Below are 115,343 nucleotides of genomic sequence, written 5' to 3' on the forward strand. Positions count from 1 at the left end.
TTTTTTCGGAAGAGCGGATATTCTCTATGACATCTATTCCCGTATCGGCACAAGGGACGGGGATATGGAAAGGCGGTATCGTTCTTTTCTTATTACAGGGGAACCGGGCGTGGGGAAAAGTATGCTCCTGGAACAGATCGAGAGAATGGTGGAGGACTCGGATTATCTGATGTTTACCTGGGCCTGCTGTGAGACGGAGAAAGATCTATATCTGATGCCGTGGCATGGGATCATGGCAAAGGTGGATGAATACTGTAAGAAAAACGGATTGGATGTGGAGTCTCCCACAGATATCCTGCTGCGGCAGAACGCTTCGGATGTACAGTTTTTTATGACCCGTTTTGAAATACTGACAGAGTCGGTTTTCCGATACCTGACAAAGTATTTTCGTGACAGAAAGATCCTTCTTTTTATTGATGATATTCAGTGGATGGATTCCATGAGTATGCGGCTTATGAGTAATCTGCTGTTCCGCATGGGGCAGGGGCAGATGCTTGTGGTGGCTGCCAGCAGGGAGGATGACGGCGATGACATTAAAAGCTTCAAGATCCCTCTGATCGGAAGGGGAATCCTGAAAGAGATAGAGTTAAAGCCATTTACTCTGGAGGAGGCCAGGCAGGTTATTGAGGCGACCGATGCAGGCATTCTGGACAATCCGCGGCTTGTGGAACAGATTTATAAAAAGACCCAGGGCAATCCTCTGTTTTTTATGGAATCCCTCCGGCTTTATGAGCGAAAAGAGAACGGGGCTGCATTTACGGACAGAATGTCAAATGTTATCCAGAGCCGCCTGTTAAGCCTCTCCAGACGGGAAAGGGTCATGCTGGATATTGTGTCCATTTTCTCCCTTCCTGTGACAAAAGGGGAGATCAACCAGATCCTGGGTATGGAAGAACTGCAGCTTCTGCAGATACTGGAGCCTCTGCTGGATAAAAAGATCCTTTATGAAAAACTGGTGAGCGGTGAAGTGCACTATGGGTTCCGCCATCAGATCATCCGCGAATATGTATACAGCTGCCTGCCAAAAGAAAAAAAGGATATATATCATAATTATATTGCCAGGTATTATGAACAGGAGTACGAGCGCCATAAGAATCTGGGGACCTGTTCCCTGGTCATCCATCACTATGAACAGTGCGGGGATCGGTATAAAATGTATTGGTTTAAGGTAGAGTATCTGGAGGCATTCTACAGGATTTCCTATGACTTTTATCCTATGTTAGCAAGGAAAGCGGTATTCAGCGGTAATATCGACGGCTTTTTGGCAAAGGAAGACGAGCTTGTGGAGTTGGCGGAGGAGATCAGATCCCTGCAGGAGACGGATTCCCGGATGACGCCCATACGCATGCGCGTGGAATATCTTCTCGGGCGTTATGAGATGTTTGTCAGGGACTGCCACAGAGGGAAAAAATACATTGAGAAGAGCCTGGAACTGGCAAAGGAGATTTCAGACAGGGATTATATTTTTTATAATTACCTGCAGCTTATTTTATACGGAGACCTGACAGGCCAGAATGCGTTTATGCAAAATGTGATCGAAACCTGTATGGCATTTATGAGGGACTGTACCCATCATCATCTGGAGGAGGAGTGTATGCTGATACGGTATCTGGGCATCTGTAGGATGAAAGACGGAGAGTATCAGCAGGCAGAGAAGCTTTTTATGGAGGCAGTAAAACGCCTTGACCATGCAGACGACAGAACTGAGCATTACAGAAGAGAGCTGTCAGCCTGCCATCACCATATGGGAATCTGTTATATCAGGCAAAAGAAGTGGGATATGGCCAGCGGCTGTTTAAAAAGAGCAGTGGAGATCGGAGAGAAATATATGGTATCCGGTGAGGCGGGGGTATTCTACTCAGATATGAGTCTTGTGCTGTGCCGGATGGGAGATTTGAAGGGGGCGAATGCATTTGCCGAGAAAGCACGTTCCTGCTTCATGCAGGCCGGTTCCCTGTGGGGGGAGGCCAAGACAGATCTGTGCTGCGCGCTGATCGCAGAGGCGGAAGGCAGACCGGAAGAGGGAAAACGCTGTCGGGAGCTTGCGGACCGGACAGCTAAGAAATTGGACAGTAGTTTTTTATGGGAAGAACTGAAAATGATGGAAAATTAGGGACAGATGCGGTGAGAGATCTCCGTGTCTGTTTTTTTATAAAAAAAGCAGGAAATCGGCAGGTTTAAAAAAATAGTATTGGACAGCAGACGGTTTTCCGACGAATTGCTGATACAAATAGAGTATCCGTCAGATGACGAAAATGGAAAGGAGTTACAGCAAAATGAAGAAAGAAGTATTTACCCCAAAGGGAATGAAAGTGTTCGGAGGCCCTGTGGCTGAGGCTGCCATTGCAGGCGGTTTTGCCTTTGTTTCAGGACAGATAGCCCTTGACCCTGAGACAGGAGACATTATTCACGGAACCATCCAGGAGGAGACAAGAGCAGCGCTTGGCAACCTGAAACTGCTGGTGGAGGAGATGGGGGCAACTCTGGAGGACGTGGTGAAATGCGATGTGTTCTTATCCACAATGAAGGATTTTGATGCCATGAATGAAATATACACAGAATTTTTCGGCACGGAATGTCCTCCTGCAAGATGCGGTGTTGCACTTGAACTCTGGGGCGGAATGAAGATTGAAGTGGGAGCCATTGTAAAACTGTAAACGGAGGATGGCATATGTTAATAAATCAGATAAAGCAAACGGAACTGGAGACGATCCATGAAAAGACCCTGTATCTGCTGGAGCATGTAGGTGTGGATTTTGAGCACCCTGAGCTTTTGGAACTGTACAGGAAACAGGGGTTACGCACAGAGGGGAACCGGGTGTATTTTGACAAAGAGACAGTGGAGCGTGCACTGTCCACAGCACCGGCCAGCTTTGTGATGAAGACACCTTTTGAGGAACTGAAGATCGGTGAGGGGGGACAGGCCATTTGTTCCGCATCAGGGTCCAGGAAGATCCTGAGGGACAATAAAGTCTATGACCCCACACCGGAGGACTATGTGAATATCCGTAAGCTGGATGCGTCCAGCAGCATGATCAACTTATCCAGCTCTCCGCTGACTTATATCCCGGCATTTCCAAAGGAGAGGGCAGAGGTGATCAAAGGGGCGCTTACCCTGAAATATTCCACCCATCCTGTCATCATGTCCTGCTTCGGAAAAACGGATGCGGAGGAGACCATACAGCTTGCACGTGATTTTTATGATACGGACGAGGGGTATTACACCATAGGTGTGGGAAATGTTATTTCGCCCATGCGCTATGCCAAGGATGATATAGAAGGACAGCTTGCCTATACCAAGAGAAATCTTCCGGTGGTAATCGCCTGCTGCGCCATACCGGGCATGACAAGTCCAGTAACACTGGGCGGAACCATTGTACAGAACAACGCGGAGGTGCTGGCAGGTGTCATCATGACCCAGCTTGTGAATCCGGGAGCGCCGGTTGTCTACGGAAATACCACCTATGTCTCCAATATGAGAAAGGCCATGCCGGTTTCCTGGGGCTGTGAGGAAGCACTGTTTATCCAGTATGCAAAGGCTATGGCAGACTACTATCACATTCCATGCCGTACCGGCGGTTCCCTGTCTATGGGCAAAGAGCTGGATTACCAGAACGGCGCGGAGACAGCCATGTCCCTTATGACCAGCCTGGATGTAAAGGCAGACTTTATTTTCCATTCCTTCGGGGAGATGGACGGCCTGAATGTATTCAGCTTTGAGAAATACGTGCTGGATGAACAGATGATGGCTGCCAGAAAATCTGCGGAGAGTATTGACATTTTCTCAGAGGAAGATATGGATCTGGAAACGATCGAGGAGGTAGGGCCGGGAGGAAATTACCTGGCAGAGGAGGAGACGATCCTGCGCTACCGGACAGAGATCTATTATCCGGAGCTTTACAGTCTGGAAAATTATGCGGATTGGGAGCGGAACGGAAGAGTATCCGTAGAACAAAAAGCAAAAGAGCGGGTGGAAAAACGCCTGAGAGAATACACCCAGCCAAAGTACACGGCAAAGCAGAGAGCTGTGCTTGAGAAGGCTCTGGAGGGATTTGACCTGTAACGGGAAAAAGTGCATACGGCAAAGCCGTATGACAAAAGGAAAAGCAAAAGAAGAGGGAGGTTGTTTTTATGACCATTATTGACAACATAGTAGTCGTGATCTGTTTCATCGGTATTCTGGTAGTGGGATATTATTTTTCCAAGACCTCACAGGATATGGACAGTTTTTACAAAGCAAACCGGGCTCTGCCCTGGTCTTTGGTGGTGGGTACCCTGATGGCATCCTGGTACGGCGGCGCAGGTGTTGTGGGAACCGTAGGCTATTCCACAACCATGGGTTTTGCAGGATTCTTTATCTGGTCCATCGGTGCCCATGCAGTGCGTTTTCCCCTAGCCCTGTGGGTGGCACCCAGAATTTCCGTGAAGGCAAAGGGAACCATCCCTGACCTTCTGCGGGTACACTACGGAAAATTTGCGGCTGTCCTGGGTGCGATCGTTATTGTGATCACCTGTCTGTCCATCGGTGAGATCGCAGCAGTGGGATATGTAGGCGAAGGTGCCTGGCATGCGGATAAGGTCATGGTGGCAGCCATTGTAGTTGCCATTTCCATAGGTGTTACTTGTCTGGGCGGCCTGATGGGTGTGGCTGTGACGGACATGATCTTCTTTTTCCTGATGGTTACCTGTGTATCCTCCGCATTCCCAAAACTGTTCTTCAGCGTGGGCGGACTGGAAGGCATCAAAGCGGCACTGAGCGGTCCGGCTCCGGAGATGCTCACCGCATTCGGCGGAATTCCTGTTCCGCAGGCTGCTATCCTGATCATTCTCTGTATCAATCTGTATAAGGACCCTGCGTTTTATCAGAGATTTGCAGCAGCTAACTCTCCGAAAACAGGTAAAAGAGCCATGCTTTTATGTTTTTCCATCTGGCTCTCCTTCGACGTGGTCACCATTATGACAGGAACCATTATCCGCGTCCGTGACACAGCACTAGCTGTGCAGCCGGAAGTTACCTATGTGGCTACAGTGATCGAGTATCTGCCGGTTGTGGCAAGAGGTTTGTTTGTGGTAGGGATTCTGGGGGCCATCATCTCCACGCTGGACAGTTATTACCTGATTGGCGGAGAGATCATCTCTAATGATATTATTTACATGCTCAGAGGAGACAAAAAGCTGAAGGATAAAGTCAGCATTACGATCACAAGAGTGGCAGCAGTTATTTTCGGTATTATCGGTCTCTTTACCGCATTCCGATTTGACCGCGTGTATGACGCGTTCCTGTTTTTGAGCAGTATCAGTATGACGTTGTTGTTTGTGCCGATCATCGCAGCCCTGATGTTTGACGGCAAAAAGACGAATGTGGCAGGTATTGCCAGTATGCTTGTAGGTGGTGTTACCTGGATCATATTCCAGTATGTATGGCCTGTTACCATATCAGGCGTAACCATTGACCCGGTTCTCATCGGTCTGCCCCTCTCCTTTGTGGCCTTCCTCATTGGAAACCGCTTTGGCAAGGATTTGAGCGCGGAACGCAGACTGAAAGGAATGTAAGGAGGAAGCAGAGATGAAAGATCCCAAAGAAAAGACAAGTGAACTGACAGAACAGGAAAGAGCAGAGCTGAAAGTGGAATGGCTGGGTGTGGACGGCGCTTTGGTGCTCCTCTATATTGTGCTGGCATGTATTTATGGATATGGAATGTTGAACAGTGTGGATTTTATAATCGGTATCATGGCTCCGGGAATCGCCATTCTTATAACTGTGGGCGTTTTCCTGAAATATTGTACAGAAGTAGTTTCCTTTGCCACAGGCAAAAAAGGCAGTGACAAGAAAAAGAAAAAATAAAGTAATTCAGCACAGGGCTGCGCGGCATGTTAGCTGCAAAGTCCTGTGCAGAAAAAAAGAGAAGAGACGGCACATATGACTGTATGGGAAGCACCGGTCACGAAGCGGCAGGCAGTCCGGCAAGGATAAGGTTTGTAAGGAGGTATAGGTAAATGAAAATAGAATGTTTTCCTGTAAAGATGAAAGAGGAGGAAGCTCTCAGAATCGCAAAAGGTGGGAAAAATCCCATCGTGCGTGCCCTGTTTGGAAGTAAGAAAATCAACCTCCGTATTATGTATCTGGAAAGCCGTTATATTACATATGAAATGATGTACAAAGACAATATCATTGTCAAGACCATCAAGAAGAAAAAAGACGAGGACAGACAAAAGATCCGTGTGATGGTGGAAGCTACCACCTGCAGTGCCTCCTATGTGGAGGATGATATAGCAACAGAAGTAAAGGATGTGGAAGAAAATGATATCCAGCCCACATATTATGAAGACAAGAGGCTCACAGACTGCGGCGCCATTATGGCAGGCCGGATGGTGAGACGCCATGTGGGCAGGAATTTAGCCATAAAGCCGGTTGAGGAGCGCAAGGTTTACCGTCCGTTTTACATTGCCATCTATGGGGACATGGTGCAGGGGACAAAAGCCAGATACATGCCTATAGCGGCAGACGGAAATGTAGTGTGCAGAAACTTTTAAAGGGGGAAAGCAGATGAAGGAAGAAAAAATGACAAAAGTAGTTTTAGGCAGGAAACTGACCATAGAGGAATTTATGGCAGTGGTGCGTTTTCATGCGGAGGTGGATTTTTCCCCGGAATACAGGCAGCGGGTAGAGAAATCCAGAAAAATTGTGGAGACATGCGTGGAGGAGGAGCGGGTAGTCTATGGCACCACCACAGGTTTTGGGGCCTTGGTCACAAAGACTATAGGAAAAGAGGACGCGGAAAAATTACAGCGTAATATTATCCTGACCCATTCCACCAGTGTGGGGGAGCCTTTCAAAGAGGAAGAGGTAAGGGCCATTATCCTGATGGTCTTACAGAGCCTTGGCATGGGCATGAGCGGTGTGCGGATGGAGCTTTTGGAACATTACCGGGACTTTTTGAATAAGGATCTCATACCCTACACGCCACGGGAAGGTTCGGTGGGATATCTGTGCGCGGAGGGACATATTGCGGCAGCTTTGATCGGAGAGGGAAGGATGTATTACCGTGGGGAGCTGTCTGACAGCAAGACCGCACTTAGGAAGGCCGGCATGGAGCCGTTTTCACCCAGCTACAAGGAAGGGCTTGCACTTCTGAACGGTACTTCCTCCCCTACGGCCCTGGCAGCTATCGGTATTTACGATCTGCTGAAAGCAGTGGAATCTGCTGACGTGGTGGCAGCCATGTCTTTTGAGATGCTGAACGGGCTTCTGCGGGCCTACGATGACAGAGTGCTCAACTGCCGCCCCCAGAAAGAACTTTTGGAGACGGCGGCTCTTATCAAGCGGATGCTCCGTGGTTCCCAGGTGATAAAGAAGGCAGAGGGTACCCATGTGCAGGATCCCTTGTCACTGCGGTGTATCCCGCAGCTTCACGGCGCGGTGAAGAAGACCCTGCGGGATGCCTGGGCGGCAATTGAGGTGGAGATCAACGGATGTGCGGATAATCCCATTGTATGTGGGGAACCGGATGACCCGCAGGTGTTTTCCAACGGAAATCCGGATGCCTCCTATGTGGGGATTGAGATGGATTCCGCCTGCATTGCAGCCACAGCGGCGGCGAAAATGTCGGAGCGCAGAAATGTGCGCTTCCTGGATGAAAAACTGTCGGAACATCCTTATTTCCTGATCAAAAGACCCGGCCTGAATTCCGGACTTATGATACCCCAGTATACACAGGCAGGGCTTCTGAATGATATGAAGATCCTGTCTACCCCGGCCACTGTGGACAGTGTGACCACAAGTGCCAACCAGGAAGACTATGTGTCCATGGGATACAATGCCTGTAAAAAGGCTCTCAGCATAGCAGAAAAATTTGAGTATGTCCTGGCGATCGAACTGCTCTCCGCATACCAGGCGCAGCAGTTTGTGGACGCATCCCTGGCAAGGGGAGAGGGGACCGCGGCTGTATTGGAGGCAATGAAAGACCTGGTGCCCGTCATGGAGGAGGATATTTATATATACCCTTACCTGGAAAAACTCAAAGACTGGATTCACGACGGCGGGCTTTTAAAAAGTGCCCGGACTGTACTGGACAAATAAAAAATAGAGGAGGATCATACATGTATTTAACACAGCACCAGCAGGATATGCTGGATGGAAAATATGGAAAGGGAGCAGCCTATGCCATGAAAATACAGGCGGCGATCGGCGAGTCTTTCGGCGCTGAAAGGATGGTTCCCATCACCAGGGCACATGTTGCCCTGTCAAATCAGGAGGCAGACCTGTGGTTTGCGGAGAAGATGCTTGCAGGCGGCGCGAAATGCCGGATAACTCCCACAGTCAATCCCGGTTTCTGCCTGGAATTCTTCAAAAACAGGGACATGGTGGCACCGGAATATGCGGATCTGATGCAGAGAACACACAATGCCTACAAAGCACTGGGAGCACAGCTTTCCTATAACTGTACCCCCTATATTGACACAAATGTACCGAATTACCGGGAGGTGATCGCCTTCTCGGAATCCAGCGCCACACCTTACGCCAACGCGGTGTGGGGAGCCAGGACCAACCGGGAGGGGGCTAACAGTGCCCTCTGTGCAGCCATCACAGGCTGTGTGCCGGAATACGGTCTTTTGCTGGACGAGAACAGAAAAGGTGATATCCTGGTGGAGATACAGGCAGATGTGAAGAATGATTTTGACTATCATATCATCGGTATGCTTGGCAAGAAGATCGGGGAGGGCATTCCTGTATTTACCGGCTTTCCGAAGGAAACCATCACGAAGGAGGCGCTGAGAAATCTGGGTGCCCAGCTTAATACATCAGGCGCTTACGGCATGTACCATATTGTGGGAATTACCCCGGAAGCCCCTGATCTGGAGACCGCTTTTGGAGGTAAGGCGCCAAAGAGAACGGTGGTGATCACCAATGAGGACAAAGAAGCGATTTTAAAAGAAATCTCTCTGGAAGGCAGCAGGAAAATTGACTTTGCCATGTTTGGATGTCCTCATTTTACACTGGAGGAAGTAAAATACATAGCGGAAAAACTGGAAGGAAAGAAGCTTGAAAAAGAGATGTGGATCCTCACATCCAGCCATGTAAAAGAGATGGCAGTCCGCATGGGATTTGACCAGATCATCACAGACGCAGGCGGTTTTATCGTGCCTGACAGCTGCCCGGACCAGCCCTGCTGGAGGCATTTGACAGGCAAAGTCGGAATCACGGAATCACCGAAATGTGCTTACTATCCCCAGAGGAGAGGCATTCATTTTGTTATCCGGGACCTTGACACATGTATCGAAGCAGCACTAACCGGGGAGGTAAGATAATATGGGAAAAATATTTACATGCCATAAGATTTCTGAGGGCCGTGCGGAGGCGCAGGCCATTGTATCAAAGGACCATATCATGTTCTATCTGATAGACCCTGCCACAGGCACTGTCATAGAGAAGGCCCATGATCTGGAGGGAAGATCCGTTGCTCATAAGGCACTGATCTTTCCCGGCGGAAAGGGCAGTTCCGTGGTGCAGGCAGATGGCCTCTACCAGTTAAACCAGAGGGAAAATTCACCGGCAGCCATGATCATTGAGCATCCGGAAACGGTGCTGGTGTCCAGTGCCATCATTATGGAGGTGCCTATGGTGGACAGAGTGGACCCCGCATTTTATGAGACTGTGAAGGACGGGGACCGGATCGTTGTGGATGCAGACCAGGGGATCATTGAGATCCTGGAGGAAACGGAGGAGAGCAAGTGATTCATTTGACAGAAGAAGAGCAGGAGATCCTGGACGGAAAACAGGGAAAGCTTCGCCAGACTGCTCTGGAAAATATCGTGCAGTATGCCCGGGTCCTGGGGGCGGAAAAACTCTGTAAAGTGACAAAGGCCACTGTGTTCTGCGGGAGCCATACCTATCTTGGCGTCTGTAAAAGTAAAGATTTCCATGAGGTATTTTCCAGGATGAACCTGGCCCGTGATGAGCGGATCGTCTTTGACAGCGTGGACAAGGACTGCTATGTGCAGTCCTGCGTGGCTGCCAGCGACCAGTTTGATCATGAGATCTTCAATCAGCCCAAAGAGGATTTTGATAAGAACAGTTACTATCTGGAGGAGGCCAGAAAAGCAGGAGTTACCATAGCCGGTTCCTGCTCCCCTTATCTGATGGGGTGGCTGCCTGTGCGCGGGGAGCATTTTGTGACTACAGAGTCAGGCGTTACCATCATGGGCAACTCCATATGGGGAGCGTGCTGCAATGCAGATGGGATCGAAGCGGCTTTCTGGTCAGCCATCTGCGGCAGGACACCTTACTGGGGATACCATGTGAAGGAAAACCGCTACGGGACCCATTTGATTCATGTGGAGGCGGCCCTTGACTCCCCTGTTGAATGGGAGCTGCTGGGAAAAGCCATGGGAAAACGGCTGCCGCTGACCGGCTGCACACCGGTCCTTACCGGCAATTTTGAGGGTGTGGATTTTGTAAAGCTGAAAAGTTTTTTTACTGCCCTTGCTATTACCACCAACTGCAGGATGTGCCATATCGTGGGGATCACCCCGGAAGCCAATACACTTGAGGAGGCTTTTATGGGACACGAGGTGCAGGAGGAATTTACGCTGACGCAGCAGGATATCTGTTCCGCTTATGAGCCTCTGTGTGAGACAGAAGGAGGCTCTGTGGATCTGGTCAGCCTGGGCTGCCCTCATTATGATATCCATCAGATTAAAGAGGCAGCGGATTATATTTGTGGCAAAAAGATACACAATGGTGTAAGATTTATGATATGGACCGTATATCCCATCAAGGCCATGGCGGATTTAAACGGATATACGAAGATGATCGAAGATGCAGGAGGAACCATACAGACAAGTACCTGTCCGGTCACCATAGGAGACTGTTTCTTAAAGCGCTACAAAGGGCAGGTCTATGACAGTCTGAAACAGTCCGGAAGCGTGCGCTCAGAAGGCTGCGCCGAACGTGTCTATTATACGGATAAATACCGCTGCATAGACGCAGCAGTATCTGGCGTTTGGAAGGAGGAATACCGGTGGAAAAAATAGTGCTGCAGGGCAGAGGTGTGATACCGGGCATTGTGGAAGGTGAAGCATTGGTGTGCGCGGACAGTATCACAGGATGGGGCGGCATCGACCCGGAAACAGGTGTGATAAAGGATTATGAGAACATCAATAAAGGGAAAAGTATAAAGGATACCATTCTGATCATGCCGGGCAGTAAAGGCTCCAACGGATGGTCCTGCTATTTCGGGGCAGCAAGAGCCGCCGGCTCTGCGCCCAGGGGATGGGCATTTTCCAAAATAGACAGCAGTGCAGGGGTTGCCAGCGCTGTTATGCAGATTCCCACAGTGGTGGATTTTTCAAAAGAGGATGACCCGTGTGTTCGGGTGAAGACCGGGGATTTTGTAAGACTGGACGGAACAAAAGGTACGCTGGAGATCCTGAAGGCATCTTTGGAGTAAGAACATGTGATATCAATTGAAGGCCGGGACCATGGCAGAGCCGGCACAGGAAGAGAGGAAAAACCTGCTATGCTCGTGAAGAAGATAAAAGATTCAGAAGTGCAGATGATTCATGAGAAGTCTCTGGAAATTCTGGAGCGTGTGGGCGTGAATTTTGAACACCGTGAAATTCTGGAGGTATTCAAAAAGAGAGGGATCCGTGTGGAGGGACAGAGGGTTTATTTTGAACGCTCTCTCACAGAGGAAATATTGAAAGGCCTGAAGCCCAGCTTTACCATAGAGACGCCCTTTGCCAGCCTGAAAATAGGGGATGGAGGCAAGGCTGTCTCCACTGCCTCAGGTGCCATGACCATATTGAGAGACGGGGAGATATGCACCCCCACGGTAAAAGATTACATTGATGCCACCAAGATGGACGAGACAAGCCGTCTGGTGAACCTGTGCTGCGTGCCGGGTATCTATGCCTCCGGGCTTCCGGATGGCAAGGTGGAACTGCTAAAGACCGTCCTGAGCCTGAAATATTCCAAAAAGCCGCTAATCGCATCCTGTGAGACAGGAAAGAGCGCAGCGGAATCCATTGAGTTCATTAAGGACTTTTACAAAGACATGGGGGAATATTTTACGATAGGCGTGGAAAATGTGAGTTCCCCCCTCAGGTACAGCAGGGAGGACGTGGCAGCCACCCTGGCTTATGTAAAAAGGAACCAGCCGGTTGTGATCACCTGCTGTTCCGCGCCGGGGATGACAAGCCCCATCACAGTGGGCGGTACGGTGGTGCAGAACAACGCGGAGGTACTGGCAGGCATTCTCATGACTCAGGTGGTAAATCCCGGCGTTCCGGTGGTCTACGGCAATGTGACCTACAGCGCGGATATGAGAAAGGCAGTTCCCATCTCCTGGGGACCGGAGGTTGCGGTCTTCATGCAGTATGCAAAGGCAATGGCTGACTTTTACGGCATTCCCTCCAGGGTGGGCGGCTCCCTCTCAGGCGCGAAGCAGCTTGACTGGCAGGACGGCGCCGAGACAGCCGTGTCTCTGATGACCACTTTTGACTGCGATACGGATTTTATTTTCCATGCATTTGGGGAGATGGACTGTCTGAATGTGTTCAGCCTGGAAAAATATGTGCTGGATGAGGAGATGCTGGAGGCTAGATTCTCAGTGGAAAACCGTGATTATATAACAGAGGAGTCCATCCATATGGACATGATCAGAAGGGTAGGGCCGGGGGGGACCTATATGCTGGAGGATGAGACTCTGGAGCTGTATCAGAAAGAATTATTTCATCCCAGGCTGTTCAACAGTGAGATATACCATAACTGGAAGCAGCTGGGTATGCCCTCTGTCATCTTAAAGGCCCAGGAATTGGTAAGAGAGCGCCTGGATGGGTACTGCCTGCCTGTATATGATAAACGGCAGACCCAGATGCTGGATGAACTTCTGGCAATACTATAGAGAGGATGTAACGATCCGGCAGGCCTGCACATTTACTGCGCTGACCGTAAGAACGTATTCGGCAGCCGGGCAATAATCCCATCGACAAAGGCGATCCTGCATGGATTTTTGCTGGTAACTGTGAAGGGACTGTATCGTTACGAGAGGATAAAGATTTATGGGTGTTACAGTAAAAATAGAAGAGATAAAAGAGCTGATGCGCAAAGCTTTGGCACTGAGGGGCATTGCAGGGGAATATGCGGAATTTATGATCTCCGATTATCTGGAATCCGAACTGGAGGGGCACAGAACCCATGGCCTGTCAAAATTTTTGACCGTGGATGCAGGTCTTTCCAGAAGGAGCGGAGACATGAAGCTGATCAAGCAGAAAGGCTGTTATGCCCAGGTGGACGGTAACGGAGAACTGGGGCATATTGCGGCCCTGTACTCCACCAATCTGGCAATTGCTGCGGCAAAAGAACACGGTGTGGGGATCACAGCCCTGAAAAATGTGGGGCGCTATTCCAGGATCACGCCCTATGCCAGAAAGATTTCCAAGGAGGGGCTTGTGGGTATGATCACCAACAACGGAGGTCCGGCCTGCGTGGCTCCCTTTGGAGGGGCAAAAGCCATGTTCGGCACCAATCCCCTCTGTTTCTCCTTCCCCAGCAAAAGAGGAAAACCTTATATTTTTGATTTTGCCACTTCCCAGAAGGTATGGGGCGAAGTCCGGCAGTCCATTGTGGAGAACCGGCCGCTTCCGGATCACTGTTTTATAGACGGGGAGGGGAATTTTACCACAGACCCGGAGAAAGCGGAAGCAGGAGTGCCTTTTGGCGGACCAAAGGGTTATGCGCTCTGTTATGCGCTGGAAGTGATGACAGGTGCTTTTGTGGGAGCAAAAATGGGATATGATGCCAAGGATGAATACGACCTGGGATATCTGTTTGTGGCATTTTCACCGGAGATGTTTACGACTCTTGATGCCTTTGCCGATGAGGTGGATGGCCTGGCGGAGGATGTGCGCAACTGTCCGCCCATGAAGCCCGGCGGTCAGGTGTTTGTTCCGGGTGAAATATTCGGAAACAGGCCTGTGAGCCAAATCCCATCCGATGAGGCAGAGGTGGAGGAAGATGTATACCGGAGACTGAAAATTATGAGTGTGTCCCTTGACGGGGGATATGAAAACAATAAAAAGCTGAATTGAGAAGCGCACGCAGGGGTTTTGCTCTGCGTGCGCCTCTTGGCAAATGGAGGTATGTATGAAAATCGTTACATTAGGAGGAAGAAATTCACTGGAGCAGGTGGCAGCAGTAGCCAGATATGGGGCAAAGGTGGAATTTTCAGAAGAATATAAAGACAGGGTGAATGCCTGCAGGGCTCATGTGGAACGTTTCAGCCGTGAGGGAAAAGCTATTTACGGCATCACGACAGGCCTGGGGGATAACTGCCGAAAATTCATTCCTGAGGAGGAGCGGGTGAAAATCCAGAGGAATCATATCTTGGCCCACACGGTCTCTGTAGGGGAACCTCTCTCGGAGGAGGGAGTCAGAGCCATGATGTTTGTCATGCTCCTGCATTTTGGAAGCGGGCACACCGGATTTCGTCTGGAAACCCTGGAGCTTTTGAAAGAGCTGCTGAACAGGAACATCACGCCCAGGGTTCCGAAACATGGTTCTGTGGGCTATATTGGTTTGGAAGCCCATATCGGAATGGTGCTGATCGGGGAAGGAAAAGCCTGGTACCAGGGAGATCTTCTGACAGGTGGGGAGGCACTTAGGCGTGCGGGGTTAAAACCGGCAGTTCTTGGCTCAAAGGAAGGACTGACTCTTGTATCGGGAACGACATCTGTGACAGCGCTGGCCTGTATGGCCTATTATGACAGTATCATCCTTGCGAAAACAGCAGATGTGGCGGGGGCATTTTCCCTGGAAATGCTGAAAGGTACGCTGAAAGCCATGGATGAAAGGCTTATGCAGGCCAGACCCCATCCGGGACAGATGCAGACGGCTGAGAATATCAGAAATATTCTGTCCGGCAGTCAGATCGCGGAGAAGTACAGGGATTACCGGGTACAGGATGCTTTGTCCCTGCGGTGTATGCCTCAGCTCCACGGGGCAGTGAAAAAGGTGTTGAAGGATGGTTTGGAATCGATTGAGATTGAGCTGAATTCTTCTGTGGATAATCCGCTTATTTTTGAGGGGGAGAATGGGGCGGAGGCGCTTATGGGATGTAATGCGGATGGTACCTATCTGGGGATGGCATCGGATTTCCTTTGTATTGCGCTTGCAGATATGGTGAAAATGGCGGAGCGCCGCACGGACCGTCTGGTGAACCGGCATATCAGTGAACTGCCGCCGTTTTTGAATGCCAGTGCTGATTTTAATGACGGTTTGATGATGATTCAGTATACGGCAGCAGGGCTTGCGGGGGAGATGCGGCTTTTGGCTCATCCTGCGGTGGTGGATAATGTGCCTACGTGTGCCAATCAGGAGGATTATGTGAATATGGGGTATAATGCGGCAAGGAAGGCATGTGATGCGGTGGAGACTGCCAGGTATGTGCTGGCGATCGAGTTGATCTGCGCGGCGCAGGCGAAGGAGTTTTATCCTGCCGGACAGTCTTCGCCGGCTATTGAGGCGGTTTATGGGAAGATTCGGGAGGTTATGCCTTGTTTGAAGGAGGATGAGGCGTTGGAGCCTTATATGGAAGAGGTGAAGAGGTTGATCTTGGAGGGGGAGATATTGGATGTGGTGAGGGAGAGTGGGGTTTTGGTGGAAATTTAGGGAAGGCGGGCGGATAGATGTGGGGGCGGACGGAAGNAATGCACAGCGTAAGTGCAGCGTCAACAGCTGATGTGTATAAGAGGCAGTTACGAAACTCCACGGCAATGGCCTCTTCATTAAGTAACTGGGGCAGGTGGATCTCCCCGGCGCTCCGCGGAACATCGCTCACAGGCATAGCCTTCCCCCGCCCCTTTCCCATCCCCTTCCTGGTTTTCACTGGCTGCGGAGATTTGTAGGCTTCGGGTTGATCATTTCGGATCTATTTCTGCTAATGGGTGTTTCAAGGTTATCCGGCTCCTGCAATACGGGAATGCTGGCCTGCACGCATGGCGTATACAACGCTTCAATGATTGAAAGCACCATAAGTAAAAGGGCAATGGCAAGTGACAACGAAAAGTGTAGGATATTATTAGCGAACAAGGAAATGATCTGCCTGATCATAATCATTGTGTAGTTTCTATTCCAGAATTTCATATATCATCCCCCACTAATAATTGTTTGCTGTGACAATTAACCGTTGACTGTTTTGATCATAGGGACTCATATCGTAGTTTCCGTATACCTGGATGTCGGAAAAACCTGCCTGCAGCAGTAAGCTGCGGTAATCGTTATCTAACAGTATCCGGTAAACGATATCGTATTGATTGTGTTCCAGTCTTTGAGGACTGTGGTATAAATCCAGTACATGAATGGTTTGTAAGTGGGTATTGTGTTCTTTTACAAAGATTCTCGAAAAATCTTCCCGGTTAATTACCACTTCGATAGGCGGTAAGGTTAAATTGTAATGGGTGGTGCCGGATGTGAACACAAGCAGTCCGCCGTTGTTTAGCCGATTTTTCATTGATTTGACGGCCATCAGCAGATCATCATCGCTATGTAAATGGGGCAGTGATGTGGTAAGGCATACAATGGCATCAAAGCAAAGATTAAATGTGTTTTCTAAATAACGAAAATCACATTGATGTAGTGGTATGGTTTGACCTTTTTGCTGCAGATTCTTTTTTGCCACATCTAACATGGAGAAAGAGTGATCTGATCCCCAGACCCGGTATCCCAACTGTGACAGCATGTATAAGTGCTGCCCTGTACCACAGGCACAATCCAAAATAGTCCTGACGTTATGTTTGCGGAATATCCTGTCAAAGAAATTTTTTTCATCTCCCAGATAGTTTTCAATAGAACCAAACTCATCATAATCAAATGCAAATTTTTCATAGATATCATTCATTTTGTTTGCCCTCTATTCTTTTTTCATCAGACTTGGACGGTACTCTGCGTGCGTACAAGGCTTTTATCATCTCATCAATCTGCTCCATATCATTCGGACAGGACATGATATTTAACGACTGTATTGTCCGGGTCATCAAAAGTTCTGCTTCTTGGTAGAATAGTATTTTATTCCTCAATTCTTTCAGTCTGTTTTTTAAGATATCCAGAACATTTTTCCTGCTTTCGTCTGTATGTTCCAGCGTATCATGGAGTATTGCACTGATTTCCTTTAGGGACAAACCGGCTGATTTCATAACTTCAACATATTGCATAAGCAAAAGGTCCATATCGGTGTAGTAACGATACTTGTTTTTCCCTCTTTGCGGTTTGACCAAACCGATTTTATCATAATAGCGCAGGGTATCTTTGGGCAGACATAAGATCTTTGCTGTTTGGCTTATGGAATATTTGTTCATCCGTGTAAAATCCTTTCTTTCTTCTGTTTATTGTAACATTAGAGTTAACTCCCATGTCAATAGTATATTGTGGAAGGCTGAAGAATGGGATGATGTATTGTAACCGTTCAGACAGGTCTGCGCATTTACTGCACTGGGCGTATGAAAAAGTAGTGCTAGCAGGTATCCAGCCCATCGCGAAGTGATTTTTAATGGCTGGATGCGTAACGGTTCAGCTTGTCTGAACTGTTACAATGTATTGGGGGGATGACGGGGCAGGGGTAAGAAGGGTATGAGATGGATCTGGAAGTATTCCCCTGCTGAATGGGGTGGGGAGAGATGATAAAATGTATTTACGGGTGCTATCCAAACGGTGCGCGAAATGAGAGGAAATGTTCTGCCGTATCAGGTATAATGAGTCTGTGATAGAAAGAAAGGGGCAGAAATATGGAGTGGAATGAAAGACTGCAGAGGATCATTGATTATGTGGAAAATCATCTGCAGCGGAAGCAGGAACCTATCGATCAGAGGGAGATTTCCGTGATGGCGGGATGCTCTTTTGACTTTTTTCAAAAGGTATTTTCTTATATGAATGGTATCGGTTTTTCGGAGTATGTCCGGTTCAGAAAACTTACTTTGGCGGGGTATGATCTAAAGAGTACGGATAAGAGAGTGGTTGATATCAGTTATCAGTATGGGTATGATTCCCCTACGTCTTTTACAAAGGCGTTTCAGCAATTTCATGGGATGACCCCAAAGGAGGCCCGAAATGGAAATGTGAAACTGCGGGTTGTGCCGAAAATGCAGATTTTTGAGAAGCAGCGGTATGCCTGGAAACTGGAGCAGAAGCCGGGATTCCGCTTGATCGGAAAGAGTGTTTGGTGTGCCGATGAACAAAAGTATTCAAAGATACCGGAGTTTTGGAGTGATTGTCAAAATACCGGTGTCTTTTCCAGGCTGATCTCATTGGGTACAGGTAATCCGGGGGGATTGTTTGGTCTGTGCCGTTATGGGGATAGCCCTGCCGGGGAGATAGAATATTCTGTTATGGTGGCTGCAGATGGGCCTTTGCCGGAGGGGTACCGTGAGATCAGGATCCCTGAAGCTGCGTGGGCAGTGTTTGACTGCAGGGGAGCGGTTCCGCAGGCAATCCAGAGCGGATGGAAATTTCTGCAGGAAGAGTGGCTGGTGAGGTATCCGTTTGAACACGCGGATTGTCCGGAGCTGGAATGGTATAGTATCGGTAACTCTTATGATAAGGATTATTTGAGCCAGATATGGATACCGGTTATTGACGGGCATAAGGAAAAAAATAGATGATGCAGGGTAATGGTTCAGCTTGTCTGAACTGTTACGATACAGGGAGGATGATAACATGGATTTACCGTTTCGTATAGAAAAAAGGGAGAGTTTTCGCGTTGTTGGGTATTTGATACAGACAACAAACCAAAAAGGGGAGGGCAGAAAAGCGATACCGCGGCATTGGTCCAAAATAAATGAGGCCGGCCTTGAAAAAGCTCTTTTGGAGTTGGGGGATCAGAAGCCCGGCGGAGTATTTGGGATCAATATATATAATACAGATATTGCGGATTCTAGAAAATTTGAGTATATTATAGCTATAGCAAGTGATCGTGACGCCGGGGGTGAACTCACAGAATATACTGTGCCGGCTATGGCCTGGGCCGTGTTTCCGTGTACACAGGAAACCATAGGGAAAACAGAGGCGCAGGCTATCACCAAATGGCTTCCAAAGTCTAAATACAGACCGTTAAACAAGGGGTATATCACAGGCAGGATGAGGTCAGGAGCGCCGGATATTGAGTATTATGGAGCAGACGGGCATGTGGAAGTCTGGGTTGCGGTGAGAGAAAAATAGAGAGGGATGTATCATGGATAAGAAGATAGATTTTAATGAGTTTATTGCTTCTGTGGCAGTTGAGAATCAGGATTTTGTAAAAGAATTGCATGAAAGATTAATAGGACTTGGCTGTAAGATAGAGATCAAAATGGCCAAAAGCGGTTATATGGTTTCTTACATATATAACAAGAGGACCATTGCAAATTATGTGTTTCGGAGGAAAGGGATGCTTGTGCGGATTTACGGGGTCCATGTAAATCAGTATGAAGAGGTGCTGGAAACACTGCCGGATGAAATGATACAAGCGGTTGAGAAGGCGCCTATCTGTAAGCGTATGGCGGATCCGGATGCCTGTAATCCAAAATGTGCTATGGGGTATGACTTCTGGCTGAAGAAAGAACATTATCAGAAATGCCGAAACAGTGCTTTCATGTTTTTGGTCTGCCCCCAAAATAATCCGTTTATCCGGACATTAGTATTAAAGGAAGCAGAAGCATGGGGAACGGAGGCATGAACCACAGGCCGGTATTAGACAAAAATACAGACAGTAAAACATTTCGTGAGTTCTATTATCTGAAAGAGGAACTGACAGACTTTTGCAGAAAAAATGGCCTTCCTGTCTCCGGTGGGAAAATTGAGCTGACAGACAGGATCGCACATTTTCTTGATACAGGTGAGGTGCTGTCCGGGAAAACAGTAAAGAGAAAGACGGCATCTGTTTCACATATCAGTATTAGCGAGGATATGAAGATTGAGACGGATCTTGTCTGCTCCGAACAGCACAGGGCTTTCTTCAAAGAGCATATCGGGAATAGTTTTTCTTTTCCCGTGGCTTTTCAAAAATGGCTGAAAAGCAATGGGGGAAAGACTTACAAAGACGCAATAGAGGCTTATTATCAAATTCTTGAAGAGAAGAAAAAAGGGAAAACAAAGATAGATAAGCAGTTTGAGTATAATACCTATATCAGGGATTTTTTTGCGGATAATCAGGGAAAATCTCTGGAGGATGCTGTCAGGTGTTGGAAATACAAGAAGCAATTGCGTGGGCATAACCGTTATGAGAGGTCGGATTTAGCCGCCGTAAAAAAGAAGGGCAGCGGGGAACATTGATCATGGGTAAAGTGTTATTGGTAGAGGATAATCCGGGCGCGGTAAAAAAGATTGTTCAATATATCAGCAGAATATCGGCGGATCTGGAAGTGGTTTCATTTTCTGAAGCAGGAAAAGCCTTACAATATGCGAAAAGTAATGACATATCTGTTTTTATTCTTGATATTCAGCTTGAGGATTATAAGGGGACCAGCCTGGCAAAGCAGCTCCGAAAGCTGCAGGGATATAAATATACACCGATCATTTTTGAAACAGCGCTGGCCGGGGAAGAACTCACTGCCTACCGGGATGTGAAATGCTATAGTTTTCTTATAAAGCCCTTTGAAGAGGAGGAATTTACCGCGGCATTTCGTGACGCGGTGGGGTTGTCAAAACAAATGGACCGGCCGGCAGAAACGATCCGCATTGAGCAGAAGCAGTTCATCCTGGAATATACCGTGTCTGATATCGCTTATGTGGAAGCTTTTGGAAAGAAACTCTCTGTTCATACCAATAATCGTATGCTGGGTATAAAAGATGATTCCATTTCCGGTTATACCCTGTCTGGATTATTGGAACTGCTTGACGATCCTTCTTTTGTCCGGTGTCACAAGAGTTATTTTGTGAACAGATCTCATATTGAAAAAATTGATAAATCCGGGCGTAAAATATTTCTGAAAGGGTTTATAGAAGAAATCCCCATCGGAAATAAATATCAGTCTGCATTGTGGGGGTGAGCATGGATGCTGTTGTTGATCTGGTACAGTTAGGCTTAGACGCTGGGATACTGGCTCTTTGCTGTGAGGCGGTCTTCCGGCAAAGGGCAGAGGGGAAAGCGAGAGATTTCCTGCTTTTTCCCATTCTATTTTTGTTCTGTATTGTGACAAGGGTAAACTTCACTGCCGGGAAGACAATGACTGCTTCTTTCCAAGGGGAGGGCTTTGAGATCCTGCCGGCCAACAGTCTGACCGGTTTGCTGTTTCTGGTTTTTGCCTTATTACTGCTGAACAGTATTTATTTTGAACGAAAATCCGTAGGTTATATTTTTTGCGGGACAATGGCGGTCTTTTCGGTTTACCTGTTTGTTAAATGCCTGTGTGTAGTTCTGGCTGCGGTCTGCGGGGCTTCAGGTACTCTGCTGCTTACAGGCAGCCGTGTGGTGTCTTTGTGTTTTGTGTTCCTGCTGTTTTGCACACCGTTTTTTGAACGGCTGCGCCGGTTTGTCCGGGCGGGGGATTTTACGGTGGGGATCGTATCTGCCAATATAGCTGTTTTGCTGATGAGTGTGCTCTCTGTACTCTCCTTTGATGTGGGGCGTTTTCTTTCCCATTTGTGGCTGATCTCCATGCTGCTCCTTGGACTTTTGCTGTTGGACAGTGTGTTGCTGTTTTTTCATCAGCGCAGAGTGCAGGAACGAAAGAGGATCCATATGGTTGAACAGTATGTGCCGATTGTGGAAGAACTGATCTCACAGGTCAGAGCAAGACAGCATGAGTTTCATAACCGTATGCTGGCTATGGAGGCTGCTGTGGCTTCTGCTGACACGCTGGAGGATGCAAGAAGGCAAGTGGCGGCCCTGTCAGAAGGTATTGCATTAAGCCCCAATGACCGTGAGCTGCTTTCCTGTGACAGTAAGATCATTGCCGGTATGCTGTTCGGCAAGATCAAGCAAGCCGAAGCGGTGGATATACGGGTAGAAATGCAATTACAGGGTCTATTTAAGAAAACGGCTGTCCCGGAAACCGTATGGATCGAAGCCATTGGGATCTTACTGGATAACGCAATAGAGGCGTCTCCGGAAGGCAGCACCATTTATATAACAGGCAGACAGAATGGCGGGTATCTGGAACTGCTTGTTGCCAATCCGGCCCCGGCTATGTCGAACACGGAATTTATGGCCCTGTTTTGTAAAGGTGTTACAACAAAATCCGGTCAGGAGGGACACGGTTTCGGGCTGTACAATATTCTGCGTATGACAGAACAGTATCACGGTAAGATCATAACACGGAATGAAAGGAAAGCAGACGAAAATTATGTTGTCTTTGGTGTGATCCTACCGTGAAAAATGGTATGAAAGAGGGTTTTAAGGGTACAAAAATGATCTTGTCCCCTTAAAACCCTTTCTTGTTTCCGGCCTGTTGAAGCGCAGAGGGGAGTTGGGTATACTGAAAGACAAAGAAAGGGGTGAGATATATGCTTCATCTTATAGGGACTGAGTGGAAGAAAATATTTCTGCCGGTACTGCTGACAACGGTCATCCTGGCAGTCGTTATGTGTGTGCTGTCCTGCACGCTTTATCAAAACTATTCCCTGCTGTATGATCTGGAGGCCTGGGAAGTGGGAACGGAGATGTTTTCCCTGTTTTATCCTCTGTCTGTGGTGTTTCCTCTTTGCTGGAACTTGTACTATGAGCGGAAAAACAACTTTTTGCTGTATGTCATGCCCCGGGTGCCGGTCAGGAGGTATCTGACAGCAAAATGGACCGCATATGCGCTGGGGGCGTTCGTTATCATAGTGGTTCCCTATGGATTAGCTGCTGTGTCTGCCGTTTATGTGAAACCCCCTGTGGTTCCTTTTTCCTCCGGGTTGTCAGGGCATATTTTTGAAGGTGCGTTTGCCCAAACGCCGTTATTGTATGCGGGCGTTCTTTCCTGCTGGAGAGGTCTGCTCGGTATTATTATGATGACCTTTGGCTTCGTACTGGCTATGTACTGTAAGAATATTTTTGTGATCCTTACAGGGCCGTTTATGTATTCCATCCTGGAAAACTTTATCCTGTCCATACTTCGACTGGAGAAATTCCGGCTTGTTACTGCCTTTGACCCCACTAGTGTGGACAGCCGCGCAGTATCCGTATTTTCTTTTGCAGCGGGTCCGGTTTTGCTGCTCTTTGTTATCAGTCTGACGGCACTTTTCTTTGGGAAGTTCAAGAAAAATGCCGTTGTAACAGGATAGGTGGCTCCTATGTATGGGCTTATCAGAAAAAATCTCTGCTTGTGGGGATATGGAAAGGCTGCTGCCTTATTTTTAGGCTGCCTGATTTTTTCCATCAGCGGGCGATTGGATCATGGGATCTCTTATGAACAGCATATTTTGTCAGCGGTGTCAGATCATTACTATTTGACCTATTTCATGCTGCCAATCCTGTTGTTGAGCTGTTTTTCCTTTTTGGAGGATGACGGGATACCGGTGATCTCACGTTTTCACAGCTACCATGCCTATTTCCTGGGGAAATGGCTTGGGACGTGGGCGGCAGCGTTTCTGCTGACTGCGGTTCAGACCACGGCAATCCTGTTGTCCGGTATGGGACTGCCATTGGGGGATCAATGGGGCCTTCCTGCAGGGGCGGCGGAGACAGAGTTATTTTCCATGCTGCAGCAGATTTTTCCTGCCCCTGTGCAGGCTTTCCTTGTATGCACGCTCTATCAGTTTGCGGGAAGCTGGCTGATATTCGGAATCTGTATGTGGATTGGGCACTTTGCAGGGAGGAGAGGGGCTGTTCCTATCATTTCCGGCCTTTATATGCTCTCGGCTGTATGGCTCAAGCTTCCGGCTGTTCAGAACCTGCCCTTTACGGGATTTGGTCACTTACTGATCCTGCACCACAATCTGGGCGGACATTATCGCTTTGCAGCCACAGGGGTTACCTTCCTGCTCCTTCCCCTGGCCGCCATCCTTTCGCTGCGGTTTTGGTGGCGCGGACTGCCGCACATTCAGCTTCGGGGCCGCGGCATGGCTGCGTATTATGTTCATGAGCTGATGATAAGAAAGAATCTTCTGATCCTTTTTGGGGTCGTATTCGGAATTACGCTTTATAAAGGGATGGGGCACAGCCATACAGAATCCGGTACAGAATGGATCTATACCTTGTTTGCCGGACATGGCACAGGATATTTTCAAGTCCTTCCTTTTATAGAACAATGGATCACAGGCGGAGCGCCCCTGTATCTTCTGGCGGTTTTCGTGGAGCATACAGTCAGCGGGCAATCCGTTTTTGTCTCCGTCCGGGGAAAAAGCTGCAGAAGCCTGATGAGGGGGATCTTGTCAGCCGGCACAAAATTTATTGGGATATATACGTTCTTGTGGATGACAGGGGGACTTCTGGGAGCGGTTTTTATTGGCTGCGAAATGGAGGGGCCTGCATGGAACCTACTGCTGTATGCTGTCCTGATGAAATTTCTCGATATATATTTGCAGTATCTGTTCATGCTGTGTATTTACTTGTTTACAAAACAGGTTTCGGTCAGCTTTCTTATACTGGCTGCCGGAAATCTGCTCTGTGTGCTGCCCGGGGCTTTGGCGTCCTGCTTACCCTTCGGGCTATCGGGTTTGATGCGGATTTCTCTGATGCATTCCGGCATAGGGATATCTGCAGTGACGGCCTTTGGAATACTGGTTTCTTTTTCATTGCTGCTGACTGTATGGCTGGCCGTGTTTGGATGCAGGAAAATATTGGATTAAGGGGGATTAATATGGGTTCCTATATTGAAGTGAAAAATGTATCAAAGAGTTTTGGCCACAGGCCGGTCCTCCAAAATGTGTCTTTAACCGCTGACCGTGGGAAAACGGTAGGTCTGGTGGGAGAGAACGGCAGTGGGAAATCCGTGCTGTTTAAGATACTGTGCGGGTTTGAAAAGCCTGACAAGGGCAGTGTGTTTGTGCGCGGGGAGGCGCTTGGAAAAAATGGGCGTGATTTCCCTGACAATATGGGGGTGTTCATCAATGCCCCCGGTTTTATCGGTATTTACAGTGGTTTTCAGAACCTGAAATTTCTTGCGGACATACAAAGGAAAATCGGAGAGAAGGAGATTCGGGATGCCATGAACAAGGTCGGGCTTGACCCTGACAATAAAGTGAAGGTAGATCACTATTCTCTCGGCATGAAGCAGAAATTAGGGCTTGCGCAGGCCATTATGGAGGGGCAGGACATTCTGGTATTAGACGAACCTTTCAATGCTCTGGACTACAAAACCTATGAAGATGTCAAATCTATCATCCGCATGCTGAAAGCTGAAGAAAAGACCATATTTCTGACTTCCCATCATTACAAGGATATTGAGCAGTTATGTGATGAGGTATACTTGATAGAGGACTGCCGGCTTATACCGGTCACCGAAGAAATTGCAGCCCGGTATCTGGGGTCTTGAAACGTAACCTATGAGAAGCGCCGCCTGTGTCTCTTGCCCAGGCGGCGCTTCTCATTCTCTGCTTATTACACGGGTGCGTCACAGGACGGCAAAGTCTGCATGAGAGCAAAGAAATGTTCAGACTTACCGGTGCTGAAATAGGCATACCAAGATTCCAGTGTATCTGCCCGGAAGACACCTAGATGCTCTATGATTTGTTTTGCCCACAATAAAGCCCCGGTACTGCCTGCAGTAATAAGATTATTGTCGGCTGCAGACGGTTTATCGATATAAAAATCCTGCCCTTTATAATCAGGGCAGAACATTTCGAGAAATCCCGGCCCGTTACTGGTATGCGGTCGCTGATCCAACAGCCCTAAGCCGGCAAGCGCCGTGACAGCCCCGCAGATCGCACCTACTGCAGCACCGATAGCTAGAAATTCACTTGCTTTTTCCAGGATAGCAGCATGCTTTTGGTCGTTCCATGTATCTGCGCCCGGTAAAAGCAGCACATTTGTTTCGCTCACAATAATATCATTGATCAGGCAGTCGGGCACTATTGTCAGCCCGCCCATAGTTTTGATCGGTTCCTTAGAAACACTGACCGTTTTGAACGATATACGCGGCGCGTCTTTTTTGAAAAATCTTCCGGAATGCAACTCTGAAGTGACATATCCCAATTCCCAGTCAGCTAAAGTATCAAGAACGTAAACATAGATTGTAAACATAAATTTCCTCCATTTTTTATTGTTTTATTAGTTGGTTTGCTGTAACGTATTCAGTAGGTCTGTGTATATCGCTTCGCGATGGGCTGAATAAAGCTGGCACTACTTTTCCATACGGTCAGCGCAGTAGAACGCAGACCTGTCTGAACTGTTACGAACAGTTGCCATTTGTTTTTTTATAGTACCATGTAATTGTTGACAACAGTATGGCAAGAATTTAAAAAAAATTTGAAAGGCGGAAATAAAATGAAAATTGACAGGCTTGTTAGCATAATCATGATACTTCTCGATAAAGGGCGCATCGGTGCACAGGAGTTGGCAGATATGTTTGAAGTTTCACCCCGCACGATCTATCGCGACATAGACGCTATCAATATGGCGGGGATTCCTGTACGCTCTTCAGCGGGAGTGGGTGGTGGTTTTGAGATCATGGAGAGATACAAGATAGATAAAAATGTCTTTTCGTCTGCCGACCTTTCCGCTCTTTTGACGGGGCTTTCCAGCCTCTCCAACATGGTGCAGGGGGATGAACTGGTACATACCCTCACAAAAGTCAGAAGCTTTATCCCGGCCGACAGGGCGAAAGATATTGAAGTGAAAGCAGATCAAATAAGTATTGACCTAAGTCCGTGGACGGGCAGCAGGAGCATACAGCCATATTTAGAGATCATCAAAACAGCTTTGCAGGAGAGCAGACTGCTTGCGTTTGCATATGCAGATCAAGATGGAAATAAGACTGCACGCACAGCCGAACCGTATCAGCTCGTCTTGAAAAGCAGTCATTGGTACTTTCAAGGGTATTGTCATAAAAGAAAGGATTATCGCCTATTCAAACTGACCCGCATATCAAACCTTAAGATGCAGGAGGAAACTTTTATACCGAGAGACTATCAAAAACCAATTTTAGACTTTGAAGAAAGGTGGGATACGATGCAGACAAAAATAAAGATCCGTATCCATAGATCCGTCATGGACAGGGCACTTGAGTTTTGCCCTTATGATGACTTCTCTCCGGATGGCAGTGAGCATTACATTGTCCGGTTCCCTTTTATAGAGAACGATTATTACTACAATATCCTTTTCGGTTTTGGGGATAAATGTGAGTGTTTAGAGCCGTTACATGTCCGTACAGAAATGAAACGCAGAATACAAAAGATAGCTGCCATGTACGGGAATCCATAGTTGTAATTAAAAAAAATGCAGATGCCTATTGACAAGTGAAACTGTAACTGCTATAGTGACAGTATAGGAACTGTAAACAATAATAATACAGATAAAAGATCCGTTATTTCGGATACCAAATACGAAAGGATGATAAATTATGTCAGTAAATGCAATCGAAAAAACAAAATTCCAAGCAGAAGTATTAGAATCCCCAAAACCGGTGGTTGTAGATTTTTGGGCACCATGGTGCGGTTACTGCCGCAGACTTGCCCCTGCGGTAGACAGACTGGAAGCGGAAATGAACGGTAAAGTCACAGTGTCCAAAGCAGATATTGACGAACTTCCGGAAGTAGCCCAGCAGTACGAGATAGATACGATTCCCACACTGATCCTGTTTAAAGACGGAAAAGAGGCAGACCGTGTTGTCAATCCTCCTTCCCAGGACGCAATAGAAGAGTGGCTGAAGGCCAATCAGGTGATCTGATCAAATCAATCCGGATGATCCGACAAACAACAAGAAAGTAAGGGTTAGGATCCGGTTTCCATATAAAGCAGCAGGAGGAAATACAAATGAGACAAGATATGTATGATGTGGCTGTTATCGGAGGAGGACCCGGCGGATATACAGCGGCTCTCTACTGTGCCAGAAGCGGGCTTTCGGTTCTGGTACTGGAAAAATTGTCACCGGGCGGACAGATGGCAACCACCAGTATGGTAGACAACTACCCCGGTTTTGAGGAGGGTATTGACGGCTTTGAACTTGGAGAGAAGATGCAGCGAGGAGCCGAGCGCTTCGGTGCAGAGACGGCTTTTGTAAATGTGACTGCCGTAGATTTGAAAAATGAAATAAAGGTGATCGACACATCCAAAGGCCAGGTAAAGGCAAGGGCAGTAGTGCTGGCGACCGGGGCTTCCCCAAGAGAGATTGGACTGCCTGAGGAAGCCTCCCTGCGGGGACGGGGCGTTGCGTATTGTGCCACCTGTGACGGTATGATGTACCGCAATAAGACCGTAGTTGTAGTAGGCGGCGGCAACAGTGCTGCGGCAGATGCCCTGTACCTCACAAAAATATGTAAAAAGGTATATCTGGTCCACAGGAGAGATACGCTGCGGGCTTCAAACGTTTATCTGGAACCCCTGAAGAACAGCAGTGTGGAATTTATCTGGAACAGCCAGGTAAAACAGATCCTGCATGATAAAAAGGTGACAGGTGTTGTGGTGGAGAATCTTGAAGGACAGCTGACAGAGATCCCCTGCGACGGTGTATTTGCAGCCATTGGCAGGGTTCCCGACACGGAACTTTTTAAAGGCCAGACAGAGCTTGACGGCCAGGGTTATATTCAGGCGGACGAGTCAACCAGAACCAACCTGCCCGGTGTATTTGCAGTGGGTGACGTGAGGACAAAACCCCTGCGGCAGATAGTGACGGCAGCCTCAGACGGCGCTGTTGCATCCCACTTTATTGAGGAATACCTGGTATAAAAAAACGGTTCAAAAACACTCTATCGGTATGCGGCATGATACCGATAGAGTGTTTTTTGTATGCGGTCTTATCCGTTTAAAAAAGACTGCAGTCCAGCTTTTTCGCCAGATATTCCAGAATCTTTATTCCCCCTATACTGTTTCCTTTTTCATCCAGGGCCGGCCCGTACACACCGATTCCCATCCGGTCTACGACCACTGCGGCAATTCCCCCGCCCACGCCGCTTTTGGCCGGAAATCCTACTTTCATGGCAAACCTTCCGGAACCGTCGTACATGCCGCAGGTGAGCATCAGGGCCCGGAGGGCTTTGGCGCAGGAGGGTTCAATGAGGTTTTCCCCTGTAAAAGGGTTTGTCCCGTGATTTGCCAGCACCGCGCTCAGATTGGCAATATCAAGTGCCGTCACGTCCACAGAACACATACGGAAATAAAAATCCAGACATTCCTCCACATCTCCCTCTAAGATGCCGGATGCCTTCAGATAGTATGCCAGGGCACGGTTTCGGTCCCCTGTGCTTTTTTCGGAGAGATAGACATTCTCATTCAGATAGATCTCCTCATTGTTGCACAGATGCCGGATGTAGGTGAGGAACCGTCCAAATCTCTCTTTTGTATCCTTTCCCTCAATACAGCTTGCCACTGTGATGGCACCTGCATTGATGAAGGGGTTAAAGGGCCGTGTCCTGGTCTCCAGTTTTATGATGGAGTTAAAGGGGTCCCCTGTAGGCTCTACGCCTACCTTGTCCTGAAAAAGATATTCCCCTCCTCTGTCATGGAGCGCAAGGATCAGGGAGACTAGTTTGGAAATGCTCTGTATCGTGAAAGGCCTGTCATAGGCCCCCTCTTTTAGGGTTTCCCCGTCCAGACTTACAATGCAGACACCAAGCTGGTGCTTGTTGACCCGGGCAAGCTCCGGAATGTAATCAGCCGGCCGTCCAAGCCCTGTAAAACATTTTCCGTAGGACAGGGCATCGTGCAGGCAATCCTGTGATATCATGTGTTCTCTCTCCTTTATCAAATCGTTCTTTATTTCCATTGTACATCAAAAATAATTTCTGACTACCCCACAAAAGCTACGAAAATACCACTCTAAAATTGTATATAATTCACGAAAGAAAAGAAAAATATAAATTTATATTGACTAAAATACCGAAATGCTTTATTGTACAATTAACGTACGTTCTTTAAATGTTCTTTTAATTAAAAAAGGATCCATTACAACAGGAGGAAAAACAATGAATTATTTTGATGTGGCGAACAGCAGGCTGCTCTACGTGCTGGTGGGCGGTGGACTGCTGTACATCTCCGGGCTTGTGTTGGTGTTTATGCGCAAAGCCTGGAAGCGGGCATTGGAACTCGGAATTTCCAAAAAGACGATCATGGAAGTTGTCAAGTCTTCTGCTGTGTTTACTGTTATCCCATCTATCTCTGTTATCATCGGGCTTTTTTCCCTCTCCGCAGTGCTGGGAGTGCCATGGTCCTGGTTCCGGCTTTCCGTGGTAGGTGCTGTGAGCTATGAACTGACAGCAGCGGAAATGGTGTCGGATGCCCTCGGATTTCAGTCAGCAGGTGCTATGGCATCAGCCAACAATTACGAAGTGTTCGGGGCGATCATGTTCGTAACCAGTATATGCATTTTGGCAGGAATGATAACAAATATTTTTTGTGCCAAGAAAATCCAGGTGAGCATGACAAGATACAGAAAAAGCAAAGGCGCCTGGGGAGCTGTTTTTAATTTTTCCTTTGCCGCCGCCCTGGTTGCCGCTTTTATCCCTTATATTATCCTGGGAGGCAGTGTGGGGATCGTGGTGCTGATCGTAAGTGCCTGCGTGTCTGCTTTTATGTTCTATATTGTGGGGAAATATAAAGTGCAGTGGCTGGGCAGTTTTATCATGTCAGCAGCCCTGATCATGGGGATGGCCGCCGCTGTTCTGGCTACAAACGTTCTGGGATAAAGGAGAAAAAGAATGAACAAAAACGGATTAAGTGAATATACCAACTCGGTTCACCGGATTGGCAGGATCGGTACAGTGATTGCCATTGTTGTCATGCTTGGAATCCCTGTTACCATGTGTACATATTTTGACATGTGGCCGAGGGCGGCGGATTTACTCATGTTCTGCGGCGGCCTTCTGGCCCTGTATGTTCCCACCGGGATTGTGGAATCTGTCACCTACACGCCTATTTTGGGCTCCTCCATTTATATGAGCCTGATCACCGGTAATGTATCCAATATTAAGCTTCCCTGTGCCCTCAATGCCCTTGATATTGCCAAAGCGGAGCAGAATACCGATGAGGGGGACGCGGTCTGTACCATTGCCATTGCCGTGTCCTCTCTCATCACCATAGCGGTGGTCATTGTGGGCGTACTCATGCTGGTGCCGCTGCAGCCTCTCTTAAGCTCCCCCACAGTCCAGGTGGCTACCTCATATATGCTTCCGGCCCTGTTCGGATGTATGTTCATCCGCCTGATGGTCACCAACCCGGCAGGAGGAAAGATCACGGGAAAATGGAAGATGATGATAGCTCCCATCCTGATCCTGCTGGCGATCCTGGTGTTTGTGGCAAAGATAAACAGGGGAATCGGTGTGCTGATCACCATACCGGTCATGATCCTCTCATCTTGGCTCCTCTTCAAATCGGGACAGGTGAAGGTCATAAAGGAGGGAGAGGGAAATCCCGCCCCGGAGGGTGAGCCGTCAAAAAAAGTGAATAACAAAACTATTACAGAGAGATAAAGGAGAAGAAAATGAACGATTTAGAGAGAGCAAAAGAACTGCTTCCGGAGATGACCGCCAACAGGAGATTTCTGCATCAGAATCCGGAGCTGGGAATGAATCTGAAAGTCACTACGGAATTTGTCATGGGAAAGCTGCGTGACATGGGAATAGAAGCGAAGATCTGCGGCGGATGCGGTGTCACGGCCCTCATCGGCAAAAAGAAGGACGGCCCGGTATTCCTTTTAAGGGCTGACATGGATGCCCTGCCTATGCGGGAGGAGAGCGGACTTCCTTTCGCCTCATCCGGCCAGGCTGCCCACTGCTGCGGTCATGACATGCACACAGCCATGCTGCTTGGCGCTGCAAAGATTCTGAAAGAGCAGGAGGAGGAGCTTCCGGGGATCGTAAAGCTGATGTTCCAGCCAGGGGAGGAGACACTGGAAGGTGCAAAAGCCATGATCGCGGACGGAATCCTGGAAAATCCTCATGTGGATGCAGCTATGGGGGTGCATATGATGCCTCTGGCACCGGCCGGATTTGTGGGATACAACGCAGGGGTTGTGTGTAATTCCAGTGATTTGCTGCAGATAGCCATTGAAGGGAAGGGCGGGCACGGAGCCAGCCCGCACCAGTCTGTGGACCCTGTCAATGTGGGGGTGCATATCCACCTGGCGCTGCAGGAACTGATCGCCAGAGAAGTGGACCCTCAGGATCAGGCTGCCCTGACTTTTGGAATGTTTCACAGCGGGGATGCAGCGAATATCATTCCAAAGACCGCTTTTCTGGGCGGTACACTGAGGACCGTCAGACAGGAGACCAGGGAGTTCCTGCTTGATAGAATTAAGAAATGTGTGGAGATGACAGCGGAAATGTTCCGTGCAAAGGCCAGTCTGGAGGTTCCGGCTTCGGTCAGTGCCCTCACTGTGGATGAGACATGCGCGGATATCATAGGTAAAGGCTTTTCAGAAACACTGGGCAAGGCCGCTGTCCGCGTCAGCCAGACGACCTCCGGTTCTGAGGATTTTGCAGAGGTAAGCCGCCTGGTGCCTTCCATGTTTTTCGTGGTGGGCGGCGGAGACAAAGAGCACGGCTATGAATTTGCAGGACACCATCCGAAAGTGCGCTATGATGAGACCAGCCTGGCAAGCGGTGCCGCAGCCTTTGCCTGCGGGGCGAAAGCATATCTTGCGGCGAAGGGAAAGTAGTAGTAAACTGGATAATAACAATTCAGTAGTCTGTGCATGTACTGCACGGACCGTAAGAAAACTTTGAAAGGTGGCAGACGATGAAATATAAAACAGCAATTATCAGCACGGAATTTATGGATAACAGGGTAAAGGAGGCAGTCCTTCCCTTTGAGGAGAGCTGTACGTTTACCACCTTCTATTATAAAAAATCATCGGAGATTCCGGACATCTATAAAAGTATTGAAGACAAGTATGACGGATTCATTATAAACGGCATTATCTCCAGAGCACTGCTGCGCGCAGCCTGCCCGGATACCAGGAAGCCCATTGAAACCTTCCATGTGGATATGCTGGCATACTACCAGGAACTGTTCGGGCTCATGACACTGAACCCGGATCTGAAGGCAGAACGCCTCTACGCGGATTTTATGATGGGTAAAAATATCAGGGAAGCTGTGGAAAACAAAACCCTGGAAGCGGAAGGGGAAAATTTCTGCAGCATGGTAGCCTGCATGAGTCTGGAAGAGCTGAAAGCACTCCGCTATAAAATGGTGGAGGACGTCCGCGGGAAGTGGGAGGCAGGCCGGATTGACCAGGTGATCACACGTCTGAGTACAGCGGCAAAGGATTTTGAGGAGATGGGGATCCCCTGCCATTTTGTATACCCCGGTATTTCTTATATGCGGGATGTGATCAAAAGGCTTCTTCTCACCATTGAGCTGGATAAAATGAAGGAGAGTATGCCTGCTGTGATCAACATCACTGCGGGCAGGAACGGACAGGAGCGGGATGAACTGGGGGAACTTGCCATGCAGACGGCGATCCTGCAGTTTTCAAGAGAGCATGACTGTGATTTTATGCTGCAGCGGCATGCCTCTGTGTATGAGGTCCATACCAGCGCCGGTGTGATCGATCGAATCACAGATAAATATTCGGTCTGTATGCTGAAAAAATACCTGGAGAGAAAGACCGGTGCCAGGGTATGTATCGGATATGGACTGGGAAGAGATACCACACGGGCAAGGCTGGAGGCCATGAATGCCAACCAGGAATCCATGATGCATCCTCAAGGTGCCAGTTATGCCATAGATGAAAACGAAAACTTGATCGGCCCCCTGATTTCAGGAAGCTGTATGGTACTGTCCACAACGCCCTCTGAAAAATATGCCAAAATGGCGGAGGAGACAGGGGTATCGGCACTGACTCTGCAGAAAATCTGTGCCGTCGCCCAAAAGCAGGAGGAGGGGACGGTGACAGCCCAGCTCCTTGCGGACAGTTTGGGCGTCACTGTGCGGGCAGCAAGCAAATACCTGCAGAAGATGGTGGCAGCAGATGCCGCCCAGGTGGTGGGCACCAAACAGCGGAAAACAAGAGGAAGGCCAGAACAGATGATCCGGATTCCCGACTAATGGGGATAAGATTATGGGAAATATAAAAGAGTATTTAACAGCAGCAAAATGCAGTTACCCTGTATGGGGAAAAGAGGATACCATTTACTACCTGGATACCAGGGATGGGGTGCCGCAGATTTGGGAAAAAGACCTGTGCACCGGAAGCAGCAGGAAAATGACGCATAACAGCGATAAGATCAGCCGGATGCGGTATTTCGCAGGGCAGGTGTTTTTCGCTATGGATATGGACGGAGATGAAAATGAACAGATTTACAGGATCGGTACAGACAACAGGGAAGTGATGCCTGTGGTGTACCATCCGAGAAATGTGCGCAGCCATCTGGGAGATGTGAGCGGGGACTGGGTATACTACGCTTCCAACAAAAGGCTGCGCTGTATCTTTGATATCTGCAGGAAGAATCTGCTGAACGGAAAAACAGATATATTAATAGAAGGAAAAGATGCTGTCTGTCTTCCTCTGTCCATCAGCCCGGACGAGGAAATCCTTTTATATAGTAGGAGGACCTCCTTTGCGGATATGCAGATTTACTGCAAAAACCTCCATACAGGGGAAGAGAGAAAGGTAAGCAAAGAGCAGCAGTGTGCCATGGAGGAAAGCCCGGCGTGGCTTGGGGATGGAAGCGGTTTTTATTTTATCAGTGACAGGGAGCGGGAATTTAAAAGAGTGCTGTTCTGGGACAGGGAAACCGGGCAGACACAGGAAATATATGAGGTGGATTGGGATGTGACCCATATTGCCGTGTCAAAGGATGACAGGTATCTGGCTGTTGTGGTGAATGAGGACGGGGATTCCGGGATACATATTCTGGAGACCGCATCCAAAAAAGAAATAAAGATCCCTCAGATCCCCCTGGGCACCATAGGAGATGAGGAACCGGTCACATGGTCAGAGACAGGTTACAGACTGCTCTTTTCCTTTGAGAGTGGCAGCAGGACCCAGAATATATGGCTGCTGGACGCAGAGGAAGGCACTCTGAAACAGGTGACAGAAAACGAAAACATGACAGTGGGGCAGGATGCACTTGTGGAACCGGTGCTGTGCCGTTATCAAAGCTTTGACGGTCTGGAAATTCCCTATTGGCTTTATGTCCCCAAAGGGATCCCTGCCGAAAATCTTCCGGTGGCCATCTATATTCACGGAGGGCCGGAATCGCAGATCCGGCGTTTTTACGAGGAGACCATCCAGTATCTTGTCAGCGAGGGCATTGCGGTGGCTGCGCCTAACGTGCGGGGAAGTACAGGATATGGAAAGACGTATCTGAACCTGGACAACAAGGAAAAACGTCTGGACGCAGTGGGGGATATCGAGGCCCTTGCAGATCATCTGACAAAGACAGGTACCGCGGATGCAAAGAGAATGGCAGTGTTCGGCAGAAGCTACGGCGGATATATGACACTTCTCTGTGCTGCCAGAATGCCGAAGCTCTGGGCCTGTGCAGTGGAAGTTGTGGGCATGTTTAACCTGGTGAGCTTTTTAAAGCATACGGCGGGTTACCGAAGGGCGGCAAGGGAGGCGGAATACGGAAGTCTGGAACAAGACAGACAGCTCCTGAAAGACCTTTCCCCGGAAGCCGTGATTGAGGATCTGACCTGTCCGCTTCTCATTGTGCACGGTGCCAATGATACCAGAGTGCCGGTAAGTGAAGCGGAACACGCCGCAAAACGGCTTGAAGCTCTCGGGAGGGAAGTGGATTACCTTTGTTTTGAGGACGAAGGCCATGTGATAATTAAACAAAAAAACAGAATAAAGTATATTATGGCAGCGTCGGAATTCCTGAAATCGCATTTGTTGCAAAAATAGCCAAAATACTTTCTGGTGTATTAGTACATTTTCCCTTTATCAAACTAAAATACAGAAGGGATTTCGGTTAAAATATCTAAAAAAATTTCATACCGTCCAGGAACTTTATCGGAAATAGACGTTTTTTAGACTGTCCCGGTGCTAAAATCATAAAAAAGTAAAGGAGACGATGTGAAATGAACAATGCGGAAATCGGAAAAGCAATGGAAATCAAACTGGATCCCGTTCTGCCGGAATACCCGACCTTCAAAGAAGGTGTCAGAAGAGCCCCGAAGAGAGAACTGACCCTGAACAAAAGGGAGATCAAACTGGCGGTAGCAAACGCCCTCAGATATGTGCCGGAAGAGCTGCACGAACAGCTTGCACCGGAATTTTTAGACGAACTTCTGACAAGAGGACGTATCTACGGATACCGTTTCATGCCAAAAGACAGGATCTATGGAAGACCCATTGATGAATATAAAGGAAAATGTGTGGAAGGAAAGGCATTCCAGGTCATGATCGACAACAACCTGGACCATGAGGTGGCCCTCTATCCATACGAGCTTGTTACATACGGGGAGACTGGCCAGGTCTGCCAGAACTGGATGCAGTACCAGCTGATCAAGAGATACTTGGAGGAGCTCACAGACGAGCACACCCTTGTGATGATGAGCGGCCATCCCATGGGCCTGTTCAAATCCCACAAGACAAGCCCCCGTGTCATCGTGACCAACGGCCTGATGGTGGGTATGTTCGACAACCCGGAGGACTGGGCGAAAGCCACAGCCATGGGCGTATCCTCCTACGGCCAGATGACAGCCGGCGGCTGGATGTACATCGGCCCGCAGGGTATCGTGCACGGAACCTTCAACACCATCCTGAACGCAGGACGTAAGTTCTTAGGCGTACCCCAGGACGGGGATCTGTCCGGCCATCTGTTCGTCACAAGCGGACTTGGCGGCATGAGCGGCGCACAGCCCAAAGCCATTGAGATCGCAAGGGGCGTGGGTATCGTAGCGGAGGTGGATGCCTCCCGTATCGAGACCCGCCACAGCCAGGGCTGGGTAGGCCTGGTGATCGAGGATGCAGCGGAGGCGTTCCGTGTGGCAGAGGAATACATGGAGAAGAAAGAGACCGTATCCATTGCCTACCACGGAAATATCGTGGACCTGCTGCAGTACGCAGTGGACAACAACATCAAGATCGAGCTGTTATCCGACCAGACAAGCTGCCACGTGCCTTACGACGGAGGCTACTGCCCGCAGGGCCTGACCTTTGAGGAGCGCACGGAGATGCTGGCAAACGACAAGGAGAAGTTCTGTGAGCTGGTGGATAAGACCCTGGTGAAACACTACCACCTGATCAAGACCCTGGTGGAGAGAGGCTCCTACTTCTTTGATTACGGAAACTCCTTCATGCGTGCGGTGTTCGACGCGGGAGCAAAGGATATCGCCAAGAACGGTGTGGACACAAGCGAGGGATTCGTGTTCCCGTCCTATGTGGAGGATATCCTGGGACCGGAGCTGTTCGACTACGGATACGGCCCGTTCCGCTGGTGCTGCCTGTCCGGAAAACCGGAGGACCTGCGTGCCACAGACCATGCGGCCATGGAAGTGATCGACCCGAACAGAAGGAGCCAGGACAGGGACAACTACATCTGGATCCGTGACGCGGAGAAGAATAAATTAGTAGTGGGGACCCAGTGCCGTATCCTGTACCAGGATGCCCTGGGAAGAAGGGATATCGCCCTTAAGTTCAATGAGATGGTAAGGAACGGCGAGATCGGACCGGTGATGCTGGGCCGTGACCACCACGACACAGGCGGAACGGATTCCCCGTACAGAGAAACCTCCAATATCTATGACGGCTCCAACATCACAGCGGACATGGCAGTGCACTGCTATGCCGGAAACGCAGCCAGGGGGATGAGCCTGGTGGCGCTGCACAACGGAGGCGGCGTAGGGATCAGCAAATCCATCAACGGAGGATTCGGGATGGTGCTGGACGGAAGCGAGAGAGTGGATGAGATCTTAAAGGCAGCCATCCCGTGGGATACCATGATCGGAGTATCCAGGAGGAGCTGGGGAAGATGCGAGCACTCCATCGAGACCGTAGCAGAGTACAACAAGATAAGGGAAGGGCAGGATTACATCACCATGCCGTACCTTGCAGATGACGATATGATCGAGAGAGTATGTAAAGACGTAGTGGTGGAAGAACATCACGCACATCACTGAGAATCGTTAAAAGGAGATAAGACATGAAGAAACGTTACATCCGCCATGCCTCCGAGCTTGTGACCTGTAAGGGAAAAGCGCCGAAGCATGGAAAAGAAATGTCGGATATCGGCCTGATCTATGACGGTGCAGTGATCATCCATGATGATAAGATCATAGCCGTGGGTACCACAGAAGAACTGGATAAACAGGTAAATCCGGAAGAATACGAAGTGATCGACGCAGCGGGTAAGACCGTTATGCCGGGATTTGTAGACTCCCATACCCACTTTATCTTTGGCGGATACCGTGCAGATGAATTCTCCTGGAGACTGAAAGGCGACAGTTACATGTCTATTATGGAACGCGGAGGCGGGATCAACGCCACCGTGGTTCCTACCAGAGAAGCTTCAGAGGAAGAACTGATGGAAGCCGGCAAAGAGCGCCTGAACCGTATGCTGGAATTCGGCGTGACAACCGTGGAAGGCAAAAGCGGCTACGGTATGGACTGTGACACAGAGCTGAAAATGCTCCGTGCCATGAAAAAGTTAAACGAAACCCATCCGGTGGACATTGTTTCCACATTCCTGGGGCCTCACAGTGTGCTTCCCCAGTGGAAGGGAAAAGAAAGAGAATTTCTGGACGAACAGTTAGAACATGTAATGCCAAAGGTAAAAAAGGAGGATCTGGCAGAGTTTGCAGATATCTTCACAGAGAAGAATGTATTTACGGTGGAAGACTCCGAGTATTATATGACAAAAGCAAAGGAAATGGGCTTTAAGCTGAAGATCCATGCAGATGAGATCTACCAGCTTGGAGGCTCTGAACTGGCGGCGAGAGTCGGCGCGGTTTCCGCAGACCATCTGCTGAAAGCATCCGATGAAGGCATCCGCCAGATGCGGGATGCCGGTGTCATCAGTACCATCCTGCCCCTGACCGCTTTTGGACTGAAGGAGGAATATGCGCCTGCCCGAAAGATGATCGACGAGGGCTGCGCGGTTGCGCTGGCTTCGGATCTGAATCCGGGAAGCTGCTTCTCCAATTCCATCCCTCTGATGGTTGCCCTTGGATGTATTTACATGAATATGTCTATAGAGGAAGTCATCACAGCCCTTACCATCAACGGCGCAGCCGCTGTTGACCGTGCGGACAAAGTGGGAAGCTTAGAACCGGGAAAAGCCGCAGACATTATTTTCTTAAAATTCCCGTCCATTCATTTTATGCCCTACCACACAGCAATCAATTTGGTGGAGACGGTGATCAAGAATGGCGATACTGTTTATCACAAAGAATGGTAACCCGTAATAGTTCAGATGTCTGAAACGTTACGGCAACCCCAAATCCATAACAACATAAAGGAGAAAATATCATGGAAAGAATTATCGAATGCGTACCTAATTTCAGTGAAGGAAGAGACAAAGAAAAATTAGAAAAGATCGTTGACTGCTTCCGTAACAGAGAGGGCGTTAAGCTTTTGGACTACACCTCCGATGAAGATCACAACAGAAGCGTTGTAACAGTTATCGGTGAGCCGGAGCCGTTAAAAGACGCAATGGTTGCAGCAATCGGTAAAGCAGTGGAATTGATCGATATGACAAAACATCAGGGCCAGCATCCCCGTATGGGCTGTGTGGACGTTGTTCCGTTCATTCCCATCCGCGGCGTGACAGTGGAAGACGCTGATGCAGTGGCAAAAGCAGTGGCAAAAGAGGCATCTGAGAAATTCGGACAGCCCTTCTTCTTATATGAGAAATCAGCCACAGCTCCTCACAGAGAGAATCTGGCTAAAGTCCGCCAGGGACAGTTTGAGGGCATGGCTGAGAAAATGAAAGACCAGGAAAAATGGAAACCGGACTTTGGCCCGAACACCATTCATCCTACAGGCGGTGTGACAGCGATCGGCGCAAGAATGCCTCTGATCGCCTACAACATCAATCTGGATACTCCGAATGTGGAGATCGCACAGAAAATCGCAGATAAGATCCGTCACGTAAAAGGCGGCTTCCGTTTCTGCAAAGCCATGGGCGTTATGCTGGAGGACAGAAATATCGCTCAGGTATCTATGAACCTGACAGATTATACAAAGACTTCTGTTTACACGGTATTTGAGACCGTACGCATGGAGGCAAGACGCTACGGTGTCAATGTACTGGGCAGTGAGGTAGTAGGACTGATCCCGCTGCAGGCCATCGTTGACTGCGCGGAATACTACTTAGGCTTTGAAGGCTTTGATTCCAAACAGGTTCTGGAGACACGTCTGTAAGAAAGAAATGATTACGACATATGTTACTATTCAGCCTTCCGGCTTCATAGCAACAAAAGCATGCACAGTTCTGCCCTTCAGGGTACAGACTGCATAAACTGCAGTCTGGCGCGTGGCTGTCTCGGGATTGCCTTGCAATTGCAAGGCAACACCTCGCGGGACAGAGGAAGGCTGAACTGTTACCAACATATATCTGATTCGATTAGGAGAGGTTACACATCATGAAAAATATGACAGTTGAACAGTTTGCCATGCAGACAGCCTCCAATGAACCAGTACCGGGGGGCGGAAGTATTTCCGCCCTTGCTGGTGCCCTGGCGGCGGCTTTGACAGAGATGGTGGCAGGACTCACCATCGGCAAGAAAAAATATGCGGAAGTGGAAGAGGAGATGAAGAAGGCAGTTGCTCCCATGCATGAGATCTGTGAGCATCTTCTGGATGACATCAAGCGCGACAGCGAATCCTTTGACCTGTACATGCAGGCCCTGACCCTTCCGAAAGAGACAGAGGAGGAGAAGGCAGCCCGCACAAAGGCCATGCAGGATGGCTTAAAGGCAGCCGTTGCGGTTCCCTTATCTGTTGCAAAACGCGCCTACGAGGTTATGCCCTACGCGGAAGCTATGGTGACAAAAGGCAACAAGACAGCAGTGACAGACGCTCTGGTAGCCACAATGATGGCAAGGACAGCAGTATTAGGAGCGCTTTTCAATGTAAAGATCAACCTGGAATCCATCAAAGACGAGGCTTTTGTGGAAGAGACCGCCAAAGAAGTCGCAGTCATAGAAAAAAATGCCCTGGCATATGAGAAAAAGATCCTGGCACAGGCCGGTGTATCCAGGAGCGCGGTGGAAGAATGAGAATAAGCCGATTGATTTCGGCTTTTCCAGAAGGTTCCGCATATGCCAAAGGTGTGCTGTGAGGCCAAAAGGCTGAGGTGATTTGGCGGAAGTTTCTGTAAAAGCCGGAGTCGGCGGACTATAAAAAGATATGTAATGCAGAAAGGAGAAAACCTGTGAAGATTCTCAAGAATGCAGTAGCAGGAACCCTGGAATCCAGTGATTTGTTCATCCAGATCGAGCCGGACGACAAAGAACTGACACTGGAAATTGACTCTGTAGTAGCCAACCAGTATATGGATTCCATACGGGCCGCTGTACTGGACACACTGAAAGAATTTGAAGTGTCTACAGGGAAAGTTTTTATCAAGGACAAAGGCGCACTGGATTGTGTGATCCGCGCGCGTATGGAGACCGCACTAAAAAGAGGGGGAGTTGAGCAGCCATGAGACGAACCATGTTATTTTTACCGGGAAATACGCCGAACATGCTGATCAACGGTGATACCCTGGGAGCGGATACGATCATCTTCGATCTGGAGGATGCCGTATCTCCGGATGAAAAGGATGCAGCCAGGATACTGGTGAGAAATGCCCTCCGCTATCAGTCCTATCCGGGCTGTGAGACAGTGGTGCGGATCAATCCCACGGACACAGCGTTCTGGAAAGAGGACTTAAAAGCCGTCATTCCCCTGAAACCGGATGTGATCATGCCCACAAAAGTAAGCGGCGGTGATATGATCCGGGAAGTATCCGCCTGTATGGCAGAGGTGGAACGGGAAAACAAAATAGAGGAGGGGACCGTTAAGATCCTTCCCCTGATCGAGACTGCTATGGGTGTGGAGAAGGCTTTCGACATTGCATCTGCAGACGCAAGGGTGATCGGCCTGTTCCTAGGCGGTGAGGATTTTACCGCTGACCTGCACTGTAAGCGGACAAAAGAGGGAAATGAGATTTTCTATGCCAGAACCAGGCTGGTGTGTGCTGCCAGGGCCTGCGGCATTGAAGCGTATGATACACCATTCACGGATGTGGAGGATATGGAAGGGCTTGAGAAGGACACAGAGTTTGCAAAAAGTCTGGGATTTGCCGGAAAAGCCGTTATATCACCCCGCCATGTGGACATTGTCAATGCTGTATTTTCTCCTACGGAGGCAGAGATCGCCTATGCCCACGACGTGATGGATGCCATTGAAGAGGGCAAGCGCCAGGGTAAAGGTGTGATCTCCCTCCGCGGTAAAATGATAGATGCCCCCATAGTAAAACGCGCCTCCCAGGTGCTGGAAATGGAGAAAGCCATTTATGGAGGTGCACAGTATGAGTAAATTACTCGGCTCCTTAAAAGAAGCCATGGAAAAGACAGGTTTAAAGGATGGGATGACCATCTCCTTCCATCATCATATGAGAAACGGCGACTATGTGCTGAACATGGTGCTTGCCCAGGCGGCGGAAATGGGGATCAAAGACTTAAATGTGAATGCAAGTTCCATCTTTGACATCCATGAGCCGATCCTTGAACACATAAAAAACGGTGTTGTCACAGGCCTGGAATGCAACTATATGGGCGGCAAAGTGGGCAGAGCCATCTCCCAGGGGATCCTGGAGCGCCCGGTGGTCTTCAGAAGCCACGGGGGGAGAGCCGGGGATATGGAAAACGGCTCCTCAAAGGTTGACATTGCGTTTATAGCCGCACCCTGCGCAGACTGCATGGGGAACTTGAGCGGCAAGTACGGACCTTCTGCCTGCGGCTCCATGGGTTATGCATTCTCGGATGCCATGCACGCAAAGAAGGTGGTGGCCCTGACTGACAATTTGGTACCATACCCATTGAGGGATACCTCCATTGCGGAAGGATACATTGATCATGTGGTGGAAGTGGAGCAGATAGGCGACCCCACAAAGATCGTCTCCGGAACCACAAAGATCACCCGTGACCCGGTGGGCCTGCGGATCGCAGGACTGGCCGCACAGGTGGTAAAGAATTCCGGATATTTAAAGGATGGATTTTCCTTCCAGACAGGTGCCGGCGGCGCGTCCCTGGCTGTTGCCAAATATGTGGAGGAAATGATGGAAAAGGACCATATCAAAGGCAGCTTCTGCATGGGCGGCATCACCGGATATCTGGTGGATATGGCAAATAAAGGGTATTTTGAGACCATTCTGGATGTACAGTGCTTTGATCTGAAAGCCATTGAGTCCATCCGTGAGAATCCGAAGCATCAGGAGATCTCCGCCATGCGTTATGCCTCACCGGCTGCCAAAAGCGCTGCGGTGGACAGCCTGGATGTGGTGATCCTGGGGGCGACCCAGGTGGACACAGACTTTAATGTAAATGTACATACAGATTCCAACGGTTACATTATGGGCGGTTCCGGCGGACACTGCGACACAGCGGCAGGAGCTAAGCTTGCGATTGTAGTGGCCCCCTTGATAAGAGCAAGACTTCCTCTCATTGTGGATGAGGTACTTTGCAAATCCACACCGGGCAGCACCGTGGATGTGATCGTAACCCAGAGGGGCATTGCAGTCAATCCGGCCCGGAAAGAACTGAGAGAAAAATTAGAAAAAGCCGGACTTCCGGTAAAGGATATAAAAGAATTAAAGAAGATCGCAGAAGAGATTGCGGGTGTACCGAAGGCCGTGAAACGGGGCGACAGGGTAGTGGCAAAAGTCCTGTACCGTGACGGCACACTTTTGGATACCATTAAAAATACGATATAACTGGAAGGGAGCGGTTTACAGTGGATAAGAAAAAATTAGTCATTGGCGTTATCGGAGCCGATGTACACGCAGTAGGCATCAGTATTCTGGAACATGCATTTACGGGTGCAGGATTTGAGGTGGTCAACCTGGGGGTTATGGTTTCCCAGGAAGAGTATATCGCAGCAGCGATCGAGACCAATGCTGACGGCATCATGGTTTCCTCTCTCTACGGACACGGAGAGCTGGACTGCAGAGGTCTCCGCGACAAATGTGATGAGGCCGGATTAAAAGGGATCCTCCTGTATGTGGGAGGCAACATTGTGGTCGGAAAACAGCCTTTTGATGAGGTTGAGAGGCGTTTTAAGGCCATGGGATTTGACCGCGTATTCGGGCCGGGAACCACACCGGAGACTACCATCACAGCTTTGTATGAAGACCTGGGCGTACCGGAAGAAGAACGTAAGGCAGCAGAGTAAAAGGGGCGATATATCATGAAACCAGTGCTTTTGGTGGACTTTGGAAGCACCAACACCAAAGTGACTGCTGTTGACGTGGAGAATTGTGAGATTCTGGGAACGGCGGCAGCGTATACAACAGTAGAGACAGATATCAACAACGGTCTTCATGATGCCATAGAGGTTATGGAGAAGACCACAGGCCATCTGGAATTTGCAGAGACGTATGCCTGCTCCAGTGCAGCCGGCGGACTGAAGATGATTTCCTGCGGCTTGGTTCCGGAGCTGACGGCCCAGGCGTCCAGGGAGGCTTCCCTGGGAGCAGGTGCAAAGGTCTGGAAGACTTACTCCTTCCAGCTCACCAAGGGCGATATGAAGGAGATTGAGGAGTACCATCCCGATATTATCCTGCTTACCGGAGGAACAGACGGCGGCAATACGGAATGCATCCTATACAATGCAAAGATGCTTGCCGGGCTTAGCTATGACTGCCCCATCGTGATCGCGGGCAACCGCTGTTGTGCGGACGACTGTCAAGAGATTCTGGAGGGAAGGACCACCTATATCTGCGAAAACGTAATGCCAAGGCTGGGTGAGTTAAATATTGAACCGACCCAGAAGCAGATACGGGAAATCTTCCTGAACCGTATTGTGCAGGGAAAAGGACTGACCCAGGCCATGGATCTGATGTCCGGCATTATCATGCCCACCCCGTCGGCTATGCTGACAGCCATGGAGCTTCTCTCAGACGGCTGGGACGAGATCCCGGGGATCGGGGAACTGGTGGGGGTGGATCTGGGCGGTGCCACCACAGATGTATATTCTGTTGCTGACGGAAGTCCGGCCAATACCATGACAGTCATCAAAGGACTGCAGGAGCCTTACACCAAGCGTACCGTTGAGGGTGACATTGGAATGCGTTACAGCGTCAGGGGCATCATGGAGGCAGCGGGAGACAGAAAGCTGGCAAAGATTTCGGGACTTGCCCGGAACAAGGTAAACGAGCTTGTGGACTATCTGGAGCACCATACGGATTACATACCTGACAGCGAAGAGATGGAAAAAATGGACTATGCACTGGCATGTGCTGCCGTGGAGACCGCGGTTGCCCGTCATGCCGGTTCTCTGGAACAGGTCTATACCCCCTGCGGTCTGACCTATGTCCAGAGCGGAAAGGATCTGCGCCGGGTAAAATACGTGGTAGTTACGGGGGGCGCACTGATCCACGCAAAACATACGGAAGAAATTGCAGAGCACGCACTATTTGATGAAAGCGATCCTGCCTCGTTAAGGCCGGAAAAGGCGGAAATCTTAGTGGATAGAAAGTATATCCTGGCTGCCATGGGACTGCTCTCAAAACAGTACCCACAGGCTGCTCTGGAAATCATGAAGAAGGAGATTGCTTATTATGGACATAAGGAATAAGAAATTATCTGATGATGAGTTCTATGGAATACGGAAAGAGGTTATGGAACAGTGGCCTACCGGAAAAGAAGTAAATTTCGAGGAAGCTGTTGATTACCATAAAGCGATGCCGGAGAGCAAGAGCTTTTCACGGAAACTGGCAAATGCCAAAAAAGAGAGAAAGACATTGATCCAGCCGAGAGCCGGTGTAGCATTGATCGACGAACATATCAAGCTGCTTCAGTATTTACAGGACAAGGGCGAAGCAGATCTGCTGCCGACCACCATTGACTCCTATACCCGTCAGAACCGCTACGAGGAGGCTGAAGTGGGGATCAAGGAATCTATCCACACACAGAAATCCATGCTGAACGGTTTTCCGGCTGTAAACCACGGCGTATTCGGCTGCCGTTCCATCATTGAAAATCTGGATACTCCGGTACAGGTACGCCATGGCACACCGGATGCCAGACTGCTGACAGAGATCTGCTATGCAGGCGGATTCACCAGCTATGAAGGAGGCGGTATCTCCTACAATATTCCTTACGCCAAAGATGTGCCCCTGGAGAGGACCATCTATGACTGGATGTATGTGGACCGTCTGACAGGCATCTATGAGGAGGCAGGCGTTTCCATCAACCGTGAGCCTTACGGACCTTTGACCGGAACACTGGTTCCGCCTTCCATGTCCAATGCAGTGGCGATCATTGAGGCCATGCTTGCGGCAGAGCAGGGCGTAAAGAATGTGACCGTTGGCTACGGCCAGTGCGGTAACCTGGTACAGGACGTTGCGGCTTTAAGGGTTCTGGAGGAACTGACAGAAGAGTACCTGGATAAATACGGCTATGAGGATGTGACCGTTACTTCTGTACTCCACCAGTGGATGGGCGGTTTCCCGCAGGATGAGTCCAAGGCATTTGCGGTTATCTCCTGGGGAAGCTCCGTGGCAGCTCTGGCAAAAGCCACAAAAGTTATTGTTAAGACACCTCACGAGGCAATGGGCGTTCCCACAATGGAGGCCAATGCACAGGGACTCCGCTGTACAAAACAGGCCATCTCCCTGCTGGCAGACCAGGAACTGAAAAGCTCTGCCTTAGAGCTTGAAAAAGCCATTATCAAAGGGGAGACCTGCGCAATTGTTGACAAATGCTTTGAACTTGGCATGGGCGACCTGGCACTGGGCGCTATCCGCGGAGTAAAAGCAGGCGTGCTGGATATTCCGTTCGCACCCAGCAAGTACAATGCAGGCAAAATGCTGCCAGCCCGTGATTTTGAAGGCGCTGTGCGTTACCTGAATGTAGCCAACGTGCCGCTGCCAAGAGAGCTCAAAGACTTCAACCAGGGCAAGATCGAGCACAGGGCAAAGATGGAGAAGAGAAAAGCGTCCTTCCAGATGGTCATCGATGATGTATATGCGATCAGCAAAGGCAGACTGGTTGGAAAGCCGAAATAAGATAGATCCGGAGGCAGTCAGCGCCGTATGGAGCTAAATCCTCCATATCCGTGTATCGCAAATCGTGTTACGGTTCACAGAACTGTGCTTTTTGCAGGGCTGTGAACCGTAACCGGAAAATCACAATAATAGGAGAAGTGTATCATGAAAATTATAGATGTTGTTTGTTCCAAAGCAAGAACAGGTTTTTTCTTTGACGACCAGAGAGCGATCAAAAAGGGTGCTGTGGCAGACGGTTCCGCATACTTTGGCGAGACTGTAACACCCGGATTCAAATCTGTAAGACAGGCAGGGGAAGCAATCTCCGTCATGCTGATCCTGGAGGACGGACAGATCGCATGGGGAGACTGTGCGGCTGTTCAGTATTCCGGTGCAGGCGGAAGAGATCCGCTGTTCTTAGCTGAGGACTTTATCCCGATCATTGAAAAATACATCAAACCGGAGCTGGTAGGCAGGGAAGCAGACAGCTTTAAAGACCTCTGTGCAATGTTGGAAAACCTGCAGGTGGACGGAAAAAGGCTGCACACAGCCATCCGCTACGGTGTGAGCCAGGCTATCCTGGACGCGGTTGCAAAATCCTCCAACAGACTGATGTGTGAGGTTGTGGCAGATGAGTACGGCACCACAGTATCCGAGGAGCCGATCCCCATCTTCACCCAGTCAGGTGACAACAGATATGACAACTCTGACAAGATGATCTTAAAGGGTGCTGCGGTTATGCCTCATGCCCTGATCAATAACGTGAAGACAAAGCTGGGTGAACACGGCGAACTCTTAAAAGAGTATGTAAAATGGCTCAGTGACCGTGTGCTGAAGCTGCGCAATGACGAGAATTACATGCCTGTATTCCACATTGACGTATACGGCACCATCGGCGCTATCTTCGGCGTGGATAACTATACAGCTATGGCAGATTATCTGGCAGAGCTGGAGGAGGCTGCAAAACCGTTCCATCTGAGGATTGAAGGACCTATGGACGCAGAGGAGAGAGAAAAACAGATGCTCTGCTTAAAAGGACTGAGAGAAGAAGTGGACAGAAGAGGCATTGACGTGGAGCTGGTTGCCGATGAATGGTGCAACACCCTGGAGGATGTCAAATACTTTGCAGACAATAAATCAGGCCATATGGCTCAGATCAAAACACCTGACCTTGGCGGCATCAACAACATTGTGGAAGCTGTCCTCTACTGTAAGGAAAAAGGCTTCGGCGCATACCAGGGAGGTACCTGCAATGAGACAGACCGTTCCGCACAGGTCTGCGTGAACTGCGCAATGGCGACCAAACCGGATCAGATCCTTGCAAAACCGGGTATGGGTGTTGACGAGGGTTACATGATTGTCTATAATGAAATGCAGAGGATCATTGCACTGAGAAATGCAAAAAAATCAAGATAATTAAATGAAACTTTATTTACATGCCAGACCATTTGGCGGGCTTCTGCCTGCCAGATGGTCCGGCTGTTTCAGCATTTTGGGAAGGAAGAGTCTATGGCATATTCAAAACAGATGCAGGAAGGAAACCTGTACAGCTTTTATTTTGCACCCAGAGGAAACCGGAGGATGGCGGATTTGGGAATGCAGCTCAGCCAGATGTATTTAAGCCCTTTTGACCACATTATAGGGATCATAGGAGATGCCGGGGCGGGCAAGAGCCTGCTCATCAAAGGCATGTTTCCCGGTATTGACCTGACGAATGACGATGAGGGTGTGAACATCAGGCCCCTGCCCCTTCTACATGAGGATCTGACGGACCCGTTTTCCCCCCACACCTATCATCTGGACATCCGCTTTGAATCAGCATTTACCCAGATGCATGTGCTGGCGGACACGATCCTGGATGCAGCCAATCACGGAAAGCAGGTTATTGTGGAGCATTTTGACCTGATCTATCCTTTGCTCCACAGAAACGCGGACCTGCTTGTGGGAATCGGCGAGGAGATCATCATCACCAGGCCCAATATGTTCGGCCCCCTGCCGGAGAACATAGCCAACATTGTGCACAAATCCGTAAAATACAGAAAGATGGCCCACACCCTGGAGGACTTGTGCGTGTATTACATGGGTGACGGATATGCCCAGGACGGCCCCCGCTCCGACGTGCGCCACGGGTTTGTGCTGGAGTTTGAGGAAAAACCGGATGTGGACTTATATGAGCTGGAGAAAAAAGTGAAGGATGCGGTAAAACAGGATTTATCCGTATCTTACTATGATGAGAACCACGTGCAGATCGGCGAGATGGTCCTGGAATGCCTGGGGCCGCGGATGCATGTGTCCAGCACAGGAAAGATAGAAGATTTCACCCTGGTAAAAGACTTTCCCATTGACCCCAGAACCGGGTATTACATGCTGGTGGGGCTTATTGGCAAGCATAGGTCTGAGGACTTATCAGACTTTAACCGCATTGATGTAAAGCAGCAGTTAAGCTGAGCAGGGAAGCAATAAGATTTGGAGGAGAAAGGCATGGTTCGTAGTGTAAACGTTGAACTTTTAACAGATAACATCAAAGAGATGTGTATTCAGGCCAATCACTATCTTGCCCCGGATATGGACAAGGCAATGAAGACTGCCTGTGCAAAAGAGACAAAACCCCTGGCAAAACAGATTTTGGGACAGCTATTGGAAAATCTGGATATAGCGGGCAAGGACATGATCCCCATCTGTCAGGACACGGGCATGGCGGTGGTTTTCCTGAAAATTGGCCAGGATGTCCATTTTGAAGGCGGCAGTGTGGAAGAGGCTGTGAATGAAGGGGTCCGCAGAGGATATGAGGAGGGATACCTGCGCAAATCCGTTGTGGGAGATCCGCTCCTTCGGGTGAATACAAAGGACAATACCCCTGCCATTATCCATTATGAACTGGTGCCGGGAGACCAGGTGGAGATCACTGTGGCACCTAAAGGTTTCGGCAGTGAGAATATGAGTAAGATCTATATGCTGAAGCCCGCGGATGGCGTGGAAGGTGTGAAGGATGCCATTGTCAGCGCCGTGAGAGAAGCCGGGCCAAACGCATGTCCCCCCGTAGTTGTGGGCGTGGGTATTGGCGGCACCTTTGAGAAGGCAGCCATCCTGGCAAAGAAAGCTCTCACAAGAGAAGTGGGGACCCATTCGGAACTGGAACATATCAGAGAACTGGAGGAGGAACTGCTGGCAAAGATCAATGAAATTGGCCTGGGACCTGCAGGACTTGGCGGTGACACCACAGCACTTGCGGTGAACATCAATACATATGCCACCCACATTGCAGGCTTGCCTGTGGCAGTGAATATCTGCTGCCATGTAAACAGGCATATGGTAAGGACGATCTGATTTTAGCATGGCGCAGTCCCGGATTTTGCTGCGCATGGCGCAGTATCCCCTTGGGGAAAACACCTGCCGGGACAGTGGCAGGGAATAATGACTAGGAGGTTCCGTCATGGATAGATATTTAAATGCACCGCTTGACAGGGAAGAAGTAAAAACGCTTCAGGCAGGCGATTATGTGTACATAACAGGCACCATTTACACGGCAAGGGATGCGGCCCATCTCCGCATGGATGAGGCCCTTGACAGAGGGGAGAAGCTTCCCATTGAGATGGAGGGCAATGTGATCTATTACATGGGTCCAACACCCGCGCGGGAAGGCCGTCCCATCGGTTCCGCAGGCCCTACTACAGCCAGCCGTATGGATAAATACGCCCCCAGGCTTCTTGACCTGGGACTTACAGGCATGATCGGCAAGGGTAAAAGAAAAAAAGAGGTTACAGATGCCATTGTCAGAAACGGCGCCGTATTCTTCGCAGCTGTGGGAGGGGCAGGCGCGCTGCTGTCAAGATGTATCAAGAAGGCAGAAGTCATTGCATATGATGATCTGGGCACAGAGGCCATCCGCAGGCTGGAGGTGGAAAAGTTCCCTGTTATCGTGGTTATTGATTCCCGGGGAAGGAATCTTTACGAAGAGGTATGTAAATAATCGACTCATAAATGCAGCGGAAAAGAGCACTCCTCTTTCCGCTGTATTTTTATGGGGAGAGGGCGACCGTGTGGCTGGTTCCCCTTCTTCTGACAGAACTTCTGCTCATTTATGTGATGGGACGTGTCAGCAAAGGGATAAAAAACCGGGAACTGAGGGATGCTTACGTGGAACTGGGGCAGACCCAGAGAAGGCTTGAGATTGCCCTGAGCGCAGCCCAGAAGGCGGCAGCAGTGGATGATCTGACCGGAATGATGAATTTCAAGTCTTTCCGCAAAGAAATTTCAATGGCCCTGGAAGATATGGAGGAGGGCGAGAGCGGCATTCTGGTCATGATAGACGGGGATCATTTTAAAAGTATCAACGACAATTACGGACACAGCGTTGGGGATGAAGTGATCAAACTGACAGCACAGATGATCATCGGACGAATCAGGACCGTGGATCTGGCTTCCCGCCTTCACGGTGATGAATTCGCGATTTTTGTTGCCAATACCTCGGATCACTCCGTTGCAAAAAGGATCATGGAGGACATTAACAACACCTTAGGAAAAGAGGCAAAGCGGCGTAATATGCCGTCCATCACGTTATCCGCCGGCGCCGTGATCGCCAAACACGGCGACACTTACATTTCCCTTGCAAAAGCAGCGGATGAAGCGCTTTATAAAGCAAAAGTCACTCACAACGGAGGATTCGCATATCAATAAAGGAATCACCAACCTTTTTAAACAAAGGCACAGAGCCTGCAAATTCCGGCTAAACCGGAGCTGCAGGCTTTGTGCTTTTTATGGTTATATCTGTCATTGGAATAAACGGAAACTTAGGGTATAATATGAAGTATAAACAGGAAAGGAAAACGCCATGAAAAAAAAGACGATTGTTGTAATTGCAGTGATAGGTGTACTGGCTGCTGCTGCGGCTGTTTCGGTTTTCTGGATCGGGAAGGAAAAAAGAGAGAAAGAGGCAGAGGATACAGCCCTGGAAGCTTTGTTTTTACGGGACGGCAGCGGTGAAACAGTGGGAAATTATCTGTTTGTGGATACCCGGAACCAAACCCCGTTCACGGGACCGCTTGAGGGCAGTATTACAGACGAACAGGGAGAGGAACTGGAACCGTGGGAATTGGAGAATGGCGATGTGGTGAAGATCTACGGCAACGGCATTATGACCATGTCTTATCCGGGACAGTATCCGGGCATTACCAAAATTGTGCGGATCCAAAAGCAGAATCAGGAACTTCTGGAACAATACGGGGAACTTTTAAAACAATTCAGCTACCAGGAAGAGGCTTCGGCTCTGCCGTTTTTAAACCTGGAATACAGCCAGCCTCAGGCCGTGGTTACCGCTGCTGTGAACACCACAGGCGGATACCGCTGGGAATATGAGAATGAGGCCGGTGAGACCGTCAGCGAAACAACAGATGCAGCGTTTATTCTGCAGTGGAACGAATATGAGGAGATAAAAATACCGGAGCACACGGATGTAAAACTTATCTTCTCAAAGGAACCGGAAGAGATAACCGTGACACGCTATGAATCCTCTATGCAGGGACAGACAGAGGTATCCGAGGCAGAACAGTACGGTGAGGCTGTAACGGTCACAAAAGAGGAAGAAGGCAGTGTTATGCAGGCAGAACCGGGATATATTTACAGCGTGATGGCAAAATGGGATAACGGGGAGGCAGAATACGGATTCCAGACCTTCCCCATGCCCTCCTTGCAGTAAAGGTACCTGCATGACCGTTTTGAAGCTGGGGGAGAAGGTATATGAAGATTACCATATTAAATGAAAATACAGTTTACAGGCAGGGACTTCTGGCAGAACATGGGCTGTCCGTTGTCATTGAGGAGCGTGACAGAAAATTTTTGATGGATACCGGACAGAGTGACGTGTTTTTGAAAAATGCCAAAACCCTGGGAGTACATCTGGAAGACCTTGACGGCATTATATTGAGCCATGGGCATTATGACCACTGCGGAGGCATGGAATATCTGGACGGCAGCCGCAGACTGCCTCCTGTGTACATACAAAAGAGTGCTTTTGAAAGGAAATACAGCGGCACACAAAAGGACAGGCATTATATCGGTATGTCAGGCAGTCATGAGAGCTGGAAGGCGGATGTCCGATTTACCGGGGACGCCAGGGAGATAGCGCCCGGATTCTGGGTGATCGGAAATATACCATACCGCACGAATTTCGAGGAGCGGCCTGCCGGGTTCTGGATACAGGATAAGAACGGCACAGGCACATGCTGGCGGGCCGACGAGATGGAGGACGAACAGATATTGGCTGTGTGTACAAAAAAGGGACTCTGTCTCTTCATGGGCTGCAGCCACAGAGGCGTCGTCAACGGTATCCTGCGGGCCAAGGAAGTTCTGCCGGATATGCCTGTTTACAGTGTACTGGCCGGTATGCATCTGAGAAGTGCGGGGGAAAAGCGGATCACAGATACCATTCGGAGTTTGAGGGACATGGAGATTCCTGTTCTTATCCCTGTCCACTGCACGGGAAAAAGGGCTGCGGGAAGGATGGCATCCGCATTTGGGGATTCCTGTATTTGGGCTGAGACCGGTCAGGTGCTGGAATTGTGACCTTCCCACAGAGGCTTTCTAGGACAGCAAAATGCAAATTTAAGAGGACAAGAACAGGATTTGGGTGTATACTAAAAGAAGAAAAAGCTGACAGCAGCCTGCTGTTAAAAAACACGTAACTGTTCAGTAGCTTCCCAGTTACAAAAATATAACACAACAGGAGAACATAGAACCATGGACAAAGTAAGAATGGAAACAATTAAGAAAATCCAGCAGATGGAAGCATTTTACGTGCTCTTTTCCAGAGGGACCAACAATCCTTTTATCATCTGCGATCCGGATACATATAATGATCAGGTGTGGGTCTTTGAAGACAGCAAGGATCTGGAGGAAAAGGCAAAACCATACATGGAGCAGAAGAATCCGGTGGCATCCATCAAAGTGGAGAACAAAAGTTTTCTGAACTTTTATTCCACACTCTTTACACTGGGTGTCAATGAAGTGGTGTTTGTGGAAAAGGACAGTACAACTGCATTTGATCTGGAGGAGATCGTGAAAAGACCGGATTTTTCCCAACTTCCCGAGAATCAGAGACCGCTGTTTAACCCGCAGCTTCAGCTTACAGGCATTTATTTCATGCAGGAATTCAGAAGAGGCGTGGAGATGTCCGAGAAGGAGAGTTTAAATGAGCTGGAGGAGGAGATGGCAGCCAACCTGGTGAAAAGCAAATTCCTGGTGGCAGTGGAGAAACAGGAGGAAGGTAAGGAAGAGAACGTTCAGGTCCCCTATATCAAAAATAAAAACGGCGATGTGTTCCAGCCCATTTTTACAGACCCCGGTGAGTTTTCCAAATTCAACAAAGAGAAAAAGTTCAAGGCAGTGGTGGTAGAATTTAAAAATCTGGACAAAATATTAATTCCTCTGGCAAAAGGCGTTGTGGTAAATCCCCAGGGCTTTAATCTGATCGTCATGAGTGAACAGTTTGAGAACCTGCTGAAACGTTTTGGGATCCAGAAGGAAAACAAATAAGCGGGGCCAGAGAGATGATAATAGATTTCCATACACATATATTCCCGGATAAGATAGCCGGGGCAACCATAGAAAAGCTTTCCAAGGCATCAGATTCCAAAGCGTATACAGACGGAACAAAGGACGGACTTCAAAAATCCATGGAGGAATCCGGTGTGGATATATCCGTGGTGCTGCCTGTGGCAACAAAACCGCAGCAGTTTTCATCCATCAACCGCTATGCAAGAGAGATCACTCCGGAGCAGTTCCGGGGCGGCGGGGAATTCCTCTCTTTTGGCGGCATCCACCCGGATACGGAGAATTATAAAGCAGAAGTGGATGAAATTGCAGATATGGGTCTGAAGGGGATCAAACTGCATCCTGATTATCAGCGCGTATTTATTGATGATATCCGCTACATGCAGATCATGGACCGGGCAGCGGAGCGGGGACTCATTGTCATTGCACACGCAGGCGTGGATGTGGGGCTTCCGGAGGTGGTACACTGCACGCCGAAGCGGGTGGAGCATGTACTTGACCAGATAGACGGGGGCGTTTTAGTGATGGCGCATATGGGCGGCTGGAACTGCTGGGAGGATGTGGAAAAGTACCTGGCAGGCAGCAGGCTTTACTTTGATACAGCTTATAGTCTGGGGCATATGGAGGATGAGCATTTTATCCGCCTCTCCAGAAAACATGGCGTGGATAAGATTTTATTTGCTACAGACAGTCCCTGGGACGGTCAGAAGGAATTTTTATCACGAATACGGGAAATGAATATGAAAGAGGATGAGAAAAAAGCCATATTGGGGGAGAATGCGAGAAGAATTTTAAAGCTGTAGTTTTGATATAAAAGCTGCGGCGTGTTGGGAAGGAGATGTTTTGTCGTGAAAATTGACATGCACTGCCATACAAAAGAAGGCTCTATAGACGGCAAAGTAAGCATCGAGGAGTATATCCGTATGCTGAGAAACCAGGGATTCGGCGGAATGCTTGTGACGGATCATGATTCTTACGGGGGATTCCGTTATTGGAAAAAGAATATCAAAGGCCAGAAATACACAGATTTTGTTGTACTCAAAGGAATTGAATACGACACGCTGGATGCAGGCCATATCATTGTGATCATGCCGGAGAGCATCAAACTGCGTCTTCTGGAGCTGCGGGGGATTCCCATTCAGATGCTGATCCCCATAGTGCACAACTACGGGGGAATACTGGGCCCGGCCCATCCCTGCGGGGAAAAATACATGAGCTTTATGAACGCAAAAGCTTATAAGAGAAATCCGGATATTTTAAAAGAATTTGACTTTATTGAAACCTTCAATGCCTGTGAATCCATGGAAGTCAATGAAAGAGCAGCAAAATTAGCGGAAAAGTACAATCTGACAGGCACAGGCGGAAGCGATGCCCACAGAGCGGACTGTGTGGGAAAGGCATACATGGAAGTGCCAGACACGGTTACCTGTGAGTCGGATCTGATCACAGAGATCATCAAGGGCACCAGGTTTGCGTGCGGCGGTGAGATCTACAACAAGACGACCAAGGACAAAATCGGCAAGGTCAATGCAGTTCTGGTCCATTCCTTCTGGGTATACAATAAGATTGGAGGATGGAGCAAGGCCTTTAAGCGGAATAATAAGATGAAAAAGGGATTTATTGAAAGGGTGGAACAGGTCGTGAAGCCCAAAAAGGATGAGCCGGAGGAAAAAGAAGAATCGTTATGAGTGAAAAAGTGATAAAAGCTGCCCTGCTGGGGCTTGGAACCGTGGGGAACGGCGTATATAAAGTTCTGAAAAGTCAGAAAGAGGAGATGGAGAAAAAAATCGGAGCCGTGGTCCGGGTAGAAAAAATCCTGGTCCGCAACATAAAAAAAGCGGCTGCGAAGGTGGAAGACCCATCTGTACTCACCAATGACTGGAAGGCGGTTTTAGAAGACCCGTCCATTGAGATCATCATTGAGGTGATGGGCGGATTTGAGCCTGCAAGGACTTATATTCTGGAGGCACTGCGTGCAGGCAAGCATGTGGTGACCGCCAACAAGGATTTAGTGGCCTCCAATGGGGGAGAACTGCTGGACTGTGCGGCAGAGCATCAGTGCGATTTCCTTTTTGAAGCAGCAGTGGCCGGAGGGATTCCTATTATCCGGCCATTGAAACAGTGCCTGGCCGGCAACCACATTCAGGAGGTCATCGGCATAGTAAACGGTACGACTAATTTTATTCTGACAAAAATGACCCAGGAAGGCATGGAATTTTCCGAGGCTTTGGCTCTGGCAACAGAACTTGGCTATGCGGAGGCAGATCCGACAGCAGATATCAGAGGATATGACGCGGGGCGTAAAATGGCGATCATGGCTTCCATTGCCTTTAATTCCAGAGTGACCTTTGACGATGTGACAACAGAAGGCATCACGCATATCTCGGCTAAAGATATCCGGTACGCGAAAGAACTGGGCTGCCTGATCAAATTGCTGGGACTTGCCAGGAATACTGAGACGGGAATTGAGGTGCGGGTGCAGCCCATGCTGATTTCCGAGAGCCACCCCCTGGCCTCTGTCAATGACTCTTTCAATGCTGTCTTTGTAAGAGGAGATGCAGTGGGAGATACCATGTTTTACGGGCGGGGTGCGGGTGAGATGCCCACAGCCAGTGCTATTGTTGGGGATGTGTTTGACATTGTGAGAAATATACGGTTCGGCTGTACCGGAAGGATAAGCTGTACCTGTTATAAAGAACTGCCTGTGAAAAAGGCAGATGATATGGATAGCCGCTTTTTCCTGCGTCTGCAGGTGGACGACAGACCGGGCGTACTTGCCAGCATTGCCAGTGTATTAGGCAATAATGATGTGAGTATTGCACAGATGATACAGAAAAATAAAGACGGAGATCTGGCGGAGATCGTTGTTGTGACCTCAAAAGTCAGGGAGGGCAATTTTAATGATGCTATGATGATCATTGAGGGAATGAGTGTGGTACATAAGGTTTCCGCCCTGATCCGTGTATATGGAGACTGAACATGACGGACAAATTATTCTACAGGGACAGTATGACAGATAGGTTTCAGGCAGAGGTGCTGGCCTGCAGACCGCTGCCAAAGGTAAATGAAAATATAAGCGGTGCCCATTATGAGGTGGTTCTTGACAGAACCGCCTTTTTCCCGGAAGGGGGCGGACAGTACGCAGATACAGGGACGCTGCTTTTAAACAAGAGCGGGGACCGGGAAGTGAAGATACGAGTCCTGGATGTGGGAGAAAAAGACGGAACGGTCATCCACTTTACAGATAAACCTGCAGATACAGGGGCTGTTGTCACCGGTGTACTGGATTTTGAGGAACGTTTTTCTAAAATGCAGCAGCACACAGGGGAACACATTGTGTCAGGGCTTGTGAATCGTCATTTTGGTTACCGCAATGTAGGATTTCACCTGGGAAATGAAGCGGTGACTATGGACTATGACGGCCCTCTCACAAAAGAGCAGCTTTGTATGATAGAACGGGAAGCTAATCAGGCGGTGGCTGAGGATGTACCCATAGAAGTTCTGTATCCCACAGAGGAGGAACTGGGGGAGATAGCCTACCGGAGTAAAATAGAAATTGAGGGACAGGTGCGTATTGTCCGCATTCCCGGATATGATACCTGCGCCTGCTGCGCGCCCCATGTAAAGACAACGGGGGCTGTTGGGATCATTAAGCTGACAGGGGCGATCCATTATAAAGGCGGGATGCGGGTGAACATGCTCTGCGGTTTCCGGGCACTGGAGGATTACAACCAAAAGGAGGAGAGCGTGACAGCCATATCGTGCAGGCTTTCCGCGAAACAGGAGGATGTTGTACAGGCAGTCTGCCGGCTGGAAGAAGAGATTACCCGGCAGAAAGAAAAAATCAGGCGGCTTCAGGAACAATATCTGAGACGATGTTTGTCAGAGGTGAAGCCCCGGACACAGGCTGTACTTTTATTTGAGGAGGAGCTGGACCCGGCTGCCATGCGGCGTTTTGTCAATGATGCCATGGAGATCACAGAGGGTGTCTGTGGTGTTTTTGTGGGCAGTGACTCGGAAGGATACCGTTATGTCCTGGGCAGTTTAGGCAGAGATATTGTGGCGCTTGCAAAAGAGATGAATCAGGCCTGCAGCGGGAAAGGCGGAGGAAAACCGCCTATGGTGCAGGGCTCTCTGACGGGGAAGAGAGAACAGATAGAGAAGATACTTCTGGGTTAGTCTGTGTTTGAAAACGAATCCGGCAGCAGCAGAGAAAGAGCCCATAAAAACTGCTGCCAGGTTGAAAAATGGGAGGGTTTTACATTCATGAAACGAATTACAACTGTGTGCGGGGATATTGCGCCGGAGGAGCTGGGATTTACGGATATGCATGAACACATTATGTTCAACGGCGCGGATATGGGGGCAATCTGTAGACCGGCTATGCCCACGGACCTGCCGGTGAAGTATGAGGATAAAGTCTCACTGGAAAATATCGGGTTTTTGAAAAGGAATTTTCCGCTGGTACGGGATGCCATGGATCTGAATGATGAAGCAGCCATGACCAGGGAGGTACAGGAGTATAAAGACTCCGGCGGAGACTCTATGGTGGAGCTGAGTGTTCCCGGAATCCGCCTGGATGTGGAGGCAGTAAAGCGAATCTCAGAAAGGACCGGGGTTCATGTCATTACAGCTGTCGGCTATTATGTGGAGTCCTCCTGGCCGCGAGAATATGACGGCTGGAGTATCCGCCAGTTTTACGACCATGTGATGGATGAGATTGAAAATGGAATTGAGCACACAGACATAAAGCCGGGGTGCGTGAAAATTGCACTAAATGATTTTACAGAGGCAGAGGAGAAAGCGCTCAGAGCAGGCGGCCAGGCCGCGAAAGACACGGGCATGTCCATCACGGTACATCCGGATTACGCTTACGGGGGTACACCGGGTGAAATCGTGGAGATACTGATGGAAGAAGGCGTGAATCCGGAGAAAATCGTGATCGCCCACATGGAGACTACTGTAAAAAGACCTATGAAGGAGATGGTACTCTACCCGGAAAAATGGGGCCTTGACCTGGATGTGGCGAAACGGGTGCTGGATAAAGGAGCAAACTTTTCAGTGGAATTTTTATCCGGGGATATTGGTCTGGAAGCGTTGGGAACCGCACCCATTCCGGACTGGATGAAGATGGCCGGGATCGTACGTCTTATCCAGCAGGGATACAGCCGCCAGATCGTACTTGGCACTGACATGTGCGTAAAGACCATGTGCAGGCAGTTCGGTGGTGAGGGATACTGCAGGCTGACAAAATTCGGAGTTCCTGCACTGAAGAAATACGGGGAGGTCTCTGACCTGGCGATTCGCAATATGACGGTAAATAATCCGGCCAGGATTCTGGCCTATTAAATCCGGTTTGGCTGAGTTCAGATTGTAAAGGAAAAAATGGATCAGCGCAATACATAAGAATCAGGAGTTCGGTCCCGGTTGGGAATGGATACTCCTGATTTTTGTTTGTAACATTATCTGGAACAGGAGGGCATCCAATCTCCGAGAAACATACAGATGGGGATGAAGATGAGGATGAAAGAGACCGGGGCCTGGTATGAAATAAATATTGCATCGTAAAAACATAACAGTGTTTAAATATAACAATGCATAACCTAAGGGCATCCAGCAATTTATGCAGCAGCGAGTACTGCACTGTAAGGCGTAAATAATGTATTGCAAAATATATAGTTGCATTATATACTAATATTAGAACAGACACAAGTACTTTTATTGTTACTGTACACAAGCCACTGTACCGGGAGGCGTTTTCATGCCGGAAGCATGAAAACCCCGAGGCAGCCAGCGCGATATGGGGCAGAATGCTCCATATCTGTGCATCGCGAAGCGTGTTACTGGGCACGGAGTGTGCAGTTACCTTTTATTTATTGTTATTAAAATTTATGGAAAGTTCATTTGTCCTTTTTTTCTCTTTATGATATTCTGGAGACATCATATTTCTGCATCATGCAGTATACATATTTATCTATTCCGGCCGTTCGGCCAGATGATTTCCAGTGGATCAAAAGTATATAAGGAGGAAAGATGGGAGTAAAAGATAATATTATTACGCCATATTTTGAGGACCCTAATGTTTTCTGTGATTTTATAAATGGCGCTGTTTTCGGAGGAAAACAAGTATTGCGGCCGGAGTATTTAGAGTCGTTGCCGAGAGAATTGGTCATGCAGCGTAACAGTTCAAACAAGCTGAACTGTTACGCATCCAGCCATTAAAAATCGCTTCGCGATGGGCCGGATGCCTGCCGGCGCTACCTGTTCATACGGTCAGCGCAGTAAATGCGCAGACCTGTCCTATTGTTACTATGCAGCTTTTCTGGGAAGCGGATGGCAGACAAAATCAAAAGGCTTTGATAAGAGATACAGTTAAACAGGCATATTTTAACACCATGTATGTAATCTTTATTTGTGAGAACCAGAGTGAGATACATTATGGTATGCCAATACGCATGCTCTTATATGATTCTGTTCAGTATGCTGACCAATTGAAGAAAAAACAGAAAGAGAATAAGAAAGACGGAAATTTGAAATCTTCAGCCGAGTTTCTGTCAGGTATTTCTAAGGGGGAACCGTTCATGCCAGTGGTTAGTGTTGTTTTTTATTATGGAGACAACCCTTGGGATGGCCCCCTTACCATGGAAGAGATGATCTGTCTGCCGGATGATGCGGCAGAGTTAAAGGAATATCTTCCAAGGTATAAAGTACACCTGATTGAACCCAGGAACACAGACCCAGGAAAATTTCCAGGTGACTGGAGATTGATATTAGAAACATTAAGGTGTGGAAACCATAAAAAGGATTTTATGCAATATGTTAAGAAGCATGAGAAAGAACTGGGGGAATTGTCCGCAAAAGCCAGCAAAGCTTTGCTTACAATGTTGGGCAGGGATATAAAACTAAAAAATGATAAGGAGGAGATCAGTGTGTGCAGGGCATTACAAGAGTTTAAGGAGGAAGGAAAGATTGAAGGAAAGACAGAAGGAATAAAGGAGGAAGAAGTCAATATAATCCGTAAAATGTTGAGAAAGAAACTTTCCGCAATAACAATCTGTCATTGGCTCGATGTGGAGGAGGAATTTGTTAAGACAGTCGCAGAACTGCAGGATAAATACCCGGAATATAGCAATGCACAAATTTTGAATGAATATGAGACAGTAAATAAGCATTGACAAATAAACAAATAATTTCTTATAATAAAACCAGACCAAAGTAAAGAATCCGGCAGACCGGGTTCTTTCTTTAAAGATTACGGTTAGTAAAAACTAACTACATAAAGAAATACGGGAGAGGAAAAGAAACATATGAAAACAGAAAGCGCCAATGATATTTTTCACGGAGAAATCGGGAAAAATTTCCCATCTTCCAAAGGGGAGCGGGAGGAGGATATCCTTGAAATACTCTATGAATGGCAGCAAAATGGAAACCGACTGACGAGTTCGGAGCTGTGCAGTAAGCTTGATATGGCAAAGCGGGAGTTGAATTACTATCTAAAACAGATGGTAAAACATGGTTATCTTTATAGCCTGGATAACAAAGAGGAGCTTTATCTGACGGAATTTGGAAAATCACAAGGAGCGGAATGCAGGTTCCGTCATGAACGCCTTGCACAGTTTTTTCAGCTTATCGGAATGGAAGAAAAGCAGGCGGAGGAGGATGCCTGCCGTATGGAACACGTGCTGAGTGATGAGGCTACAAAGAAGATCTGTAACTTTTTGAATTATGGAGATACCTATAACCGTGTCATGCGCAAAGCCAATCTGTATTCTATGTACCGGGAGGGATGGTATGAGTTTTATATGGGTATCTATGATACAAAGAAGAGATATCCAAGAATCCTGGCAAATGAATTTTTTTCGTTTTCTGATAAGATTGCTTTGGAAGTAAAAAGTGCAGGAAGTTATTTTTATCTGAAAGAAAAGGACGAAGCAGAGACAGGCGGTGTCTGGTACAGGGGAGATATGGTCTGGAAACAGGCAGAAAAAACAAAAGAGGGGTATCAGATACCTTCAGATATTTTTAAATTTACCGTCTGCACGGATGATCCGGTGACAGAAGGGGACTGTATGATTGCTTTCCCGCCCAGGGATCAGCAGCCAAAAGAAGAGGATATTCGGGAATTGAATGTACACATCTGGTAAAGGAGAGAAAAGTTGGGAATGGGAAAAGAGGAGCATCTGAATCAGGAAAACCGTCCAAATATGCAGCAGCTTCAGTATCTTTTGGAACTGGAGAAAATTGACAAAAAAAGAGGGTGCATCATGCAGATCGCAAAAACCTGCGGGGTCAGCCACAGTCCGGTCAGCCGTTATCTGCAGTTCTGCTGTGAGAAAGGGTATTTGACAGAAGATTATGAGTTTACTAAATTAGGAAAAGCGTGGCTTGGGGGGTATAAAAAGCTTATAGAGGAATTAAAGGCCTATTTGCTGCGCATAGGAGAACCGGAAGCGGAAGTTGCTGAGAATGTAAGGAATCTGATAGAAAATGTGAGTTACCATACATTGATGTCAATGATGCGGAATGACCAGGAGATGAGACGGATATATATTGCTGAAAAAAGAGGAGCAGTATCTAAAAATTTTCTGGCCAGTACCTTTGAAAACGGAGTGTGGCATGTATGCTTCGCACTTTATAAAATGGATTCTGAGGATAAGATAAGTATCTCCATGGCAGACAGAGGTTTTCAAAAACCGGCAACCATACGGCATAACAAGAGAGGGAGCTGGCTGGAACTTCGTGTGTGTGAAATGAGTGCCAAATCACGGGCAGATGGTGAAGAAAAGCTGGGGCATCTGGAAACACTGAAATATGAGTATAAAGGTATGTTGTGTCAGGCAGAAGTAAAGGAAGATAAGCTGAGAATTCCACTGGATGCATGCCGCTTCCAGAGAAAACACGAGGGCAGAATCAAAGGCGTGATTCCGGTAACGGTGACCTGCAATGTAGGCAGAACCCATATGCCGGAGAGTACGGCACTTTTGTTTTTCTGGATGTAACCGGATAGATATAAGAATAATTAAAATATGAAATTTTTTTAGAGACTAAAAAGAGACAAAAACACTTGTACTTACAGGGAAAAAACCGTGCAGGACGGGAACGGTTTGGAAAAAAGAAGTTGACAGTATTTGGAAATATATGCTATATATTTAGCACGGGGTAGTTAAAACTAACTATACGATGGAGCTGAAAAGCATATGCTTTTGACAGGCGGGCAAGCACTGCTTTTTTTTAGGGAAAAGCGTTAGTGTCAGCTAACCATGACTATTATCGTAAGAATGCCCTAAAATATTAAGGTTTATAGCCGTTACGGCAGAAAGGATGGAAGATATGTTTAAGAAATTAGTAGCATTTGGTACAGCAGCAACTATGATAATGGCAATGGGGGTTACAACATTTGCGGCCGAAGGGGACAGCACTACACTTGTTACAAAACTGTATAAAAATGACAAATTCGATTCAAGTGCACCGGACAGCAATCTGTCTATGGGAAATGCGGCAGTAGAGAATACCACTTATGTTGAGTTGGGGAATGGTACATATGAAGTTACCATTAACTTGAAAGAATCATTTAAAGCTTATGGTATGACAGGGTATCTTACCAATGTGCAGATAGATGCAGATCGTGATGGTGAATATAATGAAGATGAATATGATCTTATTTATAACGAGTCAAAAAAAGCAGTTGTAGGTGTCGTTTTTACCTCTGCCACTGTTCCGACAGAAGCGACAAAGTATGATGCTAGTTTTAAAACAAATGTTTCTATTATGCCGGCATCCGAAGGTGATTTCATTATTTTTCCCACAGTTGTGACGGAATAATATAAAAGAAATTCGCAGGGAGAGGCATACCAGATGTTGGTATGCCTCTCTTACTGGCGTTGGAGGTAAAGTATGAGGGATGGAATAAAAAGAAAAATCTATAAAATAGTCTGTGCAATCATGATGGTTTGTCTATTGATGTCCAATTTGACGAATGCTTCATATGCAGCTTCAAATAATACAGTAAATACAAAACAAACCGCTCAAAAATCAGGTTCCGCTTTATTAGATAAGCTTCTGTCCTTATTGGAAGAAGCGGACAGCTTAAAGGAATCGGACTATACCCCGGAGAGCTGGGAGACGTTCAAAGACCAGAGGGACACCATCACAGAACCGGAGGAGATACCGGAACAGTTTCTAGACACGGTGATAAACGCACTGCAGGAAGCCATGGACGGACTTGTGAAACAGGAGAGCAAGCTGGAGAAACTGCGTGCCTTACTGGAAGAAGCGGACAGCTTAAAGGAATCGGACTACACCCCGGAGAGCTGGGAGACGTTCAAAGACCAGAGGGACACCATCACAGAACCGGAGGAGATACCGGAGCAGTTCCTTGACACAGTGATAAACGCACTGCAGGAAGCCATGGACGGACTTGTGAAACAGGAGAGCAAGCTGGAGAAACTGCTTGCCTTACTGGAAGAGGCGGACAGCTTAAAGGAATTGGACTACACCCCGGAGAGCTGGGAGACGTTCAAAGACCAGAGGGACACCATCACAGAACCGGAGGAGATACCGGAGCAGTTCCTTGACACGGTGATAAACGCACTGCAGGAAGCCATAGACGGACTTGTGAAAAATGAGACTACTTTAGAGAAACTCATTGCATTGCTGGCAAAAGCAGACAGTCTGGAGGAATCAGAGTATACAAGGGAAAGTTGGAATGCATTCCTTGAGGTGAGGAGCACCATCACAGAACCGGAGGAGATTCCGGAGCAATACCAGAAAATGCTTCTGAATTCACTTCAAAAAGCCATGGACGGCTTGGTGACGAGGGAAGATGACGCGAAGAATCACACCCAATTGGATGACGGGTATTATTCCGTATTGCTCACAGAAGGCATGCCGGGTAAAAGCCTGAGGAGTGCAATGGCTCTGATAAAAGCTGAGAATAACACTTATGAAGTCACTCTGCAGATAGAAAAAGATACAGTAAATAAAAGCGCGTTCTTTGGGATACAGAAGCAGGAATATTTTGATTTAGATGGTTATGGCTGGAATCAAATGGGGACAAAAGGCTGGGCAGATGATTTTGACCTTCAGAATTCCCAGGCTTCACAGAAAGTAAAAGACGGAGCTATAGAAGAAAACAATAAATACTGGTATGACTATACACAGGAAGACGAGGGGATATGGGCATATCTGACCTTTCAAGTGGATAACCTGGATGATCCATTCCGGCTGCTGCAAAGTGATGATGCTAAATCAGGACGCCGCAGCGAGACAGGGCTGAACGTACAGGCGCCTGTGAAAATAGACCGGGAAGAAATGCAGAATATTAATGAAGTTAGTTTTAAGGCAATTCGTGTTGGTGGAGGTAATGAATTCCAAAAATATTTCCTGAACAAAACTGCTGATTGGAAAGTTGATGGAGAGACAGCCACTGCCGCCTATTCGCTGGATTTGGATTTGCTGAATGAAGACCAGGCTGTAATAAGAGACGTAGACGGTAATGATATAGACACCAGTACCGGAAAGCTTGAGATAGTTTATGACTTGAACGATTACAAAGATTTTGTTTTTGGAGAGACTGTCATTATTCGCAAGAAAATTGCTTCAACTACATTTAATTATGAAATTTGCATTATCCCCGTTCTTTCCGAAGCGTCAATTATCCAACTGGAAGACGACAAAACAGGAACTCTTTTAGTTACGGATTCCACTGTATTGCCGGATACCAGTAAACTGCTTGCGGAAGAGATTGTAGACAATCCAGAAGACAATGTGGATGCTTACTCCCTCATCATGAACAACATATCATATTCTGATATGTATATGTATAACTGGAAGATACAGTTCCAGGATGGCAGGGAGACAAGGCGAACCTCCAGTACGGTACAGCTTAAATTCAAAATACCGGATAGCTGGAACCCGGACAATGTGAAATTAGTCAATGTCGATGAAAATATGATAATATCTCTTGATCTGAAGGGGACCATAGAAAAAACTGATGACGGAAATTATTTTGTCTTTAAAACACAAGATCTGGGTTATTATGCTTTGTATGAAGTGAAGGACAGCCAGGATGCGGGAGAGATGGAAGATGGTACCTACACGATTCCTCTTTCTATCATGCACCTGACAAATGAGGGAGCCAATTCCATGGCGAACCAGTGTGTTGACAATAATGCCAGACTGGTTGTCAAAGGAGATGAGAAGATCCTGTACCTGGATTATACAACGGTCACCTATCTTGATATGACTTCATACATGACAAAAATGTGGCTTTACGGAGAAGACATGACCATGGTGGGGGCTTATCCCACAGGAACGCTGATACCGATTACTTTTTACTCCTACTACAAGAATCTGGACGGAAGCTTTTTTATGGACTTTGCCAACGAGGGTACTCTCAACTACTATCCTAAATCAGGATATGTGAAGCTGGTGAGTGATACGGCAAAATGGCCTGCCAGATTCAAGGTACCTATCATGGATGAAATCGGCGGCGGAGACTTCCCACAGGATGCATGGCTGACTCTGGATTGGGAAAATGCAGAAAAGATTTCCAATGACACGCCGGATGAACCGGTAAAAGAAGCACTTGGCCAGGCAATCACCATAGCTGAAACAGCGGTGAAGGAAGAATATACACAGGAAACCTGGGAAGCTCTTGAGACTGCTTATGCCGCAGCCGAAGAAGCATATCAAACGGAAACAGCCGAATCCATGGAACGTGCATACACCGTTCTTATGGAAGCTGTCAACAACCTGAAATCCCCGGATGATGTCATTCTGAATCAGGGGCTGTACACAGCATCAGGATCCATAACCGACACAGATATTGTGACGGATACCAGGATACTTGTGAAAGAGGAAGGCGCGGATATCTCTCTTGGTGTGCAGGGAATTCAAAGTCTTCAGTATTATGACCTTGCAGAAAAACAGTATGTGGATGCTGAAATGGAAAAAACAACAGGTGATGACGGCAAGGAAACCGTTACAGGGGCAGTATTTACACTTGGCACCATGTCAAACTCTGTTTCTATAAAATATGTAGACATCCAAGGAAAAGAAGTGCAGACAGCTCTTAAGTTTTCAGATTTTGCTGAACAGACAGTAAACAAGGACGCACTGACAGAAACCTTAAACCAGGCCAATGAAAAGCTGAAGGAAGCTGCTGAAAATCCGGATAAATACCAGGCAGATGCGGTGGCAGAACTTCAGAAAGCAGTGGCAATGGCAGCACAGACAGCCCAAGACCCCTTCGCTCTGCAGACAGAGGCGGATGATCAGACAGAAAAAGTGAATGCGGCTATCAGCGCATTGACAAAAGACGTAAATCTGGATGCTTTGAAAGAAGCTGTCACCTCCGCAGAGGCGGTATTGGCAGATGCCGAAAAATATACACCCGCCTCTCTGGAGAAGCTGACAGGAGAAATCCAGAATGCAAAAGCCCTTCTTGAGGATCCCAATACATCGGGGCAGGATGTGGAAGCGCAGCTCATGAAACTGCAGGCAGCAGTAGAGGGCCTTATTGTCAGGGCTGACAAGACAGCACTTCAGGCGGCATATGACACCGCAGCAGCGATAACGAATAACGATTATCCGGGTTGGGATAACCTGCAGACAGCCCTGGTGAATGCAAAAACGGTCTTAGACGATGAAAACGCATCCCAGGCACAGGCAGATGAACAAACCGCATCTCTGGAAGCGGCTGTAGAGAATTTATATGGCGCTGTTGACAAAAGCCAGTTAAAGGACCTGGTAGAACAGGCAGAAAAACTGGATACCAGCCCATATGCAGATAAGACGGTTGAATTTTTTAAAGCATCTATCCAGTCTGCGAAGGCAGTATACAATGATACAGGAGCCACCCAGACTGAGGTGGACAAGCATCTGCAGCTCCTGAAAGATGCGTCGGCTTCCATGTTACAGAAGGAAGAAGAAAATGTGGTATATGACGGAACTTATACTATAGACGGAAGAATCTGGCATGCAGCAGCAAACCAGGCATCCATGGGGAACGCGGCTCTCAGAAAGCCAATGCAGGTGATCGTGAAGGACGGCAAAGCCACCTTGAGAATGGAATTTGGCCCATTGACCACATCCGGATTTACCGGGTACCTGGCAAAACTGAACTATTTCCCGGGATGGGAAGGAGGAGAAAGCGGTTATCAGATGCCAACCGACGAAACGCCGATTTCGCTGGATGTGGAAGAGTATTTTGAAGGCGTATATGACACGTACAATGATCCGGACAATGGAACCGATGAGAATGTGAAAGGGCAGTTATACCCCCACTATATGACCATGCCGGTGGACCTGGGGGATGGGGAAGTATGGGTACAGGTGTATGTACCTGTAATGGAAGCCATCAACACAGGCAGCGGTCTTCAGTACGCGAAACTGCAGCTTGACTGGAGTACACTGAGCCAGACCGGAGGGACACAGACAGATAAGACAGAACTGGATAAAGCAGTCACATCCCTGGAAACGCTGAAGGCGGAGCTTTACGCGGCAGCAGAGAAAATGAAACAGGCAGAGACAGAGAACACAAACCAGGCAGAGACAGAGAACACAGACCAGGCGGATGCACAGAAAGCTGTTCTGTCAGCTACAGACTTTACACAGGAAAAACTGAATCTTCTTGATAAGGCGATTGAAGCCGGAAAATTTGTGCAGGATAATGTGAACGTGGTCCAGGAAGCTGTGGATGCCATGACAAAAGCCCTGAATACAACCAAAACACTGTTTGGTCAGGAGGAGATTAAGACAGACAAGTCCGAACTGAAGAAAGCGATTGAAGTGGCAGATACCTATTTAAATGCAGAAGACGTAACTTATACAGCCGCAACAAAGGCAATCCTGCAGCAGGCAAGAGATCAGGCATGGGAAGCATACCAGAATGAAAAAGCTACCCAGACCCAGATCAACAGATGTGTACAGGCCGTTGACAAGGCAATTCAGGGTCTTCAGACGGTGGGAGCTGTGAAAACAGAACTAAAAACAGCTTTGACAGAGGCAAAAGAGTATCTGGAGGACACTGAAAACTATTCGGCTGCAGCCATAGAAGTTTTGCAATCCCTGTATGATACGGCAAATGCGGTTTACAAGGATGATAATGCCTCTCAGGAGGAAGTTGACGCGCAGGTAAGAATCCTTGCATATGCAGTCAATAATCTGGAAAAAGTGGAACCGGCTAAAGTAGAGAAGCAGGGCCTGCATGAGATGCTGGTGACTGCATCCAATATGGCAGGGCGAGAGAACCTGTACACAGAAGACTCCATTAAAGCCCTGAAGAAAGTTATCAAAGCCGCAGAGACTGTTTTCAATAATGAGGATGCCACACAGGAGGAGGTAAACGCACAGGCCTCGGCTCTTGCCCTTGCAATACTCGACCTGAAAGCCGCGCCTTCAGGAAATAACAATGATGGCGGGGATAACAATAACAACAACAATAACAACAATAATAACAACAACAATAATAATAATAACCTTGATATCAAAAATCTTGCCGACGGTGTGTATTCTATTACCGGCAGTATGGTAAAGATTGATAAAACCACAGCATCTATGTCCAATGAAGCCATCAATCACACAGTCAAGCTGACAGTAAAAGGTGGAAAGTATTATATCACCCTTGACTTCAAGGGACTTGCCATCAGCAGCCAGTTTGGTTATTTGAGCCAGCTTAAATATTATCTGACCGGTTATACACTGGATCAGTATGGAAATCCGGTCGGAACACTGGCAGACGTAACTGTGGATGCTTACCAGAAGAACAGTGACGGAAGTCTGATAAGCGATAGCTTCGGAACAAATTATCCGGATCAGGTGACTTTTGAGCTGATTCCGGAAGCACTGGAGAATGGGTATGTACCTCTTCAGGTATTTGTTCCTATTATGGAATCTATATCTGCTGGAACCGGAACACAGCCTGTGTTCTTAAAGCTGGATTGGAGTACCCTGAAATCCACAACGGCGGATGATCCTGATTTTACGGACAACAACATTAATAACTCGAATAATAATTCAAATAATAACTCTTCTCTGGGAAGCGGCTCCACACTAGGAAGCGGCTCCACATTAGGAAGCGGCTCCGGCCTGACAAGCAGCGGCTCTGGTTTAAAGAGCGGAAGCAGTTTAAGCAGTGCTTCCAACAGCACAGGTTCCACTCTGAAGGCATCCAATGCCAAGACCGATGATGAAGCACCGATCAGCGGACTGGTATTCCTGGCTTTACTTGCCCTTTGTATGGGAAGCCTTGCAGTATATGGGAAACGCCAGGAGAAAAAATGCCAAAACACAGAAAGGAAATAAGATGAAGGCACTGAAAATAAAAAAGAAATTTCTTGCCGGATTTTTAAGCATGATGCTTGCCCTCTTTATGGGGGCAGGCATTGCTGCTGTTCCGGTTTATGCTGCTTCAGGCACAGTTTATACCTGTGTTATCCATCCCTGTTATGCACACCCGGTAACAGGAGAAATTGAGGATTCAGGCGGAGAGGCATCTTATGCCACAGGGCAGGGGATGGTTGATGGGGCTGTTTACACCTCCGGGATACTGGAGGTGACAGACAGCGGGGAATACTACCTGACCATACGCATGAGCCTTATGAGCTACACATCAGGACACAGCTTTTGGGTGCAGAATGTAGGTGACTCCGGCTGGTCCAGCCCGGCTATGGGTGTTACAGGGAATGGTACAGACAATAATGGAGCAACCAATGATATCTGCATCCAGGTACCAAGTGAAAATTGTGTGGTCAGAGGTTCTATGTATGTGGAACCAATGGGAAGGGATGTGATTTTCTATCTGTATCCAAGTGATTATGCGGAGGGCAATAATACAGATATGAATGCCACCATGGTCACATCAGCTTCAGGAAGTGACACGGCAGCATCAGGCAGCCAAACGTCAGGAAATACAGACAATACGGCAGGGACAGACAACACGTCCGGCTCGGAAAATGACCAGTCTGAACCCACTCCCTCTGCTTCAGCTTTACAGAGCCAGCCGGCATCCTCAGGCAATGATGATACATCCGTAAATAAGGATAATACAGAGGATACAGAGGATACACAGAATACAGAGAATTCCACCGGTGAGGCATCCAAACTGGAGAGCAGCATTAAAGAAGCGGCAGCTCCTTCTGAAGACACAGAGACACCTTCCACTGAAAACAGTACGCTTAACAGTGCCCGGGGATTAAGCCTTTCCACTGCAGGTGAAGCGGTGGCAGCAGGCGCAGAGACCTCATCCCCCGAAAGCGGTTCAGCGGGAAAACAGATTCTGGTTCTAGTGGTTTCCATCACCATATCAGGATTGATCTTACTGGGAGCTGTGGCAGGTGTAGTATATCTGTTCCGCAAAAACTGGTATAGATGGGGCGGTGGTGATGACGATGATGAATAAGAAATTTTGTATGTATGGAAAGATGGCAGGAACGGTCCTTGGTTTACTATTGGCAGCATCGGTTCTGGGAGGATGCGTGGACCAGAACCAAAGTGAGAAGGAAAGCCAGAGTACCGGTGCGGCAGCATCCGCAGAGGATGACAGTGCGGAAATGCTCTTAAATATTGACGATCCGGAGGAAAAAGCGGCTGTGGAGGCAGCTAAGAAAAAAGTGGCCGCCATGGAGGAGGAACCCAGGATCATCGCCACATCTCCGGCAACCGCAGATATCTGTGACCGCCTGAACCTGGATCTGGTGGGAATCTGTAAGACAACCATCTCCACTTTGCCTGAACGCTATGAGAATATCGAACAGGTGGGCACGGCAATGGCGCCCGATATGGAAATTGTATCCTCCCTGAACCCGGACTGGATCTTAAGTCCTGCAAGCCTGCAGTCGGATCTGCAGCCAAAATATGAAGCCATTGACACAGACTGGGCATTTTTGAATCTGCGGAGCGTACCGGGAATGTACCGTTCCATACAGGAACTGGGTGAGATTTTCGGAAGGGAGGAAGAGGCAGAGGCAGAGGTGGCAGAGTTTACGGAGTTTTACAAGGAATACAAGGATAAGAACAAAGACAAAGAAAAACCTAAAGTCCTGATACTCATGGGGCTGCCCGGTTCTTACATAATTGCCACGGAAAATTCTTATGTGGGAAGCCTGGTTGAACTGGCCGGAGGCGAGAATGTCTATGCAGGTACAGACCAGGAATTCCTTACCGTGAACACAGAAGATATGAAAACCAAGGAACCGGATGTGATCCTACGCGCAGCTCATGCGCTGCCGGACCAAGTGGTATCCATGTTCAAAGATGATTTTGAGACAAACGATATCTGGAAACATTTTGACGCAGTTAAAGATGGAAGAGTTTATGACCTGACCTATGAATTGTTTGGTATGAGTGCTACATTCCGTTATCCGGAAGCATTAGATGAACTGCAGCCCATGCTGTATCCCGACAGCGATGAGGATATAGAGAAGGCAAAAGAAAACAGCGAGAAAGCCATAAAAGCGGCTGAAGACTCCGAGGCCACAGAAAAGACAGACGATAAAACCTTGAAAGAGGCTACCAAGTAGGAGGGATGAAAATGGAAACACCGGAGAGATCAGAAATGGTGCAGGAGACTGCCCCCTCCCTGGAAGAAATGGATAAGAACAGAAAAAAGAAGAAAACAGCCAGGGCGGCTGCTTCCTTTCTTGTGATCGCATTGCTTTTGCTCATATTGTTTTTTGCAGCGGTCAATATCGGAAGTCTCAAGGTGAGCTTTCGAGAACTGTTCAGGGGCTTGTTTGTGGAATTTAATGATGATGTGGCAACTATTTATGATTTGAGATTCCCGCGTATTATTATTTCTATGCTGGCGGGGGCGGCAATTGCCGTGTCAGGCGTATTATTCCAGGCAGTGCTGAAAAATCCTCTGGCTGACCCGGGAATCATTGGTATTTCCAGCGGTGCCAGCTTTGCGGCGGTCATGATCACTGCATTCGCGCCCACTTTGTTTTTCTTCACGCCGCTGTTTGCGTTTTTAGGAGGCGTGATCGCGTTCTTCCTGGTATACAGCCTTTCCTGGAAGGGGGGACTGAGCCCTCTTCGGATCATCCTTGTAGGTGTGGCTGTGAATTCCATGTTCACAGGATTGTCCAGCGGGCTAAATTCCATGAGTGGGGGCAATATGTCAGGCGTGGCGTCTATTGTCAATGGAAATATTACCATGAAAACCTGGGATGACGTAAAAACCCTGGTTCCTTATGTGATAGCAGGCCTGATCCTGGCCATAATCTTTTCCGGAAAATGCAACCTGCTGTCCCTGGAGGATAAAACGGCAAGAGGGCTGGGGGTCAATGTAAACACTATGCGCATCACCATCTCTCTTGTGGCTGTACTGCTTGCCAGTATTTCCACAGCCGTTGCGGGGGCTATCAGCTTTTTGGGCTTGATCGTTCCCCATATCGGAAGGATACTGGTGGGAAGTGACCACAAGGCATTGATACCGTTTTCCATGCTTTTCGGGGCGTTTACTTTCCTGCTGGCGGATACCATAGGGAGAACCGTTGCTTCGCCCTATGAGATTTCGGCATCCATTATCATGAGTGTTGTGGGCGGGCCATTCTTTATTATTCTGCTGAGGAGGTCAAAGAAATATGCAAACTAAAACAGCAATGGAGGTTAAGAATCTCTCCTTTTCTTATGGTAAGAACAAGATTTTAAGAGATGTGTCCTTTGCCATTGAGGAAGGGGAGATCACAACCATCATGGGAGCCAACGGCTGCGGCAAATCCACCCTGTTTTCCCTCATGACTAAGAACCTGTATCCAAGAAAGGGGAAAATCTTTCTGGGAGGAAAGAATATACAGAATCTGGGGCTGAAGGATTTTGCAAAGAAGGTGTCTATTGTACACCAGTATAATACCTCCAGTGATGATATTACAGTGGAACGTCTGGTGTCATACGGAAGGACTCCTCACATGAAAATGATGCAGGCCAAAAGCGAGGAGGATGACCGGCTGGTAGAGTGGGCCATGGAGGTGACAAATATAACAAAATACCGGGACCGGGAGGTGGGGAAGCTCTCAGGCGGTCAGCGGCAGAGGGTGTGGATCGCCATGGCCCTTGCCCAGAATACAAAAATACTGTTTCTGGACGAGCCCACTACATACCTGGATATCCGTTATCAGGTGGAAATCCTGGAGCTGGTAAAAAAATTGAACCGGGAGTTTGGGATAACCATCATCATGGTGCTCCATGACATCAATCAGGCCATATATTTTTCTGATAAGGTGATTGGTCTGAAAGGCGGCCTTGTGGAAATCCTGGGGAAACCAAACGACGTGATCACAACAGAGAGTATTGAAACCCTCTATGGGATCCGTCTGGATGTGACAAAAATAGATGGGCAGAAATTTGTCCTGACAATATAGGAGAGTATACGATTATGAAGAGAAATCCATTCAGGATACTATGGATCATATTGGGATTTATCAGCCTGGCGTTAGGGACCATCGGTGTGGTGCTTCCAATTCTGCCCACAGTGCCCTTTTACATGCTGACATTGTTCTGTTTTGCAAAAAGCTCAGAAAAGCTGCACAACTGGTTTATGAGCACAGGATTATATAAGAAGCATCTGGAAAGCTTTGTGAAAAGCAAATCGATGACACTGCGAAGTAAGCTGACCATCATGGGAACTGTGACCATTGTTATGTCAGTGGGATTTATTATGATGAGCCGCGTCCCTGTGGGAAGGATCTGTCTGGCTGCCGTATGGGTATGCCATGTACTTTATTTTGCTTTCTATATTAGGACCATTCCGGAAGGGGAAAAAGAATATGATTAAGACACGGCTGGTTAAGCTTCTTGCCCACGGAAAGAAGTACATTGTTTATAATATACTGTGGCAGTGGATCGCGCTGCTTTTTTGGATGGCCGCCATATTCTCTGTGACGGATCTGCTTGAAAAAGCATTATACAGAGCCATGACTGCCAGGGACTGCGGACAGACAGCCCTTGTCTTTGGGACTGCTGTAATTATGCGCTTCCTATGTGACAGGATGTCCTCCAGGGCATCCTATCACGCAAGTGTGGATGTAAAACGGATTCTGAGAGAAAAGATTTATGAAAAGCTGCTGCGCCTGGGGGCTTCCTACAGGGAGCATACAGCCACCTCTTCTGTGGTACAGATGGCCGCAGAGGGAGTGGAGCAGCTTGAGATTTATTTTGGAAAATATCTTCCCCAGTTATTCTACAGCCTGCTGGCACCGGTGACTTTGTTTGCGGTGCTGGCTTTTGTGGATATTAAGGCAAGTGTGGTGCTGCTTGTCTGTGTTCCGCTGATTCCCATATCCATTGTATTGGTCCAGAAGTTTGCAAAAAGGCTCCTGAATAAATATTGGGGCATTTATACGGGCCTTGGGGACAGCTTTTTGGAGAATCTACAGGGGCTCACCACCTTAAAGATCTACAGGGCGGATGAAAAGAAGGCAGAGGAGATGGACCGGGAGGCAGAGCAGTTCCGCAATATTACCATGAAGGTTCTTACTATGCAGCTTAACTCCACCAGTGTGATGGATATTGTGGCTTACGGCGGTGCTGCCATTGGCATGATCGTGGCTGTGCGGGAGTATCTTGCCGGAAATGTATCTCTTGCCGGAACTCTGGCCATTGTACTGCTGGCATCAGAGTTTTTTATTCCGCTGAGGCTGTTGGGTTCATTTTTTCATATTGCAATGAACGGCATGGCAGCCAGCGATAAGATTTTTGCTCTGCTGGACACACCGGAACCGGAAAGAGGAACGGGAAGAGCGGGCAAAAGTGATCTGTCGGTGGATCTGTCCCATGTAAAGTTTTCCTATGAGGAGGACAGGGGGATATTGGAGGATGTGTCTCTGCATATTCCTGCCGGAAGTATGGTTTCCCTGGCAGGCACCTCCGGTTGTGGAAAGAGTACCATTGTATCCCTTCTGATGGGGCGCAATAAAGGGTACCGGGGGAGCATACGCATAGGAGAGAAAGAGCTTTCTCAAATGGATGAAGAAAATCTCATGGAGACGGTGACACTGGTAAGCCATAACAGCTACCTGTTTAAAGGGACCGTGGAGGACAATCTGCGGATGGGCAGGCCGGATGCCTCCAGGGCAGAGCTGGAGGAAGCACTCTCAAAAGTGAATCTGCTTGCATTCTTAAAAGAACAGGACGGTTTGGATACAAAGGTACTGGAAAAAGGAAGCAATTTTTCAGGGGGACAATGTCAGAGGCTTGCCCTTGCAAGGGCACTGCTTCACGATACGCCGGTGTACATTTTTGACGAAGCCGCATCCAATATTGATGTGGAGAGTGAAGAGATGATCATGGGCGTTATCCGGCAGATGGCGAAAGAGAAAACCGTGATCCTTATTTCCCATAGACTTGCCAATGGAGTGGGAGCAGACTGTATCTATATGATGGAGAACGGAAGGATTGCTGAGACAGGAACCCACGGGGAACTGATGGGACAGTGCGGAAGCTACAGAAGGCTTTTTGAGAGCCAGAGTGCTTTGGAACAGTACAGCCATGGAACAGACGGCAATACATGTCCGGACAGACAGGCAGGCGTATATCCAGGAGGGTATAGAGAGGGGGCGAGAGGATGAAAGAGAGAAGAAGCGGGATACGCATTATGGGAAGTCTGATCGGTTTAGTCAGACCTCTTATGGGACGAATGTTTGCGGCAGTTACCCTGGGAGTCCTCGGCTACCTGTGTGCTATTTTTCTGACTATATTGGCCGGATGCGCCATTTTGCACGGATTAACTACGGTTGGTGCAGAGGGGATCCGTCTGACAGAACAGCCGGGATTTTTAATTTCTCTGCCCTTTGGAACTATTTTTACGGTTATGGGTATTATGGCAGTTCTACGGGGCGTGCTGCATTACGCGGAACAATACTGTAACCATTATATTGCATTCAAACTGCTGGCTATTATCCGGCACAGAGTGTTTGCGTCCCTGCGCAGGCTATGTCCGGCAAAATTGGAGGGAAGAGACAAGGGGAACCTGATCTCCATTATAACTACGGACATTGAGCTTTTGGAAGTGTTTTATGCACATACGATCTCACCCATTGCCATAGGTTCCCTGACTTCTCTGGTGATGGTGGTGTTTATAGGGCATTTTCATCTGTATGCAGGACTGCTGGCTCTTGCGGGATACTTGGTGGTGGGGGCCGTACTTCCCGTCTGGAATGGAAAACGAGGCGGAAGTAAAGGCATGGAATTTAGAACCGGCTTTGGGGAACTGAACAGCTTTGTGCTGGATTCCCTGCGGGGACTGGATGAGACCATTCAGTACGGACAAGGACAGAAGAGGAAAGAGCAGATGAATGAGCGCTCTGTAAAACTTGGCGGTATCCAGAAGGATTTAAGCAAAATGGAGGCGTCCGCCAGGGGCATCACCAATCTGAGCATCCTGGTATTTTCCTTTTTGATGCTGTTTCTTATGCTGTATCTTTATCAGGGAGGACAGGCCGGATTTTCAGAGGTGCTTTTGTGTACGGTTTCCATGATGGGTTCCTTTGGACCTGTGGTGGCATTGTCCAGTCTTTCCAATAATCTGAACCAGACACTTGCCAGCGGGGAGCGGGTGCTTTCCATCCTGGAGGAGGAACCAATGGTACAGGAAGTGAGCGGTGAAAAAGAGACAGGATTTACCAGCGCATCCTGTGAACATGTGAACTTTTCTTATGAGGAGGAGACGATTCTCAGAGATTATTCCATCTGTTTTAAACCGGGGCAGATCGTGGGTATCCACGGTGCCAGCGGTTCCGGAAAATCTACGCTTTTAAAGCTTCTCATGAGATTCTGGGATGCGCAGGAGGGAAGTATAAAAATCTCCGGGAGAGATATAAAGAAGATAAACACGGAAAATCTCCGGCGGATGGAGTCTTATGTTACACAGGAGACCTACTTGTTCCACGATTCCATTGCAAACAACATCGCGGTTGGTAAACCGGATGCAGACCGGGAAGAGATCATGGAGGCGGCAAAAAAAGCTTCCATCCACGATTTTATCATGACTCTGCCAAAAGGATATGATACGGAGGTGGGGGAACTGGGAGACACCCTTTCAGGGGGAGAACGCCAGAGGATTGGAATTGCCAGGGCTTTTCTTCACGATGCGCCATTCCTTCTTCTGGATGAACCAACCAGCAACCTGGACTCTTTGAATGAAGGCATCATATTGAAGTCTCTGCAGGAGTCCTGTCATAAAAAGACCGTGATCCTTGTGTCCCACAGGAAGTCTACTATGAATTTGGCCGATATTGTATACACCATGGATAATGGAAGGCTGTCCTGATCCGTTATTTTGTAGTATAATTGTTGTATGAATAGAAAGTAATAACAGTTCAGGCAAGCTGAATCGTTACACATCAAGCCACTAATTTTTCATACGGTCAGAGCAGTAAAGCGCAGACCTGTCTGAACTGTCACAGAAAGTATAATAAATGGGAAATGTTACGGGGGATTGCCTGGCAATCCCCTGAAATAAGTTTAAGATATATGAATGGAGGTCCGTGTTATGAAAATTACAGTTGTGGCAGTGTCTGCCCCGGCCCTGTATCAGCTCAACCGGTACCGGCAGGAATTTCAGCAGAGGTACGGGGAGAATAGGATGGAATTATCCATGTTCTATGTGGCAGGCGCTAATCCGGGAGTCCTGGGTCTGCAGGATAAGATAAAGGAAGCTGTCAAGACCGCGGATGCAGTCGTGATTGATATTATGGGAGCTTCTGAGGCACTGCAGGATGTGGTGCGGGAGGGGCTGGCAGCGTGCCGTGGACAGCGGATTGTTATTGGCAATGGATGCCGGGAATATATCCGCCTGGGGGCGTTTTCCATGGAGGGAATGAAAAAACAGAGCAGCGCACCTGCAGAGGCAGAAAGACCCGGGCCCCAGGAGAAGAAAACAAAGAAGAATGCGGCAGCCCTTATGCATACCATGAGACGTATGGCTCTCATGATGGGAAGCGTGGCGCCTTTTGGTATGATGAAGGACATGAAAAATGTCTTTCTTTTGATTGATTATTGGTAGCAGGCCCAGGAGGAGGATATGGATTCCTTTATGCACCTGCTGCTTAGAACTTATTTTGGAATGAAAGAGCTGCCGAAAGAAAAACCCTGCAGTATGCGCTATGGCATATACCTGAAAAATCCAGAGACAGGAGACTGCCAGGACAGCCTGAAATCTTACTGGAAGGCCAATACATACCAAAAAGACAAAAGAACAGTGGCGCTTCTTTTTTATGGACACAGTTATCCCAATGATTTTCAGCCTGTGGTGCAGGCCATGTATCACAGCCTGGGGAGAAATTATAATGTGCTGCCAATTGCATTTTCCCAGAATGAGGACAGGGACTTAAAGAAACTGGAGGCATTTCTCTGCTCCCCGGTCTGTCCTATATCCGCAGCAGTGAATCTGATGCCCTTCCGTCTGGGAGCAGGGCCTATGGGAGGAAATGCCCGGGGGGCAGTGCAGATCCTTGAGCGGCTGAATGTGCCTTATTTTAAACCGCTCTGTATCACAAAGGCAGAGAAAAGCCAGTGGGAGCATGAAAGCGCGGTAAATCCCGGGGAATTTCTCATTAGTATCCTCCTTCCGGAACTGGACGGCGGAATCCACACCTATCCGGTGGGCGTAATGGAGAAGCTGGAGGAGAAGACAGAAGCTTTTGCTATTACCCGTATTGCACCTATTGAGGAGAGGATAGAAAGCCTGTGCGGGAGAATCGGCAGGTTTATCCGTTTGAAAGAGAAGGAGAACGGAGAAAAGAAGCTGGCCCTTATCTGCTATAATTATCCGCCTGGTGAGGACAACCTGTTCGGAGGCGCTTTTCTTGACACGTTTGCATCCGTGTCCGCAATACTCAGAGGGCTGAAAGCAGATGGGTATCAGACAGAAAATATGAGTCCTGAAAAGCTTCGTGAGATATTTTGCGGGGATGGAAGGTGTAATGCTCCCCAATGGGCAGAACCGGCCCAATGGGACTTTTCCTGCAGCATAGACGGGAAGCAATACCCGGTCAAGGGAATTCAAAACGTGAATGTATTTATTGGCCTTCAGCCTTCCAGAGTGCCGGAGGGTGCAGAGGATAAAGCTTCCTATCACGACAGAAATGCTGCCCCCACAGGAGAATATCAGGCTTTTTACCGCTGGGTTTGCAGGGAGTATCAGGCGGATGCCATGATCCATGTTGGTACCCACGGAACCCTGGAATTTCTGCCGGGACGAGAGAGCGGAATGATGCAGGACTGCTGGCCGGACCGGCTGGCGGGGGATGTACCGCATTTTTACTTCTATTATATAGGAAACCCCTCAGAGGCCATGACTGCAAAACGAAGGAGCCATGCGGTGCTGCTTGGATATCAGCCGCCGGCATTTGAGAGGGGCGGCCTGTACGGCGTCTATGAGGAGATAAAGGAAATGATAGCGGAGTACCGGGAAAGCGCGCAAAATGCCCCGGAGCGGTGCCAAGACCTGCTTTACCATATCGGTGTCCAGGCCCATGCATCCGGGCTTATGGAGGAAGGTGCGGAGGTGACAGAAAAAATCCTGGATGTCATTGAGGAGCAGTTATACGATTACGAAATCACCCTTATTCCCGGGGGCCTGCACACAATCGGGCAGGGATACAGCCGGGAGGAGGCCGAGGCGTATGCAGGGCAGGTGATGGAACATCTGCCGCAGGAAAAGACAGAGGAGGAAAAACACGCCTTAGAGGAACAGATCATAAAGAATGCCATGGAGAACCGGGAGATAGAGGGAATGCTCAGGGCGCTTAGAGGAGAATATCTTCCGGTGGGCACCGGAGGGGATATTTTAAAAAGTCCGGACCTTCTTCCAACCGGAAGAAATCTGGTGCAGTTTGACCCCAGGCTTGTTCCCACAAGGACCGCCTTTGAACGGGGGAAAAAGATTGCTGCCCAGACACTGGAACGTTACCGGAAGTGCCGGGGCTGCTGGCCGGATTCCACTGCGGTCATCCTTTGGGGGCTGGAGACTTCCAAGTCCCAGGGAGAGACCATGGGGCAGATCCTTTACTATCTGGGTGTGCGGATGAAGCAGTTCGAGGGAAGCTTTGACAGCAGATTTGAGATTATCCCCACAGAGGAGATGGACAGGCCAAGGGTGGATGTGGTCATACATATCTGCGGATTCTTCCGGGATATGTTTCCGAATCTGGTAGAGAATCTGAATGAGATATTCCGCAAGCTGGATATGCTGGATGAGACGGATGCACAGAGCGGATTTGCGAAAAACACAAGAAAAAACAGAGAAAGGCTGCTGGCACAGGGGTATTCACCGGAGGAGGCAGCAGAGCTTTCCAGAAGCCGTATCTTTGGACCAAAGGAGGGGGAATACGGAACCAGGCTCACAGAGAAGGTGAGAAAAGGCACCTGGAAAGAAGCGGCAGAGCTGGGACAGGCCTTTACGGAGGATCTGTCTTATGTGTACAGCAGCACGAAAAAGGGTGTGTGTACAAAAGGGCTGCTGAACATGAATTATAAAACCGTGCAGATGATTTCCCAGGTGAGGAATAATGTGGAGTATGAGCTGGCAGATCTGGACCATTATTATGAGTTTTACGGCGGGCTTTCCAAGGCAGTGGAAATTGCCGGAGGGGAAAAGGCGGAGCTTTATGTGGCAGATACCACAGGGAAGGAAGTGCGCACAGAGGATTTCAGTATATCCTTTGAAAAGGGGATCCGCACAAGGCTGCTGAACCCCAAATGGATCGAGGGAATGATGAAGCATGATTACCACGGTGTCCAGCAGATTTCCAGAAGGTTTGAGAATGTCATGGGATTTGCCTCCACAACAGACCGGGTGGGGAGCCGGATTTTTTCTGATATGGAAAAATGCTATGTGGAGGATGCGAACCTGCGCAGACGGATGCAGGCCAGCAACCGGTGGGCATATCTCAGTATGCTGGGGCGTTTGATGGAAGCCAGCAACCGGGGATACTGGGATGCGTCCGAGGAGGAGCTTATGCAGGTGCGCAGTGCATATCTGGAGACAGAGGGAGATATGGAGAGGTGACCGGAGAGACAAACGCCGAAAATAAACAGGAACCATAGACGCGGGAAGGAAATAGAAGACGCAGACAGGAGAAAAATACATGGAACAAAGAAAAAATTATCCGTTTACAGCCATTTTAGGACAGGAACAGATGAAGGAAGCGCTGGTGCTGAATCTGGTCAATCCGTCTCTGGGCGGTGTGCTGATCCGGGGACAGAAGGGGACTGCCAAATCAACGGCCGTGAGAGGGCTGGCAGATGTGCTTCCCGCGGCAAAAGTAGTGGAACTCCCTATCAATGCCACGGAGGACAGGGTGGCGGGAACGCTGGATATTGAACATGCCCTGAAGACCGGGGAAAAGAAATTTGAGCCAGGCATACTGGCGGCGGCGGACAGACATATCCTGTATGTGGATGAAATCAACCTTCTGGATGACCATATTGTGGATCTGCTGCTGGACGCGGCAGCTATGGGCGTCAATACCGTGGAGCGGGAGGGGATATCCCATTCCCATCCTGCCAGATTTGTGCTTGTGGGAACCATGAACCCGGAGGAGGGCAATCTGCGGCCCCAGCTATTAGACCGGTTCGGTATGGTGGTGGATGTGGCCGGGGAGACCGATACAGAGCTTCGGGCACAGATCATAGAAAACCGTCTGGCTTATGAGGAAGATAACAGGAAGTTCTGCAGGAAATATGCAAAAGCCCAGAAGGAACTGGCATCTAAGATCAGGGAGGCAAAAGAGAGGCTTCCGATGATAAAGGTGAGTCATGAGATGGTTCTCCTGGCGGCCGAAATCGGCATTTCCCTGGAGACAGAGGGACACCGGGCAGATATCAGCATGATCAAGACGGCAAAAACCATGGCTGCTTTCAGGGGAAACAGCCAGGTTGAAAAAGAGGATTTGAAGAGAGCCGCCGTTTATACCCTTCCCCACAGAATGCGGAAAGGGCCTCTGGATTCGGGAAATATGGATTATGCGGCTCTGGATGAGGTGATGAAGAACTGGGAGGAGACGCGTGATTCCGGGGAGGGCGGCACCAGGGAGGACAGTCACAGCGAGAGCCGTGGCAGGAAAGACAGCAGCAGAGAGGACAGCAGCAGAGAGTGCGGCAGTGGAAATGGCGGTACCAGAGAAGGCAGTATCAGAGAGACTGGAACTGCAAAGGAAAGCTTCGGTGAGGGCGGATAGGGAGAGGAAGGCAGACAGTCCTGTGGCTATGCGCCTATTTGGGTGCCGGTGATGCGAAATGGAAAGGAACTGTCCCTGATTGGGATTCTCAGGGAGATGCAGGCAAGAGAAGGGATGTCTTTTGGGCGGCGGAATCAGAGCAGCTCTGGAAAACATGGGGTACAGCGGAAGGTGACCCAGGGAAGATGTACAGGTTCCCGCATGGCAGATATAGGGGATATGTCCCAGATTGCTTTTGCAGCCACACTCCGGGCAGCCGCTCCCTGGCAAAACAGCAGGCTGAAGGCGGAAGCGGAAAAGGAAGCCGGGAAGCCGGGGGAGCATATTGTGATCCGTCGGGAGGATTACCGGGTCAAGAAGATAAGTGCCGGGAATCAGGCAGGAATACTGTTTGTGGTGGATGCCAGCCGCTCCCAGGGTGCACAGAAACGCCTTGCTTTTGCAAAGGGGGCTGTCTTATCCCTGATCGCCCAGGCATATACAACCAGGGATAAGACAGGTCTGATCACGTTCGGCAACAGTACATGCGAGGTCCTGCTGCCCCTTACCAGAAGTGTGGAATATGCCGCCAGGCGTCTGGAGCAGATTCCGGCAGCAGGCAACACTCCCCTGGCTATGGGGCTTAGAAAAGCTATGGAGGTCTTTGAGGCAGAGCGAAAACGTTTTGGGGATTTTAAACCTTTTCTGATCCTGCTGACAGACGGAAAAGCTAATTTTGATACGGAACCGGGTGTGCCCTTTGAATTGGCTTTAGCTGCTGCCAGTCAGATCTACCGGGCAGGGATACCGTCCCTTGTCATTGACACGGAACACGGTTTTTTCAGCCTGGGACTTGCAGAGAAGATTGCGGAAGCGCTGCATGGGGAGTATGTGACGCTTTGAAAGAGACAGAGATGATTTTTGTGTCTCTATGCTCCTCCGGTGTTGAGCAGAACCAGCCGGATAAAAGTTGACGTTCCGTTCAAAATCATTTATGATGAGTATTGTCAGTATGAGAATAAGAGGAGCGTCACAAATGAACATATTAAATATAGAACATATCAGTAAAATATACGGGGATAAGATCATCTTTGAGGATGCGTCCTTTGGCATTCACGAAGGGGATAAAATCGGGATAATCGGCATCAACGGCACAGGAAAGACTACATTGCTCCGAATGGCTGCCGGGATCGAGGAACCGGATTTGGGGCAGATTGTCAGGCAGAACGGACTGCGGATTGCGTATCTGCCTCAGAATCCGGAATTTCCCCGGGATGCAACCGTGTCCTCCTATGCCCTTGGAAAATCAGCGGAGACGGACTGGATGGTGGAGAGCAACCTGACAAAGCTTGGGATCGTGCAGTATGACACACCGCTGGCACAGTTGTCGGGAGGGCAGAGAAGGAAGGTAGCTATGGCGAAGGTGCTGGCTTCCGAGTTTGACGTCCTGCTGCTGGATGAGCCAACCAACCATCTGGACGAGGAGATGATCGCCTGGCTGGAAGCTTATCTGAGGGAATACAGAGGCGTGATTCTCATGGTCACCCATGACCGTTACTTTCTGGACAAGGTATCCAACCGGATCCTGGAGATCAGCCGGGGAAACATGTACAGCTATGATGCCAATTATTCCAAATTCCTGGAACTGAAAGCAGAGCGGGAGGAGATGGAACTGGCCTCTGAGCGCAAACGGCAGAGTGTCCTGCGCATGGAGCTGGAGTGGGCCAAGCGGGGCTGCCGTGCCAGAAGCACCAAGCAGAGAGCCAGACTGGAACGCCTGGAAGCCTTGAAAAACGGAAAGACCCCGGTGCAGGATCAGACTGTGGAGATGGATTCTGTGGAGACAAGGATGGGCAAAAAGACCATTGAGCTACACCACGTGGGAAAAAGCTATGGCGGGACAAAGCTTGTGGATGATTTTGACTATATTGTGCTGAGAAACCAGAGGCTGGGCATTATCGGTCCAAACGGCTGCGGAAAGTCCACCCTGATCAAGATGATAGCAGGTCTGATCCAGCCGGATTCCGGGGAAATTGAAATCGGGGAGACCATTAAGATTGGGTATCTGGCACAGGAGGAGCCGGATTTGGATACAGACCGGCGGGTCATCGACTATATCAGGGATATTGCTGAGTATGTGCAGACAAGAGATGGAAAGATCAGTGCCTCACAGATGCTTGAGAGATTTTTATTCACACCGGATGTGCAGTATACCCCTGTGTGCAAACTCTCCGGCGGGGAGAAGCGGAGGCTGTACCTGCTCTCGGTGCTCATCAGCGGTGCCAATGTCTATATCCTGGATGAGCCATCCAACAACTTGGATATTCCTACACTTACCATTTTAGAGGATTACCTGAATTCTTTTTCCGGGATCGTGATCACTGTGTCCCATGACCGGTATTTTCTGGACAATGTAGTGGACCGGATATTTGAATTTGACGGAAATGGACATCTGCAGCAGTACGAGGGCGGCTACACGGATTATCTGGAGGCAAAGGAGAGAAGGCATTCAGACACGGACAGCAGCATTTCCCTGAAAAAGGAGGTCCCGGAGAAAAAGGAGGCAGCCAAAGACTGGAAGCTGAACCGCCCGGCAAAGCTGAAATTTACATTCAAAGAACAGAGAGAATACGATACCATAGATGATGACATCGCGGCTCTGGAAGAAAAGATAGAAAAGCTGGACGATGATATGATGGCAAATGCCACAAACTCTTTAAAATTGTCCGAACTGACAGCCGAGAAGGAAAAAGCAGAGGCAGAACTGGAAGAAAAGATGGAACGCTGGGTATATTTAAACGACCTGGCTGAAAAAATCCAAGAACAGAAAAATGCCTGAGTCAAATCACGTATATGGTTTATAAATGCCGCACATCCTAAATGTGTCCAAAAGCAGAAGCAAACATGGGGAACCACCAGTGTATCACCGGCACCCCATGTTCGGATAAACTTAGACACAGAGGTGAAGAACATGAAAAAGACATGTATTCAGAAGGGATGTGCGGCATTTTCCTTTCCTTATTTTGAAGGATGGTATCTGAAACACCAGAATCAGGAGAATACCATTGCATTTATCCCTGCCGTACATGGGGATAAAAGCGGAAAGTGGACCGTATCTCTTCAGGTCGTCACAGAGGATGGCGCCTGGTATTTCACGTATCCCAAAGAGGCGTGCCGCATCAGCAGGAAACCTTTTGGCGTCAGAGTGGGAAAAAATATTTTTACGGAGAAGGGTATCAAGGTGGATATAAAGAGCAGGGACCTGACTGTAAAAGGCTGTATGGCATACGCACCTTTTGACAGGCTGTCATATGACATTATGGGGTTTTTTAAATACATCCCCTTTCTGCAGTGCAGCCACGGTGTGCTGAGTATGCACCACAGTCTCAGGGGCAGCCTCCTTGTAAACGGCAGAAAGATCTCCATGACAGGAGGACGGGGATATATAGAGACAGACAAAGGACGCTCCTTTCCAAAGACATATCTCTGGACGCAATGCGGGTTTGGTAAGAGCAGCAGTGTGATGCTGTCTGTTGCGGATATTCCGTTTTTCGGCACTCATTTTCAAGGCTGTATCTGCGCAGTGCATTGCGGTGGAAGAGAATACAGGATGGCCACCTACCTGGGAGTACGCATAGAAGAGTATGGGGACGGCAAAGTGACGATCAGGCAGGGAAAGATGCGTCTGAAGGTGCGCAGACTGGAGGAAGCCTCCCATGACCTGAAAGCACCCGAGTGCGGTGAGATGACCCGTATTATCAGAGAAAGCCCGTCCTGCCGTGTCAGATATGAGTTTTGGTCAGGAGGCGGGCTTGTATTTGATGTGATAGCAGAACAGGCTTCTTTTGAACAGGTGAATGAGAATGACTGACTGCCTGTAGGGAGCCGCCTATTTTGTATCCCTGCATTCCCCGCAGTATGGGGATTGCGTCTGTATTCTGTCCATATGCATTTTCCCCCATTCGGACAGGCTGTCCAGCGGCTCTAAAATACTGCGTCCCTCTTTCGTGAGGGAATATTCCACCCGGGGCGGGATCTCATTATACTGCTCCCGGTGGACAATGCCGTTTTCCTCCAGCTCTTTTAAGGACTGGGACAGCATCATGTTGGTAATGCCGCAGAGCTTTCGTTTCAGGCTGTTATAACGCACAGATTCTTCACGTGCCAGAATACAGATAATAGGAAGCTTCCATTTTCCGCCCACCAGATTCAACGCATATCTCAGCGGACAGACAGCTTCCGTTTCCTTTTTTTCCATTGATGCTGCATACATAACCGGTTTCCTTTCCTTAATGAGATAGTAGGTATGAAAAAACATACCTGGTATGAAAATACTGCGTACTTGTAAAATGTTTATTTAATGATAGAATTATATCACAATACTTGGCGGATTCCAACGGATTCGCTATATATTTTAACTTGATGCTAGCACTCAATTTGAATGAGTGCTGATAATACGAGGAGGATGCACCTATGATTACAATACCGATTTACGATATGATGATACTGCCCGGCGTTACCTTCTTTTTCAAAAAGGACATTTTCACAGACCGGGAGATTACTGCGGAGCATGTGGGTGAGGATGTGTTGTTCCTGATGATGAAGCAGGATAAGAAGCGGGAAGATATGACGCCGGAGGACATCTGCCCTATCGGGGTTTCCGGCAAGATCGAGAGTATAGACGAGGAAGGCAATATTCGTGTCCATACAAAAGAGCGTGTCCTGATCACGGATGTGGAAGTGACCATGCAGTCCATCTCCGCTTCGGCAGCGATCTGTGGCGAGGTGGAGGATATCTCGGACGAGGAGATGCAGAAGCGTTTTGAAGCGCTCAAAAGAGATCTGCTGAAATTTGTACAGATGTTTCAGTGGGGTGTGTGGGCGAGAAGCTTTATCCTGCACTGGAAAAATATGAACGAGATCCTCTGTGCCCTTTCAGGCTATCTGAATCTCTCCTGGCCGGAAAAATATGCCGTTTTGGAGGCGGAGACCAGGGGACAGCGCTGTGAACGGATTGAAAAGGCGATCTATGAATTTATTGAATTGTTCAAGGTCAGTGAGGAAGCCCAGAGTGCCCAGAAGGAGACCCATGAACAGGCATACAGGGAGTCAGCCATTAAAAAACAGATTGATTTTCTGCAGAACCAGCTGGATGAGATGCATCCGGAGAATATTTCCGATGTCCGCAGATTTGAAACTAAAATAAAAGAAGCGGGCATGAATGAGGAGGCAGAAAAGGAGGCCGGAAAGGTTCTGAACCGGATGAAACAGGAGGGCAAGGACAGCCATGAGTATGGCCTGCTCTATGATTATCTGGATTTTGTGACAAGTCTTTCCTGGAAAACAGAGGAGTTACCGGAGATAGATCTGGAGGAAGCGGAGAAGATCCTGGATGAGGAGCACTATGGCTTGAAAAAGGTAAAAGACAGGATCATCCAGCAGATAGCAGTCATGGCTCTGAATAAAAAACAGTCCGGTTCCATTCTGCTGTTTGTGGGAGCACCCGGAACAGGCAAAACCAGTATCGGGCAGAGCATAGCCAAAGCCCTGCACAGGGAATATGTGAGGATCAGCCTGGGCGGCATCCGTGACGAGGCTGAGATCCGAGGCCACAGGAGGACGTATGTAGGTGCCATGCCGGGCAGGATCATGGAGGGTATGAAACGAAGCGGTGTCCAGAACCCTGTCATGGTGCTGGATGAGGTGGATAAGCTCACAAAGGATTATGGCGGAGACCCTGCAAGTGCCCTTTTGGAGGTACTGGATCCGGAACAGAACAACAGCTTTACAGATCACTATATGAATGTGCCCTATGACCTCTCCAATGTATTTTTTGTCTGTACGGCCAACAGCACGGATACCATACCGGAACCACTTTTGAATCGTATGGAAGTGATTCAGTTTCCGGGTTATACACCCATAGAAAAGTCCCATATCGCCAGAAAACATCTGCTTCCCAAGGCAATGAAGAGCATGGGAATCAAGGCTCAGAATCTGAAAGTGACAGATGAAGCGATCGGGAAGATCATCAGCGATTATACGGCTGAAGCGGGAGTCCGCGGTCTGAAAAAACAGATGGATATCTTATGCCGTTTTGCGGCAGTGAAACTGGTAAAAGGAGAGCAGAAGAGTATCACGGTCAGTGAAAAGCGTGTCCCTGAGTTTTTAGGAAGAAACGCCTTGCATCACGAGGGCATACTCAAGGAGGCTGCACCGGGTGTGGTGACAGGATTAGCCTGGACCAGAGCCGGAGGAGAGATCCTGTTTGTGGAGACCACGCTCACGAGGGGCAGCGGTAAAGTGCGGATCACCGGACAGTTGGGGGATGTGATGAAAGAATCCGCTGAGATTGCCCTGACGCTGGTAAAAGCCATGTACCCGGAAGAGGCCAAGCAGCTTGATGAAAAAGACCTTCATATCCATGTTCCGTCCGGAGCAGTTCCAAAGGACGGTCCCTCTGCGGGCATTACCCTGGTCACAGCGCTGTCCTCCCTTGTAACGGGAAAAGCAGTTGCTCCTGAATATGCCATGACAGGGGAAGTTTCCCTTCGGGGCGGCGTCATGCCCATTGGAGGTCTTCCGGAAAAACTCATGGCAGCGCAGAGAGCCGGCGTGAAAAAAGTATTCATCCCTTATGAAAACGTGGAGGATCTGGAGGAAGTGGCAGAGGAGGTAAAGGAAAAACTGGAGATCATCCCGGTAAAGAAAGCCACAGAGGTTCTGGAACGGGTTTTCCATGAGGAAAAATAAAGATAGAAAAAAGTTACGGTCAGATACGAATCCGGTATCTGGCCGTAACTTTTTCTGCCTGTAACTGTGAGGGTACTGAACAGTTACTTGGGTTTTATAATAATTCGTCCGCACTATGCTGTTTCAGGCGCAGATACAAGATGCGGCATTTTTCAATCGCCAGTGTAAGATATCTGAGCACAGGCTCTGTGGCAATGGCGAAAACCACAAAGAGCATGATGCATTTCGTGGACATGCCGGTCAATGCAAACAGATTGTTCAAGAACAAGCTGCAGAATATAAGTCCGGCAATGGTTCCAAGTAAGATCCCCACACGGATCTTGTTCATAGGTGCACTGATCTTGTAGAGGATCATAAACCCTACGATCGCCAGCAGCATGGTAGCAGCGGTTGAGATATCCGTGGAATTTACCCCGAAAGTCCTTCCAAATACCACCAGTGCGCCCACGGCGAGAACATCTGTCAGCGCCGCAGGCATGGCTTTCAGACAAACATTGGTGAGAAAATGCCCTTTGATAATATTTTTGTTTGGCTCAAGTGCCAGGAAAAATGCAGGGATGCCAATAGTAAACATACTGATCAGGGATACCTGTGAGGGTTCCAGCGGATACGTCAGCATAAACACAACAGAGAACAGGGAGAGCAGGAAGGAAAAAATATTTTTGACCAGGAACAAACTGGCAGAACGCTGGATGTTGTTTACCACCCGTCTTCCCTCCAGTACTACCTGGGGCATACAGGAAAAGTCCGATTCCAGCAGTACGAGCTGGGAGGCCTGAGCCGCGGCATCACTGCCGGATGCCATGGCAATGCTGCAGTCCGCATCTTTCAGTGCCAGCACGTCGTTGACACCGTCTCCTGTCATGGCAACGGTTTTCCCCGCAGCTTTTAATATCTGTACAAACTGCCGTTTCTGGTTTGGTGTGACACGTCCGAAGACAGCGTTGTTTAGAACCGCTTCCTGTATTTCTGCGTCAGTCTCCAGTTCTGAGGCATCCACGTAATTCTCTGCTCCGGCTATGCCGGCCTGTTTGGCAACCTCAGAAACGGTGGCAGGATTGTCCCCGGATATCACCTTCACCTCCACACCCTGTTCGGCGAAGTAAGTAAAAGTTTCTTTTGCCTGCTTGCGGATAGGGTTTGCGAGGAGAATATAGCATAAAGGTATAATGGGGGCGGCAAGTGCCTTGCCGTCAATCTCCTCATCATAAGTTCCGAATACCAGAACACGTGAGCCTTTGGACGCATATTCTAAAATTTCCTCTTTGTAGTCATCATAATCTTCCTTCAGGACGAATTCCGGAGCGCCCAGTACATAGGCAGTATCTTTAAAGGTGACGCTGCTGTATTTGGTTGCAGAGGAGAATCCTGTTTTACTGACCGGCTTCTTTTTCGTGGCAGTTTTAAAATGCTTTTTGATAGCTGCCATGGTGATGTTATCGCTGCTCATGGCTGCCGCAAAATCACTGATCATCACAGACAGAGGCTCCATCTCATCGGGATCATATTCTTCTGTCTCTATGACCTCCCGGACTTCCATGGAATTTTCTGTGATGGTTCCGGTCTTATCTACACAGAGTACATCTACTCTTGCCAGGGTTTCAATACATTTCATATCGTGCAGCAGGACTTTTTTCTGTGCCAGCCGGATAGAGCTCACTGCCAGGGCAACACTTGCAAGAAGGTATAAACCCTCAGGGATCATACCGATGACGGCAGCCACCATGGAGGTCACACTGGAGCGGAAAGCCTCATGCTGAAAGAAAAATGCCTGTATAAAAAGTACAAGGCCGATAGGGATAATGGCAATACCCACGAATTTTACCAGTTTGTCCAGGGAACGTATCATCTCGGACTGCTCCCCGCTCTGCATTTCCTTGGCCTCCAGCGTCAGACGGGAAATGTAGGAGTCCTCCCCGACTTTATCAAGCTTTGCGTGACACTGCCCCGACACAATGAAGCTGCCAGACATAAGCTGGTCGCCTTTTCTCTTGGTGATCTCATCCGCTTCTCCGGTGAGCAGGGATTCGTTGACCTGTACTTCCCCGGCGCTTACCAAAGCGTCAGCACAGACCTGGTTGCCGGCTTTAAAGATGACCATATCATCCAGCACCAGCTCCTCTGCATTTACCACCGAGGTTTTGCCGTTTCGCACGACAGAGGCATTGGGGGCGTTGAGCATGGTCAGATTATCCAGAACCTGCTTGGCCCGTATCTCCTGTATGATACCGATCAATGTGTTGGCAATGATGACCGGGAGAAAAGTCAGGTCTCTGAAAGAACCTACGATACACAGCAGGACTGCCAGCACTACGAAGATCAAGTTAAAGTATGTGAAGACATTGTCATGTATGATCTCTTTCGTTGTCTTGGACGGCGGGTCCACAGCTTTGTTGGTCCAGCCGTGAAGCCTGTGTTCCTGTACCTGCTGACTTGTCAGCCCGGTTTTGTAATCCGGATTATACCGGGTGGTTGGAATCCTGCGGTCTTTTTTCTCCTCCTGAACATCAGACAGCTGCGGTTTTGTTTGCTTTTTCAGTTTTATCTGTTTTTTCACCAGTATACTCTCATTCCTTCCTGACGAAGACCCTTTGTCTTTAGTATTTTCTAACTCTGATGCATATATTCTAACACAAAAGGGAGAAAATTACCAATTTATGCAAACAATTTTAGGCAATATTTCGTAACTATTCAGTAGATCTGCGCATTCACTGCGCTGAATTACTCAGGATGGAGAATCGATTTCTGATACTGTTTCGGAGACATTCCATAGGTCCGTTTAAAAAGCCTGATAAAATAATTCATATCATTATATCCGCAGGAAGCGGCCACCGTGGTGATGGGAAGGGAGGAGGAGTTGATCATTGTGATAGCCCGCCGGATGCGCACCTGATGGATATAATCCGTCAGAGTCATGCCGCTCTCTTTTTTAAACAGCCCGGACAGGTGATTTTTACTCAGGCTGAACATTTCGGCAAAGAAAGTCAGATTTAGATCCTCCGCGTAATGAAAATCAATATAAGAGATCACTTCTTTTATCACCTGGGAATACCCGGTCATGGAATGGTTCCTGACCAGCAGGCAGTATTTGTGGAGCATATCTGTGGACAGATGCTCCAGCTCCCGTTCGGTGCGTGCTTCATTGATCAAAACAGCAAATTTCCCTGACAGATCATCAATATATAAAGGATGCACACCTCCGGACTCCGCAGACTTGCGAAACAGGGTGTTCAGGATTATGACGCCGTGCCGTTTGTTCTGCAGAGCATTATCTGTTCTTGGCCTTAACTGATAAGTCTGGAATTTCTGGTAAAATTCATGGGCGCGCCGGTCATCCCCCTTGGAGACTGCCTCCAGCATTTTATTTTCCACTTCATACCGCTCCTCAATGGTGCTGATGGAAATCTGCGGTTCTTTGCGCAGCTTTAAGATCAGGGGAGAGTGTTCCATAAATATCTCATTTTTGTCCGGCAGATGAGAGACTTTATATTCTACGTGAAATAATCCCCGGGCAAGATTCACGATCAGTGCCTCAAAGCTCTCCATATTATGCAGAACCGGTGTGGAGGAATAGACCAGGCGGATATCTGAAAAAAGGCTGTCCGGTATCCTGCGCTGTTCCATGGTCTTCCGGATCTGTACAGTCTCCAACTGGTTTTCCAGGTACGGGCCTATGACAAAATGAGAAGATTCATAGTCATAGAGATATGCAGCGGGAATATGCACAAGAGTATAGTACATTCCAAAGGAGTCCTCATAGCGGACAATACTCCCGGCTGTCACATACTGTTCCAGAAAAACCTGCAGGGGCTGGTAGTTATAGTCCTCATACAGACGGAGGCGAAGCCCTTTATCCGTCTGGGAGAGATTGGAGCTGTCCTTGAAAATAATATGACATCCCACATTGCAGGCTGTGACGGCCTGCTGAAAAAGTTCCAATTGTTTATGTTCCATCTGTTTTACCTCTCAATACCCAATGGGATTTCCTTACGGTCAGCACAGTGTTTGCGGGGACCTGCGCGAGTGTTTCCGTGTGATACATATTTTAGTATGATTTTACGGAAAAATAATATAATATTCATCTGCAAAATAAAATACCATAAAATTGTGCTAAATTCAATGGATATTATTATTTTTAAAAATCGGTAAACGTTGTATTTTATACATATCAAAAGAGAGAACGAAAGGACGTGAGAACATGAACCATCCTTTTACGGATTTTACAAAGAAACAGGATCACCTCGTATGTATAGATTCAGACGGCTGTGCCATTGACAGCATGGATATCAAACATATCCGCTGTTTTGGCCCGTGCATGGTAAAAGAATGGAATCTGCAGACATATGAAAAGGAGATTCTGAAACGCTGGAATGAGATAAACCTGTATTCTATGACAAGGGGGATCAACCGCTTTAAAGGTCTTGCAAAAGCACTGAAGGAAATTGACAGCAGATATACGCAGATCGAGGATGTGGACACCCTGGTACAGTGGGCGGAGGAAACGGATGAGCTGTCAAATGCCGCCTTACAAAAAGCCATAGCTTCAACAGGCAGTTCAATCCTGAAAAAGGCCCTGAACTGGTCAGAGGCGGTGAATGAGGCCATAAAGCAGATTCCCAGAGAGGATATCAACCCCTTTGCACATGTAAGAGAGAGTATTGAGATACTTCATAAAACGTGTGATATTGCCATTGTCTCCTCCGCCAACTATGAGGCGGTAAAGGAAGAGTGGACCCGGTTCGGCCTTCTGGAACATGTGGATGTACTGCTGGCACAGAATGCAGGCTCCAAGAAGAGCTGCATAGAAAAACTGCTCACCTGCGGATATAAAAAAGAGAATGTTCTGATGACAGGGGATGCGCCGGGCGATATGGATGCGGCAAAAGGAAACGGCGTATTCTATTATCCCATCCTGGTATCCAGGGAGAGCGGAAGCTGGGCAGGTATCCTAAATGCTGTGGAAAGAATGAAGGAGGGCACCTTCGGCGGTGCTTTCCAGGAAGAACTGATACAAACATTTGTTGAAAATCTTATGAAATAAAATTTGGAGGGAATAACATGGTAAATTTAAGAGAAAAACCTTATTATCTGAATGATGAACAGATACAGTGGGTGGAAGACACCATTTCCGGTATGACTACAGAGGAAAAAATAGGACAGCTTTTTGTCAATATGGTGGCAGACGCAGAGGAGAGAAAGCCGGAAAATATCAAGAAGGTACTGGATGCCTATCATCCGGGAGCCATCCGCTATCACAATGCACCAAAAGAAGAATTGTGGGAAATGGCAGACTGTCTCCAGAACACCACAAAGATCCCGCTGCTGATCGCTTCTAACTGTGAGGCAGGGGGAAACGGCGGCTGCCAGGGCGGAACGCCTATTGCCAACGGTGCTGCCATGGCAGCCATAGATGCACCGGAGGAAGTATTTAAAATGGCAGAGATCTCAGCCAGGGAAGCGGCTGCGGTTGGCTGCAACTGGAATTTTGCACCGGTGGTTGATCTGCTCTATAACTGGAGAAATACCATTGTACAGCTCCGTGCCTTTAACGACAGCCCGGACGATGTCATCCGTTATGCAAAATCCTTTTTTAAAGGCATGAAGACACAGAATATTGCTACCTGTATGAAGCATTTTCCGGGGGATGGCACAGAAGAAAATGACCAGCACCTGCTTATGGGCATCAATGAATTTGACTGTGATAAATGGGACCGGACATACGGAAAAGTTTACAAGGAGCTGATTGACGAGGGTGTCATGACCATTATGGCAGGCCACATTGCACTCCCTGCATATTCCAGAAAACTGCGCCCCGGTATCAGAGATGAAGAAATCCGTCCTGCAACCTTGGCACCGGAACTGATCACAGACCTGCTGAAGGGCCAGCTCGGCTTCAACGGCCTGGTTGTCACAGATGCATCCCATATGATCGGTATGTTCGGGGCCACGATTCCCAGAAGCCGGCAGGTTCCCCAGGCGATTGCCGCAGGATGTGACATGTACCTGTTCTTCAATGACAGGGAGGAAGATTTCGGTTATATGATGGAAGGCTATCGAAACGGCACCATCACAGAGGAAAGACTGCAGGATGCCCTTCACAGGATTCTTGGAGTAAAAGCAGCCCTGAATCTTCACAGGCTTCAGAAAGAAGGAAAACTGGTGGCACCCAAAGAAAACCTGGCTGTGGTTGGGTGTGAGGAACACCACAGAGCATCCAGGGAATTTGCCGATAAGTATGTGACCCTTGTAAAAGACCGCCTGCATTATCTCCCCATGACACCGGAGAAATATAAGAGGATCAAGCTTGTGTATATTGGCTCTGAAGCCACTGTGATCGCCGGCATGAAATTTGAATCAAATGATAAAAACATAATCTCGGATATTGTGTCCCAGCTTGAAGAAGCCGGATTTGAAGTGGACGCAGAGGTATCCGCAAAAAAGGGAAAAATAGAAGAGTTCAAAAAACAATATGACTGTGTTCTGCTGGTCCTCAATATACAGGGATTTGCCCAGTACAATACCATGCGGATAAAATGGGATGAGCCTGTAAAACAGCCATGGTATATGTCAGAGCTGCCCACTGTTGTGGTATCTTTGAGCAATACCAATAATCTGATTGATGTTCCTATGGCCAGATGTTACATTAATTCTTATATGGATCATCATGAGAGCTTTGCCGCTGCTTTGGAAAAGATGATGGGTAAAAGTGAATTCAAGGGAAGATACAACGAAAATGTATTTTGCGGAAGATGGGAAACCAGATTCTAAGGGGTGAGAAAAATGAATGAAAACACAATAAAACCGTTTGGGTTAAAGGATAAGATCGGATATATGTTCGGTGATTTCGGCAACGATTTCACGTTTATGTTTTCCAGCACCTTTTTGATGGTGTTTTATATGAAGGTCCTGGGGATCAGCGCCGGGGCTGTGGGAACTCTGTTTCTGGTGGCAAGAATTGTGGATGCTTTTACGGATGTGACTATGGGCCGTATTGTGGATACCTGCAAACCGGGGAAAGACGGAAAATTCAAGCGCTGGATCCGCATTATGGCCGGGCCGGTGGCAATTGCCAGCTTTCTCATGTATCAGTCCGCTTTGGCAGATGCATCCATGGCTGTAAAAATGGTTTATATGTATGTCACTTACATTCTCTGGGGCAGTATCTGCTATACGGGAATCAACATTCCCTACGGCTCCATGGCATCAGCGGTCACGGATGTACCGGAAGAGCGTACGGCCCTCTCCACATTCCGAAGCATCGGCGCCACATTGGCACAGCTTGTCATCGGTGTGGGAGGCCCTATGATCATCTATGTTACAGATGCAAGCGGTGTGCAGGTTATCCGTAATGACGGAAAAATCTTCCCGGTTGTGGCTGGCATTTTCTCTGTCTGTGCCATTATCTGCTATTTTATCTGTTATAAATGCACCACAGAGCGTATCAAGATTGAGCCGGACCCAAATGCGGAGAAGATCTCACTGGCTAAGACCTTCGGGGCTATTTTCTCCAACCGTGCACTGTTGGGTATCGTGGGTGCTGCCATTTTCCTGCTGCTGAGTTCTCTTATGATGTCCAGTGTCAATACCTATCTGTATGCCGATTATTTTGGAAATGTAAAGGCGCTGTCCTCATATAACATGATCACCATGTTGTGTTCTCTGCTCATGGCCACCATTACAGGCATCACGGTCAAGAAGTTTGGAAAAAGAGAATCCGCGGCTGTGGCAACTGTTTTTACAGGAGTTGTTTTCCTGGTATTAGGTTTTATGAATGTAAAAAGCGCATGGGTCTTCGTGATCGTGGCAGCAGTGGGATTTTTGGGTGTGAGCTATTTCAACCTGATCATCTGGGCAAATATCATTGATGTCATTGACGATGTGGAAGTGAGGACCGGCAAGAGGGAGGACGGTACCGTATACGCAGTCTATTCTTTTGCCAGAAAAGTAGGTCAGGCTCTTGCCGGAGGGCTGGGAGGCTATGCACTGGGAATGATCGGTTATGTTTCAACCGCCAAGACCCAGAGTGCGGAGGTTTTAAGCGGACTTTACAAATTGGCGACCATCGTTCCCGGGATCCTTTTTATCTGTGTGGCACTTATGCTGATCTTTGTGTACCCGCTTTCCAAAAAGAAAGTTGAGGCAAATGTAGAATATCTCCGTACCAAGAGAGTAGATAGATAAGAGGGGGCGAAAAGGATGGCTGCACATGTATTGGATGAAGCGAACCGGTGTCTGAACTGTAAAAATCCCCAGTGTCAAAAGGGGTGTCCCATCCATACCCCGATTCCGTCGGTCATACGGCTGATGCTGGAAGGCCGTCTGGATGAGGCCGGATGGAAGCTTTTTGAAAATAATCCCCTGACCACAGTCTGCAGTCTGATCTGCGACCATGAAAAGCAGTGCGAGGGACATTGTGTTCTTGGAAAAAAAGGTGCGCCCGTACATTTTTCTGCTATTGAGAACTATATTTCCAGTACCTACAGCTCCAAGATGGTGAAAGGTCCGGCATCTCCTAACGGGATGCGTGCGGCGATCATAGGTTCCGGTCCGGCAGGTCTTACCATAGCGGTGCTGCTGGCCCGAAAGGGATATCAGGTGACCATCTTTGAGAGCAAGGATAAGATTGGCGGTGTTTTAAGATACGGCATTCCGGAGTTTCGTCTGCCAAAGAGTATCCTGGATGATTTTGAATACCGTCATCTGCGGCTGAAAGATATTAAGGTTCGGCCCAACACTGCGGTTGGCGGGGCAATTTCCATTGAGGATCTGCTTCGGGATGGGTATAAGTCCATCTTTATCGGCACAGGTGTGTGGAGACCGAATACACTTCATATAAAAGGGGAAACACTGGGACATGTGCATTACGGGATCCACTATCTGAATAATCCGGACAGTTTTCATTTGGGGGAGAGAGTGATCGTCATAGGAGCTGGGAATGCGGCTATGGATGTTGCCAGGACCGCAATGCGGAAAGGCGTGCGGTATCTGCAGTGTTTTTCCAGGGATGCTTCGGTTGCTGCCAGTAAAAGTGAATTTGATTATGCTGTGCTGGAAGGCGTGGAATTTGTTTACGGCAAGATACCGGTGGAAATAACAGATGAAGGGGTGATTTTTGCGGATGCCGGGGAGACGAAAGGCACGGAAAAACTTTATCCGGCGGACAGTGTGATCGTGTCAATCAGCCAGGGACCCCGAAACCAGCTTGTCAGAACAACCCGGGGTCTGGATGCAGATGCGTGCGGGCTGCTTGTGACAGACGATTCGGGTCATACCTCGCGGCCTGAGATTTTTGCCAGCGGGGATGTGGTGAATGGCGCCAGGACCGTTGTGGAGGCGGTTGCCCATTCCAAGAAGGTGGCGGAGGCCATGGATCTATATATGAAAAAAACTATGTGATCGTGACGGCACAGCACAGGAGTCCGGGAGGGCTTTTGGGCTGTGTTTTTTTGAAAAAAGGGTATTGACTTGGAGTTAACTTCAAGGAATACAATCTTATTGAACCCGCAGCAGGCAAGATGCGCACTGTGCCTGCGGAAATCAAAAAATGGGTTCGTGAAAGGAAAAATTTATCACAGGAGGATAGGAATATGGTATATAAAAATTATAAAGATCTGAAGCTTTCAGCGCTGGGGTTTGGCGCTATGCGGCTGCCGACAGCGGACGGGAATCCGGATGCGCCCATAGATGAGAAAAAGACAGCGGATATGGTGGCTTATGCCATAGCACATGGTGTCAACTATTTTGACACGGCGTATGGCTATCATGATGGAAATTCGGAAGTTGTGATGGGAAAGGTTCTGGGGGAGTATCCCAGAGACAGCTTTTATCTGGCTACCAAGTTTCCGGGATACGATTTGGCGAACATGGATAAAGTGGAAGCTATTTTTGAAGAACAGCTTAAAAAATGTAATGTGGATTATTTTGATTTTTATTTGTTCCATAATGTTTATGAAAAGAATATCGAGCCGTATATGGACCGGAAATACGGTATTATGGATTATCTGATGAAACAGAAGGAGAACGGAAGGATCAGACATCTGGGATTTTCTGCACACGGGCGTTATGATACGATGAAACGTTTTCTGCAAGCTTATGGAGACAGGATGGAATTCTGTCAGATTCAGCTGAATTATCTGGACTGGAAGCTCCAGGATGCTAAGGCTAAGGTGGAGCTGCTCCGGGAATATAACATTCCCGTATGGGTCATGGAGCCTCTCAGGGGAGGACGGCTGGCAAGTCTTTCACCCAAGAACGAAGAGAAACTAAAGGCTCTGCGCCCGGATGAAAAGATTCCGGCCTGGGGATTCCGTTTCCTGCAGTCTGTTCCGGAAGTGACTATGGTATTGTCCGGCATGTCAAGCATGGAGCAGATGAAGGAAAATATCGCCACCTTTGCAGAGGATAAACCGGTGACGGATGAGGAGATGGAGACGCTGATGGAAGTGACGGACAGTATGCTGGATATCCTGCCATGCACGGCCTGTCGTTATTGTACTGCACATTGTCCTCAGAAACTGGATATTCCCACACTACTGGCACTTTATAATGAGGTGCGTTTTGCCAATGGGCTGATCACGCACATGGCAGTGGAAGCCATGCCGGAGGATAAACGCCCTCACGCATGCATCGGATGCCAGAGCTGTGAGGCGGTATGCCCGCAGCAGCTTGAAATAGCCAAGGCGATGGCTGATTTTACAGAAAAGCTGAACCAGCCTGCCGGTTTGTAGATCGTCAAGATCATAGTTTTAAATGGGAGTAGACCGTAAAGCGGTATTGAATAGGTTACTATTCAGCCTTCAGGCTTCACAGCAACAAAAGCATGCACAGTTCTGCCCTTTAGGGTACAGACTGCATTAATCGCAGGACAGTGGACGGCTGAACTCTTGAATAGATACCTATAATTATTCAATACTGCTTTTTTTATTTTGATATGATATAATGGGTTAGATCAAAACGGGCGTAGGAAAGGAATTGCTGATATGGTATTAATAACTTTTGGCAAGTATTTACGGTAGACAGCCGGTTCCATAAAAGAAGGGATCCGGCTGTTATCAAGGGTATAATTGTGATGCAGAAATCACAAGCGGTCACCTTTCCTGGCATTTTGTCATTTGATCAAACGGGAGATTATCCATGAAGAATCTTATTAAATGCGGTATTATACTTTTGTTTGCTTTGCTTATCTTTTGGGCAGGATATACGGTAGGACAGAACAAGACCGTGGAGGGGCTTTCAGATGAAGGTGATTCCATTACTTTTTATGCTCAGATCAAAGAGATTAACGGAAATTCCATGCTGGTATCCGGCTTGAAGGAAAATGATGTGAATTTCAGAAGTGAGTTTTATCTGTACATTACCTCCAACACAAAATTGGAGTGGCATTTTACGGATATCGCATTGTCTGACTTCGTGCCAGGACAAAATATATCGGTTACTTTTTCCGGGGAAGTACAGGAAACCTACCCTGCTCAGATAAAGAGCGTAAATAAAATCTGTCTTCTGGATGACACAAATCCGGCGCTTGACCGCGTGGAGATTTCATCGGCAAAAACGTATTACATGAATGCCGATGAACTGGGGAAAACAGAGCAGAGCCTTCCATGCCTGACACTTCTGGATAAGGAAAATTTTGTTTTTAGTTATGATATCCTCAACTCTTATATTCCTATGGGTACCTACGAAATCGCGGACGGTGAATTGGTGGCATCAGATAAAGAGAAAGGCTGTCAATATGTCTTTGACGTGGTGGATAAGAACACCTTGAAATTTAGAAAAGAAAAATCGGCGGATGTCTCTCTGATCCGGAAAGATATGGGGATCGAAATCACAGACGGGGCTTTATTTGAACAAAAAGAACAGTGAGGAAAAAAAGATGAACACAAAGACATATGAATTTGAGGCTGTTATAAAAAAGGTTCCCGATATAGATGGGGCATATATTGAATTTCCTTTTGATGTGAGGGAGGAGTTTGGCAAAGGGAGAGTGAAGGTACATGCCACATTTGACAGCATACCGTATGACGGAAGCCTGGTGCGGATGAAAACACCGGGGCATATTATCGGCATAAGAAAAGAGATCAGGCAGAAGATCGGGAAACAGCCGGGTGATATAATCAAAGTTACTATTCAGGAAAGATAATAAGCAAAAATAAAAAGTAAAAGACGGCTTTGCTTTATGCAGGGATACAAAAAAATCCACTTTGTATTTCGTTACAGATTGAATGAAAAAATGTGGTAAATTAATTTGCAAACGCAAATTTTATTATGGAAATTTTAAATACTATGTGATATAATCAAACCAGAATTCCTCTGCCCATGCGGAGGTTGTTTATGAACTAAAACAGAAAACTGGCACAACTGATGTTTAAAGATAATTTTATGTTTGGTGCAGTTATGGTAAATGAGGAAATCTGCCGGAATTTTTTGGAAATGGCGGTGGGTATTCCGATTGAGAAAGTAGAGATCAGCAAAGAGAAAAGCATGATCTACCACCCGGAATACCGCGGTATACGGCTTGATATTATTGCCAGAGATGAAAAAAGCACACATTACAATGTGGAGATGCAAGTGGCAAAAAAGTCCCATTTGGGCAAAAGAGCCAGATATTATCACAGTCAGATGGATATGGAGCTGTTGCTGACGGGAGAAGACTACACATTACTCCCCGCTTCCTATGTGATTTTTATTTGTGATTTTGACCCGTTTGATAAGAAAAGATACCGTTATATCTTCCAAAATGTCTGCAGGGAAACCGGGCTGTCTATGGCTGACGGGAGCACTACCATTTTTTTGAGCACCTGTGGGGAAAATGAAGCGGAAGTGCCGGAAAATCTTATAAAATTCCTGAAATTTGTCAAAGCCGACTTAACAGACAGTACCCGGGACTATCAGGATGATTTTATCAGAAAGATCCAGGAGTCTATAGCAAAGATTAAGGGAAGCCGGGAAATGGAGGAGAAGTTCATGCTGCTGGAAGAGTTATTGAGAGATGAACGTGCCGAGGGAGAAGCAAAAGGACTGGCCATGGGGAAAACAAAAGGAAAAGCAGAATCTGTCCTGCTTCTGCTGGAGGATTTAGGCCCAGTACCCGATGAACTCAGAAAAGCGATCCTGGAGGAACAGGATATGGATATTCTTTCAAAATATCTGAAGCTGGCGGCACATGCAGGCTCTATTGCGTATTTTATGGATGGGATAAACCATATCTGAGAATCTTTATCTTACATAAATGACGCTGCTTGTTTTTACGAAATGCAGGCAGCGGGCTTCTTTTTTTGCGTTTAAAATTCTAAAAACAGATGCTGCAGTTATCTGACTGCGTATCTGCTCTTACAAATCTATGCCGGATCAGGCATGTGACAAATCCAACAATTGACTACATATTTAAGAAGATGGACAGAGGAATTCTAACATATTTCAGCTTATGGAGCAGTATTTTCTGAGAGGCCGTGTGTTCCGCGGCTGTCAGACAGTGGCGTATATTTGTATATCTCAATCGTAACTTGCAGCATATAAGCAGAACATGTAAAAACATGTTGAAATTACTGCTATAAATGTCTTTTTATGAAAGACATTTATAACAGAAATAAAGAATATCAGTTGATTTATATACAAAGTGTCTTTTGTAGGAAGACGAATGTACATTTTATAAATAAGCGGCTCATGAAAAAAATGCAGGAAAAGAAAAAATAACTTGCAAAAAATAAATATAATTATACAGTGATGATTAAAAAACAGTAATCTTATCTCATGTTTTGAATTAATACTTAAAAAATCTCAGCCGTAAAATCAGTTACTGTTCACTCCGTGTCCAGTAACACGCTTCGCGATGCACAGATATGGAGCATTTTGCCCCATATCGCGCTGGCTGCCTCGGGATTTTCATGTGCAAGCGCATAAAAACACCTCACGGGATAACAGCCGTGAATAGTAACCCCTAATCATACAATAAATGCAGGATAAGAAATTAAAACTTGTATTTTTTCTCCTTCTATAGTAAAATGGTTAGCACAGAGTTCTTTGTGTTTACCACGTCAAAGTGGTGTCAGAATGACAGAGCACAGGGAGGACTGCGTGAATCAAAGGAGGGATTTTCTATGAAGAGAAAAGTAATTGCGGCTTTACTCTGCACATCTATGGCGATCACCATGATGGCAGGATGTGGAAGCAACAAGAAGACTGGTGCAGATAACACTGGCGACACAACAAAGACAGAAACTTCCGGTGAAGAAGGAAATGCGGATGCAGAAACAGAAACCGGCACAACAGAAAAGAAAGCCAGCGGCGAAATGCTCACAGAGTTTACTGAGGTTCCGTCTGATGTGGACACAGAGCAGACACTGCGATATGCACAGGGTGCAGACCCCCGTGGTCTTGACCCGGCTATGATCGATGACGGAGAGTCTTCCAAGCCAATCTGCCAGATGTATGAAGGTCTTCTGAAATACGGTGACAGCAATACAGAAGTAGAACCGTGCCTGGCTGAGTCCTGGGAAGTAAGTGAAGATGGATTGACTTATACCTTCAAACTGAGAGAAGGCGTAAAATTCCATGACGGAACAGACTTCAACGCAGAAGCAGTAAAATACAATGTGGACAGACAAACAGTCAATAAAACAGAGGACATGCTTTACGCAGACTTTGTTTACGGTGATGTTACAGAGTGCAACGTGGTTGATGATTATACAGTAGAGTTTAAACTGGGCAAAAAATCCACACCGTTCTTAAACAACCTGGCAATGTCCCTGGGCGCACCCATGGTAAGCCCTACAGCATGTGACGCAGCAAACGGCAACCTGAATGAAGCGCCATGCGGTACAGGCCCGTACAAATTCGTAAGATGGAACAAAAACGAAGCCGTAGTTATGGAAAGAAATGAAGACTACTGGGGTGAGAAGGGTGTTGCAAAAGAGATCATTTTCTCCACGATCCCGGATAACTCCGCACGTGTGGTTGCATTGACAAACGGTGAAGTGGATATTATTGATGGTATTGACGCCACCGTGGTAGACCAGATCACATCTGCCGGCTGTCTGTTATATCAGGCAGAGGGTATGAATATCAACTACATGGCTTACAATACACAGAGAATAACAGACCCAGAGATCAGAAAAGCATTAAATGAAGCGGTCAATGTACCGGAGTTGGTAGAAAGCATTTATAAAGGTTACGCAACCCAGGCTACTACAATTCTTCCGACGTTCATGCCTGGCTACAGTGCAGACGTAAAACAGACGGAATACAATCCGGAAGAGTCCAAAAAGGTACTGGAAGAAAAGGGTATTACAGAACTGAAGATGATGGCTTACACAAACCCGAGACCGTACAATACTGCAACCGGACAGACACTGGCAGAAGCTCTCCAGGGATATTTCGATAAAGTAGGTGTTAAAGTTTCTATTGATTCCTATGACTGGACAACCTACAAAGAAAAACTCGGTGCCGGTGATTATGATATGTGTCTGTACGGCTGGATCGGTGACAACGGTGACCCGGATAACTTCATGTATCTGCTGACACATGAGGACCCGGCAATGAACGTTGCTCTGTACCGTGATGACGAATACAACACCATGCTGTCAGAAGCAGCATCCATGGAAAACGGCGACGAAAGAAATGGAGCTTACGGCAAAATGGAACAGAAGATCGCAGACGAAAATGTGTGGCTGCCGATTTCTCATCAGCAGAACCTGTCAGGTTATGTGTCAAATGTACAGAACTTCATTGCACATCCTACAGGAAATGTTTTCTTGAGCAAGACATATAAGAATTGATTGTAACCGGAAAGGTACCAAACCATTACAATTAATTGGTAAAACAGGATTGCATAAGGGCAGAGAGATCTGCCCTTATATGCGGTCTAAAAGCCTGTTTTACGGAGGAACAGTTCATTTCTGAGAGGGCTTTTTCAAAGACCCCTTGAGAAATGAATTGTTCCGGAGATAATCAAAAGAAAAAAGAGAGGGCAAGACATGTTTAAGTACATAATCAAACGGCTTTTACAGCTCATACCGGTTCTCTTCGGTGTATCCCTGATCGTCTTTTTCCTTATGCGTGTATGTGCACCGGACCCTGCGTCCATAGTATTGGGACAGCACGCTACACAGGAAAGCATGGAAGAGTGGCGGGAGGCGAACGGGCTGAACGAACCCATAGTTACGCAGTATGTAGATTTTATTAAAGGCGCTGTTACCGGTGATCTGGGTACATCCTATTATACAAAAGCACCTGTAACAAAAGAAATTTTCAGTCGTTTCCCGGCTACTGTGGAGCTGGCAATCGTTGCCATTATACTGGCCGCGTTTTTTGGGATCGTGATCGGTGCTGTTTCGGCAGTGAAAAAGAACTCGATTTTTGACAACGGAGGTATGCTGATATCCCTGATCGGAGTGTCCGTACCTATTTTCTGGCTGGGCATTATGCTGATTATTCTATTTTCCGGTGTTCTGCACTGGCTGCCCTCCAGCGGACGGATCGACCCGGCTTTGCGTCCTGATACCGTGACGGGATTTATGATCATTGACAGTATCTTGGAAGGAAACACAGAGGCTCTGAAAGACAGCCTTCTGCATATGGTTCTTCCGGCAGTGACACTGAGTCTTTATTCTATGGCTATCATTGCCCGTATGACACGTTCCAGTATGCTGGAAACGCTGGGACAGGATTACATCCGTACTGCAAGAGCAAAAGGGATCAGCGAAGGCAAAGTGACGAGAAGACATGCACTGCGCAACGCTATGCTTCCCGTCACAACCGTTATCGGCCTGCAGTTAGGTTCCCTGCTTGGCGGTGCGGTATTGACAGAATCTGTATATGCATGGCCCGGAATCGGAAACTACACGGTGCAGTGTATCATGAAATCGGATTTCCCTGTTGTGCAGGGAGTGGTACTGCTGATCGCAGTCATATTCGTGCTGATGAATCTGATCGTAGACGTTATCTATGCATTTTTAGATCCGCGTATCAAATATGTTAAGAAGGAGGTGTAGCCGTCATGCGGAAAAAACAACAGGTACAGACAACAGGAGAGACACTTGAAAAACCGGAATCCCAAATCCGTGTGATGTGGGACACTCTGAAAAAGAATAAGGCAGCAGTGGCGGGTCTTATCGTTATTGTATTTTTTGTATTTTTAGCCATCATGGGAGACTGGCTGGCTCCTTATGATCCGGAGTATTCTGATATGGCCCATACGTTTGTTGCGCCTTGTAAGGATTACTACTTTGGAACAGACCAGCTTGGGCGGGATATCTTTTCCCGTGTACTGTCAGGTACCAAGGTCTCTCTCTTTGTAGGTGTGGCTGCCGTTGTGTATTCTCTGCTGATCGGTACCATCCTCGGTTCTGTGGCAGGGTATTTCGGCGGTAAAGCCGATTCCTTTATTATGAGATGTATGGATATTATGCTCTCCATTCCCTCGATCCTTCTGGCGATCACATTGATGGCAGCACTGGGAAAAGGGCTTGATAAGGCTATTATTGCCATTGGTACCGTGTCAATCCCGGAATACGCCCGGATTGTGCGAAGTTCCATTCTTTCAGTCAAGGAAAATGACTATGTGGCTGCCGCTAAGGTTGTGGGGAATTCTGACAGGAGGATCATCTTTCATCACATCCTTCCAAACGTGGTAAGCTCCATTGTGGTCAGGGCAACCCTTGGTATCTCCACCGCGATCCTGGATACTGCGGCCCTTGGATTCTTAGGCATGGGTGTACAGCCGCCTATGGCAGAGTGGGGAGATATGCTGGGACGTGCGAGGACCTATATTTTCTCAGCGCCCTACACCCTGATTTTCCCGGGTCTTGCCATCACATTGGCAGTGCTGGCATTCAACCTGTTTGGCGACGGCCTGCGCGATGCGCTGGATCCGAAAGAAAGAGTATAAGGAGGACCGTATCATGTTATTGGAAGTAAACGATCTGGAGACAGAATTTAAAGTAAAAAGAGGTACGGTCAAGGCGGTAAACGGTGTCAGCTTTGCAGTGGACAAAGGAGAGATCCTGGCGGTGGTGGGAGAATCCGGTTCCGGAAAAAGTGTTACCTCCCTCTCTGTCATGGGATTGATCCGTGACCCAGGCCGGGTGGCAGGAGGGGAAATCCTGTTCAACGGCGAAAATCTGTTAAAGAAAAACACAAAAGAGATGCAGGCTGTCCGCGGAGATAAGATCTCAATGATCTTCCAGGAGCCAATGACCTCTCTAAATCCGGTGTACAGGATCAAGGACCAGATTATGGAGACCATTCTGACCCACACCACTATGAGCAAGAAGGAGGCTCTTGACAGAGCCATTCAAATGCTGGACCTGGTAGGTATTCCTGCTCCGGAGCAGCGTGTGAACGACTATCCGCATCAGATGTCCGGCGGTATGCGTCAGCGTGTGATGATTGCCATGGCTCTGGCCTGTGATCCCGAGCTTCTGATCGCAGATGAGCCTACCACTGCCCTTGACGTTACCATCCAGGCACAGATCCTGGATCTGATCAACCGTCTGAGAGAAAAACTGGGTATGGCAGTGCTCCTCATCACCCATGACCTGGGGGTTGTGGCTGAGACTGCGGACAAAGTGGTGGTCATGTACTGCGGACGCGTGGTGGAGCAGGCTACTGTGGAACAGCTTTTCACAAAACCCCTGCATCCTTACACACAGGGACTTTTGGACTCCATCCCGAAAATGGATGAAGACAGGGAACGCCTGTACATGATCAAAGGTATTGTACCGGACCCCATACATCTGCCGAAGGGATGTTCCTTTGCGGACCGCTGTGACAAATGTATGGATAAGTGCAGGGAACATATGCCCAAACTGGCTGAGACAGAGGATGGAAGAAAAGTTAGATGCTTCCTGGTAAGCGATGAAGTGGAGGGTGCGTAAGATGAGTGAAGAGAAGAGAGAAGTGCTTTTGGAGGCCAGACACCTGAAAAAGTATTTCGATGTGGAGACAAATTTCTTCGGAAAACCCACCGCTGTCCTGAAAGCTGTGGATGATGTTTCTTTTAAAATATATAAAGGCGAAGCTCTGGGCCTGGTTGGAGAGTCCGGCTGCGGTAAATCCACGATCGGCAAAATGCTGGTGGATCTGTACAAGCCCACTTCAGGCGAAATCATATACAATGGAACCGATATATCCAAGCTCTCCACAAAAGAGAGAAGAAAATACTGCAAGGACATCCAACTGATCTTCCAGGATCCCTATGCATCCCTGAACCCGCGTATGACGGTGGGCGACATTATCGCTGAACCCATCCGTATCAACAAGCTCATGCCGGATAACCAGGTGGAGGACAGGGTTACCTATTTGATGAACTGCGTAGGCCTTGCAAATCATCAGAGAAACCGGTATCCTCATGAGTTTTCAGGCGGGCAGAGACAGAGGGTGGGAATTGCCAGGGCGCTGGCTGTGCAGCCCAAGCTGATCGTCTGCGATGAGCCGGTATCCGCACTGGATGTCTCCATTCAGGCCCAGGTTCTGAACCTGCTGGATGATCTGAAGGACGAATTTGGACTTACCTACCTGTTTATTGCCCATGGACTGAACGTGGTGAAACACATAAGTGACCGTGTGGGCGTAATGTATCTTGGTAAGCTGATGGAGGTGGCAGATAAGCGTGAGATCTATGATAATCCGCTGAATCCATACACACAGGCCCTCCTTTCCGCGATTCCATCCACGGATATCACGAAGAAAAAAGAGAGGATCATTCTCACGGGGGATGTGCCAACGCCTATTAACCCTCCGGCAGGCTGCCGTTTCTGCTCCCGCTGTTTTAAGAAAACAGAGGGCTGTGATACGGTGATGCCTGAATTAAAGGATATTGGAAACGGGCATATGGCTGCCTGTCATCTCTATGATCAATAAATCGGCAACTGTTTTGTATGTGCACAGTTATAAGATCCTTCCTGTAACTATTCAGTAGGTCTGCGCATTCACTGCGCTGACCGTAAGAAAGCATTCCGCAGCCAAGCAAAAATCCCATCGCCAAAGGCGATTCTGCATGGATCTTTGCCTGTAACTGTGAGGGTACTGAACAGTTACTCCTTCCTATAAAATACAAACACAGCCCCGGCAGTTCTATGCTGCCGGGGCTGTGTTTTGAATATATAAAAGGATTTTATCAGTTAGGCTTTTTCTTTTTTGAAACTGTGGTTTCTGTGCTCCATATACTTGTCAGTATTGTGCTTATAGACATTATACCATGATATAAAGATAAGTAAAGATAAAAATGGGCAAAATGACGAATATATATAGTTACTGTTCCGCTGTACCGGGAGGCGTTTTCATGCCGGAAGCATAAAAATCCCGAGGCAGCCAGCGCGATATGGAGCAGAATGCCCCATATCTGTGCATCGCGAAGCGTGTTGCCGGACACGGAGTGGACAGTAACTATATATACTTCAAGGTCTTTGGCAGCAGCGTAAACAGGAACCCACAGCAGCAAAGTTTATGCAACTTTAATAATTAGTCTTGTTGACACCATTCCTGTAAAGACATATAATCTTAACAACAGACTGACCGGTCAGTCGGTCGAGCAAAAATACAGGAGGACTTCAAATGTTATCGCGTTTTAGTGTGAAAAAGCCCTATACCGTCGTTGTGGCGGTAGTGCTGGTGATCCTATTGGGAGTGGTGTCTGTGACAAAAATGAACACAGATCTCCTGCCCAGTATGAATCTGCCTTATGCAATCGTAATGACTACCTATGTGGGCGCCAGCCCGGAATCGGTGGAGGAGACTGTTACAAAGCCTATTGAACAGAGTATGGCGACAGTCAGCAATATTAAGAATGTAAGTTCTGTCTCCAGAGAAAATGTATCTATGGTCATCCTTGAGTTTGAGGAGACCACCAATATGGATTCCGTGTCCCTGGAGATGCGGGAGAATCTGGACCAGATAAAGGGATATTGGGACGACTCGGTGAGTAATCCCATTATTATGAAACTGAACCCGGATATGCTTCCGGTCCTGGTTGCCGCCGTGGATGTGGATGATATGACGGCTGCGGAACTTACGGATTACATAGAAGATAATGTGCAGCCTAATATCGAGAGTATTGACGGTGTTGCCAGGGTTTCCCAGAGCGGCGGCGTTACTGAGAATATTGAGGTGAGGATCAACCAGGAGAAGCTGGATGCCATGAACCGGAAGGTACAGGATGCCATTAACGGCAAGTTCGCTGAGGAGGAAGAGAAGCTGGACGATGCCCAGGCTGAGATCGACTCCGGCAAAAGCGAACTGGATTCCGGCCAGAGTGAACTGGAATCCGGTCAGAACGAAGCGGCTTCCCAGATCGGTGAGGGAAGCGGACAGCTCTCCCAGGCACAGAGTGAACTGACAAAGAGCGCTGCTGAGGTGGATATGCAGCTCCAGAACCTGGAGAGTAAGCAGACAGAGCTGGACAGCCAGTCAAAACTTCTGCAGGCTACAGAGGAAGGCCTGAATCTCACAGTGGAAAAGCTGACAGAAGCAAAAAACAAGCTGCTGGAAGCCCAGGAGGGAATGCAGAAACTGGAGGAGGGAATTGCCACGATCCAGGGCCAGATCGAGGAGCTGGAGGAGCAGTTAAATGCCTTAACACCTGAGAAGCCTGACAATATGACAGATGAGGAATGGCAGCAGACCATCGCCCAGCTGACCGCAGCCAAAGAGGAGATGGAGGGCAAAAAGGCGGAGATGGAGCAGCAGCTTGCAGCTCTCAATGAACAGTTTGCCCAGCTTGACCCGATGGAAGTGGTGGATAAAGGGCTGGAAGCAGCCAATAGTGGCCTGCAGGAGATCGCAGGGGCAAAAGCGCAGCTGGCAGAGGGCCAGACCCAGTTAAATGCAGGGATACAGAAGCTGCAGGAGGCAAAGGCTCAGATCGAGGCAGGCCAGTCTCAGATGAGTGCAGCCCAGATCCAGCTTGAAACGCAGAAGATCATGGCCTCCATTCAGCTCAGTTCAGCTTCCTCCAAGATCGCCATGGGAACGGCTCAGCTGGAGGCAGCCCAGTCTCAGCTTGACTCCGGAAGAGACCAGCTGAATGAGGCAAAAGAGCAGGCGCAGGACAAAGCCGATCTGAATACGATCCTCACATCCGATATGGTGAAGGGAATCCTCACGGCAGAGAACTTTGCCATGCCGGCAGGGTATGTGACAGAGGACAATAAGGAGTATCTGATCCGGGTAGGGGATAAAGTGCAGGATGTGGACAGTCTGGGGGACTTGGTCCTTCTGGACCTGAAACTGGACGGTCTGGCATCTATCCGCCTGTCTGATGTGGCAGATATCAGTGTCACAGATGATTCTGCAGAGGTATATGCAAAGATCAACGGCAATCCCGGCATGATACTTTCCATAGAGAAACAGACCGGTTATTCCACAGGAGATGTGGCTGACAAGATCCTGGACCGTATGGAGGGATTGGAGAAGGAAAATGACGGCCTGCATTTTACAACACTGATGAATCAGGGTATCTATATTGATATGGTTGTAAATTCCGTGCTGCAGAATATGCTGTACGGAGGTATTCTGGCTATTCTGGTACTGTTTTTATTCCTGCGGGATATTAAGCCCACTTTTGTTATTGCCTGCTCGATCCCGATTAGTGTGGTGGCAGCTTTGGTGCTCATGTATTTCTCAGGCGTGACGCTGAACATCATTTCCCTCTCAGGTCTTGCCCTGGGTGTGGGTATGCTGGTGGATAACTCTATTGTTGTTATTGAGAATATATACCGTATGCGAAGCCAGGGGATACCGGCCAGAAAAGCCGCTGTGGAAGGAGCAAAACAGGTGGCGGGAGCCATTGTCTCCTCAACCCTGACAACCGTGTGCGTGTTTGCGCCCATTGTATTTACAGAGGGCATTACCCGTCAGCTTTTCGTGGATATGGGGCTGACGATTGGTTATTCCCTGGCGGCCAGCCTTGTGGTAGCGCTGACCCTGGTACCTATGATGTCCGCAGGACTTTTGAAGAGGGCTGAGGCGAAGCCATCCAAACTTTTGGATAAGGTGCAGGATTTTTATGGACGTATGATTCATAAGACCCTGAAACATAAAGCCTGGGTGCTTTTGGGAGCACTGGTTTTATTTTTGGGAAGTATGTACCTGTCAGTGAAAAAGGGGACGGAATTTTTCCCATCCATGGAGAGCACACAGGCAAGTCTTACTGTGACCACGGACAAGGGAACCCCTCTCAAGGATACCGCGGCAAAAGCGGATGAAATTATCGACAAGATCTCTGATATCGATGATATTGAGACCATCGGTGCCATGGCTGGCGGTTCTTCCATGTCTATGGGCGGAAGTTCCACCAATGAGGTCACTATGTATTTGGTGCTGAAGGAAGATAAAAAGCTGAACAATGAGCAGCTTGAAAAAGAGATCCTGAAAAGGACCAAGGGTGTGGATGGCTGTGAAGTGGCGGTTTCTACTTCCAATATGGATATGAGCGCACTGGGCGGCAGCGGCCTCCAGGTGGAGATCAAAGGAAAAGATTTGGAACAGCTCCAGGAGATCGCCACAGACCTGGCCGGTAAGATAGAGAAGGTAAAGGGTACACAAAATGTCTACGACGGCATGGAAGAGACCGATGCCCAGTATAAGGTGGTTGTGGATAAGTCAAAAGCTATGCGCTATGGCCTGACCGTGGCACAGGTGTTCCAGGAGATCAATAAGAAGATCGCAGAGGCCACAAGCGCTACAACGATCTCAACGGCAACGAAAGACTATGATGTGTATGTCAGAAGCGAGAAGGATGAATCCCTTACCAGGGAACAGCTTGCGGATATATCCATCCAGACTACCAACGCAGAAGGGGAGACGGAAGAGATAAAGGTTGGGGATATTGCCACCTTTGAGGACTCTGTAAGCCCCCAGGCTATCAACAGGGATAGCCAGTCACGTTATATGTCAGTGACTGCCGAGATCGCGTCCGGTTATAATATCGGGCTGGTAAGCCAGGATGTACAGAAGATCCTGGATAAATATAACGTACCCGAAGGGTATACGATTGAAATGAAGGGTGAAGATGAGAGTATCAACGAGGCTATGGGGCAGCTCCTTCAGATGCTGGCTCTGGCATTGGTATTTATGTACCTGATCATGGTGGCACAGTTCCAGTCCCTGCTGTCTCCGTTTATCATCATGTTCACCATTCCTCTGGCGTTTACAGGCGGATTTATGGGCCTGCTTGTGAGCAACAAGCCGGTCAGCATCGTGGCTATGGTGGGATTTGTCATGCTGTCAGGCATCATTGTAAACAATGGTATTGTGCTGGTGGATTACATCAACCAGCTCCGCAAGGATGGCATGGAAAAACGCGCGGCGATCGAAGAGGCAGGCCGTGCCCGTCTGCGCCCCATCGTCATGACAGCACTCACCACCATTCTGGGCCTTCTCACCATGGCTATGGGCATGGGAATGGGCGCGGATATGGTGCAGCCAATGGCGATCGTAACAATCGGAGGTTTGATCTATGGTACACTGCTGACACTCTTTGTCGTGCCGTGTATCTATGATATACTGAACCGCCGCCATTATAAAAAGGATGAGGAGAGATTAGTGGATGAAGGAGAAGCTCAGTGAGAAGGAACTGGCTCTTTTCCGGGCCGTCATTGAACTGATAGAGGAAGATGTGGACATTCACTCCATTAAGGTATCTGATATTACCAGCCGGGCCGGGATCGGCAAGGGTACCGCTTATGAGTACTTTTCCAGCAAGG

The 115,343-nt window shown here is 48.2% G+C and carries 97 protein-coding genes (2 of these 97 running past the window's edge); 89 read left to right on the forward strand and 8 right to left on the reverse strand.

The annotated features are described in order from the left end of the window. The 14 genes from C6P39_RS20295 to C6P39_RS20360 form a co-directional block, all read left to right on the forward strand. A protein-coding gene (locus C6P39_RS20295; protein WP_104804991.1) for an AAA family ATPase crosses the window boundary here: on the forward strand, positions 1 to 2,113 show its 3' portion. The gene continues 743 nt to the left of window position 1, outside the view; only the last 2,113 of its 2,856 coding nucleotides appear in the window; its start codon lies off the left edge, out of view; it ends in the stop codon at positions 2,111 to 2,113. A gap of 163 nt (positions 2,114 to 2,276) precedes the next feature. After that, on the forward strand, positions 2,277 to 2,657 hold the full coding sequence (locus tag C6P39_RS20300) for a RidA family protein (RefSeq protein ID WP_065542326.1): 381 nt from the start codon (positions 2,277 to 2,279) through the stop codon (positions 2,655 to 2,657). 14 nt (positions 2,658 to 2,671) lie between these two features. Continuing rightward, complete coding sequence (locus tag C6P39_RS20305; RefSeq protein ID WP_095175174.1) at positions 2,672 to 4,063, forward strand: trimethylamine methyltransferase family protein; 1,392 nt, start codon at positions 2,672 to 2,674, stop codon at positions 4,061 to 4,063. A 68-nt stretch (positions 4,064 to 4,131) separates the two neighbouring features. Beyond that, positions 4,132 to 5,553 (forward strand): sodium:solute symporter family protein, encoded by a 1,422-nt coding sequence (locus tag C6P39_RS20310; protein WP_104804992.1) that lies wholly within the window; start codon positions 4,132 to 4,134, stop codon positions 5,551 to 5,553. 13 nt (positions 5,554 to 5,566) lie between these two features. Then, a complete protein-coding gene (locus tag C6P39_RS20315; RefSeq protein ID WP_095175176.1) occupies positions 5,567 to 5,845 on the forward strand; it encodes a hypothetical protein in 279 nt (92 codons plus the stop codon). Positions 5,846 to 5,997: 152 nt separating this feature from the next. Further along, positions 5,998 to 6,534, forward strand: coding sequence for a hypothetical protein (locus C6P39_RS20320; protein ID WP_104804993.1), 537 nt, complete (start codon positions 5,998 to 6,000; stop codon positions 6,532 to 6,534). 13 nt (positions 6,535 to 6,547) lie between these two features. Then, entirely contained in the window at positions 6,548 to 8,080 is a 1,533-nt protein-coding gene (locus C6P39_RS20325) for an HAL/PAL/TAL family ammonia-lyase (RefSeq protein WP_104804994.1), read from the forward strand. Between the two features lie 20 nt (positions 8,081 to 8,100). Beyond that, positions 8,101 to 9,309, forward strand: a complete 1,209-nt coding sequence (locus tag C6P39_RS20330) for an aconitase X catalytic domain-containing protein (RefSeq protein WP_104804995.1) — start codon at positions 8,101 to 8,103, stop codon at positions 9,307 to 9,309. 1 nt (position 9,310) lies between these two features. Then, a complete protein-coding gene (locus C6P39_RS20335) occupies positions 9,311 to 9,736 on the forward strand; it encodes an aconitase X swivel domain-containing protein (protein ID WP_095175180.1) in 426 nt (141 codons plus the stop codon). Beyond that, complete coding sequence (locus C6P39_RS20340; protein WP_104804996.1) at positions 9,733 to 11,034, forward strand: aconitase X; 1,302 nt, start codon at positions 9,733 to 9,735, stop codon at positions 11,032 to 11,034. Before C6P39_RS20335 ends, C6P39_RS20340 begins: the two co-directional genes overlap by 4 nt. Continuing rightward, a complete protein-coding gene (locus C6P39_RS20345) occupies positions 11,022 to 11,450 on the forward strand; it encodes an aconitase X swivel domain-containing protein (RefSeq protein WP_104804997.1) in 429 nt (142 codons plus the stop codon). The genes C6P39_RS20340 and C6P39_RS20345 overlap by 13 nt, the downstream gene beginning before the upstream one ends. Before the next feature lie 6 nt (positions 11,451 to 11,456). Continuing rightward, entirely contained in the window at positions 11,457 to 12,905 is a 1,449-nt protein-coding gene (locus C6P39_RS20350) for a trimethylamine methyltransferase family protein (protein WP_242987090.1), read from the forward strand. A 157-nt stretch (positions 12,906 to 13,062) separates the two neighbouring features. Then, positions 13,063 to 14,091 (forward strand): Ldh family oxidoreductase, encoded by a 1,029-nt coding sequence (locus tag C6P39_RS20355; RefSeq protein ID WP_104804998.1) that lies wholly within the window; start codon positions 13,063 to 13,065, stop codon positions 14,089 to 14,091. A 55-nt stretch (positions 14,092 to 14,146) separates the two neighbouring features. After that, positions 14,147 to 15,670 (forward strand): HAL/PAL/TAL family ammonia-lyase, encoded by a 1,524-nt coding sequence (locus tag C6P39_RS20360; RefSeq protein WP_104804999.1) that lies wholly within the window; start codon positions 14,147 to 14,149, stop codon positions 15,668 to 15,670. 213 nt (positions 15,671 to 15,883) lie between these two features. Here C6P39_RS20360 and C6P39_RS20365 read toward each other — a convergent pair whose 3' ends face one another. The 3 genes from C6P39_RS20365 to C6P39_RS20375 are packed head-to-tail and all read right to left on the reverse strand — an operon-like array spanning position 15,884 to position 17,355. After that, positions 15,884 to 16,144, reverse strand: coding sequence for a hypothetical protein (locus C6P39_RS20365; protein ID WP_104805000.1), 261 nt, complete (start codon positions 16,142 to 16,144; stop codon positions 15,884 to 15,886). Positions 16,145 to 16,157: 13 nt separating this feature from the next. Further along, on the reverse strand, positions 16,158 to 16,898 hold the full coding sequence (locus C6P39_RS20370; RefSeq protein ID WP_104805001.1) for a class I SAM-dependent methyltransferase: 741 nt from the start codon (positions 16,896 to 16,898) through the stop codon (positions 16,158 to 16,160). Then, a complete protein-coding gene (locus C6P39_RS20375) occupies positions 16,891 to 17,355 on the reverse strand; it encodes a MerR family transcriptional regulator (RefSeq protein WP_104805002.1) in 465 nt (154 codons plus the stop codon). The genes C6P39_RS20370 and C6P39_RS20375 overlap by 8 nt, the downstream gene beginning before the upstream one ends. Before the next feature lie 426 nt (positions 17,356 to 17,781). On the opposite strand from C6P39_RS20375, the gene C6P39_RS20380 reads away from it, so the two are divergent. The 9 genes from C6P39_RS20380 to C6P39_RS20420 all read left to right on the forward strand — a co-directional run bounded on the left by C6P39_RS20380 (position 17,782) and on the right by C6P39_RS20420 (position 25,428). Next, entirely contained in the window at positions 17,782 to 18,654 is an 873-nt protein-coding gene (locus C6P39_RS20380) for an AraC family transcriptional regulator (RefSeq protein ID WP_104805003.1), read from the forward strand. 55 nt (positions 18,655 to 18,709) lie between these two features. Then, positions 18,710 to 19,210: a GyrI-like domain-containing protein gene (locus C6P39_RS20385; RefSeq protein WP_104805004.1), complete on the forward strand. Its 501-nt coding sequence runs from the start codon at positions 18,710 to 18,712 to the stop codon at positions 19,208 to 19,210. Positions 19,211 to 19,223: 13 nt separating this feature from the next. After that, positions 19,224 to 19,706: a hypothetical protein gene (locus C6P39_RS20390; protein ID WP_104805005.1), complete on the forward strand. Its 483-nt coding sequence runs from the start codon at positions 19,224 to 19,226 to the stop codon at positions 19,704 to 19,706. Then, entirely contained in the window at positions 19,703 to 20,302 is a 600-nt protein-coding gene (locus C6P39_RS20395) for a DUF6434 domain-containing protein (protein WP_104806001.1), read from the forward strand. The genes C6P39_RS20390 and C6P39_RS20395 overlap by 4 nt, the downstream gene beginning before the upstream one ends. 2 nt (positions 20,303 to 20,304) lie before the next feature. Then, positions 20,305 to 21,018, forward strand: a complete 714-nt coding sequence (locus C6P39_RS20400; protein WP_104805006.1) for a LytR/AlgR family response regulator transcription factor — start codon at positions 20,305 to 20,307, stop codon at positions 21,016 to 21,018. Positions 21,019 to 21,020: 2 nt separating this feature from the next. Further along, positions 21,021 to 22,343, forward strand: a complete 1,323-nt coding sequence (locus C6P39_RS20405) for a sensor histidine kinase (protein ID WP_104805007.1) — start codon at positions 21,021 to 21,023, stop codon at positions 22,341 to 22,343. Between the two features lie 131 nt (positions 22,344 to 22,474). Further along, positions 22,475 to 23,236 carry a hypothetical protein gene (locus C6P39_RS20410; RefSeq protein WP_104805008.1) on the forward strand — a complete coding sequence of 254 codons (762 nt, stop codon included), beginning with the start codon at positions 22,475 to 22,477 and terminating at the stop codon, positions 23,234 to 23,236. 9 nt (positions 23,237 to 23,245) lie between these two features. Next, positions 23,246 to 24,742: a hypothetical protein gene (locus C6P39_RS20415; protein ID WP_104805009.1), complete on the forward strand. Its 1,497-nt coding sequence runs from the start codon at positions 23,246 to 23,248 to the stop codon at positions 24,740 to 24,742. Positions 24,743 to 24,753: 11 nt separating this feature from the next. Beyond that, positions 24,754 to 25,428, forward strand: coding sequence for an ABC transporter ATP-binding protein (locus C6P39_RS20420; protein WP_095175192.1), 675 nt, complete (start codon positions 24,754 to 24,756; stop codon positions 25,426 to 25,428). A 65-nt stretch (positions 25,429 to 25,493) separates the two neighbouring features. On the opposite strand, the gene C6P39_RS20425 is transcribed toward C6P39_RS20420, so the two are convergent. Next, on the reverse strand, positions 25,494 to 26,135 hold the full coding sequence (locus tag C6P39_RS20425) for a type 1 glutamine amidotransferase family protein (RefSeq protein WP_104805010.1): 642 nt from the start codon (positions 26,133 to 26,135) through the stop codon (positions 25,494 to 25,496). A 243-nt stretch (positions 26,136 to 26,378) separates the two neighbouring features. On the opposite strand from C6P39_RS20425, the gene C6P39_RS20430 reads away from it, so the two are divergent. The 3 genes from C6P39_RS20430 (at position 26,379) to trxB (ending at position 28,778) form a co-directional block, all read left to right on the forward strand. Continuing rightward, positions 26,379 to 27,314, forward strand: coding sequence for a helix-turn-helix transcriptional regulator (locus tag C6P39_RS20430; protein WP_104805011.1), 936 nt, complete (start codon positions 26,379 to 26,381; stop codon positions 27,312 to 27,314). Between the two features lie 139 nt (positions 27,315 to 27,453). Then, on the forward strand, positions 27,454 to 27,780 hold the full coding sequence (gene trxA, locus C6P39_RS20435; RefSeq protein ID WP_095175195.1) for a thioredoxin: 327 nt from the start codon (positions 27,454 to 27,456) through the stop codon (positions 27,778 to 27,780). 86 nt (positions 27,781 to 27,866) lie between these two features. Further along, a complete protein-coding gene (gene trxB / locus C6P39_RS20440) occupies positions 27,867 to 28,778 on the forward strand; it encodes a thioredoxin-disulfide reductase (RefSeq protein WP_104805012.1) in 912 nt (303 codons plus the stop codon). Between the two features lie 76 nt (positions 28,779 to 28,854). On the opposite strand, the gene glsA is transcribed toward trxB, so the two are convergent. After that, on the reverse strand, positions 28,855 to 29,775 hold the full coding sequence (gene glsA, locus C6P39_RS20445) for a glutaminase A (RefSeq protein WP_104805013.1): 921 nt from the start codon (positions 29,773 to 29,775) through the stop codon (positions 28,855 to 28,857). A 238-nt stretch (positions 29,776 to 30,013) separates the two neighbouring features. Here glsA and C6P39_RS20450 point away from each other — a divergent pair, with 238 nt between their 5' ends. The 47 genes from C6P39_RS20450 (at position 30,014) to C6P39_RS20685 (ending at position 87,766) form a co-directional block, all read left to right on the forward strand. Beyond that, entirely contained in the window at positions 30,014 to 30,733 is a 720-nt protein-coding gene (locus C6P39_RS20450; RefSeq protein WP_095175198.1) for a DUF5058 family protein, read from the forward strand. A 12-nt stretch (positions 30,734 to 30,745) separates the two neighbouring features. Continuing rightward, positions 30,746 to 31,516 (forward strand): hypothetical protein, encoded by a 771-nt coding sequence (locus C6P39_RS20455; RefSeq protein ID WP_104805015.1) that lies wholly within the window; start codon positions 30,746 to 30,748, stop codon positions 31,514 to 31,516. A gap of 11 nt (positions 31,517 to 31,527) precedes the next feature. Beyond that, positions 31,528 to 32,703 (forward strand): M20 metallopeptidase family protein, encoded by a 1,176-nt coding sequence (locus C6P39_RS20460; RefSeq protein ID WP_095175200.1) that lies wholly within the window; start codon positions 31,528 to 31,530, stop codon positions 32,701 to 32,703. Positions 32,704 to 32,783: 80 nt separating this feature from the next. Continuing rightward, positions 32,784 to 34,094, forward strand: a complete 1,311-nt coding sequence (locus tag C6P39_RS20465) for a helix-turn-helix domain-containing protein (protein ID WP_095175201.1) — start codon at positions 32,784 to 32,786, stop codon at positions 34,092 to 34,094. A gap of 13 nt (positions 34,095 to 34,107) precedes the next feature. Then, positions 34,108 to 35,898 (forward strand): S9 family peptidase, encoded by a 1,791-nt coding sequence (locus tag C6P39_RS20470; RefSeq protein ID WP_104805016.1) that lies wholly within the window; start codon positions 34,108 to 34,110, stop codon positions 35,896 to 35,898. Positions 35,899 to 36,074: 176 nt separating this feature from the next. Then, positions 36,075 to 38,117 (forward strand): urocanate hydratase, encoded by a 2,043-nt coding sequence (locus C6P39_RS20475; protein WP_104805017.1) that lies wholly within the window; start codon positions 36,075 to 36,077, stop codon positions 38,115 to 38,117. Positions 38,118 to 38,140: 23 nt separating this feature from the next. Further along, the gene (gene hutI, locus C6P39_RS20480; protein WP_104805018.1) at positions 38,141 to 39,394 is read left to right on the forward strand and encodes an imidazolonepropionase; all 1,254 of its coding nucleotides are present in this window, start codon (positions 38,141 to 38,143) and stop codon (positions 39,392 to 39,394) included. A gap of 71 nt (positions 39,395 to 39,465) precedes the next feature. Further along, positions 39,466 to 40,359, forward strand: a complete 894-nt coding sequence (ftcD, locus tag C6P39_RS20485; protein ID WP_095175205.1) for a glutamate formimidoyltransferase — start codon at positions 39,466 to 39,468, stop codon at positions 40,357 to 40,359. Positions 40,360 to 40,580: 221 nt separating this feature from the next. Then, entirely contained in the window at positions 40,581 to 41,216 is a 636-nt protein-coding gene (locus tag C6P39_RS20490; RefSeq protein WP_095175206.1) for a cyclodeaminase/cyclohydrolase family protein, read from the forward strand. Between the two features lie 155 nt (positions 41,217 to 41,371). Next, complete coding sequence (gene citD, locus C6P39_RS20495; RefSeq protein WP_065542302.1) at positions 41,372 to 41,644, forward strand: citrate lyase acyl carrier protein; 273 nt, start codon at positions 41,372 to 41,374, stop codon at positions 41,642 to 41,644. After that, positions 41,641 to 42,519: an HpcH/HpaI aldolase/citrate lyase family protein gene (locus tag C6P39_RS20500; RefSeq protein WP_095175207.1), complete on the forward strand. Its 879-nt coding sequence runs from the start codon at positions 41,641 to 41,643 to the stop codon at positions 42,517 to 42,519. Before citD ends, C6P39_RS20500 begins: the two co-directional genes overlap by 4 nt. Then, entirely contained in the window at positions 42,512 to 43,915 is a 1,404-nt protein-coding gene (gene citF / locus C6P39_RS20505) for a citrate lyase subunit alpha (protein ID WP_242987091.1), read from the forward strand. The genes C6P39_RS20500 and citF overlap by 8 nt, the downstream gene beginning before the upstream one ends. Before the next feature lie 20 nt (positions 43,916 to 43,935). Continuing rightward, a complete protein-coding gene (gene glmS, locus C6P39_RS20510) occupies positions 43,936 to 44,373 on the forward strand; it encodes a methylaspartate mutase subunit S (protein ID WP_095175209.1) in 438 nt (145 codons plus the stop codon). 15 nt (positions 44,374 to 44,388) lie between these two features. Then, complete coding sequence (gene glmL, locus C6P39_RS20515) at positions 44,389 to 45,777, forward strand: methylaspartate mutase accessory protein GlmL (protein ID WP_104805019.1); 1,389 nt, start codon at positions 44,389 to 44,391, stop codon at positions 45,775 to 45,777. Then, entirely contained in the window at positions 45,761 to 47,209 is a 1,449-nt protein-coding gene (locus C6P39_RS20520) for a methylaspartate mutase subunit E (RefSeq protein ID WP_095175211.1), read from the forward strand. Before glmL ends, C6P39_RS20520 begins: the two co-directional genes overlap by 17 nt. A 144-nt stretch (positions 47,210 to 47,353) precedes the next feature. Then, on the forward strand, positions 47,354 to 48,604 hold the full coding sequence (locus C6P39_RS20525; RefSeq protein ID WP_095175212.1) for a methylaspartate ammonia-lyase: 1,251 nt from the start codon (positions 47,354 to 47,356) through the stop codon (positions 48,602 to 48,604). Between the two features lie 93 nt (positions 48,605 to 48,697). Beyond that, positions 48,698 to 49,636: an alanine-tRNA synthetase second additional domain-containing protein gene (locus C6P39_RS20530; RefSeq protein WP_065542295.1), complete on the forward strand. Its 939-nt coding sequence runs from the start codon at positions 48,698 to 48,700 to the stop codon at positions 49,634 to 49,636. A gap of 33 nt (positions 49,637 to 49,669) precedes the next feature. Next, positions 49,670 to 50,515: a fumarate hydratase gene (locus C6P39_RS20535; protein WP_104805020.1), complete on the forward strand. Its 846-nt coding sequence runs from the start codon at positions 49,670 to 49,672 to the stop codon at positions 50,513 to 50,515. 106 nt (positions 50,516 to 50,621) lie between these two features. Continuing rightward, positions 50,622 to 51,158: a Fe-S-containing hydro-lyase gene (locus C6P39_RS20540; RefSeq protein ID WP_095175213.1), complete on the forward strand. Its 537-nt coding sequence runs from the start codon at positions 50,622 to 50,624 to the stop codon at positions 51,156 to 51,158. 68 nt (positions 51,159 to 51,226) lie between these two features. Next, complete coding sequence (locus C6P39_RS20545) at positions 51,227 to 51,865, forward strand: GGDEF domain-containing protein (protein WP_242987092.1); 639 nt, start codon at positions 51,227 to 51,229, stop codon at positions 51,863 to 51,865. A 154-nt stretch (positions 51,866 to 52,019) separates the two neighbouring features. Next, complete coding sequence (locus C6P39_RS20550) at positions 52,020 to 52,883, forward strand: hypothetical protein (RefSeq protein ID WP_104805022.1); 864 nt, start codon at positions 52,020 to 52,022, stop codon at positions 52,881 to 52,883. Positions 52,884 to 52,924: 41 nt separating this feature from the next. Continuing rightward, the gene (locus C6P39_RS20555) at positions 52,925 to 53,749 is read left to right on the forward strand and encodes an MBL fold metallo-hydrolase (RefSeq protein WP_104805023.1); all 825 of its coding nucleotides are present in this window, start codon (positions 52,925 to 52,927) and stop codon (positions 53,747 to 53,749) included. A 174-nt stretch (positions 53,750 to 53,923) separates the two neighbouring features. Next, entirely contained in the window at positions 53,924 to 54,718 is a 795-nt protein-coding gene (locus tag C6P39_RS20560; RefSeq protein WP_095175217.1) for an SseB family protein, read from the forward strand. A gap of 14 nt (positions 54,719 to 54,732) precedes the next feature. Then, positions 54,733 to 55,539: an amidohydrolase family protein gene (locus tag C6P39_RS20565; protein WP_104805024.1), complete on the forward strand. Its 807-nt coding sequence runs from the start codon at positions 54,733 to 54,735 to the stop codon at positions 55,537 to 55,539. 45 nt (positions 55,540 to 55,584) lie between these two features. Then, positions 55,585 to 56,424: a CehA/McbA family metallohydrolase gene (locus C6P39_RS20570; protein WP_104805025.1), complete on the forward strand. Its 840-nt coding sequence runs from the start codon at positions 55,585 to 55,587 to the stop codon at positions 56,422 to 56,424. Further along, on the forward strand, positions 56,421 to 57,713 hold the full coding sequence (locus C6P39_RS20575) for a homoserine dehydrogenase (protein WP_104805026.1): 1,293 nt from the start codon (positions 56,421 to 56,423) through the stop codon (positions 57,711 to 57,713). The genes C6P39_RS20570 and C6P39_RS20575 overlap by 4 nt, the downstream gene beginning before the upstream one ends. 2 nt (positions 57,714 to 57,715) lie before the next feature. Then, positions 57,716 to 58,915 carry an alanyl-tRNA editing protein gene (locus tag C6P39_RS20580; protein WP_104805027.1) on the forward strand — a complete coding sequence of 400 codons (1,200 nt, stop codon included), beginning with the start codon at positions 57,716 to 57,718 and terminating at the stop codon, positions 58,913 to 58,915. 87 nt (positions 58,916 to 59,002) lie between these two features. Beyond that, positions 59,003 to 60,085 (forward strand): phosphotriesterase family protein, encoded by a 1,083-nt coding sequence (locus tag C6P39_RS20585; RefSeq protein ID WP_104806002.1) that lies wholly within the window; start codon positions 59,003 to 59,005, stop codon positions 60,083 to 60,085. Positions 60,086 to 60,769: 684 nt separating this feature from the next. After that, on the forward strand, positions 60,770 to 60,958 hold the full coding sequence (locus C6P39_RS20595) for a hypothetical protein (RefSeq protein ID WP_104805029.1): 189 nt from the start codon (positions 60,770 to 60,772) through the stop codon (positions 60,956 to 60,958). A 173-nt stretch (positions 60,959 to 61,131) separates the two neighbouring features. Next, a complete protein-coding gene (locus C6P39_RS20600) occupies positions 61,132 to 61,911 on the forward strand; it encodes an Rpn family recombination-promoting nuclease/putative transposase (protein ID WP_278278005.1) in 780 nt (259 codons plus the stop codon). Positions 61,912 to 62,043: 132 nt separating this feature from the next. Next, entirely contained in the window at positions 62,044 to 62,880 is an 837-nt protein-coding gene (locus tag C6P39_RS20605; protein ID WP_104805031.1) for a metal-dependent transcriptional regulator, read from the forward strand. A 12-nt stretch (positions 62,881 to 62,892) separates the two neighbouring features. Beyond that, positions 62,893 to 63,735, forward strand: coding sequence for a hypothetical protein (locus C6P39_RS20610; RefSeq protein ID WP_158661646.1), 843 nt, complete (start codon positions 62,893 to 62,895; stop codon positions 63,733 to 63,735). A 331-nt stretch (positions 63,736 to 64,066) separates the two neighbouring features. Further along, entirely contained in the window at positions 64,067 to 64,558 is a 492-nt protein-coding gene (locus tag C6P39_RS20615) for a hypothetical protein (protein WP_104805033.1), read from the forward strand. Positions 64,559 to 64,630: 72 nt separating this feature from the next. Continuing rightward, complete coding sequence (locus C6P39_RS20620) at positions 64,631 to 71,041, forward strand: NEAT domain-containing protein (RefSeq protein WP_104805034.1); 6,411 nt, start codon at positions 64,631 to 64,633, stop codon at positions 71,039 to 71,041. 1 nt (position 71,042) lies between these two features. Next, positions 71,043 to 72,137 carry a heme-binding Shp domain-containing protein gene (locus C6P39_RS20625; protein ID WP_187144049.1) on the forward strand — a complete coding sequence of 365 codons (1,095 nt, stop codon included), beginning with the start codon at positions 71,043 to 71,045 and terminating at the stop codon, positions 72,135 to 72,137. Then, positions 72,127 to 73,257, forward strand: a complete 1,131-nt coding sequence (isdE, locus tag C6P39_RS20630; RefSeq protein WP_330407104.1) for a heme ABC transporter substrate-binding protein IsdE — start codon at positions 72,127 to 72,129, stop codon at positions 73,255 to 73,257. Before C6P39_RS20625 ends, isdE begins: the two co-directional genes overlap by 11 nt. A 35-nt stretch (positions 73,258 to 73,292) precedes the next feature. After that, positions 73,293 to 74,333 (forward strand): FecCD family ABC transporter permease, encoded by a 1,041-nt coding sequence (locus tag C6P39_RS20635; protein ID WP_416385728.1) that lies wholly within the window; start codon positions 73,293 to 73,295, stop codon positions 74,331 to 74,333. Further along, positions 74,323 to 75,099 (forward strand): ABC transporter ATP-binding protein, encoded by a 777-nt coding sequence (locus C6P39_RS20640; protein WP_095175228.1) that lies wholly within the window; start codon positions 74,323 to 74,325, stop codon positions 75,097 to 75,099. Before C6P39_RS20635 ends, C6P39_RS20640 begins: the two co-directional genes overlap by 11 nt. A 14-nt stretch (positions 75,100 to 75,113) precedes the next feature. Then, on the forward strand, positions 75,114 to 75,512 hold the full coding sequence (locus C6P39_RS20645; protein WP_095175229.1) for a YbaN family protein: 399 nt from the start codon (positions 75,114 to 75,116) through the stop codon (positions 75,510 to 75,512). Beyond that, positions 75,505 to 77,304, forward strand: a complete 1,800-nt coding sequence (locus C6P39_RS20650; protein ID WP_104805035.1) for an ABC transporter ATP-binding protein/permease — start codon at positions 75,505 to 75,507, stop codon at positions 77,302 to 77,304. The genes C6P39_RS20645 and C6P39_RS20650 overlap by 8 nt, the downstream gene beginning before the upstream one ends. Then, entirely contained in the window at positions 77,301 to 79,004 is a 1,704-nt protein-coding gene (locus C6P39_RS20655; protein WP_104805036.1) for an amino acid ABC transporter ATP-binding/permease protein, read from the forward strand. The genes C6P39_RS20650 and C6P39_RS20655 overlap by 4 nt, the downstream gene beginning before the upstream one ends. A 222-nt stretch (positions 79,005 to 79,226) precedes the next feature. Further along, entirely contained in the window at positions 79,227 to 79,739 is a 513-nt protein-coding gene (locus C6P39_RS20660) for a hypothetical protein (RefSeq protein WP_104805037.1), read from the forward strand. Positions 79,740 to 79,757: 18 nt separating this feature from the next. Continuing rightward, entirely contained in the window at positions 79,758 to 82,745 is a 2,988-nt protein-coding gene (locus tag C6P39_RS20665; RefSeq protein WP_104805038.1) for a cobaltochelatase subunit CobN, read from the forward strand. A 79-nt stretch (positions 82,746 to 82,824) separates the two neighbouring features. Continuing rightward, positions 82,825 to 83,916 (forward strand): ATP-binding protein, encoded by a 1,092-nt coding sequence (locus C6P39_RS20670; protein WP_104805039.1) that lies wholly within the window; start codon positions 82,825 to 82,827, stop codon positions 83,914 to 83,916. Positions 83,917 to 83,967: 51 nt separating this feature from the next. Then, entirely contained in the window at positions 83,968 to 84,798 is an 831-nt protein-coding gene (locus tag C6P39_RS20675; protein ID WP_158661647.1) for a vWA domain-containing protein, read from the forward strand. Positions 84,799 to 84,931: 133 nt separating this feature from the next. Next, complete coding sequence (locus C6P39_RS20680; protein WP_104805041.1) at positions 84,932 to 86,734, forward strand: ABC-F family ATP-binding cassette domain-containing protein; 1,803 nt, start codon at positions 84,932 to 84,934, stop codon at positions 86,732 to 86,734. Between the two features lie 132 nt (positions 86,735 to 86,866). After that, entirely contained in the window at positions 86,867 to 87,766 is a 900-nt protein-coding gene (locus tag C6P39_RS20685; RefSeq protein WP_104805042.1) for a tocopherol cyclase family protein, read from the forward strand. An 18-nt stretch (positions 87,767 to 87,784) separates the two neighbouring features. Here the strand turns inward: C6P39_RS20685 and C6P39_RS20690 are convergent, their stop codons facing one another. After that, entirely contained in the window at positions 87,785 to 88,168 is a 384-nt protein-coding gene (locus C6P39_RS20690) for a winged helix-turn-helix transcriptional regulator (protein ID WP_242987094.1), read from the reverse strand. A 200-nt stretch (positions 88,169 to 88,368) separates the two neighbouring features. Here C6P39_RS20690 and lon point away from each other — a divergent pair, with 200 nt between their 5' ends. Beyond that, positions 88,369 to 90,645, forward strand: coding sequence for an endopeptidase La (gene lon / locus C6P39_RS20695; RefSeq protein ID WP_095175234.1), 2,277 nt, complete (start codon positions 88,369 to 88,371; stop codon positions 90,643 to 90,645). 94 nt (positions 90,646 to 90,739) lie between these two features. Here the strand turns inward: lon and C6P39_RS20700 are convergent, their stop codons facing one another. Next, on the reverse strand, positions 90,740 to 93,184 hold the full coding sequence (locus tag C6P39_RS20700; RefSeq protein WP_408608208.1) for a cation-translocating P-type ATPase: 2,445 nt from the start codon (positions 93,182 to 93,184) through the stop codon (positions 90,740 to 90,742). A 182-nt stretch (positions 93,185 to 93,366) separates the two neighbouring features. Beyond that, the gene (locus C6P39_RS20705) at positions 93,367 to 94,599 is read right to left on the reverse strand and encodes an AraC family transcriptional regulator (protein ID WP_104805043.1); all 1,233 of its coding nucleotides are present in this window, start codon (positions 94,597 to 94,599) and stop codon (positions 93,367 to 93,369) included. Between the two features lie 244 nt (positions 94,600 to 94,843). Between C6P39_RS20705 and C6P39_RS20710 the strand changes: the two genes are divergently transcribed. The 15 genes from C6P39_RS20710 to C6P39_RS20780 all read left to right on the forward strand — a co-directional run. Next, positions 94,844 to 95,686: an HAD family hydrolase gene (locus C6P39_RS20710; protein ID WP_104805044.1), complete on the forward strand. Its 843-nt coding sequence runs from the start codon at positions 94,844 to 94,846 to the stop codon at positions 95,684 to 95,686. A 17-nt stretch (positions 95,687 to 95,703) separates the two neighbouring features. Continuing rightward, the gene (locus tag C6P39_RS20715; RefSeq protein ID WP_104805045.1) at positions 95,704 to 97,413 is read left to right on the forward strand and encodes a glycoside hydrolase family 3 protein; all 1,710 of its coding nucleotides are present in this window, start codon (positions 95,704 to 95,706) and stop codon (positions 97,411 to 97,413) included. A gap of 12 nt (positions 97,414 to 97,425) precedes the next feature. Beyond that, positions 97,426 to 98,826, forward strand: a complete 1,401-nt coding sequence (locus tag C6P39_RS20720; protein ID WP_104805046.1) for an MFS transporter — start codon at positions 97,426 to 97,428, stop codon at positions 98,824 to 98,826. Between the two features lie 15 nt (positions 98,827 to 98,841). Further along, positions 98,842 to 100,041: an NAD(P)-dependent oxidoreductase gene (locus C6P39_RS20725; protein ID WP_104805047.1), complete on the forward strand. Its 1,200-nt coding sequence runs from the start codon at positions 98,842 to 98,844 to the stop codon at positions 100,039 to 100,041. Positions 100,042 to 100,232: 191 nt separating this feature from the next. After that, complete coding sequence (locus tag C6P39_RS20730) at positions 100,233 to 101,372, forward strand: aldo/keto reductase (protein ID WP_104806005.1); 1,140 nt, start codon at positions 100,233 to 100,235, stop codon at positions 101,370 to 101,372. A 406-nt stretch (positions 101,373 to 101,778) separates the two neighbouring features. After that, positions 101,779 to 102,507 carry a hypothetical protein gene (locus tag C6P39_RS20735; RefSeq protein WP_104805048.1) on the forward strand — a complete coding sequence of 243 codons (729 nt, stop codon included), beginning with the start codon at positions 101,779 to 101,781 and terminating at the stop codon, positions 102,505 to 102,507. 10 nt (positions 102,508 to 102,517) lie between these two features. Continuing rightward, complete coding sequence (locus C6P39_RS20740) at positions 102,518 to 102,784, forward strand: DUF1905 domain-containing protein (RefSeq protein ID WP_095175386.1); 267 nt, start codon at positions 102,518 to 102,520, stop codon at positions 102,782 to 102,784. A 221-nt stretch (positions 102,785 to 103,005) separates the two neighbouring features. Then, positions 103,006 to 103,854: an Rpn family recombination-promoting nuclease/putative transposase gene (locus C6P39_RS20745; RefSeq protein WP_104805049.1), complete on the forward strand. Its 849-nt coding sequence runs from the start codon at positions 103,006 to 103,008 to the stop codon at positions 103,852 to 103,854. Between the two features lie 887 nt (positions 103,855 to 104,741). Further along, on the forward strand, positions 104,742 to 106,418 hold the full coding sequence (locus tag C6P39_RS20750; RefSeq protein ID WP_104805050.1) for an ABC transporter substrate-binding protein: 1,677 nt from the start codon (positions 104,742 to 104,744) through the stop codon (positions 106,416 to 106,418). 198 nt (positions 106,419 to 106,616) lie between these two features. Further along, positions 106,617 to 107,633 (forward strand): ABC transporter permease, encoded by a 1,017-nt coding sequence (locus C6P39_RS20755; protein WP_095175245.1) that lies wholly within the window; start codon positions 106,617 to 106,619, stop codon positions 107,631 to 107,633. 5 nt (positions 107,634 to 107,638) lie between these two features. Further along, positions 107,639 to 108,529, forward strand: a complete 891-nt coding sequence (locus C6P39_RS20760) for an ABC transporter permease (RefSeq protein ID WP_065542275.1) — start codon at positions 107,639 to 107,641, stop codon at positions 108,527 to 108,529. A 13-nt stretch (positions 108,530 to 108,542) separates the two neighbouring features. After that, entirely contained in the window at positions 108,543 to 109,517 is a 975-nt protein-coding gene (locus C6P39_RS20765; RefSeq protein WP_095175246.1) for an ABC transporter ATP-binding protein, read from the forward strand. Between the two features lies 1 nt (position 109,518). Continuing rightward, the gene (locus C6P39_RS20770) at positions 109,519 to 110,502 is read left to right on the forward strand and encodes an ABC transporter ATP-binding protein (protein ID WP_095175247.1); all 984 of its coding nucleotides are present in this window, start codon (positions 109,519 to 109,521) and stop codon (positions 110,500 to 110,502) included. 693 nt (positions 110,503 to 111,195) lie between these two features. Next, entirely contained in the window at positions 111,196 to 115,206 is a 4,011-nt protein-coding gene (locus tag C6P39_RS20775; RefSeq protein WP_104805051.1) for an efflux RND transporter permease subunit, read from the forward strand. After that, positions 115,187 to 115,343 carry the start of a TetR/AcrR family transcriptional regulator gene (locus C6P39_RS20780; RefSeq protein WP_095175249.1) on the forward strand. Its footprint extends 467 nt past the window's final position, so the window shows 157 of its 624 coding nt (coding positions 1-157); its start codon is at positions 115,187 to 115,189; the stop codon falls past the right edge of the window. Before C6P39_RS20775 ends, C6P39_RS20780 begins: the two co-directional genes overlap by 20 nt.

Source organism: Blautia marasmi (genome assembly GCF_900258535.1).
In the GTDB taxonomy this organism is placed as follows: domain Bacteria; phylum Bacillota; class Clostridia; order Lachnospirales; family Lachnospiraceae; genus Blautia; species Blautia hominis.

What these genes read in the sequence shown, in the direction of transcription:
- C6P39_RS20405 (WP_104805007.1), top strand. Translation starts at nt 21,021, where the DNA reads ATGGATGCTGTTGTTGATCTGGTACAGTTAGGCTTAGACGCTGGGATA.
- C6P39_RS20715 (WP_104805045.1), top strand. Translation starts at nt 95,704, where the DNA reads ATGGTAAATTTAAGAGAAAAACCTTATTATCTGAATGATGAACAGATA.
- C6P39_RS20305 (WP_095175174.1), top strand. Translation starts at nt 2,672, where the DNA reads ATGTTAATAAATCAGATAAAGCAAACGGAACTGGAGACGATCCATGAA.
- C6P39_RS20765 (WP_095175246.1), top strand. Translation starts at nt 108,543, where the DNA reads ATGTTATTGGAAGTAAACGATCTGGAGACAGAATTTAAAGTAAAAAGA.
- trxB (WP_104805012.1), top strand. Translation starts at nt 27,867, where the DNA reads ATGAGACAAGATATGTATGATGTGGCTGTTATCGGAGGAGGACCCGGC.
- C6P39_RS20430 (WP_104805011.1), top strand. Translation starts at nt 26,379, where the DNA reads ATGAAAATTGACAGGCTTGTTAGCATAATCATGATACTTCTCGATAAA.
- C6P39_RS20710 (WP_104805044.1), top strand. Translation starts at nt 94,844, where the DNA reads ATGAACCATCCTTTTACGGATTTTACAAAGAAACAGGATCACCTCGTA.
- C6P39_RS20665 (WP_104805038.1), top strand. Translation starts at nt 79,758, where the DNA reads ATGGATTCCTTTATGCACCTGCTGCTTAGAACTTATTTTGGAATGAAA.
- C6P39_RS20745 (WP_104805049.1), top strand. Translation starts at nt 103,006, where the DNA reads ATGTTTAAAGATAATTTTATGTTTGGTGCAGTTATGGTAAATGAGGAA.
- C6P39_RS20740 (WP_095175386.1), top strand. Translation starts at nt 102,518, where the DNA reads ATGAACACAAAGACATATGAATTTGAGGCTGTTATAAAAAAGGTTCCC.
- C6P39_RS20755 (WP_095175245.1), top strand. Translation starts at nt 106,617, where the DNA reads ATGTTTAAGTACATAATCAAACGGCTTTTACAGCTCATACCGGTTCTC.
- C6P39_RS20450 (WP_095175198.1), top strand. Translation starts at nt 30,014, where the DNA reads ATGAATTATTTTGATGTGGCGAACAGCAGGCTGCTCTACGTGCTGGTG.
- C6P39_RS20355 (WP_104804998.1), top strand. Translation starts at nt 13,063, where the DNA reads ATGGGTGTTACAGTAAAAATAGAAGAGATAAAAGAGCTGATGCGCAAA.
- C6P39_RS20600 (WP_278278005.1), top strand. Translation starts at nt 61,132, where the DNA reads ATGTATGTAATCTTTATTTGTGAGAACCAGAGTGAGATACATTATGGT.
- C6P39_RS20730 (WP_104806005.1), top strand. Translation starts at nt 100,233, where the DNA reads ATGGTATATAAAAATTATAAAGATCTGAAGCTTTCAGCGCTGGGGTTT.
- C6P39_RS20425 (WP_104805010.1), bottom strand. Translation starts at nt 26,135, where the DNA reads ATGTTTACAATCTATGTTTACGTTCTTGATACTTTAGCTGACTGGGAA.
- C6P39_RS20365 (WP_104805000.1), bottom strand. Translation starts at nt 16,144, where the DNA reads ATGAAATTCTGGAATAGAAACTACACAATGATTATGATCAGGCAGATC.
- C6P39_RS20550 (WP_104805022.1), top strand. Translation starts at nt 52,020, where the DNA reads ATGAAAAAAAAGACGATTGTTGTAATTGCAGTGATAGGTGTACTGGCT.
- C6P39_RS20560 (WP_095175217.1), top strand. Translation starts at nt 53,924, where the DNA reads ATGGACAAAGTAAGAATGGAAACAATTAAGAAAATCCAGCAGATGGAA.
- C6P39_RS20380 (WP_104805003.1), top strand. Translation starts at nt 17,782, where the DNA reads ATGGAGTGGAATGAAAGACTGCAGAGGATCATTGATTATGTGGAAAAT.
- C6P39_RS20660 (WP_104805037.1), top strand. Translation starts at nt 79,227, where the DNA reads ATGAAAATTACAGTTGTGGCAGTGTCTGCCCCGGCCCTGTATCAGCTC.
- C6P39_RS20415 (WP_104805009.1), top strand. Translation starts at nt 23,246, where the DNA reads ATGTATGGGCTTATCAGAAAAAATCTCTGCTTGTGGGGATATGGAAAG.
- C6P39_RS20530 (WP_065542295.1), top strand. Translation starts at nt 48,698, where the DNA reads ATGGCATATTCAAAACAGATGCAGGAAGGAAACCTGTACAGCTTTTAT.
- C6P39_RS20375 (WP_104805002.1), bottom strand. Translation starts at nt 17,355, where the DNA reads ATGAACAAATATTCCATAAGCCAAACAGCAAAGATCTTATGTCTGCCC.
- C6P39_RS20760 (WP_065542275.1), top strand. Translation starts at nt 107,639, where the DNA reads ATGCGGAAAAAACAACAGGTACAGACAACAGGAGAGACACTTGAAAAA.
- C6P39_RS20360 (WP_104804999.1), top strand. Translation starts at nt 14,147, where the DNA reads ATGAAAATCGTTACATTAGGAGGAAGAAATTCACTGGAGCAGGTGGCA.
- C6P39_RS20605 (WP_104805031.1), top strand. Translation starts at nt 62,044, where the DNA reads ATGAAAACAGAAAGCGCCAATGATATTTTTCACGGAGAAATCGGGAAA.
- C6P39_RS20395 (WP_104806001.1), top strand. Translation starts at nt 19,703, where the DNA reads ATGAACCACAGGCCGGTATTAGACAAAAATACAGACAGTAAAACATTT.
- C6P39_RS20645 (WP_095175229.1), top strand. Translation starts at nt 75,114, where the DNA reads ATGAAGAGAAATCCATTCAGGATACTATGGATCATATTGGGATTTATC.
- C6P39_RS20370 (WP_104805001.1), bottom strand. Translation starts at nt 16,898, where the DNA reads ATGAATGATATCTATGAAAAATTTGCATTTGATTATGATGAGTTTGGT.
- C6P39_RS20540 (WP_095175213.1), top strand. Translation starts at nt 50,622, where the DNA reads ATGGATAGATATTTAAATGCACCGCTTGACAGGGAAGAAGTAAAAACG.
- C6P39_RS20465 (WP_095175201.1), top strand. Translation starts at nt 32,784, where the DNA reads ATGAAATATAAAACAGCAATTATCAGCACGGAATTTATGGATAACAGG.
- C6P39_RS20735 (WP_104805048.1), top strand. Translation starts at nt 101,779, where the DNA reads ATGAAGAATCTTATTAAATGCGGTATTATACTTTTGTTTGCTTTGCTT.
- C6P39_RS20615 (WP_104805033.1), top strand. Translation starts at nt 64,067, where the DNA reads ATGTTTAAGAAATTAGTAGCATTTGGTACAGCAGCAACTATGATAATG.
- C6P39_RS20535 (WP_104805020.1), top strand. Translation starts at nt 49,670, where the DNA reads ATGGTTCGTAGTGTAAACGTTGAACTTTTAACAGATAACATCAAAGAG.
- C6P39_RS20520 (WP_095175211.1), top strand. Translation starts at nt 45,761, where the DNA reads ATGGACATAAGGAATAAGAAATTATCTGATGATGAGTTCTATGGAATA.
- C6P39_RS20460 (WP_095175200.1), top strand. Translation starts at nt 31,528, where the DNA reads ATGAACGATTTAGAGAGAGCAAAAGAACTGCTTCCGGAGATGACCGCC.
- C6P39_RS20525 (WP_095175212.1), top strand. Translation starts at nt 47,354, where the DNA reads ATGAAAATTATAGATGTTGTTTGTTCCAAAGCAAGAACAGGTTTTTTC.
- ftcD (WP_095175205.1), top strand. Translation starts at nt 39,466, where the DNA reads ATGGAAAGAATTATCGAATGCGTACCTAATTTCAGTGAAGGAAGAGAC.
- C6P39_RS20690 (WP_242987094.1), bottom strand. Translation starts at nt 88,168, where the DNA reads ATGTATGCAGCATCAATGGAAAAAAAGGAAACGGAAGCTGTCTGTCCG.
- C6P39_RS20390 (WP_104805005.1), top strand. Translation starts at nt 19,224, where the DNA reads ATGGATAAGAAGATAGATTTTAATGAGTTTATTGCTTCTGTGGCAGTT.
- C6P39_RS20635 (WP_416385728.1), top strand. Translation starts at nt 73,293, where the DNA reads ATGGTGCAGGAGACTGCCCCCTCCCTGGAAGAAATGGATAAGAACAGA.
- C6P39_RS20620 (WP_104805034.1), top strand. Translation starts at nt 64,631, where the DNA reads ATGAGGGATGGAATAAAAAGAAAAATCTATAAAATAGTCTGTGCAATC.
- C6P39_RS20750 (WP_104805050.1), top strand. Translation starts at nt 104,742, where the DNA reads ATGAAGAGAAAAGTAATTGCGGCTTTACTCTGCACATCTATGGCGATC.
- C6P39_RS20500 (WP_095175207.1), top strand. Translation starts at nt 41,641, where the DNA reads ATGAGACGAACCATGTTATTTTTACCGGGAAATACGCCGAACATGCTG.
- isdE (WP_330407104.1), top strand. Translation starts at nt 72,127, where the DNA reads ATGATGAATAAGAAATTTTGTATGTATGGAAAGATGGCAGGAACGGTC.
- glsA (WP_104805013.1), bottom strand. Translation starts at nt 29,775, where the DNA reads ATGATATCACAGGATTGCCTGCACGATGCCCTGTCCTACGGAAAATGT.
- C6P39_RS20320 (WP_104804993.1), top strand. Translation starts at nt 5,998, where the DNA reads ATGAAAATAGAATGTTTTCCTGTAAAGATGAAAGAGGAGGAAGCTCTC.
- C6P39_RS20670 (WP_104805039.1), top strand. Translation starts at nt 82,825, where the DNA reads ATGGAACAAAGAAAAAATTATCCGTTTACAGCCATTTTAGGACAGGAA.
- C6P39_RS20490 (WP_095175206.1), top strand. Translation starts at nt 40,581, where the DNA reads ATGAAAAATATGACAGTTGAACAGTTTGCCATGCAGACAGCCTCCAAT.
- C6P39_RS20420 (WP_095175192.1), top strand. Translation starts at nt 24,754, where the DNA reads ATGGGTTCCTATATTGAAGTGAAAAATGTATCAAAGAGTTTTGGCCAC.
- C6P39_RS20470 (WP_104805016.1), top strand. Translation starts at nt 34,108, where the DNA reads ATGGGAAATATAAAAGAGTATTTAACAGCAGCAAAATGCAGTTACCCT.
- C6P39_RS20310 (WP_104804992.1), top strand. Translation starts at nt 4,132, where the DNA reads ATGACCATTATTGACAACATAGTAGTCGTGATCTGTTTCATCGGTATT.
- C6P39_RS20770 (WP_095175247.1), top strand. Translation starts at nt 109,519, where the DNA reads ATGAGTGAAGAGAAGAGAGAAGTGCTTTTGGAGGCCAGACACCTGAAA.
- C6P39_RS20475 (WP_104805017.1), top strand. Translation starts at nt 36,075, where the DNA reads ATGAACAATGCGGAAATCGGAAAAGCAATGGAAATCAAACTGGATCCC.
- C6P39_RS20685 (WP_104805042.1), top strand. Translation starts at nt 86,867, where the DNA reads ATGAAAAAGACATGTATTCAGAAGGGATGTGCGGCATTTTCCTTTCCT.
- C6P39_RS20565 (WP_104805024.1), top strand. Translation starts at nt 54,733, where the DNA reads ATGATAATAGATTTCCATACACATATATTCCCGGATAAGATAGCCGGG.
- C6P39_RS20640 (WP_095175228.1), top strand. Translation starts at nt 74,323, where the DNA reads ATGCAAACTAAAACAGCAATGGAGGTTAAGAATCTCTCCTTTTCTTAT.
- C6P39_RS20330 (WP_104804995.1), top strand. Translation starts at nt 8,101, where the DNA reads ATGTATTTAACACAGCACCAGCAGGATATGCTGGATGGAAAATATGGA.
- C6P39_RS20555 (WP_104805023.1), top strand. Translation starts at nt 52,925, where the DNA reads ATGAAGATTACCATATTAAATGAAAATACAGTTTACAGGCAGGGACTT.
- C6P39_RS20655 (WP_104805036.1), top strand. Translation starts at nt 77,301, where the DNA reads ATGAAAGAGAGAAGAAGCGGGATACGCATTATGGGAAGTCTGATCGGT.
- hutI (WP_104805018.1), top strand. Translation starts at nt 38,141, where the DNA reads ATGAAGAAACGTTACATCCGCCATGCCTCCGAGCTTGTGACCTGTAAG.
- C6P39_RS20410 (WP_104805008.1), top strand. Translation starts at nt 22,475, where the DNA reads ATGCTTCATCTTATAGGGACTGAGTGGAAGAAAATATTTCTGCCGGTA.
- glmL (WP_104805019.1), top strand. Translation starts at nt 44,389, where the DNA reads ATGAAACCAGTGCTTTTGGTGGACTTTGGAAGCACCAACACCAAAGTG.
- C6P39_RS20725 (WP_104805047.1), top strand. Translation starts at nt 98,842, where the DNA reads ATGGCTGCACATGTATTGGATGAAGCGAACCGGTGTCTGAACTGTAAA.
- C6P39_RS20580 (WP_104805027.1), top strand. Translation starts at nt 57,716, where the DNA reads ATGACGGACAAATTATTCTACAGGGACAGTATGACAGATAGGTTTCAG.
- C6P39_RS20325 (WP_104804994.1), top strand. Translation starts at nt 6,548, where the DNA reads ATGAAGGAAGAAAAAATGACAAAAGTAGTTTTAGGCAGGAAACTGACC.
- C6P39_RS20720 (WP_104805046.1), top strand. Translation starts at nt 97,426, where the DNA reads ATGAATGAAAACACAATAAAACCGTTTGGGTTAAAGGATAAGATCGGA.
- C6P39_RS20585 (WP_104806002.1), top strand. Translation starts at nt 59,003, where the DNA reads ATGAAACGAATTACAACTGTGTGCGGGGATATTGCGCCGGAGGAGCTG.
- citF (WP_242987091.1), top strand. Translation starts at nt 42,512, where the DNA reads ATGAGTAAATTACTCGGCTCCTTAAAAGAAGCCATGGAAAAGACAGGT.
- C6P39_RS20335 (WP_095175180.1), top strand. Translation starts at nt 9,311, where the DNA reads ATGGGAAAAATATTTACATGCCATAAGATTTCTGAGGGCCGTGCGGAG.
- C6P39_RS20625 (WP_187144049.1), top strand. Translation starts at nt 71,043, where the DNA reads ATGAAGGCACTGAAAATAAAAAAGAAATTTCTTGCCGGATTTTTAAGC.
- C6P39_RS20455 (WP_104805015.1), top strand. Translation starts at nt 30,746, where the DNA reads ATGAACAAAAACGGATTAAGTGAATATACCAACTCGGTTCACCGGATT.
- C6P39_RS20775 (WP_104805051.1), top strand. Translation starts at nt 111,196, where the DNA reads ATGTTATCGCGTTTTAGTGTGAAAAAGCCCTATACCGTCGTTGTGGCG.
- lon (WP_095175234.1), top strand. Translation starts at nt 88,369, where the DNA reads ATGATTACAATACCGATTTACGATATGATGATACTGCCCGGCGTTACC.
- C6P39_RS20705 (WP_104805043.1), bottom strand. Translation starts at nt 94,599, where the DNA reads ATGGAACATAAACAATTGGAACTTTTTCAGCAGGCCGTCACAGCCTGC.
- C6P39_RS20675 (WP_158661647.1), top strand. Translation starts at nt 83,968, where the DNA reads ATGCGAAATGGAAAGGAACTGTCCCTGATTGGGATTCTCAGGGAGATG.
- C6P39_RS20385 (WP_104805004.1), top strand. Translation starts at nt 18,710, where the DNA reads ATGGATTTACCGTTTCGTATAGAAAAAAGGGAGAGTTTTCGCGTTGTT.
- C6P39_RS20575 (WP_104805026.1), top strand. Translation starts at nt 56,421, where the DNA reads ATGAGTGAAAAAGTGATAAAAGCTGCCCTGCTGGGGCTTGGAACCGTG.
- C6P39_RS20650 (WP_104805035.1), top strand. Translation starts at nt 75,505, where the DNA reads ATGATTAAGACACGGCTGGTTAAGCTTCTTGCCCACGGAAAGAAGTAC.
- C6P39_RS20300 (WP_065542326.1), top strand. Translation starts at nt 2,277, where the DNA reads ATGAAGAAAGAAGTATTTACCCCAAAGGGAATGAAAGTGTTCGGAGGC.
- trxA (WP_095175195.1), top strand. Translation starts at nt 27,454, where the DNA reads ATGTCAGTAAATGCAATCGAAAAAACAAAATTCCAAGCAGAAGTATTA.
- C6P39_RS20400 (WP_104805006.1), top strand. Translation starts at nt 20,305, where the DNA reads ATGGGTAAAGTGTTATTGGTAGAGGATAATCCGGGCGCGGTAAAAAAG.
- C6P39_RS20315 (WP_095175176.1), top strand. Translation starts at nt 5,567, where the DNA reads ATGAAAGATCCCAAAGAAAAGACAAGTGAACTGACAGAACAGGAAAGA.
- C6P39_RS20595 (WP_104805029.1), top strand. Translation starts at nt 60,770, where the DNA reads ATGGGAGTAAAAGATAATATTATTACGCCATATTTTGAGGACCCTAAT.
- C6P39_RS20680 (WP_104805041.1), top strand. Translation starts at nt 84,932, where the DNA reads ATGAACATATTAAATATAGAACATATCAGTAAAATATACGGGGATAAG.